The organism is Streptomyces sp. NPDC058683 (genome assembly GCF_042716195.1).
In the GTDB taxonomy this organism is placed as follows: domain Bacteria; phylum Actinomycetota; class Actinomycetes; order Streptomycetales; family Streptomycetaceae; genus Streptomyces.
In genome coordinates this window covers 1-112972 of the sequence record NZ_JBHXSK010000003.1, presented here as the reverse complement: position 1 = coordinate 112972, position 112972 = coordinate 1, and the positions used below count along the sequence as shown (strand labels likewise).

Sequence of the window (112972 nt, the reverse complement as noted above, 5' to 3'; positions counted from 1 at the left end):
CACGGCACCCGCCTCCGCGGTCAGTTTCACCCCGAACTCCAGCTCCACCGAGTCGGGCCGCAGCGCGCCGTCGCGGAAGACCCGCAGCGCGGACTGGGCCGCCGCCCGCACCCCGTCCAGGGCGCCCTCGAAGGAACGGGCCGCCTGGGCCGCCGGGCCCGTACCGCCGTCGCGGGACACCGGGCGGCTGCCGGGAACGCCCTCGGCCGACTCCACGAGCACGACAGCACCGTCCTCGGTCTTGAACTCCATCATCCTCGCCATGGTGCCCGTGGCTCCCCCGTGTCCTCGACCCCGTAACCGGTCCATTGTGGCCGAAGGCGACGCCCCTTGTCCCGGCGCCGTGGCGGAAACCCGCCCGGGCGCCTTCCCGCCAGCACCTCTCAACACCCGTGCAACACCGGCGCCGTGACACTCTTCCCAGCACTCGACGCACCTGATCGCATCCTTCGAGAAGAGGCGTGGATGAGAAGACGACGAACCATCGGGCGTGGGGCGCCCCTCCTGTCCGCGGGCCTCGTGATCGGCCTGCTCCCGACGACAGCGGCGACAGCGGCGGCGACGACGGCGACGGCAGCGACGACTATGGCGACCGCGGCCGCCGTCGGCTCGCCCACGGGCACCGCCACGGTCACCCTGGTCACCGGCGACAAGGTCACCGTCACCGACGTGGGGCAGGGCAAGAAGACGGTCACCGTCCAGCGCCCGCCCGGCGCCACCGGTGCCGTCCGCACCCAGGTGGCCGACGGTGACATCACCGTCGTACCCGACGAAGCCCTGCCCTATCTGCGCCGGGGCACCCTGGACCGGCGGCTGTTCGACGTCAGCGGGCTGATCCGGCAGGGGCTCGCCGACGCCGGGAGCGACGCCCTGCCGCTGATCGTGACCTATGCGGGCAAGGCCGTCCCGCTGAGCGGCGCCGAGCGGACCCGGGCGCTGCCCAGTCTGCGCGGGGCCGCCGTCGACGCAGGCCGGGGGCGCGCCTTCTGGCGGACCTTCACGGCACGCAAGAGCCTCGGCAAGGTCTGGCTCGACGGCCGGGTCAGGGCCACCATGGCCGACAGCAACGCGCAGATCGGCACGGCCGCCGCCTGGGACGCCGGATACACGGGGAAGGGCGTCACCGTCGCCGTCCTCGACACCGGCGCCGACCTCACCCACCCCGACCTGGCAGGCCGGGTCGACGCCACCCAGAGCTTCATCGACGGCGAGGACGTCGCCGACCGCAACGGCCACGGCACCCACACCACCTCCACCGTCGGCGGCAGCGGAGCCGCCTCCGACGGCAAGGAGCGGGGCGTCGCGCCCGGGGCCACGCTGGCCGTCGGCAAGGTGCTCAGCGACCAGGGGTCGGGCAGCGAGTCCCAGATCATCGCGGGCATGGAGTGGGCCGCCCGGGACGTGCACGCCAGGGTGATCTCCATGAGCCTCGGCTCGACCGAGCCCAGCGACGGCACCGATCCGATGGCCCAGGCGCTGAACACCCTGTCCGCCGAGACCGGTGCCCTGTTCGTCGTCGCCGCCGGCAACACCGGGGCCCCCTCCTCGATCGGCTCGCCCGGTGCCGCCGACGCGGCCCTCACCGTGGGCGCGGTGGACGCGGACGACCAGGCGGCCTACTTCACCAGCGCGGGCCCCCGGTACGGCGACAACGCCCTGAAGCCCGATCTCTCCGCCCCGGGCGTCGACATCCTCGCCGCCCGCTCCCGGCTCACCTCCGGCAGCGGCTACTACACCTCCATGAGCGGTACGTCGATGGCGACCCCGCACATCGCGGGGGCGGCCGCGCTGCTCGCCGAGGAGCACCCCGACTGGATGGGCGCCCAGCTCAAGGACGCCCTGATGTCCACGTCGGAGCGGCTCGACGCCTCCGCCTACGTGCTGGGCGCGGGGCGGGTCGACGTGCCCGACGCGATCGGCGCGCGGATCACCGCCACCGGCAGCGCCGACCTCGGCTTCCACAGCTGGCCCTACGACGCGGACAAGCCGGTGACGAGGACACTGACCTACACCAACACATCCGACGAGGACGTCGAGTTGAGCCTGACGGCTGAGGGCGCCCCCGACGGTGTCGTCACCCTCGCCGACGCCACCCTCACGGTTCCGGCGCACGGCACCGCCGCCACCACCGTGACCGGGGACGGCGCCGGCGCGGCGGTCGGGACCACCAGCGGGCAGATCGTGGCTGCCCTCGCCGGAACCGGGACCCCCGTCGCGCACACCGTCTTCGGGCTGGTCAAGGAGGAGGAGCGGTACACCCTCACCGTCCACGTCGAGGACCGGGCCGGCGCCGCCACCGCCGCCGACCTCGTCGTACAGCGCCTGGCCGAGGGGGCCGACGCCGAGCCCGCCCGTGTCGGCGACTCCGGCACCCTCAGGCTCCGCCTCCGGCCCGGCACCTACAGCCTCACTTCCTTCCTCGACGTACACGGCAGCCACGGCGCCGACTCCCTCGGCCTCGGCTTCCTCGCGGCCCCCGAGATCACCCTCGACCGGGACCGCGAAGTCACCCTGGACGGAAAGAAGTTGCGGGAGATCAAGGCCGTCACCGAGCGCCGTACCGAGACCGATCAGCTCCTCATGGAGTACGACCGGAACGCGAACGGCACCGACCTGTTCGGCGCGGTCCAGGTGCCGCTCACCTACGACAGCGTCTTCGCCGCGCCGACCGCGAAGGTCACCCGGGGCACCTTCGAGTACCGGACCGTGTGGCGGCTCGCGAAGCCGCTGCTGGCGGTGGAGGGGATCAAAGAGGCGACCGTGCAGTCCGGCGGGACGCTCGTCGAGGGGCGCACCCGGCTGCCGCTCGTCGACGTCGGAGACGGCCCGTTCACCGGTGTGGCGGGGAAGGCGGTCCTCGCCCGTCTCACCGACGGCGCCGATCCGTCCGCCCTCGCCGGGGCCGCGCAGGACGCGGGCGCCAGGGCGCTGTTCGTGACCGATGACGCGCCCGGCCGGCTGATGGCCTGGTGGGGCACCGACGACGACGCCGACCGGCCGCTCCAGATCGCCACGGTCGACGCCGCCGACGCGGCCCGGCTGCGGGCGGCCGGCCGGGTGGACATGACCGGCACCCGCAACTCGCCCTATGTGTACGACCTTTCGAAGGGTTACCGGGGTGCGGTACCGGACCGGAACCTGACCTACGCGCCCACCCACCGCCGGCTCGCCGCCGTGCACGTGAGGTTCCACGCCGCGCGGCCGGCCGGCGGCGGCGAGTTCCGTTACTCGATCACCGACGCCTTCCCGGTCGGCCTCGGTTTCCAGCAGCGGGTCGACTTCCCGGCCGAGCGCACCGACTACGTCTCCACCGGCCCCGGCCGGCGCTGGCACGAGTCGGTGACCGCCGGCGACGGCGCGCTGGAGGAGCGCAGCGGACTGGTGACGTACACCGGCGGATCACGGCCGGCGCTGGACTGGTTCCGCCCGGTGTGGCATCCCTGGCTGGGCACCGGGCTCGGCTGGGGCCAGCAACGCGCCGGGAACCAGCTGCAGTTCAACACCCCGGGCTGGGGCGACTCCGGGCCCGACCACACCGGCTTCGGCGACGTGTGGAGCGAGGACAGCGGGATGACCCAGCAGACCTCGGTCTACCGGGACGGCACCCTGGTCGACCGGCGCACCGGCTCCGGGGCGTACGCGTGGGACGCGCCGGCCGACGAGCACCTCTACAAGGTGGTCACCGACACCGCCCTGGACGCCGGCAGGTGGCCGCTCGCCACCCGGGGTCACGCCGAGTGGACCTTCCGGTCGGCGGCCACCCCGGAGGACCACTGGACCTACCTCCCGCTGATCAACCTCGCCTTCGACGTCGACACCGGCCTCGCGGGGGACGTCAGGGGCGGTCACCGGGTCCCGGTCGGGATCGGCGCCTCGTACGTGGCCGGGGCGAGCGGGACCGGGACGCTGGGGGCCGGTCGCCTGGAGGTGTCGTACGACGACGGTGCCTCCTGGCGGAACGTCCCCCTCGGCCGCACCGGGCGCGGTGTGCTCGCGGTGCCGCGCGACGCCGCGTACGTCTCGCTGCGCGCCTCGGCGAGCGACGACCGGGGCGGCTCGGTCACCCAGGAGATCGTCCGGGCGGTGGGGGTGCGGTGACTCAGGGCCGGGGGTGACCGGCGATGCCGCGGATCACCCCCAGCTCCACCAGGTCCTGCGGCCGGATCCGCAGCTGGCCGGCGGTGGCCTCGACCTCCTCCGGGGGCCGCTTGAGGATCGCCGCGGCCGGCTCCGGGGCGATGACCGAGAAGTAACTGTCGGGCGTGGCCCAGGTGTTGCCGGGTGCGGCCAGCGCCAGCGCGCCGCCCGAGCCGCCCTCGCCGATGACCAGGGTGGTGATCGGCGTACGGGCCGAAGCCACCGCGCCGAACAGCTCCGCGATCGCCGCGCCCACGCCCTGCCGTTCCGCCTCGGCGTCGTTGGCGGCGCCCGGGGTGTCGACGAGGGTCAGCACGGGGATCCCGAGCCGGTCGGCGAGCCGTATCAGGCGGGTCGCGGTCCGGTATCCGGCGGGCCGGGTCGCCGTGCCGGTCTGCGCGGCGAAGGCGACGGTACGGCCGTCCCGCTCGCCGAACCCGCACAGCATCCCGCCCGGATCCGCGCCGCCGCACCGGTCGCCGACGAGGGCGGCCCGGCGGTCCCCGAACCAGGCGTCCAAGTAGGTCTGGGCACGCGGCCGCCGCGGAGACCGGGCCCGCTGGACGGCCTGCCATCCGGTGCCGGGCAGGCCGGTGTCACCCAGGGCGTCCGGCGGGTCGGCGGGGGCCGTGGCCGGGTTCGTGAGCAGCCGCAGCCACAGCCCGAGCGCCGCCTTCAGCTCGTCCAGCGGCACCACGGCGTCCGCCGACCCCGCCGCGAGCTGCGCGTACGCGGTGTACGCCGCCGGGTCCGCGTCCGGCGGGCGGACCCGGGAGCCCGCGAAGCCCACCTGCGCCCCGGGCAGCGCCAGGATCACATCGGCACCGGCGCCCAGGGTGGCCCAGCCGCCGCCGGTCGTCGGATCGCGCAGGACCGCGATCTGCGGCAGCCCGGCCTCCCGGGTGAGCGCCGACTGCCGTGCCACCCGCTGGAGTTGGGACAGCGCGAGCATGCCCTCCTGCATCCGGCTGCCGCCGGTGGCGACCAGCGGGACGACCGGGAGCCGGTGCCCGCGGGCATGCGCGTACGCTGCCTCCAGCCGGTCCCCGGTCCGCTCGCCCAGCGAGCCGCCGAGGAACCCGAACTCGAACACGATCAGCACGGCCGCCGTGCCCTCGACGCGCGCGGTGCCGACGACGACGGACTCCTCCTCGCCGGTGCGCTCGGCGGCACGGGCGCGCGAGGCGTCGTACCCCTGCCAGCCGAGGGGCCCGTCGGGCCGGGACTCCCGTGCCGGGTGCGGGAGTTCGGCGAAGGTGCCGGGGTCGGCGACGAGGCCGAGGAACTGCCGGGCGGAGAGCCGGAGCGGCCGGTTCTCAGACACCCAGGGACCGCTTCATGATCTTCCCCATGTCGTTGCGGGGCAGCGCGTCCAGGTAGCGGACGACACGCGGGCGCTTGTGCGGGGCGAGCCGGCCGGCGACGTGGTCCGCCAACTCCCGTTCCCCGGGCGGGGACTGCGGATCCGCCGGGACGATCCAGGCGACGATCCGCTCGCCCAGGTCAGCGTCCGGCTCCCCGGTGACGGCGGCCTCCCGCACCCCCGGATACTCCAGGAGCGCGTTCTCGATCTCACCGGCCCCGATCTTGTAACCGCCGCTCTTGATCAGGTCGGTGGCCTTCCGGCCGACGATCCGCACATAGCCGTCCGGCTCGCGTACGGCCATGTCGCCGGTGCGGAACCAGCCGTCGGCGGTGAAGGCGGCGGCGGTGGCGTCGGGCCGGTTGAGGTACTCGGTGAACAGGTTCGCGCCGCGCACCTGGATCTCCCCGACGGTCTCCCCGTCGAACGCGGCGAGCGCCGTCCCGTCCTCCTCCACCAGCCGCAGCTCCACACCCGGCAGCGGCACCCCGACGGTCCCCGCCCGGGCCTCCCCGTCCGCGCGCACACTCGTGTTCATCAGGGTCTCCGTCATGCCGTACCGCTCGATGACCCGCCGTCCGGTCGCGGCCGCGATCCGCTCGTGGTCGTGGACGGGCAGCGCGGCCGACCCGGAGACCAGCAGCCGGGCCCGGCCGAGGGCCTTCGCCAGCGCGGGGTCGGCGGGCAGCGCCTCGGCGATGCGGTGGTACATGGTGGGGACGCCGAACAGCATGGTCGCGCCGTCGGTCAGCTCGCGGGTCACGCCGTCGGTGTCGAACCGCCCGAGGTGCCGCACGCTGCCGCCGCGCCGCAGCGGTCCGAGGATCCCCAGCACCAGCCCGTGCACATGGAACAGCGGCAGCCCGTGCACCAGCACGTCGTCCCCGGTCCACTGCCAGGCGTCGGCGAGCGCGTCCAGGGTGGCGGCGAGCGCCCGGCGCGGGATGACGGCGCCCTTGGGCGGCCCTGTGGTGCCGGAGGTGTAGACGACGAGGGCGGGGTCGGCCTCGGTGGTGCGGTCCTCGGGGACCGGTCCGGCGGCCCGCACGTCGACGTCGATACGCGGCAGGCCGGCGACGGCTGCCGGGAGTTCGGCCCCCGGGGCGGCCAGCACCGTGGTCGGCGCGCTGTCGGTGAGGATGTGCGCGAGTTCCTTCTCGCCCGACCTGGGGTTGAGCGGTACGGCGGCTTTGCCGGCCAGCAGGGTGCCGACGACGGCGACGGCCGTCTCCAGTTCCGGGGTCGCCCACACGGCGACCCGGCCGGCGTCCCGGACGCGGCCGGCGAGGGCGCCCGCGGCGGCGGCGAGCTGCCCGTAGGTCAGCGACCGGGCGCCGAACCGCAGGGCGACCCTCCTCCGGACTTCGTCCGGGGGGAGCCCCGTCTCGCTGTGCTCGCCCGGACCGTCCACCAGGGCCGGAAACAGAAGGGACACGCGACGACTCCTCACCGGTCGGAACCTCGACAGCCCCTTCCTACACCAGCCACCGCCCTCCGGGCCCGCCCCACCCGCACTCCGGCCACCGGCCTTGATCACAGCCGGCGTGCACCGAGGGTGGCGACGACCCTGCTCAGGTCCGGGGCCGGGCCGGGAGAGCTCTGCCTCGCGCGCTAGCCGACCGGGACGGGCGGGCCGGTCGGAGACGTCACGTCGGCGACGACCGCGCTCACGTTGTCAGGACCGCCCACCGAGTTCGCCTCGTCGACCAGCCCCCGCACCACGTCCCCCACCTCGCGCCCGCCGCCCATCAACTCCCGGATCCGTTCGTCGGGGACCACCCTGGTCAGTCCGTCCGAGCACAGCAGGTACCGGTCGCCGCCCCGGGCCTCGTGCAGCTTCAGATCCGGCGTGGCCGGCTCACCTCCCGACAGCGCCCTGGCCAGCAGCATCCGCTGCGGATGGCTGTCGGCCTCCGCCGGGGTCAGCCGCCCCTCGTCGATCAGCGACTGCACCACACTGTGGTCGTGCGTGATCCGGAACAGCTCCCCGTCCCGCAGCAGATACGCCCGCGAGTCCCCGATGTGCACCAGGGCCAGCCGGGACCCGGTCCACAGCAGCGCGGTGAGTGTCGTACCGGCATCCGCGCTGTCCTGCGCCACGCCCCGCACGGCCTCGTCCGCCGAGCGCACCGCGTCCTCCAGGAGGTTCAGCACGTTCCCGGCCGGAAGCTCCGCGTCCTCCAGGAACTTCAGCGCCTGCACGGCGGCGGCGCTGGCCCGTGCCCCGCCCGCCCCGCATCCGTCGGCGACGGCCAGCAGCCGGCGCCCCGCGTACACGGTGTCCTGGTTGGCCGGCCGGACCAGCCCCCGGTCCGAGTGGGCGGCATAACGCAACTCCAGCATCGTGGTCGTTTCCCTTCTCGACTCTCCGGACAGGTGGTCGACGAGGAACGCGGCCAGGTCCCGTCGTACGGCGGTCTCCGCCTCGGCCCGGGCCCAGTACGCCCGGATCTCCTGAGCGGCCCGGCCGGCAGGCAACCCGCACACCTCGCGGATCCGCGCCAACGGCATCCCCAGCCGCCGCAGCCAGGCCACCAGCCGGGCGCGTTCGAGCTGCTCGACGGCGTAGTACCGGTAGCCGGTGTCCGGGTCGACCCGGGCGGGCCGCAGCAGATCCAGCTCGTCGTACAGCCGCAGTGCCTTCGGCGACAGCCGGCAGGCCTTCGCGAACGCGCCGATGGTCAGCCACTTCATGCCGTACCCCGTGTTCCTCGACGTCTGCCACCGATGCTGGGGCTTCACCGAAGGTGAAGGTCAACAGAGCGGCCGGTTGCGGTACGGCAGGCGGAAGTGGTTAGCCTGCGACGGGCCGGAACACCGGTCGTCACCAGGACAAGGGAGTGCTCGCTGTGCCCCGAATAGCCCTCGCCACCTACGATCCCGGCGCGGAGCCGAGCAAGGACCAGGATCTGCCGGTGCTGGTGCGTGCGCTGGCCGCCGCGGGGGCGGACGCCGTCGCCCGTGCCTGGGACGACCCCGATGTGGAGTGGGGCGCCTTCGATCTGGTCGTCATCCGCTCCACCTGGGACTACAGCTGGCGCACGGAGGAGTTCCTGCCGTGGGTGGAGCGGGTGGGGAAGGCGACCCGGATCGCGAATCCGCCCGCGGTGGTCCGCTGGAACAGCGACAAGCGGTATCTCGGTGATCTCGCGGCGGCCGGTGTGCCCGTCGTGCCGACCCGGTATCTCGCCCCGGGCGACCCGGCCGAGCTGCCGTCCGACCACGACTTCGTCGTCAAGCCCACCTTCGGCGCCGGTGCCCGGTTCGCCGCTCGCTACACGCCCGGCGAGCACGGGACGGCCGTACGGCACCTCGCCCGGATGCACGGTGAGGGGCTGACCGCGATGGTCCAGCCGTACGTCGCCGGGATCGACGTCAGCGGCGAGCGGGCGCTGCAGTTCTTCGGCGGGCGGCTGCTGCACGCCAGCCGCAAGCGGGCCGTCCTCACCCCGGGCACGGCGTACGACGCGGACAAGGTCGCCCACCCGGACCTGGCGCGGTGGGACCCGACCCCGGCCGAACTCGCGGTCGCGCGGCGCGCGTTGGCCGCCGTACCGGAGGCGCCCGAGCTGTTGTGCGCCCGGGTGGACCTGGTCGACGGGGCGGACGGGCAGCCGCGGGTGATGGAGCTGGAGCTGGTCGAGCCGAACCTCTTCCTGTTCCTGCACCCCGGGTCGGTGGACGCGGTGGCGGAGGCGATCCTCAGCGCGGCTCGTCGATGACCGCGGTGCGCTGGAGCAGGCCCCAGGTGAACTCCGCGACCACCTGACGGCCGTCCGGGACCTTGAAGGTGAGGCCCCAGCGGGTCGGGGCCGTGCCCTCCAGGGGGCGGGCGGGGGCGAAGGCGCGGGCGGCCTCGTCGACCGTGCAGGACCAGGGGGCGAGGTCGTCGAGGGTCTCCAGCTTCGGGGCGGGGGCGCCGGGGGCGCGGACCAGCCATTCGTTCCAGACCGCGCCCCCGGGGCCGGCCAGGACCTCGAAGCGGAGGGTGGGCCACAGGGGGAGCGGCCACTGCCAGGCCGTGCACTCCAGGTCGCCGACGGTGCGTTTGGTCTCGGAGTCGGGCGGGCCGAGGACCGAGCGGTAGCGGGCGGCCGCCGAGCGGGACCGGGGCGAGCGGGCCATCGCCTGCCAACGCTTGTTGGCCTCGCGCATGTCCGCCATCGACGCGCCCAGTTCACGCCGGGCGTCCTCGACCAGGTCCGGGTTGTGGTCGGCCATACGGCGCAGCAGCACCAGCTGGAAGTCCAGTTGCATGGCACCCATGGTGCATGGGCGGTGCGCAAGGGGTGCATGCGGCGGTGTCCGGCTGGTTCCCGGCCATTGCCCGGGCAATCCTCGGTGGCTAGCCTGTGTTCGTCATGCCGATCGCCTGTTGATATCTCGAACGTTTCCGTTAGCTTTGACGATATCCGGCGCTTAGACCCAAGGGAGGGGGCCGGACGTGGGACGCCTTGTGCCTGCCGTGACCCGGGCTCTCGACATTCTTGAGCTCTTCCTCGACGGGGACGGGACTCTCTCCGCCCCCGACATAGTGCGCAGACTCCAGCTGCCGCGCACCACCGTGCACGAGCTGGTGACCACGCTCTCCGCCCGGTCGTACATCGTGCCCGTACCCGGACAGCCCGGACGATACCGGCTCGGCGTCCGTCCGTACCAGCTCGGCAGCCGGTACGCCGAGCAGCTCGACCTCGCCGCCGAGGGCCAGCAGGTCGCCCGGTCCGTCGCCGAGACCTGTGACGAGACCGTCCATGTGGCGATCCTCGAAGGCACCGACGTCATCTACATCGCCAAGGTCGACTCCACGCACGCGGTCCGCATGGTCTCCGCCGCCGGCCGCCGCCTCCCCGCCCACTGCACCTCGGTCGGCAAGATGCTGCTGGCCTCGCTGTCGGAGCAGGAGCTGTCCGCGCGCATCCCGGACGACGCCGACCTCGTCGCGATGACCCCGAACAGCATCACCGACCCGGACGCGCTGCGCGAGGCCCTCACCGGGATCCGGGAGCGTGGCATCGCCGTGGAGAGCCGGGAGTCCAATCCGGACGTCTCCTGCGTCGCCGCGCCGGTCCGCGACCGCACCGGCCAGGTCGTCGCGGCGATGTCCATCTCCGTCCCGATGATCCGCTGGAGCGACGAGCGCCGCATCGAGCTGGAGCAGCTCGCCGCCAAGGGCGCCGCCGAACTCTCCGAGCGCCTCGGCCACAGGAGCGTGGCATGACGACGGCACACACGGCGTACGAGGTCGCGGTGGCGGCCCAGGCGACGCTCGGCGAGGGCCCGACGTGGGACCCGGCGACCGGCCGCCTCATCTGGATCGACGTCCTGGGCGCGCGGATCCACACGTACGATCCGGTCACCGGCCGCCGTACGATCCGCACCGCCGAGCAGCACATCGGCGCGGTCAAGCCGCGCGCGAACGGCGGCCTGGTCCTCAACCTCCGCGACGGCGTCGGACTCCTCGACCCCGACGACACGTTCCGCTGGCTGCACCGCGAGCCGGTCCCCGGCCGCCGCGCCAACGACGCGGCGGTGGCGCCGGACGGCTCCCTGTGGGCGGGCACGATGCGCTACGACGAGACGGTGGGCGGCGGCACGCTGTCCCGGGTGACCGGTGACGGCTCGGTCACGACCCTGCTGCCCGATGTCACCGTCAGCAACGGGACGGGCTGGAGCCCGGACGGCAGCCGCGTGTACTACGTCGACACGCCGACCCGCCGGGTGGACGTCTTCGACTACGACGGCGAACTCCCCGCCAACCGGCGCCCGTTGGTGACCATCGAGGAGGGTGCCGGGTTCCCCGACGGGCTGACGGTCGACGCGGACGGCTGTGTGTGGGTGGCGCTGTGGGGCGGGGGAGCGGTGCGCCGCTACACGCCTGACGGCGAGCTGGACCGGGTGATCAGCCTGCCGGCGTCGCTCACGACGGCCTGTGCGTTCGGGGGTGCCGACCTGACCGACCTGTACGTCACGACGGCACGGGTGGGACTGGACCGGCCGCATCCGACGGCGGGTTCCCTGCTGGTGGTGCCCGGCGCGGGGAAGGGTGTGGAGCAACCGCCGTTCGCCGGCTGACTACTGCAAGCCGGCCCTCTTCAACTCCTCCGCGGTCAGCGGCGGTCCGGTCAGCGAAGGCTTCAACGGCCCCGCCAGCGCCGCCAGCAGGACGGACGGCGTCAGCAGCACCTCCGCCCGCCGCTCCAGCGAGGTCACGTCCGTCACCCGGCGGGCGATGCGCCCGTTCCCCGTGGCCGTGTACATGAGTCGGGACACGTACGCGGCCACGACCCGGTCCCGGGTCGTCGGACCGTTCTCCGTCGCCCCCGGATAGAACACGTCCTGTCCGACGGCGAGGTCCCAGGCCGCCCCGACCGGCCGGGCGACCGCCTTCTGCACGCGACGGGCCAGGCCGGGCGCGCCGAAGCCGTGACGCCGCGTCAGCTCCCGTAGCAGCAGTGCGCTCTGCGCGCCCACGGCCAGTCCGTGGCCGTAGACGGGGTTGTACGCGGCCAGGGCATCGCCGAGGACCGTGAAGTTGTCGGGCCAGGCCGGCATCCGTTCGTAGAAGTACCGGCGGTTGACGGTGGCGCGGGTGAAGGCGACGTCGGACAGCGGCTCGGCCCGCGCGAGCAGGTCGCCGATGAGCGGGTGCCGCAGCCGCTCGCGGGCGAACGGGATGAAGTCGTCGGCGGAGGAGGTCGGTTCGCCCCCGCGGGTGCCGTTGAGGGTGACGATCCAGCGGCCGTTCTCGATGGGCAGCAGGAAGCCCGCCCGGCCGGGACCGCCGTCCCGGGGGTCCGGCTGGACGTTGACCACCGGGAAGCCGCCGCGGGCCTGCTCGGGTGCGAGGTAGAGCCGGCTGGCGTAGGCGACACCGGTGTCGACCTCGCGGCGCTCCGGCGCGGGCAGCCCGAGAGCCGCGAGCCAGCGGGGGGCTCCGGAGCCCCGGCCGGTGGCGTCGACGACCAGGTCCGCCTCGACGGTCCGCTCCCGCCCGTCGCGGTCCCGTACCCGGACCCCGGTGACCGCTTCCGCGCCGCCCGTGAGCCCGAGCACCTCCGTGCCCCCGGCCACCTCGACGTGCCCGTCCGCCAGGACCCGCGCCCGGACCGTCGCGTCCAGCAGGTCCCGCCCGGCCAGGAGCACGTGGTGGGACTCGGGCCAGCGCCGGAACCAGCCGTGCGCCGAGAGGACGACCATGTCCGTGGTGACCGGGGCCCGGCGCGCCCCGGCGTCCAGGAGTGCCGCGCCGATGCCCGGCAGCAGTTCCTCCATCGCCCGTACGCCGCCCGACCAGAGCATGTGGGGGTGCCGGGCCTGCGGAAGTCCCTTGCGGGGCCCGGGCGTCTCGGGCAACTCGTCGCGTTCCACGACGACGACCCGGTCGGCGAGGCCGGCCAGGGCCCGGGCCGCGAGCATGCCGGTGTGGGATCCCCCCAGGACGACGGCGGTTCTGGCGGGGGAGGGACGTTCACTCATGCGTGGACATGCTCTCTGCCGGGACGGTCGCGCGGGTGCGTACCGCCGTGATCTCGTCGGGGTGGCGCAGGACCTCGGAAATGGCCTGGATCTCCTGGAGCAGATACGAGGTGTCGGTCTCGCCCGTGCCGCCGTCGTCCGGGGCGTGCCGTCCGCTCTCGACGGCCTCCAGGATCGTCACGGCGGCGGCGAGGGACTGTGCCCGGCCGGGTTCGTGGCCGAGGGCGAGAGCGGTGTCGTAGGCCCGGCCGCGCAGGTTCTCGTCGAGGAACCGGGACAGCTGCAGGAGCGTGTCGCGGATGTATGTTTCGCGGCGGATCAGGCGCATCTCGGCGGTGGCGCGCAGGTCGAGCGGTTCGCGGCCGCCCGCGACGGTCCGCATCAGCCGGGCGAGCGGCTTCAGCCCGCGGTGCTGGCGGCGCACCAGCCAGAGGTCGTGGAAGTACTGGCCGGCGTGCGGGACGATGAAGCCGATCGCGACGAACGTGGCGGCGATGCAGGCGGCCGACGGTGCGACGTTGGCGTTCAGCCAGTCCAGGTCGTGGCCGGTCCAGCGGGCCACCACGGCCGTCAGCTTGGCCGCGCTGAAGAGCAGGTTCGTCGCGTAGCCGATGCCCAGGAACCTGAGCCCCCAGCGCAGCCAGGCGTCGAGGCCCTCGGTGCGGATCCAGTTCCACACGAGCCGGGTCGTGATCGTGCAGGCCACGGTGTGCGCGAGGAGGTAGAGCAGGATCTCCTCGCGCATGAACGGCGTACTCGCGTAGTAGGTGTCCAGGTTCCGGACCTGTTCCACGGGCACGTCGGCGAGCGCGAACAGCACCCACAGGGCGACGACCACGGCCGCGTAGACGCAGACCACCCGGCGGGTCGCGCGCCGTGTCTGCTCCCGGCGGTCGGTGTGGCCGTTGCGCCAGTGCACGACCAGCAGCAGCCAGGACGCGGACAGCGCGGTGATCAGGGAGTACACCAGGGGTGCCGCGATGTTCGGTACGCCGGTGACCCGGTTCGTCCAGGCGATGGTGCCCGGAGCGGCGAAGGCGAACACCGCGCAGGCGAACAGCAGCAGGCCGCCGACGGCACGCAGCAGCGGGTCCCGCCACAGTTTGAGGATGCTGGGCAGCTTGATCACCAGGGCCGCGGTCAGCACGAGGCCCGGCAGCCAGAAGGAGATGTACAGCCCGGCGAAGAACGCGGCCGGGCTCTCGGCCAGTCGGGAGGACGTCACCGCGCGCCGCCGTCACGCCTGCGGTAGCCGAGGGACCGCTGGACCGGATCGGGCGGAGCCTCGCCGCCCCGTCCGGGCAGGAAGGACCGGAGCGCGGCCGCGAGCCGGTGCCCGAAGTCGTCGGCCTCGGCCTCGTCGGCCTCCCGGGAGCCGTTGCGGGCGGCCACGGTCAGGGCGACGGAGTCCCAGCCCGGCCGCCCGGCGAGGGCGTTCGCCGCGGCCGCGTGATGATGCGTGTGACGCGCGTGCATGTGCCACAACTCATGGCCCAGGATGACCAGTTGCTGTACGGCCTCGGCCCGCTCCTCGACGATCACCAGGTCGAAGTCCCGGAACTCCACCCACAGTCCGGTGACCTCGATCTCGTCGGGGATCCGTTCGAAACGCAGCTCGACCGGCCGGCCCTCGCGTCTGAGACTCATCTCCGCGCACAGCGCCCGGCACAACTCCCGTACGTCGGCGGGTGTCTGTGGTCTGGCGCGGACGGCGGCGGTGAGATCGGCGGCGAGCCGGCGCATCTGCGCGGTCGGCCGGGAGCGCCGTGCCGCCGTGTTCGGCCGGGGGTGCCGCAGCCTGGCGTCGATCCGGGCCCACCGGTGCCGCGCGCCGGCCAAGTCCATCGCTCCCCCTTCGTACCGCCCCGACGGCGGTCACCGCGCTGCGTCGGCCCGTCCGAGATTACGCGTCCGGATGTGTCCGCGTCATGCCTTCCGGTACCGGTGGTTCACCCGGCAACGACCTTCGGCCGCAGGAATGTCCCGCCGGACCCATTGACGCGCAAGCGCTTCGATTTTACGGTCCCGTTCGAAGTTACGAGCGCAATTCGATATCCCGAACGAGCTATACCGAGCAAGTTCCTCGAAGGTAAGGGCAGGCAATGGGACGACCTGGCCTCGGTCGCAGGCAACTACTGGGCGCGGCAGGAGGGCTGGCGGCGGCCGCGAGTTTCGGCTTCGCCGCCCTCGGCACCGGCGCCGACGCACTGGCATCGAGCGCGCGCACCCGGGTGCGCTACTGGAACCTCTTCTCCGGCGGCGACGGCTACAACATGATCGCGATGCTGGACGCCTTCCGCGCGGCGCACCCGGACATCGCGGTGAAGGACTCCACCCTCCAGTGGGGCAACCCCTTCTACACCAAGCTCGCCATGGCGGCCGCCGGCAACCGCGCACCGGACCTCGGCGTCATGCACATCGGCCGGGTCGCCGGCTTCGCACCGGGCCGCCTCCTGGACGCCTGGGACGTCGGCCTGCTCGCCGAGTACGGCCTGCGGGAACAGGACTACAACCCCAAGCTGTGGCAGCGCGGCCTCATCGACGGCAAGCTCTACGCCCTTCCGCTCGACGTCCACGTCCAGCTCTGCTTCTACCGCAAGGACGTGCTGAAGAAGGCGGGCCTGCTCGGCGCCGACGACCGGATCGTGCCCATCACCTCCACCGACGACTGGTTCGGCGTGCTCAAGGAGGCCAAGAAGGCCACCAGGAAGGGCCTGCAGACCGTCGGCCTGTGGATCAACGACCAGAACTTCCAGTGGTGGTTCTTCGTCGCCTTCTACACCCAGCTCGGCGGCACCTGGTTCGACGACGCCGACACCGAGGTCACCTTCGACACCGACAAGGCCACCCAGGTCCTGGAGTTCCTGCGCCGGCACGTCACCGACGGATACGCCGACCCGGCCATGGGGTCCGTCGGCGCCGAACAGTTCATCAACGGCGCCCCGTTCGCCTGGGAGGGCAACTGGTCGGTGCCCGTCTACGACGCGGCGAAGCTCGACTACGGCGCGATCCCGCTGCCGCCCGTCTTCGGCAGGCAGGCCACCCACGCCGAGTCGCACTCCTTCGTCCTGCCGCACCAGTCCGACCGCGGCGGCGCCACCGACGAGGCGGCCCACCGACTCGCCGCCTACGTGGTCACCCACGCCCGGCAGTGGGCGGCCGGCGGCCACATCCCCGCGTACACGCCGACCCTGTCCACACCCGCGTACCAGAAGCTGTACCCGCAGAACGAGTACGTGTCGGCCATGGACCACCAGGCCAACGAGCCCAAGGTGTGGTTCGCGGGCTCCACCGGCATCCTCGCCCAGCGCGTCGGCCCGATCGTCGTCTCCTCGACGCTCGGCTCCGCCAAGCCCGACGCGGCGGCCGGCCGGATGAAGAGCGAGCTCGCCAAGCTGCTCGCGATGAAGAACCCCATGGACGGCAGGACCGCCGCGCAGGGAGGTACGGCCGCATGACGACCGCCGAGACCGTTCTCGCCCCGGTCCGCGCCAGGACCGCCGCCCACAGCGCCACCCTCCGCCGCAGGCAGGGCTTCCAGCACGGCGGCTGGTTCGTGGCGCCCTTCCTCCTCCTCTTCGCCCTCTTCGTGATCTGGCCGCTGCTGCGCGGCATCTACCTCAGCCTCACGGACGCCAACATCACCGGCGCGGGCGAGAGCTTCGTCGGCCTCGACAACTACCGCGAGGCCCTCAAGGACCCGCTGATGTGGGACGCCCTCGGCCACAGCGCGTACTTCACGCTGCTGGTCGTGCCCTGCATCACGGTCCTCGCCTTCCTCCTCGCGATGCTCGCCCACCACATCGAACGCGGGAAATGGCTGTGGCGGCTGTGCTTCTTCGTGCCCTTCCTGCTCCCCTCCACCGTCGCCGGCAACCTCTGGCAGTGGCTGTTCAACCCCGGCACGGGAATGATCAACCATGTGTTCGGCATCGACACACCCTGGCTCACCGACAAGTCGTACGCGATGCTCGCCATCGTCATCGAGACCCTGTGGTGGACGGCCGGCTTCAGCTTCCTGCTCTACCTCGCCGCGCTCCAGTCCATCCCCGCCCACCTCTACGAGGCCGCGAAGCTGGACGGCGCCAACGCCTGGCACCGCGCGGTCCACATCACGCTCCCCATGCTGCGCAACATCACCGGCCTGGTCGTCGCCCTGCAGATCCTCGCCTCGCTCCAGGTCTTCGACCAGGCCGTGGTCATGATGGACTTCGGCCCCGGACCGGAGAACTCCACCCGCACGTTCGTGCAGTACACCCTCGAAGAGGGCTTCACCAGCTACCGCGTGGGCTACGCCTCCGCGATCTCCGTCATCTTCTTCGTGATCATCGCCGCCGTCGCCCTCGCGAGGATGTGGCTGCTGCGCAACCGCACCGAGGAGGCCACCCGATGACCACGGCCGTACAGCGCCGCAAGTCCACCTGGACTCCCAGCCAGATCGTCCTCACCCTGCTCGGCACGGCGGTCTCCGCCGTCTTCCTCGCCCCGCTCGCCTGGGGGCTGTTCACCTCCCTCAAGTCGGAGACCGAGGCCGTCGAGGTGCCGCCGCACTGGCTGCCCGAGCACTGGACGGGCCAGGCGTGGCGGGCCCTCTTCGGCACCGGCAACATCACCGACTGGTTCGTGAACTCCCTGGTCGTCTCGGTCTGTGTGACGTCCGTCGTCCTGCTGGTGAGCGCGCTCGCCGGATACGGTTTCGCCCGCACCGAGTTCCGCGGCAAGGGCCCGCTGCTGGCCCTGGTCATGTCCGGCCTGATGGTCTCCCCGGCGGTCCTCGGTGTTCCCCTCTTCACCACCGTCCAGCAGATGGGCATGGTCGACACCTACTGGGGCATGATCCTTCCCCAGTGCGCCCCCGCCGCCATGGTCTACATCCTCTACAAGTTCTTCCAGGGCGTTCCGCGCGAGCTGGAGGAGGCGGCCTTCATCGACGGCGCGGGCCGCTGGCGGGTCTTCTTCACGATCGTCCTCCCGCTCTCCCGGCCCTCCCTCGCCGCGGTCGGCATCTTCACCTTCATCGCCTCGTGGAACAACTTCCTGTGGCCCTACATGGTGACCAACAACCCCGACCTGATGACCATGCCGAACGGCATCGCGACCGTCATGAACTCCTACGGCATCCAGTGGGCCCAGCTCATGGCCGGCGGCCTCATGGCGGGCCTGCCGCTGATCGTCGTCTTCGTCTTCTTCCAGCGCCAGATCGTGGCGGGCGTCGCCCACACGGGTCTGGCCGGCCAATGAGGAGCCCGAGTTGAAGCGCTTCCCCAGACTCGCCGCCCTGCTCGCGGCGACCGCTGTCGCCCTCCTTCCCACCACCGCCTCCGCCGACGTCACCTACCCCGACCCGCTGCCCCTGACCGGCCAGCAGATCATCCACGACCCGACGGTCCTCCAACTCGGCGACGGCCGGTACGTCGCCTACTCCACCGGCGGCATCATCGGCGCCCGCCTCTCCACGAACCTCCGCGACTGGACCGACGCGGGCAACGCCTTCACCACACCGCCGAGCTGGTGGTACGACTACAACTCCACCGCCGACCCGTGGGCCCCCGACCTCTCCTACCGCGACGGCCGCTACTGGCTCTACTACGCCGTCTCCTCCTGGGGCACCAACCACTCCGCGATCGGCGTGGCCACCTCCCCGTCCGGCCTCCCGGGCACCTGGACCGACCAGGGCAAGGCGTTCTCGTCGGAGACGACGGACTCCTGGAACGCCATCGACCCGGCGATCGTCCGGGCCGACGGCAAGCTGTGGATGGCGTTCGGCTCGTACTGGACGGGCATCCGCATGGTGGAGCTGAACCCGGAGACGGGCAAGGCGGTCCCCGGAACCCCGGTCGCCCACCTGGCCACCCGCCCCGACGCCCCCTACGCCGTCGAAGGCGCGTCGATCCTCCACCACGGCCGCTACTACTACCTCTTCGCGTCCTACGACGCCTGCTGCGCGGGCGTGAACTCGACCTACAAAATCAGGGTCGGCCGCTCGACGTCGGTGACGGGCCCGTACGCGGACAGCACGGGCAAGCCGCTGCTGGAGGGCGGTGGCGACCTCCTCCTGGCGGGCCACGGCCGCTACATCGGCCCGGGCGGCGAGTCGACGTTCAGCACCCATGGCAAGACCTGGCTGGCCTACCACTACTACGACGCGGACGACAACGGCACGCCGAAGCTGGGGCTGAACAGGCTGGGTTATAACAAGAACGGCTGGCCGGAACTCGCCTAGGGGCAGCGCGCCCCTTCAGGGGCGCGGGGAACTGCGCGAGCAACCACGAACCACCCGCACCCGCCCACGATCGAGAACAACCCACCCCGAAAGGCGAACATTGCGCACCGCCCGCTTCACCCTCGACCCCGCCTTCACGATCGGCCCCGTAAACCCCCGCCTCTTCGGCTCGTTCGTCGAACACCTCGGCCGCTGCGTCTACACCGGCATCTTCGAACCGACCCACCCCACGGCCGACGCCGAAGGCCTCCGCACCGACGTCCTCGACCTCGTCCGCGAACTCGGCGTCACCACCCTCCGCTACCCCGGCGGCAACTTCGTCTCCGGCTACAAGTGGGAGGACTCGGTCGGCCCGGTGGAGGAACGCCCCCGCCGCCTCGACCTCGCCTGGCGGTCGACGGAGACCAACCGCTTCGGGCTCAGCGAGTACATCGCCTTCCTGAAGAAGGTCGGCCCGCAGGCCGAGCCCATGATGGCGATCAACCTCGGCACACGGGGCGTGGCGGAGGCCCTGGAACTCCAGGAGTACGCCAACCAGCCCTCCGGAACCGCCCTGTCGGACCTCCGCGCCGCCCACGGCGACAAGGACCCCTTCGGCATCAAGGTCTGGTGTCTGGGCAACGAGATGGACGGCCCCTGGCAGACCGGCCACAAGACCGCCGGGGAGTACGGCCGCATCGCCGCCGAGACCGCCCGCGCCATGCGCCAGATGGACCCGTCCGTGGAACTGGTCGCCTGCGGTTCCTCCAGCCAGTCCATGCCGACCTTCGCCGAGTGGGAGGCGACGGTCCTCGCGGAGACGTACGACCTGGTCGACTACATCTCCCTGCACGCCTACTACGAGCCCCAGGACGGCGACGTCGACTCCTTCCTGGCCTCCGCCGTCGACATGGAGTCCTTCATCGAGAACGTGGTCGCCACCTGTGACCACGTGGGCGCCAGGCTGAAGTCCAAGAAGAAGATCAACCTCTCCTTCGACGAGTGGAACGTCTGGTACACCTCGAAGTGGCATGCGATCGAGAACTCCGACGCGCGGGACTGGCCCGAGGCCCCCCGCCTCCTGGAGGACAACTACAGCGTCACGGACGCCGTCGTCTTCGGCTCCCTCCTCATCGCGCTGCTCCGGCACGCCGACCGCGTCACCGTGGCCTGCCTGGCCCAGCTGGTCAACGTCATCGCCCCGATCATGACCGAGCCCGGCGGCCCCGCCTGGCGTCAGACGACGTTCTTCCCCTTCGCCCAGGCGTCGCGGCACGGCCGGGGCCAGGTGCTGGACGTGCGCGTGGACTCACCGACGTACGAGACGAAGAAGTACGGCGAGACGAGCCTGCTGCACGCGACGGCGGTCAGGGCCGACGACGGCACGGTCACGGTCTTCGCCGTCAACCGCAGCCGGACGGAAACCCTGCCCCTGGAGATCGCCCTGAGCGGCCTGGACCTGACGGCGGTGACCGAACACAGCGTCCTGTCGGACGAGGACCCCGACGCCCGCAACACACTGGAGGAGCCGAACCGGGTAGCCCCTCACCAGGCCGACGGCACAACCTTGAAAGACGGCATCCTCACCGCCGCTCTGGAACCCCTGTCCTGGAATGTGATCCGCCTGGCGTAAAGCGCCCCTTTAGGGGCGCGGGGAACTGCGCGAGCAACCCCCCACAACCCGCACTCAACGGCCGGGGGAGTCCACCCCCACAACCGGTACTCCTCCGGCCGCACTCCCCAGCAACTCCAGCCGCACGACCCCCGGCCCGAACTCGCCCGTCCCATCCGAAAGCACGGCCAAGGCCAACGTGTTGGACCCCCGGGTCCGCAGGATCCCGTTCGGCAGCACGAACGTGTGCTGCGGCCCCACATCGTTGATGTACTGCCCGAGGTTCCACCCGTTCAGAAAGATCTGCACCCGATAGGCCCGCGCCGGATCGTCCTCGAGGACCAGCCCCACCGACGCGTCGACCCCGTCCGGCACGGCCAGTTTGAAGCCCGTGCGGTACCAGGTGACGCCCATCCCCTTGTCCGTGCGCGGAAGTTCGGCCGGCTCCCAGCCGCCGTCCGCGAACCCGGGCAGATGCCAGCCCTCCCGCTCCCCGTAGAGGCCGCCGTTGTTCTGCGGTCCCCGCACCGGATCGGGCGCGGTCTCGCCCTGGATCCGCCAGCTCACCTTCGGGGCAGCCCCCTTGAAGGTCACGGCGGTGAGGCCGCGGGCCACCTTGTGGGTGTCCAGGGAGCGGCCGTCCATGTCGTGCTGCATCCGCCGCACCAGCACGGACAGCACATGCCGCCGCTGCTCGCGCCGTTCCTTCTCCGACGCCTGCTCGGACTCCTTCTTCCACTCCTTCTGCAGCCCGGCGACGGAGAACTCGGCCGTGGCCGCCCAACTGCCCTGCCGGACCGTCTTCGTGTCCGGCACCGGCATCCGGTGCGAACCGAGCGGCTTCCCGTCCAGCCAGGCCATCAGCATGCCCTGGGTGCCCGTGCTGTAGGCGAGGGAGAGGGACTCCAGGTCCGCGAAGTCGCCGTCCACCCGGCCTCGGTACCAGACGTCCCCGTAGTGGAAGCCGTAGTCGTCGGCGAACAGCACCGGCTGACCGTCCGGGACGGGCGTCGTACTGAACGACGTCTTCTTGTCCGCGACCACCCACGACGCGTCGTCGAAGGCTGCCGCGGACTCGGGGTTCTCGGCCTTCCGGCGCCAGCCGGCCAGGACGGGCAGCGCCGGCTTCGGCGCCCCCGCCAGGTCCGACGTGGCGACCAGGCTCTCCGAGAGGCTCACCCGGGTTTGTACCGGCCGCCCGTTCCAGGTGACCGAGGTGATCCCGCGCGGCCCCCACACCTCCACGCCACTCGCCCCGACCGTGTCCCCGGTGAGCTGCACGGTCGACCCGCTGAGTTTGGCGTGCCGCAGCAGCGCCGGGCCGTAGACCAGCAGGGTGCCGGACGGGGTGTCGTACGGGAACAGCCGGAGCGAGGTCGCGTCGTCGGCGAAGAGCAGGAGCAGCGGGGTGTCGCTCTCGCCGCGCTGGACCAGGACCCGGGTGAGCCCGCCCTGGCCGAGCGGCGCGGTGACGTGCAGGACGCCCTGGTCGTAGACCCAGGCCGCCTCTTCGTCCAGGCGCTGGACGAAGGGCTCGGCCGGGCACTCGAGGACCAGGTGCGCCATCTCGCCGTACCGGCCGGTGAACAGGGCGATGTCCTGCCGGCCGGCGGTGAACACGGCCATCGGCTGGGCGGTGGCGTACCGCAGCTTCCGCTTGCCGAGGGAGAGCCCGGTGGTGATGAGCCGGGCGTCCTTGGCCGGGACGGTGACCTCGATCTCGTCGCCCCCGTCCCGCTTGCGGGTCTTCAGGGTGGACGTCACCTCGGTGGCCCCGTCGTTGCGCAGCACGTACACGTGCGCCTGGGTGTCCGGGTTGGTGAGGTGGTACGTCTTCAGCCCGTCCGCGTGGACGTCCGCCGCGCGCTCCAGCTTGGCGAAGTCCGGCACGCGTTGCAGGAGGTGGCCGAGCTGGTGCATCGGGGCGATCTTCGGGGTGACGTTGCGGGCCTCGTCGATGACCGCCCCGTAGTCGTACGACGTGTAGACGACCGGCGCCGGCAGCCAGCCCCAGTTCGTGCCGCCGTAGGTCATGTAGACGTTGTGCAGGGTGATGCCGTTGGCGAGGTTGGTGAGGTAGAAGCGGCGTTCGTAGGCCGCGTCCCGGGTGCGCCGGGACTCGGCGTACCCCTTGCCGCCGAACTCGACCCCGCCCCACGGGTCGAACCAGCCGCCCCCGAACTCCGGCACGAACCCGGGCGTACGAGGGCTGGCGGTCGCGCCGCCCTTCAGGCCGCCGATCCCGAAGTCGCCCCAGTCCGGCGGGGTCTGGGTGGGGGCGGGGTAGCCGTCGAAGCCGTACAGCCACTTCCCGGTCTCGCCGCCGGTGTCGAAGGAGCCGGGGATCCAGTAGCCGTTGCGGCCCTTGTCGTTGTGGAAGAGGGGGACGTCGATGCCGTCCGCCCGCACCTTCTTGTAGAGGTGGGACATGTAGGCGGGGCCGGCCGGGTCGGCGACGTGGCCGTCGTACTCGTTCTCGATCTGGTAGAGCAGGACGGTTCCGCCGCCGTCCGTGTGCTGGTGGCGGCGCACGATGCGGTTGACGGCCGTCAGCCACGCGTCGACGTGCCCGAGGTAGGTCGGGTCGGTGGTGCGGGCCGAGCCCTGCGTGGCGGTGAGCCAGCCGGGGAAGCCGCCGGCGTCGACCTCGGCGTTGATGTAGGGGCCGGGGCGCAGGATGACGTACAGCCCGGTCTCGGCGGCCGTGCGCAGGAACAGGTCCAGGTCGCGGACGCCGGTGAAGTCGTACTTGCCGGGCGCGGGGGAGTGGTAGTTCCACGCCACGTAGATGCTGACGGTGTTGTAGCCGTGCGCCCGCATCTTCTCCAGCACGTCCCGCCACAGGGACGGGCTCGGGAGCCGGAAGGGATGCAGTTCACCGGACCACACCACCAGCCGCCGGCCGTCGACGACCAGGGAGTGGTGGTCGTGGCCGATGGCGTGTCGCCGTCCGTCGGCGCTCGGCGGCGCGGGGGCCGGGCCGGTCGGCACGGTGCGCGCCGCGTAGGCCGCGGGCGCCCCGGGGCCGCCGCTGCCGCCCAGGGCGAAGCCGAGCGCGGTCGAGCCGGCGAGGGCACTGAAGGTACGTCTGCTGAGCGCCAAGGGATCCTCCCGGGCGATCTTACGGGGCGCGGGTGGGCCCATTGTCCATGGGAGGACGCCCCACAATGGACGCATGAGGATCTCGGCACGAGCGGATTACGCGGTACGGGCGGTACTGGAGCTCGCCGTACGGCAGGACGACGGCCCGGTGAAGGCCGAGGAGATCGCCGGAGCCCAGGACATCCCGCACAAATTCCTGGAGGGAATTCTGGGTGACCTCCGGCGCGCCGGGATCGTGGACAGCCGGCGTGGCGGGGGCGGCGGCTACCGGCTGGCGCGGGACGCGTCCGCGATCACCGTGGCGGACCTCATCCGGGCGGTGGACGGCCCGATCGTCTCGGTACGCGGCGAACGCCCGACGGGTCTGGCCTACACCGGCACCGCCCAGCCCCTGCTGCCCCTGTGGATCGCCCTGCGCGCGAACGTCCGCCGGATCCTCGAAGGAGTCACCGTGGCGGACATCGCGGCGGACGCCCTGCCGGAGCCGGTCCGGGCCCTGGCCGCGGAACCGGCGGCATGGGAGAACCCGTAGGGGTGAGGCGAGCGTCGACGGGGCTGTGAAATCCGCCGTTGTGAATGGCCGGAGTTCGCCCTGACCGGTCGGTGCGGGGGTTCCTACGATGCGACCGCCCCGTTCTTCACAGGAAACCCACAGGTTCTTCAAAGGTAAACCACAGGAGCCGTGTGGGTCGTGTGGACCGAGGCTGTCACCCCCCACCCGATCACCGAACCGGAGAAACCATGAAACCCATGAGGCATGGACTCCTGCTCGGCGGAGCGCTCACCGCGCTGCTCACCGCCGGGTTGCCCGCTCAGGCCAACGCCTCGTCGTCGCCCGTCTTCGACGACCCGCCGCCGGACAAGATCGTGATCAACGTCGCCACGGTGAACGGCTCCGGCTGTCCGCAGGGCACCACCGCCGTCGCCGTCTCCGAGGACAACGAGGCCTTCACCGTCACCTACAGCGAGTACCTCGCCCAGGCCGGCGGCAACTCCGACCCCACCGCCTTCCGGCGCAACTGCCAGCTCAACCTGGTCGTTCATGTGCCGGGCGGTTTCACCTACGCCATCGCCAGCGCCGACTACCGCGGCTTCGCCTCCCTCCAGCAGGGCGCCACCGGTACCCAGCGCGCCTCGTACTACTTCCAGGGCTCGTCCAACACGGCCTCCGCGAACCACCCCTTCCGGGGCCCCTACGACGACAACTGGCAGGCCACCGACACCACCGACTGGGCCCAGCTGGTCTGGGCGCCCTGCGGGGTGCAGCGCAACTTCAACATCAACACGGAGCTGCGGGTGACCGCCGGCAGCGCGAACCCCGGCAAGGTCAGCTTCATGACCATGGACTCCACCGACGGCGAGATCAGCACCGTCTACCACCTGGCCTGGAAGGAGTGCCCCGCCCAGTAGCCCGCGTCGCGCTCACAGGCTCCCCGGGCGGACCAGTCCGGTCCGCTTGACCCCCGTCAGGATGGGCGTGACCTCGGTCGTCGTGACGTGTTCGAGGGCGCCGACGGTCTCGCTCAGGAAGACGTAGAGCGCGTCCAGGTCGGCCGCGGCGACCGCCACCAGCAGGTTGGCCGACCCGGTGGTCGCCGAGGCGAACCGCACCTGTGGATGGCGGCTGAGCCGCCGGCCGGTCTCCTCCAGGCCGCCGGGGGCCACCGTCATCCACAACAACGCCTCGGTACGGATGCCCAGCCGGGCGAGATCGACCTCGGTGGCGAGCCGTACGGCCATGCCGCCCGCCAGCGCCTCCAGGTGCCGGCGGGCGGTCAGCGCGGAGATGCCGGTGCGCCGGGCGAGCTCCGTGTAGGAGGCCCGTCCGTCCTCGACCAGTCCGGCGATCAGCTGGTGGTCGACGGGCTGGAGCGGGGTCCTGCCGTAGGCCGCAGGCAGGTCCGGGCGCAGACTGGCCAGCTCCTCCGCGGAGAGCAGGCCGCCGCTCCAGTCGAAGCCGGCCGGGAAGACCCGCAGCAGCGCGTGCGAGGTCCACGACTGGACGGCCGCGGTGGCCGGAAGGTCGCGCAGCAGCAGGTTGTTGCGGGCGTCCGGGCCGTCCAGGAACAGGATGGTGCAGATCTCGTCGCCGCCGCCGAGGACGTCCACCCAGATCGTGTCGGGGCGGCGGGCCAGGGTGGCGGCGATGGCGCCGATCCGGTTGGGCCTGCACCGGATGCGCAGGGTCAGCGGGATCAGGTCGGGGAAGCACACGGGGTTGCGGACGGCCGTCGCCCGCAGGGTGCCGTCGTGGTAGAGCGGCGCCGCCCGCCGGACCACGGTCCGCTCGGAGACGCCGAGGACCCGGCCGACGGTCCGCCACGAGGCGCGCGGGGAGGCCATCATCGCGGCGGCGATCCGGCTGTCGGTCTCGTCCAGATAATGGCGTGCTTTCTCCATATCCATGGATCATATGGCCTGCATTCTTGATGGGAACCCCACTTTCTGGCTCATTTCCACGCTCCCGGTGAGGATCGGAGACATCGCAGCCGAACCGAGAGAGGTGAGCACCATGGCGGACGTCGAGAACCCGGTCGTGGCCACGGAGCGGGGCAGGGTCCAGGGGATCGCGGAAGGCGGGGCGGTCGGGGCGGTCTCCTTCCGGGGCATCCCGTACGCCGCGTCGCCGGTCGGCGGGCTGCGGTTCGCCGCGCCGCGGCCGCACCCGGGCTGGACGGGGGTGCGGGAGGCGGTGCAGGCCGGGCCGTCCGTTCCGCAGGGCCCGTCCCGCCTGGAGCAGGTGATGGGACACCGGGCGCCGGACTGGGACGAGGACGGCAGCCTCACCGTCAACGTCTTCGCCCCGCGCCGGGCCCTGGCGGACGGCACGCCCCGCCCGGTCCTGGTCTGGTGGCACGGCGGCGGCTTCACGAGCGGCTCCGGCGGCTGGGACTGGTACGACGGCGGCCGCCTCGCCGCCCTCGGCGACATCGTGGTCGTCACCGCCAACTACCGGGTGGGACCGCTGGGTTACCTGTACCTCCCGGAGACCGGCGCCGCCAACCTGGGCCCGCAGGACCAGGCCGCCGTGCTGCGCTGGGTGCGGGACAACATCGCCTCCTTCGGCGGCGACCCGCGCGAGGTGACGGTCGGCGGTCAGTCGGCCGGCGCCTACTCCGCCCTGTTCCTGGCGCTCGACCCGGAGACCTCCGGCCTCGTCACCCGGGTGCTCCTGCAGAGCGGCCCCTTCGGCCTGGCCCCGCAGGACCCCGAGGCCGCGGCCGAGCACGCCGAGGCCTACCTGCGGCTGCTCGGCGTCCCGGCCGACGCGGACGCCCTGCGCGCCCTGCCCGCCGAGCAGCTCCTGTCCGCCTACGGGCGGCTCGCGGCCGGGCTCGCCCGCCCCGGCAACGCCGCCCCGCCGATGTACCCGGTGCTCGGCGCCCCCGGCATGCCCCGCACCTGGCAGCGGGCGCTCACCGACGGCGTGCTGGAGGGCAAGCCGCTGCTCATCGGCACCACCGCCGACGAGGCGACGTCCTTCTTCGCCTTCGACCCGGCCGTTCAGCACCTGACCCCCACCGGTGTCCTGGACCTCCTGTCCGCCCAGGCCGGCGACCGGGCCCGGGAGATCTACGACGCGTACGCCGCCCGGCTCCCGCAGGCCACCCCCGCGCAGATCTTCACCGCGATCGGCACGGACACGCTCTTCCGGGACGGCTCGCTGGAGATCGCCGACCACCACGCGGCCGGCGGCAACGCGACCCACGTCTACCGCTTCGACTACCGCCCGGCCGAGGACCCGCACTCCCTCGGCGCCGCCCACTGCGCCGAACTGCCCTTCCTCTTCAACACGTTCGACGCCTACCCGGACAGCCCGATGCTCGGCAGGGTCGGAGACGCCCAGCGCGCCCTGGGGCACGAGTTCGCCACCGCGGTCGCCGAGTTCGTCCGCACCGGATCGGTGCACGACTGGCTCCCCTACGCACCCGGGACCCCGGCCCGCATCCGCCACTTCGGCTGAGCACACCCCGTAGAGCCGCCCCGTCCCGGCGCTGTGCGTCCCGGCGAAAGGACCGAGCGCCGGGGCGAAAGACGCCCATGGCGCCGTCCCCGAGGGTGGAGTGCGAGGGCCGGAGCGGCCCGTCGAAAGGACAGGGACAGAGCTGTGGTGGAGAAGAACCTGCGGGGCAAGGTCGCGCTCGTCACCGGCGGCAGCCGGGGCCTCGGGGCGGCCGCGGCCCGGCGGCTGGCCGCCGCGGGCGCCGACGTGGCCGTCACCTTCGAGAAGTCGGCCGAGAAGGCCGCGGAGGTGGTCCGGGAGCTGGAGAAGAACGGGGTCCGGGCGGAGAGCTTCCGGGCCGACCAGGGGGTGCGGGAGGAGGCGGCCGGTGTCGTCCGGGAGGTCGCCGACCGGTTCGGGCGTGTCGACATCCTCGTGAACAACGCGGCCGTGTTCCTCGGCGGCGGCCCCCTGGGTTCGCTGTCACGGCAGGACTCGGACCGGCTGTGGGCCGTCAACGTCCACGGACTGGTGGCCACGACCACCGAGGCCGTGACGGTCATGCCCGACGGCGGCCGGATCATCAGCATCGGCACGATCACGGGGAAGCGGGCCTTCGCGGCGGGCTTCGGCGACTACGGCGCGACCAAGGCCGCCGTCGCCATGTACGGCCGCTCCTGGGCCCATGAACTCGCCCCGCGGAACATCACCGTCAACACCGTGGTGTCGGCCTTCGCCACCACGGACATGGGCATCCCGCAGGACAGCGACACCGGCAGGCTCCTGCTCTCCCTCGCCCCCTTCCACCGCTACGCCCGCCCGGAGGAGGTCGCGGCGGCCGTCGCCTTCCTGGCGAGCCCCGAGGCCTCCTACATCACGGGAAGCGACCTCGACGTCGACGGCGGCTGGAACGCCTGACCCCGTCGCGCGGCGTTCAGCCCCGGGCCGTCGCCGTCGCCGTCGCCGTCGCTGTCGCTGTCGCCCGGAACGTGTTCCGGTACGCCTGCGGGGACACCCCTATCGCCGCGTGCAGGTGCTGCCGCAGGGACGTGCCGGTGGCGAAGCCGACCTCCGCGGCGATGCGGTCGATCGCCAGGTCGCTGGTCTCCAGCAGGTGGCGGGCCCGGTGCACCCGCTGCTGGATCAGCCAGCGGCCGGGACTGACGCCGGTCTCGTCCAGGAAGCGGCGCGCGAAGGTGCGCTGGCTCATCCGGGCATGATCCGCCAACTCCCGCAGGGCCAGCGGCCGTTCCAGGTTCTCCAGGGCCCAGGCCCGGGTGGCCGCGGTCCCGGTGGCGCTCTCGTCCGGCACCGGCTGCTCGATGTACTGCGCCTGGCCGCCGTCCCGCCACGGCGGTACGACACACTGCCGGGCCACGCTGTTGGCGACCGCGCTGCCGTGGTCGGAGCGGACGATGTGCAGGCAGACGTCGACACCGGAGGCGGCGCCCGCGGAGGTCAGCACGTCACCGTCGTCGATGAACAGCACGTCGGGATCCAGGGCGACCTGGGGGAACATCCGCCGGAACCGGGGCGTCAGCGCCCAGTGCGTCGTCGCGGGCCGCCCGTCGAGCAGCCCGGCCGCGGCGAGCGTGAACGCCCCCGTGCAGATGGAGACGATCCGGGCACCGGGCCGGATCCGCGCGAGCGCGGCGGCGACCGGTGCGGGCAGCTCGTCCGTGATCCGCGACATGTCGTACGGCGGTACGACCACGGTGTCCGCGCTCTCCAGTACCTCGGGCCCGTGCCCGACGGTGACCGTGAAGTCGGCGTTGGTCGCCACCGTACGGTCGTCGGTCGCCGCGCAGGTCAGCACCTCGTAGGCGCCGGGCACGCACGGGAAGACCCGGTTCGGGATGCCCAGCTCGAAGGGGTAGACCCCGTCGAGGGCGAGCACGACGACCCGGTGGGGGCGGGTGGGAAGGAAGTCGATGTCGGCGGACATGGCACGATTCTATCGCCAGCCGTCCATGTGGCCATCGCGCGTCACGCCCTCACAGGCGCTGATCGCACAGACCCGCCCGATGCCCGACGCCGCCGCGGCCCACGGGGCGGCCGATCCTGGGCATCGACGACCAGGTGACAGACCATGTTCCGCACCAGCCAGCCCCTGCACCCCGAGGGCCGTGCGAAGTCCTCGTCCGGGAGTTCGGCGACCGCGGTGCGCAAGGCCGTCCACGAGCGTGAGAAGAGATCCACGTTCGTAACCTACGGACTCGGCCCGCCGGGCGGTCGATCGGTAAAGGTGTAGCGCGTCGTTGCACGTGTTGGAACACTGCGTCGGTGACCGGTTCCGTACTGCCTCACCTGCTTCGACCCCGTGCCCTGAGGCCCGGAGACCTCGTCGTTGTCGCCTCGCTGTCCGGGCCGCTCCATGCCGTGTACGAGCCCGACCTCGACCAGGCGGTGGTCGTGCTCGAGCGGATGGGATTCCGTGTGCGTCGGGCACCGCTCCTCGAAGCAGGGCGGCACCGTTGGTGGAGCGCGGCAGCGCCGGCGGAGATCGCCCGGGAGTTCAACGCTCTGCTGCGTGATCCCGAGGTGCGCGCGATCATCGCGCATGACGGCGGCCAGACGGCGCTCGGCTACCTCGACCTGATCGACTTCGAGGCGATCGTGGCCGACCCCAAGCCGATCCTCGGCTACAGCGACATCTCGCTGCTGCATCTGGTGCTCTACGCACGCACGGGTCTGGTCGGCTTCCACGCCGACCTGGCCACCCCTGGACTCGGCGGCCACTGGCAGGCCGCGCCCGCAGCGCGCAGAGCGGAACTCGAAAAGCTCTACTCGACGCTGCTGACCGCTACGGAGCCGATCGGTGCGCTGCCGGCCACCCCGTCGTGGGAGTGCTGGCGGGCCGGCCGCGCCGAAGGCCGGCTGATCGGCGGGGTGATCAATCGCATCGTGCTGGCGCAGGCGACGCCGTACGCGCTGCCGCTCGAACGGTTCGACGGCGCGGTGCTGTTCTGGGAGGAGACGGGCGGCCAGGCCTCCTATGTGTGGAGCTATCTACAGGTACTGCGGCACTGCGGCATCCTCGACCGGATCTCCGGCATGGTCGTGGGCGTCCCGCACGCGATCGACGGACTCGACTCACCCGACGCGTCCCCGACCCTGCCCGAGATCGTCCTCGACGTCCTCGGCGACCGTGACATCCCGGTCCTGGGCAACGTCGAGTTCGGACACGCCGGCCCGAATCTGCCGATGCCGGTCGGCATCCGCGTCGCCCTGGACGCGCGGCAGCGGACCTTGGCACTGCTCGAACCGGCGGTACGCCCGCTCACGGTGACGGAACCGGCCGGCTGAGCAACGCGGTCAGCAGGCCGACGGGCTCGGCAGCCCACAGAACGTCACGGAGACCAAGCGCCCGGGCAACGGCCGCCCGCGGAAAGCCTTCTGACGATCCATCGGAAGCCGGAGCCCGGGCGACGCGGCGTTCTTGTGCGATCCCTCCAGCGTCCCGATACTGATCGCGAACCACGCGCCAAAGGCGGCGTGCTTGCCCCAGTTCAAGGTCACGACTTCGGGTGCAAAGTCGCCGTCGCGCACGAAGTGTGGCCTCTCTGCGGCGAGTTCTCATGCCCGAACCCGAGGAGGCTGGACACCCGATGCCGTTCCCCCTGCTCAGACCCCCGAAGAAACACGCCGACCGGCGTCGTCTCGCCGCCGTCGCCGTCGGCCTGGCCTGCGCTCTCCTGACCACCCTTCCCGCCGCGGCGGACGCCGGTACCGGCACGGTCGCCACCTCGTTGACGGCGACCGGTGTCAGCACCGACACGACGACCGTCACGCTGGTGACGGGCGACCAGATCGTCGTGACCACCCGGCCCGGTCAGCGGCCCACGTACGTCGTGCTCCCCGCCGCGGGCGAGGACGGCGCCATCGAGTCGTACGACGACGCGTCCGGCGACCACTACGCCATCCCCGCGGTGGCGATGCCCTACCTGGGCAACGGACTCGACCTCTCGCTCTTCGACATCACCCGGCTCGCACAGGACCAGGAAGGTTCCGGCACCGCCGGCGCAGCCTCTGACAACGTTGCCAGCGCCGACGGCGGCCGAATATCCGTCGACCTGTCCTTCGCCCCGGGCACGACGCCGACCGGGCCCGCGGGGGTCACCCTGACCTCCGCGGCCGGTGCCACCGCGCAGGGATATCTGACCGCCTCCTCGGGCACCGCGTTCACCGCGGCGCTGCGCAGGGCGATCGGCACCGACGTGGCCGCGGGCCGTCAGCCGGGCAGCACACCGCTGTTCGACGGGCTGACCTCGATGAGCCTGGCCGGCGCGCACGCCGAAGGCACTCCCGACGGAACCGTCAGCCCCAAGTACCCCCTGAAGATCCTGCAGATCGACGCGACGGGGCTGACCGGTCTGCCGGCCACCGCCTACCTGCAGCTGTACAACACGGATGCGTTCACGCGTGAGAACACCTCCGTCACCACGGTGAACGGCGTCGCGCGCGTCGCGGTGCCGGCCGGGAACTACGGGCTCTACGGCCTCTTCTACGACTACGACACGCAGGGCCGGCTGTCCGCCGTGCGCCAGTTCACCCTCAGCGACTTCACCGTGTCCGCCACCGGGACCACCACGGTGTCGCTCGACGAGACCGCCGCGAGCTCCCTGTTCTCGGTCCGGACACCCCGTCCGGCGGTCCAGGACATCGTCATGGCGCAGTACTTCCGGCGGGACGCGACCGGCGCCCTGGCCGGCATGCTGCTGACGATGTGGGGCAGCACCCCGCTGTACACCAACGCGCAGCCCGCCGCCGAGGTCGGTGAGATCCACGACGTCATCCAGTGGGGTGGCACGGCGACCACGGCGAGCGACGCGTACCGCTACGACCTGGCGTACGGGTCGGACGGGGTGCCCGCGGACCAGACGCATGTGGAGACGGCCCGCACGCTCGCCACGGTGCACCAGCGCCTCGCCATCGACCCCGCCGCGGACAACAGTCGCCGCGGCTCCCTGCTGACCGGCTTCGTCGACTCCTACAACGCCGCCGGTGGGGGCACGCGGATCAGCCCGTGGGACGGGCAGCCGTGGCCCGCCGACCTGACGGAATACCTCGGCACGGGTGACGGCGGCGCCTGGGCGCAGATGGCCAGTTCCCCGAGCTCCGTGTGGCAGTACGCCGATCCCCTCACCTTCGCCGGCGGCCGCTCGTACTCGGTCGACTGGAACCACGGCCCGCTGAAGCCCGCGCTCGCCCACCACGTCGGATCCCAGTTCTGCTCCGCCTGCGCGGCGGGGTCGAACCTCATGTTGGTCCTGAACCCCGCGGTCGACAGCGTTTCGACGCACATCGGCTTCTACACCTTCGGGGCGCTGCCGCAGCACCTCACCCTGTACGCGGACGGGCAGCAGGTCTTCGAGTCGACGAACCAGTACGGCGTCCAGCTCCAGGGGGCGCCGACGACGCCGACGACCTACCGCACGGTGTACGACACCGACCTGAGCGCCAATCCGAGGTTCAGCCAGTCGACCAGGACGCACACCGACCTGACGTTCCGGTACCCCGCGCGTCAGGGTGGCGGCAGCGCGCTGCCCGACGCGGACACCTGCTTCGGCGAGTCGGCGGCCACTCCCTGCCGGATCCTGCCGGCCCTGACCCTCGGCTACCGGCTGACCTCCGACCACAACAACACGAGTGACCAGCTGATCCAGACCATGCGGCTCGACGTCGGTCATGTCTCCTACGACGGCGCCGGCTCGCACTCCCGGATCACCTCGGCGAAGGTGTCCGTCTCCTACGACGGAGGCACCACCTGGAAGCCCGCGCTCGTCGTGGGCCTGAACGGGACCTACCAGGCCGCGTGGCTCAACCCGGTTGCCGCGCGCCGCACTTCACCCGCGATCAAGGTGACCGCGACCGACGCGGCCGGCGGCTCGATCACCCAGACCATCACCAACGCGTACACCATCGCCGCCAGTGGAGGCACCCGATGACCCCGGCCCGTATCCGCGTGCTGCTGGTGGCCCTGACCGCCGCGGTGGCGGCCGCGGCTCCGTCGGTCTCCTTCGCGGGCACGCCTTCGCAGAGCACCGGCGGCGCCGACCGCACCGGCGCGACCGCATCCGCCGCTTCCACCGCGTCCACCGCGTCCACCGCGAACGTGACCCCGGCGTGCGGCGCCGCGAGCCCCGGCTTCGCGCGGTGCTTCTCCCTGGTCCGCACCGACATCGACGGCGGCAAGGGGGTCCGGGGCCCGAACGCCGCGGGCAGTACGACCGCGACCGCCACCACCCTGCCCAGCGGTTACGGTCCCGCCGACCTGGACGCGGCCTACAACCTGCCGAGTTCGGGCGGCGCGGACCAGACGGTGGCGGTCATCGACGCCGGCGACGACCCGAAGGCCGAGGCCGATCTGGCGGTGTACCGGCAGACGTACGGCCTGCCGCCCTGCACGACGGCCAACGGCTGCTTCCGCAAGGTCAATCAGCGGGGGCAGAGCGCACCGCTGCCGGTCGACCGCGGCTGGGGCGTCGAGATCTCCCTCGACCTGGACATGGTGTCCGCGGCCTGTCCGGACTGTCACATCCTGCTCGTGGAGGGCGACGACGCGAGCGTCGCCAGTCTGTCCCAGGCGGTGGACACGGCGGTCGCGCTCGGCGCCACCGAGGTGTCCAACAGCTATGGCACAGCCGAGACGAACGGACTGCAGAGCTACTCGGCCTCCTACAGCCACCCGGGAGTGGCGATCACCGTGTCCTCCGGCGACTACGGGTACGGCGTGCCGAACTGGCCGGCCGATCTCACCAGTGTCACCGCGGTCGGCGGCACCTCGCTCAGCCGGGCGGCCAACGCCCGTGGCTGGACCGAACAGGCGTGGGGCAACTCCACCGGCGGCGCCGGCAGCGGCTGCTCGGCGTGGATCGACAAACCGGCCTGGCAGACCGACCAGAACTGCCCCGGCCGGATGGTCGCCGACGTCGCGGCGGTCGCCGACCCGCTGACGGGGCCCGCGGTGTACGACAGCTACGGCGGCTATGCCGGGTGGCTCGTCATCGGCGGCACCAGCGCGTCCGCGCCGTACATCGCCGGGGTCATCGCCCTGGCGGGCAACCCGGAGCGGTACGCGGACGCGTCGTACTTCTACGGCGGCACGGCGGGGCTCAACGACGTCGTGGGCGGCACCAACGCGGAGCGCGTGGACTGCGGCGGCGACTACCAGTGCAACGGGGTCACCGGCTACGACGGGCCCACGGGCAACGGCTCGCCGAACGGCCTCGCGGCGTTCTGACCGTCGGTGGGGGCCGGCACCGTCGGCCCCCACCGAGATCAGGAAGCGGTACGAGTACGACGACGGTGTGTGTGCCGAGTACTCTTCACCGACATCTCCCTGGCGGAGTAGGCGCTTCCGGGAGGGGTGACGCGGTGGTGAACCCGATCAGATACGCGCGGGTGCTCGGCGGTGTCGCCGCGCTCCTCGCGGGCGTGACCGGTTGCGCCGACACGACAGCGTGCGCCGGTGTCGGTGTGGTGGCCCAGGTCGGTGTGTTCTTCGCGCAGGAGGGGTACGGAGATCTGGCCGGAGCCTCCGTACGGTTGTGCGCGAACGGCACGTGCGTCGAGGACCGGTTGCGGAAGGAGAGCGTCTCGCTCGTCACCCTGCCGCTGCCGGACGACATCGGCCCCGATCTCGGCACGGTCCGCTTCCGGGTGACCCGCAGGGGCAGCACCGAGCCGCTCGTCGACGCGTCCGCCCGCAAGAAGCTCGACTTCCAGTCCGACGAGTGCGGCGGTGGCGTCTACAACGGGGGACTCGCCTTCACCAAGGAGACCGGCCTGACGACCGAGATCCCGAAGAGCGTGTCGAAGGCCCGGCTCCAGCAGATCATGGACCGGGCCACCGCGGCGCCCTGATCACTTCCCCGCGTACGTGAGGAAGCCGGCCCAGGCGGCGGGGGAGAGGGCGAGCGCGGGGCCTTGGCGGTGCTTGGAGTCGCGGACGTGGATGGTGGTGGGGCAGGTGGCTACTTCGAGGCAGTCGCCGGAACCGCCGCTGCTGTAGGTCGACTTGCGCCAGGAGAGGGCGACTTCGATGCAGTCATCGCCGGAAGCGCTGCTGTAGCTGCTCTTGAACCACGCCAGGTCGGATGTCCTCATAAGTCCCCTCGCATCCGTTGCAACAGGCTCACGGAGTCCTGGATGGTGAGAGCCTGCGAACGCATCCTGGCATACCGCCTCTGGAGAACACTGACCACTTTTGCGTCGGCGATCAACTGCCCGCTTTCCTGGCCCTCGTTGTAGGCGTACCACTTGTTCTCAGGGGTTTCCAACAAGCGGATCGGTCCTTGTAGTCCCGCGTGTGCCTCCTGGACGACAGGCATGACCTGAATCTCGACGTTCCGGAACTCGGAGACCTCCAGCACATGGTCGATGAGGCCGCGAGTGACGTCCGCTCCGCCGGTGCGCCGCAGGAACAGATGCTCTTCGAGGATGAAGCTGAACGCGGAGTTCGGCCGTTCCAGCAGCAGTTTCTGGCGCTCGGCTCGTGCGGCCCACCGCTCCTCGATTTGCGCGTCGTCCAATGGTGGCAGTTGAGCCTCGGACAGCGCCTCCGCGTACGCCTTCGTCTGGAGCAGCCCGGGGAGCATGCGGCACTCGTAGGTGTACAGGGTGATCGCCAGTGACTCCAACCTCGCCCACTGCCGAAACCAAGCCGCCAACCCCGGTTGCCGCATCAGATGTACGGCCGCCCGCCGCAAGGCTCCCGTATTCCCCAGCACCCCCTCCGACGCCTCCACCAATGACTCGTCCGGCATCCGCCTCCCCAACTCCACCGATGCCACCGTGTGTTTCGAGAACCGCACCTGTTCCGCGAACTCCTCCCTGCTGAGCCCCGCGTGCTCGCGCAACGCCTGGAGCACCGCTCCGAAGGTCCGCAGACTGTCCGACGACTCCGGCTCCACTCCATCGCCCACGTAGGCCACCTCCACCCCCCATGGTCACGGCCAGTGACCAGTACGGTCCAGTGCGTCACCGCGTACGCGGGCCCAGCGTACGCGGCTCTCAGCTGGAGAAGTGCTGGTCCGGGGCGGCAGATTGGGTGCATGGACGCTCCCCCCACCGCCGTCACCGTGAGTCGAACACTCGCCCAGCGGCTCAGTGCCACCCCGCGTGGCGCCCGCCTCGCCCGTCATCTCGCCGTCGCCCAACTCCACGCGTGGGGCGGGCCGTTCGCGGCGGCGGAGGTGATCGACAAGGTGTCGGTGATCGTCGCGGAGCTGGCGGCCAACGCCGTGACGCACGGGCGGGTGCCGGGGCGGGACTTCGAGCTGCGGGTGTCGCTGGTGACGGGGAGCGTGCGGGTCGAGGTCACGGACACCCTGGCCGAACGGCGGCCGCCCGCACCCGGCGTCGTACGGCCGGGCGGGCCGCTGGACGACGGCGGGCGCGGGCTCGTGCTGGTGGACGCGCTGGCCGATCGGTGGGAGGTGCTGAGCAGGGACTGCGCCGACGCACCGGGCAAGACCGTACGGGCCGAGGTGGACCTGCCGTTCCGGCGCAGACCCTGAGCGGGGCCCCGGGGGACGTGCCCCCGGGGCCCGGGGCGTCAGCTGGAGACGCCGAGGGTGAGCGTGCCGGTGTAGCCGGCGGTGGTGGAGCCGGTGACGGTCATCAGGCCGGAGGTGGCGCCGCCGTCGTCGTAGATCGAGTCCTGGGCGAGGGTGGTGCGGGTGACCGTGTTGGTCGAGTAGGGCGAGACCTTGGCGACCGCCGTGGTGATGGTCTCGTTGATGAAGAGCTGGCCCGTGTGCAGGGTCCTGCCGCCGGTGAAGGAGCCGTCGGAGGTCAGGGTGACGCCCGTGTGGACCTTCACGTGGATGTGGATGGCGCGGCCCCGGTACCAGCCCGGGTAGATGGTCGTGATGTTGGCGACGCCGCTGGAGTTGGTGAGGACGCCGCCGCGCAGGAACGTGCCGTCGTCGGGCTCGCTGTGACCGTTGTTGCCGACGTACCCGGAGTACTCGCCGAGCGCGTCGGAGTGCCAGACCTCCACGAGGGCGTTGGGGATGACGGTGCAGGCGGAGTTGACGACGGTGAGGACGAGCTTGAGCGCTATGCCCGCCTTGCCTTCGGTGATGTCGGTGCGGACCAGCGCGCCGTCGAGGTAGTAGGGGCCTTCGGTCAGTTCCTCCGTGAGGGTGCAGACCGCCGCGGCGGCGGCCGGCTTGAGGTCGGGGGCGGCGACTGCCGCGGGGGCCTCGGTCGAGACCGCTGCACCTACGGCCAGGGCAGCGGCGGTCGTCCCGGTGGCGACGAGTACGGCACGGCGCCCGACGGAGCGGGCACCTTCTGAAATGTCTGTCATGAACACGGCACCGTAGGAATGGTTGCTGTCGGAAAGCTGTCAGTTCAGCAAAGTGAACAACCGTCAAGTCCTGAGTGAGACAGCTGAACGCACGAACACCGTTCGGCGCCGCGGAACGCGCCGGTACCGGGCACGAAGGGGGCCATTAGGGTCGTTCGCCGCGGCGAGGGCACCCCCTGAACGGCGAGGGCGCGCGGGAATCGGTGCGGGATCCGGGTCTAATCGCGCCAGAGAACCGTGCTGGAGGAGGATTTCCATGGGTGCCACCCCGCTTCTGCCCACACCGTCCGGTCCCTACCTGGACAAAGGGCGGCTGCCCGCCGACTTCTACTCCTTCGAGGAACTGCTGACGGACGGCGAGCGGGAGAAGATCGAGCGCGTCCGTGAGTTCCTCAACACGCAGGCCGCTCCCCTCGTCGACGACTACTGGGCCCGGGCCGAGTTCCCCTTCCAGCTGGTGGAGGGATTCGGCAGGCTCGGGCTGGTGGACTGGGCGGACCCGGCCTCCGCGGAATCCAAGCCGAGCAATCTCCTTTCGGGATTCCTCGCGCTGGAATTCGGTCATGTCGACGCGTCCCTGGCGACCTTCTCCGGCGTGCACACGGGGCTCGCCATGGGCTCGATCCTCGCCTGTGGCTCCGAGGAGCAGAAGCAGCGGTGGCTGCCGGCGATGAGCCGCTTCGAGAAGATCGGTGCCTTCGGGCTGACCGAGCCGCACGGGGGCTCCGACGTGGCCGGCGGCCTGAAGACGACCGCGCGCCGCGACGGCGACGGCTGGATCCTCGACGGGGCCAAGCGGTGGATCGGCAACGCGACCTTCGCCGACCTGGTCGTCATCTGGGCGCGGGACACCGAGACGAACCACGTGCTCGGCTTCGTCGTGGAGAAGGACACCCCCGGGTTCACGGCGACGAAGATCGAGAACAAGATGGCGCTGCGGATCGTGCAGAACGCCGACATCGTGCTCGACGGCTGTCGCGTTCCCGAGGCCAACCGGCTGCAGAACGCGAACTCGTTCAAGGACACCGCCGGCATCCTGCGCCAGACGCGCAGCGGGGTGGCCTGGCAGGCCGTGGGGGTGATGTTCGGCGCGTACGAGATCGCGTTGCAGTACGCGAAGGAACGCGAGCAGTTCGGGCGCCCGATCGGCGGCTTCCAGCTCGTCCAGGACCTGCTGGTGAAGATGCTCGGCAATGCCACCGCCTCGTGCGGGATGGTGGTGCGCCTGGCCCAGTTGCAGGACGCCGGGATCTTCAAGGACGAGCACTCCGCCCTGGCGAAGGCGTACTGCACCGTGCGGATGCGGGAGAGCGTCGGATGGGCCCGGGAGCTGCTGGCCGGCAACGGCATCGTCCTGGACTACAAGGTCGGCCGCTTCGTCGCCGACGCCGAGGCCCTCTACTCGTACGAGGGCACGCGGGAGATCCAGACCCTGATCGTGGGACGCGCCGTCACCGGCGGCCTGAGCGCCTTCGTGAAGTGATGACGATGACCACGGAATCCGTCTTCACCGGCCTGAAGGTCCTCGACGCGTCCTCGTTCATCGCGGCACCGGCCGCGGCCACCGTGCTCTCCGACTTCGGAGCGGACGTCATCAAGATCGAGCCGCCGGGGATGGGCGACCCCCAGCGGCGGCTGAGTTCCGTGCCGCCCAGCCCGCGGGCGAAGGCGAACTACAGCTGGCACCTCGCCAACCGCAACAAGCGGGGCATGGTGCTGGACCTGAAGTCGCCGTCGGCCGTCGAGGTCCTCAAGCGGCTCGTCGAGTGGGCCGACGTGGTGATCACCAACTTCCCGCACGGCACCCGCGAGAAGCTGCACCTCGGCTACGAGGAGGTCGCGGGCTGGAACCCGCGGGTCGTCTACGCCGACCTCACCGGCTTCGGGGACACCGGCCCCGACGCCCGGCAGCCGGGCTTCGACCTGACCGCCTTCTGGTCCCGCAGCGGCCTGCTGGCCTCCACCCGCGACGCGGGCGCCCCGCCGACCGTCCCGGTCTGGGGCAGCGGCGACTACACGACGGCGATCGCCATCTACGCGGCGATCACGACCGCCCTCTACCGCCGCGAGCGGACCGGACAGGGGGCCAACGTCGGGACGTCCCTGCTCGCCACGGGCGTCTGGGCCACCGGAACCCTGGTGGCCGGCGCCCTCGCCGACGGCACACCCTTCGAGCTGCACGACCGGAAGGCCCCGGCGAACCCGCTGAACAACCCCTACCGGACCGCGGACGGCGAATGGCTCATGCTGGTCGCCTCACCCGCGCGCTGGCAGGGGCTCGCACGCGCCGTCGGACACCCCGAACTGCTGGAGGACCCCCGCTTCGCCGACCTGGAGGGTCTGATCCGGCACGCCTCCGCACTGGCCGAGCTGCTCGACACCGCGTTCCGCTCGCGGCCCTTCGCCCACTGGAAGGACGCGCTGGACCGGGAACGCATCACCTACAGCCTCATCCAGACACCGGAAGAGGCCGCGCGGGACCCGCAGCTGCGCGAGAACGACATCGTCGTCCCGCTGGAGGGGGTCAGCGGGCTGGCGGAGACCGTCAGCAGCCCGGTCAACCTGCGAGGGGTGCCGAAGGTGCCGGCGAGACGGGCGCCGGACCTGGGCGAGCACAACGACGAGATCCTCGCCGAGCTGGGCTTCGGCCCCGCCGAGATCGCCGACCTGCATGCCCGGGGAGCGGTCCCCGAGGCCACGGAGACGCAGCCGCCGCGCTGAGCACGGCGGCGCAGGAGGCCGGCCGGGACGTCACTCTCCCTTCATCTCTGCTTCGCCCGGAAATCGTCTGGACGAAGGACTACGGCCGGTCGGCGTTCACCGGACGGCACGGGGCCCGTTGATAGCGTCGGTGTACCCCGTGCCGTCCGACCGAGAGAGACCTGATGCCCCCGACGATCCGCAGGGCCGTGATCCCCGCCGCCGGACTCGGCTCCCGTCTGCTGCCGCTGACGAAGGCCACGCCGAAGGAGATGCTCCCGGTCGGCGACAAACCGGTGATCGAGCACACCGTGCGGGAGCTGGTGGTCTCCGGCATCACCGACATCACCATCGTCGTCTCGGGCGGCAAGAGCCTGATCCAGGACCACTTCCGGCCCAACCCCGGGCTCGTGGAGCAGCTGCGCGCCGACGGGAAGACCGCCTACGCGGACGCCGTCGAGGAGGTCGCCGAGCTGGCCCGCCGAGGTCACATCACCTACCTCGACCAGTACGGCCCGTACGGCAACGGCACGCCCGTGCTGAACGCCGCCCGCTCCTTCGGCGACGAGCCCGTCCTGGTGCTCTGGCCGGACGACGTGTTCGTCGCCGACGTCCCCCGCTCCCAGCAGCTGATCCGCGCCTACGAGCAGACCGGCTGCCCGGTGCTGGCCCTGCTGCCGATGGACCCCGCCGACTCCCAGCGCTACGGCGTGCCCATAGTCAAGGAGGACCTCGGCGACGGCCAGCTGCGCATCACCGGCCTGGTCGAGAAGCCCGCGCCGGCCGACGCACCGTCCCCGTACGCGGCCATCGGCGGTTACGTCATCACCCCCGGCATCATCGACGAACTGCGCGAACAGACCCGCCGCTGGTACGAGCACCGCACCGGCGAGGTGTACCTGACCGACGCCATCAACGCCTACGCCGCCAGCCGGGCCGTGTACGGGCAGGTCATCCAGGGCCGCTGGTACGACACCGGCAACCCGGCCGACTACCTCGTCGCCCAGATGGCCTTCGCCCTCTCCCACCCCGAGTACGGACCCGTCCTGCGCGGCCTGGTCCGCGGGCTCGACGAGGAGCTGGAGGACGCGCCGGATACGGTATGATCTTCTCAGAGCCGGTCGCCGCAGAACCTGGTGGCTGGTAGTGCGTTGGTGGTCCAAGGAAAGACGCCCCGCTTCCTGCGGGGAAATGCAGGTGCAAGGCCTGCCCGGCGCTCCATCCGGTGCCCGTCCGCATGATGCGGACGGGCACCGTGTCGTTTGCCCCGGCCTCTCGGCTCTCGTCGCCCTGGGCAACCCTTTCGGGCTAATCATCCCGCTTCAACCCCCTTTGGCCGCCTGTATCCAGGATCCGGCTGATATGAAACCTCCTGGCCAAAAGGAATCTTCGGGGGCGGGGTATGACAACAGCACAGGTCGGTGTGGTGATCGTCGGCGCTGGACCGGCAGGGCTCGTGCTGGGGAATCTGCTCCTGGACCGCGGTGTCGACTGCCTGATCCTGGAGCGGCGCGACCGGGCAGCGGTGGAGGGCCGGGCCAGGGCCGGTTTCCTCGCCCCCCACTCGGTGCGGATCCTGACGGAGAACGGCCTGGCGGCCGGCCTGCTCGCCCGCGGGCAGACCCACACGACCTGCCTGTTCCGCAGCGACCAGGGCGAATTCACCCTGGACTACGGAAAGCTGGGCCTCGGCGAGCCGCACACCGTCTACCCCCAGCAGGAACTCGTACGGGACCTGGTCGCCGAGTACCTGCGGCGCGGCGGGGAGATCCGGTTCGGCGCCGAGGCCGAGGAGGTCACCGACGGCCGGGTGCGGATGCGCGGCGGCACGGACGTCACCGGGCGGTACGTCGCCGGATGCGACGGACACCGGGGCATCGGCCGCGCCGCCCTGACGGCCCACGGCACCCGGACCGCCCGCTGGGACCACGGCGTCTCCTGGCTGGCCGTACTGGTCGCGGCCCCGCCCAGCCTGTCCGCCGTCGGATACGCCCTGCACGAGCGGGGGTTCGCCGGCCACATGGCCCGCACCGCCTCCGTCACCCGGTACTACCTCCAATGCCCGCGCGGCACCGACCCCGCCGAGTGGAGCGAGGACCGGATCTGGACGGAGCTCGCGACCCGGATGCGGACCGCCGAGTTCGGACCGCTGCGCGAGGGCGCCGTCCTGGAGAAGACGCTCGTCGACCTGCGCTCCGACGTACTGGAGACCCTGGGCGCCGGCCGGCTGTGGCTGGCCGGCGACTCCGCCGGGCTCATCAGCCCCTCGGCGGCCAAGGGCGCCAACCTCGCGATCCTGCAAGCGGAGTCGCTCGCCCGGGCCCTGGAGGCGGCGCTGCTGCGCGGCGACGGCACCGGCCTCGCCCGGTACGCCGGTGACTGCCTGTCCCGGATCTGGCACGCCCACGAGTTCTCGCAGTGGATGAGCACCCTGCTGCACGGCCCCGACGGCGACGACGACACGGCCTGCTACGGGCGGTCGCTGCAGTACGCGCGCCTGGAGAGCCTCCGCACCTCCCGCTCCCACCAGGACTTCTTCGCCGAGAACTACACCGGCATCTGACCCCCGGGACCCACAACCCCCGGTTTCTCCCCACCCACGATCAACGGGAACCCTTCATGAACCTCTCCGTCGTTCAAGCATGTCTGACGGAAACCGACCTGGAACGGATCCGGCACGCGGCCGGCCACGTCCGCGACCACGACACCGACCGGGTCCTCGCCGACCTGCTGCCCGACCTGACGGTCGAGGAGCGGGCCGACGTCTGCCGCCATCTCGTCTACGACCACACCGCCGTGCTGGTCTTCCCCGCCTCCCTCGACGCCCTCCCCGGCGAACTGCGGCGCGCCGGGCTGGAACCGGGACCCGTCACACCGAGCGTGGTGGTCCGCGGACGGCTGGCCCGGCGCTACGGCTCGGCCGTCGCCGACAGCCCGGTCGGGATCGTGCACGTGCCCGTCGCCGGGCGCACCGTGGAGATCTTCGCGCTGCCCGTGCCGCCCGGCTCCCCGCTGGAGACGGTCGCCGCCGACGAACGCGCCGCCGGCCACGAGTCCCACCACGCGTTCGCCGTCACCGCACCGGGACGGGTGATCCCGGCGGGACTGCGCACCCTGCTGACCGAACGCGCCGGCGCGGTCCCGGACGGCGGCGGCTACAACCAACACGAGAACGTCACCGTCCTCTACTTCCGCACCGCCCACCACCGCCGCTTCGAACTGCGCCTCCCCGGCCGCCACGACCCGGTGCCGGACGCGACCCTCTCCCTCCTCGGCGTGCTGACCGGCGCCTGGGCCACCCAGGCCGTCCGCACCATGGCCGAACTCCGCATCGCCGACCACCTCGCCGCCCGGCCGGGCCTCGACGCCGACACCCTCGCGGACCACACCGGCACCGATCCGGACGCCCTGCGCCGGCTCCTGCGCTACCTGGCCACCCTGGGCCTGCTGACCGCCTCGGCCGACGGCACCTACCACCTCACCGCCCTCGGCGAGCCCCTGCACACCGGCACCGAGTTCTCCCTGCACCCCCTCGCGCTGCTGTACGGCGGCCCGTTCTACGACTCCTTCGCCGGCCTGACGTACGCCGTACGCACCGGGCAGGAAGCTTTCGCCCACCGCTACGGACAGCACCACTTCCCCTACTTCGCCGCACACCCCGAACTCGGCGACCTCTTCCACCGGGCGATGGCCGCGAGCGCGGAGATGTTCACGCCGGTCCCCGACCTGGTCGACTTCTCCGGCGTACGGCGCGTGGTGGACGTGGGCGGCGGCAACGGCGCGCTGCTCGGCCGGGTACTGCGGGCCCACGGCCATGTCGAGGGAGTCCTCCTGGAGCGACCCGAGGCACTGGAGGCGGCCCGTATCCACCTGGCCGACCTCACCGCCCGCTGCACCTTCGTCACCGGCGACTTCACGGAGTCCGTCCCGGAGGACGGCGACGTCTACCTCCTGTCCCGCGTCCTGCACGACTGGGACGACGAACGCTGCCGCACCATCCTGACCCGATGCGCCCGGGCCATGCGCCCGGGCGCCGAACTGCTGCTGGTGGAACGCCTGTTGCCCGCCAGCACGGCAGCGGCCTGGGACCTCCACATGCTGTGCAACGTGGGCGGCCGGGAACGAGAGGAGTCCCACTACCGACACTTGCTGGAGGAGTCCGGCTTCAAGCAGGTGGCGTGCCACGCCTTGCCGTTGGGAGCCTCACTGCTGCACGCGGTAAGGGCCAGCGCCCCGTAAGGGTCAGCGCCCCGTAAGGGGCGCGGGGAACTGCGCGATCAGCCACGACGGCGCCGCACCCGATCTCGCACCGCACCCCGTACGGCGCCTACCCGGCCTGCCCCATCCCCGCCGCGTTGGGCCAGCTCTGCGCGTTGGGCCACCCCGTGGCCGGCGCCGGGGCCAGTCCAGGCGGCGGAGGCGCCGGCGCCGTCATCCCCCGCACCTGCGCGGCGGTCAGCCCACCCCGCGCCGGAACCCCGGTCGGGGTGGGCCCGGCCGGAGCGGGCGCCGGGGCCTGCATGGGCATCTGCATCGGCTGCGCCTGCATCGGCGGCTGCATCGGTGGTACCTGCATCGGCGCCTGCATGGGCACCTGCATCTGGGCCACCATCGGCTGAGGCTGCTGCATGACGGGCGCTGCCGCCGGCATCGGCATCCCGACGCCACCCTGCTGCGCGGCGACGGGGAGCGGCATGCCGACACCGGCGGCGGGAGCGGCGGCGAGACCCGGCCCCATGGCCGGCGCCGCGGTCAGACCGGGGACGGGCCCCATGCCAACGGCCTGCGCGAGCTGCATGCCCGCCCCGTTGGTCTCGCTCACCAGCCGGTCCACCGCCGCCGTACCCGAGCTGTAGCTGGTCCCATTGCCCAGCTCGGGCACGGCGACTCCCCTCCTGGACCCGTAGAGCACCTGCTCCATGGCGGACACCAGGCGACGCACGTCCACCTCGGGGCGCACCACGAGCCTCAGGAAGCGGCTGGACGAACCGATCTTGTTTCCGCACTCGCGGACCAGGATGCGGTGCTCGGTGAGCATCCGGTCCCGGACCACCGTGCCCTCGGCGCCGACGGGCAGGCGCACGAAGAGGAAGTTGCCCTGCGAGGGATAGACGGTCAGACCCGGCAGGACGGAGAGCTGGCTGGCCATCTCCAGCCGGTCCTTGCGGACCTGGAGCAGGCTCTGCGCGTACTCGGCGCCGTGCTCCTTGAGCATGAAGACGACGTACTCGGCGAACGCGTTGAGGTTCCACTTCGGCAGCATCGAGCGGACCTTGCCGGCCAGCGAGGGGTTGGCGACCATGTAGCCGAACCGGATGCCGTGCAGACCGAAGTTCTTGCCGAGGCTGCGCAGCACGATGACGTTCGGCCGGAGCATCGCCTCCTGGACGACGCTGGGCTCGGCCTCGGCGTCGGCGAACTCCAGGAACGACTCGTCGATGACGATCAGGTCCAGGTCGGCCATGGCGTCCATGAACTGCACCAGCGCCTGCTTGTGGAGGAAGCCGCCGTCGGGGTTGTTGGGGTTGCAGATGACGGCGACCCGGGTGCCCCGCTTGCGTATGAACTCGGCGTACTGCGCGAGGTCGAGGGCGAAGCCGTTGGACTCCTGGAGCGGGAACATGTCGACGCGCTTGCCGGTCTCCATCGGCTGGTCGGTCCAGCGGCCGAAGGTGGGGACGGGGATGGCGAGGGACTCGCGGACCAGCAGGTGGTCGATCCAGGTGATCAGCTCGGTGGAGCCGTTGCCCATGGCGACGGCCTGCGGCGGGAGCTGGAGGAGCTGGCACAGCTCGGCGGTGATGGTGTCGGCGCTGCTCGGATAGAACGTGATGATGTCCTTGAGTCTGGACGCCATCGTTTCCATCATCGCCGGGGTGGGAAAGTACGGATTGCAGGGAATGCAGAAGTCAACGGGACCGGCACCCTCGCCCCCTTCACGGGTCAGCGCCGCCATCGACGGGCTGTGCGCACCGCTGCGGAACAACGAGGTGACGTTGCCGGCCATTGAACCTCCGTATGAGGCGGGCCCGGTGGGGACGACCGGGCCCGTCGTCTTGGGTGGCCCGCGCGGGGGAGCACGGGCCACCCTTGAGTACGGAGGCGTGTGTACCGCTGTTCAACCCGTGTGAAAAAAGTGTGAGTTTACGTTTCTTCTTGGAACCGGGTGGTGCAGCGCCCCGTCCAGGGGCGCGGGGCTGTGCCGATATGCGGCTCCGCCGCGTGGGCGCGACCAGCCCCTTACCGGCCGCGCCCACGCTGTCTCAGGCCCCGAAACTGTGAATCGTCCGGGACTTATAGGTCTGCCCAGGACGAAGCACCGTCGACGCGAAGTTCGCGTGGTTCGGTGCGTCGGGGAAGTGCTGCGTCTCCAGGCACAGCGCGTCACCCTGGCGGTAGGTCCGCCCGCCCGTCCCTGTCAGCGTCCCGTCGAGGAAGTTCCCGGAGTAGAACTGGAGCCCCGGCTGGTCGGTCGCGATCTTCAGCGCCCGGCCCGACCGCGGCTCCCGCAGCGTGGCGACATGCTCCGGCTTGGCCGTGATGCCCTTGTCCAGCGCCCAGTTGTGGTCGTACCCCTTGGCCTGCACCTGCTGGACGTGCCCGGCGCGGATGTCCCGGCCGATCGTCTTCGTCTCGCGGAAGTCGAAGGGCGTACCGGAGACCTTGGCCAGCTCGCCCGTGGGGATCAGCCCCGAGTCGGTCGGCGTGTAGCGGCCCGCGGCGATCGTGAGCTCGTGGTCCTCGATCGTGCCGCTGCCCTCGCCGGCGAGGTTCCAGTAGACGTGGCTGGTGAGGTTGACGACCGTGGCCTTGTCGGTGGTGGCCTCGTAGTCGATGACCCACTCGCCGCGCTTGGTGAGGGTGTACGTCACCTTCGCCTTGAGCGTGCCCGGGTAGCCCATCTCGCCGTCGATGCTGGTGTAGTGCAGGACGAGGCCGACGTCCGAGCCCTTGGTGAACGGCTCGACGTCCCAGACGTGCTTGTCGAAGCCCTGGGTGCCGCCGTGCAGGCTGTTCACGCCGTCGTTGACGGAGAGCTGGTAGGACTTGCCGTCGAGGGTGAACCGGCCGTTGGCGATGCGGTTGCCGTAGCGGCCGATGAGGGCGCCGAAGTACGGGGTCTTGGCGACGTAGTCGTCGATGTTGTCGAAGCCCAGGGAGACGTTGGCGTAGCGGCCGCGCCGGTCCGGGATCTCCAGGCTCTGGACGACACCGCCCCAGTTGAGGACCTTCAGCCGGGTGCCGCCGTTCTCCAGCGACCAGCGGTAGATCTTCGTGCCGTCGGCGAGCTTGCCGAAGGACTCCTTCACAGGCTTCCTGCCTCCTGAGGAGGCCTCGGCCGTGCCTGTGCCGAGGGTGGTGGCGGCGATGCCCGCCGCTGCGGCTCCTGCGATGACCGTGCGTCTGTTCAGTTCCATGTGCGGCTCCTGCAAATAGGAGGGGCCCCGCCTTCCGGCGGGGCCCGAGCTGACTACGAACCGGACTTGCGCTTGTTCCACACGTCGAATCCGACCGCCACCAGGAGGGCGATGCCCTTGATGACCTGTTGCCAGTCGGTGCCGACGCTGAGGAGGTTCATGCCGTTGTTCAGCACGCCGAGGACCAGACCGCCGATGATCGCACCGAGGACGGTACCGACACCGCCGCTCATGGACGCGCCACCGATGAACGAGGAGGCGATCGCTTCGAGTTCGAAGCTCACGCCCGCCTTCGGCGAGGCCGCGTTCAGCCGGGCCGCTACCACCAGGCCGGCCAGGGCCGCGAGCACGCCCATGTTCAGGAAGACGTAGAAGGTGACCTTCTTGTCCTTGACGCCGGACAGCTTGGCCGCCGGCAGGTTGCCGCCGATCGCGTAGATGTGCCGGCCGAAGACCGCGTTGCGCATCACATAGCCGTAGCCGACGACCAGTGCGCCCAGGATGATCAGCACGATCGGGGCGCCCTTGTAGCTGGCGAGCAGCATGGTGACGACGAGCAGCGCGGAGCCCAGGGCGACCAGCTTGAGCAGGAAGAGCCGGGTGGGCGGCACTTCCAGGGCGAACTCCTGCTGGCGGCGTCGGTCGCGGAACTCCTGCCAGACCACGGCGACGATCAGCACGATGCCGAGGAGCAGGGTGATGTTGTGGTAGTTGGTGTCCGGGCCGACCTCGGGCAGGAAGCCGTTGCCCATCTTCTGCAGGCCGTTCGGGAACGGGCCGAGGGTCTGTCCCTGAAGCAGGATCTCGGTCAGACCGCGGAAGAGCAGCATCCCGGCGAGGGTGACGATGAAGGAGGGTATGCCGAAGTAGGCGATCAGCACGCCCTGTGCGGCTCCGGCGACGGCGCCCATCGCCAGGCAGAGAAGCAACGCCAGCGGCCACGGCACATGATGAGTGACCGTCAGTACGGCGGCGAAGGAGCCGACGAACGCCGTCAGCGAGCCGACCGACAGGTCGATGTGCCCGGCGATGATCACCATCATCATGCCGATGGCGAGGATCAGGATGTGGCTGTTCTGGAGGACCAGGTTGGAGACGTTGCGCGGCAGCAGCAGGTTTCCGTCCGTCCAGACGGCGAACAGGGCGACGATCAGTCCGAGCGCGATCAGCATGCCGTACTGGCGCATGTTGCGGCGCAGTCCGTCCAGCACCAGCCGGAGCAGGCCTCCGTCGGCGGTGGGTCCGCTCTTGCCCGGCGGCGCGGGGGCCGGGCTCTTGGCGGTGACGTCCGTGCTCATCGCGATACCTCTTTGTCCTTCGTCATATGGCGCATCAGCACTTCCTGCGTGGCCTCGGCCCGGGGCACCTCACCGGTCAGACGGCCCGCGGCCATGGTGTAGATGCGGTCGCACATGCCGAGCAGTTCGGGCAGCTCGGAGGAGATGAAGACGACCGCGTTGCCCTGGGCGGCGAGCTGGTCGATGACCGTGTAGATCTCGTACTTGGCGCCGACGTCGATCCCGCGGGTCGGTTCGTCCAGGATCAGTACGTCCGGGCCCGCGAAGATCCATTTGCTGAGGACGACCTTCTGCTGGTTGCCGCCCGACAGCTTCCCCACCGGCTCGAAGACGGTCGGCGCCTTGATGTTCATGGACTTGCGATAGCCCTCGGAGGCCTGCCGCTCCTCGTGCTCGTCCACGATCCCGCGCCTGGCGACCTTGTCCAGCGCGGTCAGCGAGATGTTGCGGTTGATGGTGTCGATGAGGTTGAGGCCGTAGTGCTTGCGGTCCTCGGTGACGTACGCGATGCCGTGGCCGACGGCCTCGGCGACCGTCTTGGTACGGATCTCCGTGCCGTCCTTGAGGACCGAGCCGCCCGCGTAGCGGCCGTAGGACCGCCCGAAGACGCTCATCGCGAGTTCGGTGCGGCCCGCGCCCATCAGGCCCGCGATGCCGACGATCTCCCCGCGCCGGACGTTGATCGACACATCGTCGACGACCTTGCGCTCCTGGTCGATCGGGTGCCGCACGGTCCAGTTGCGGATCTCCAGGGCCGCCGCCGCGTCCTTCTCGCCCTCGTACGCGGTGCGTTCGGGGAAGCGGTGGTCCAGGTCGCGGCCCACCATCCCGGCGATGATCCGCTCCTCCGTCGTCTCCTTCGACTTCACGTCGAGGGTCTCGATGGAGTGGCCGTCGCGGATGATCGTCACCGAGTCGGCGACCCGGCGGATCTCGTTGAGCTTGTGCGAGATGATGATCGCGGTGATGCCTTGGCTCTTCAACTCCAGGATCAGGTCGAGGAGTTTGCCGCTGTCCTCGTCGTTCAGAGCCGCGGTCGGCTCGTCGAGGATGAGCAGCTTCACCTTCTTCGACAGCGCCTTGGCGATCTCCACCAGCTGCTGCTTGCCCACGCCGATGTCGGCGACGCGGGTCTCCGGGTGGTCCTCGAGACCGACCCGGCGCAGCAGCTGCGTGGCGTGCCGCAGGGTCTCCCGCCAGTCGATGAACCCGCCCTTGGCGTGTTCGTTGCCGAGGAAGATGTTCTCCGCCAGGGAGAGGTACGGCGACAGCGCCAGCTCCTGGTGGATGATCACGATGCCGCGCTGCTCGCTGGCCCGGATGTCACCGAACTTGCAGGGCTCCCCCTCGAAGAGGATCTCGCCCTCGTAGGTTCCGTGCGGGTGGACGCCGGAGAGGACCTTCATCAGGGTCGACTTGCCGGCGCCGTTCTCCCCGCAGATGGCGTGGACCTCGCCCTGACGGACGGTCAGGCTGACGTCCGACAGCGCCTTGACACCGGGAAAGGTCTTGACGATCGAGCGCATTTCCAGGACGGGTCCCGCCATGGTCGTGCCTTCCAATCAGTAGGGGGCGGCGGTTACTTGAGCTCGGCGTCGGTGTAGTAGCCGCCCTTGACCAGGACGTCCTCGTAGTTGCTCTTGTCGACGCTCACCGGCTGCAGCAGGTAGGCGGGGACGACCTTGGAGCCGTTGTCGTACGTCTTGGTGTCGTTGGTCTCGGGGGTCTTCTTGTTCAGCACGTCGTCGACCATGGTCGCGGCGACCTTGGCGAGCTCCCGGGTGTCCTTGTAGACGGTCTGCGTCTGCTCGTCCGCGATGATCGACTTCACCGAGGCCAGCTCGGCGTCCTGCCCTGTGATGACGGGCAGCGGCTGGCTCTTGGAGCCGTAGCCGTCCGACTTCAGCGCGGCGAGGACGCCGATGGAGATGCCGTCGTAGGGCGAGAGCACCGCGTCGACCTTGCCGGACTTGTAGGAGGAGGTGAGGATGTCCTCCATGCGCGACTGCGCGGTCGCACCGTCCCAGCGCAGGGTGGTGACCTTGTTCAGCGCGGTCTGCCCGGACTTGACCACCAGCTGCTTCTTGTCGATGTACGGCTGGAGCACGCTCATCGCGCCGTTGAAGAAGTACTTGGTGTTGTTGTCGTCGTTGGAGCCGGCGAACAGCTCGATGTTGAACGGGCCCTTCTTGCCGCTGTCCAGGCCCAGCTTGTGCACGATGTACGTGCCCTGCTCGACACCGACCTTGGTGTTGTCGAAGGACGCGTAGTAGTCGACGTTCTTGGTGCCGAGGATCAGCCGGTCGTAGGCGATGACCGGGATGTTCGCGTCCGCGGCCTCCTGGAGCACGTTGTTCAGGGACTTGTTGTCGATGGCCGCGACGATCAGGCCCTTGACACCCAGGGTGATCAGGTTCTCGATCTGCGAGACCTGCTGGTCCGGGTCGTCCTCGCCGTAGACCAGCTTGGTCTTGTAGCCCTTGGACTCCAGGTTCTTGACGACGTTCTTGCCGTCGGCGATCCAGCGCTCGGAGGACTTGGTGGGCATGGCGATGCCGATGGTGGCGCCCTTGACGCTGCCGCCGTCGTCCTTGCTGCCGCCCTCGCCGCTCTGCCCGCAGGCGGACAGGGTGAGAGCGAGGGAGGCGGCCCCGGCTATGAGGGTGAGGGCGCTTCTACGAGTGCGCATGGTGTCGGTCCCTGTTCTTCTCGTCGTTGAGAGGGGTAAGAGAGTTCGGTGCAGCACCCCGAAGGGGCGCGGGGCTGTGCCGGTCCGCGGCCGCGCCGGGTGGGCGCGACCGGTCACGGACAGCCCGCAGTCCCTGTCGGGCATCAGGCGGAGACTTCGGTGGGGAAGCGGTGGAGAACTCCCGGCAGCCGGGAGCCGAGCGGGGCCATGTCGCCGTCCGCGCCGTGCCGGGCGAGCAGATCCAGGGCGAGCCGCCCCCGCCGCACCCGCTCCCGCGCGGTGTCCAGGGTCACGTCCCGCAGATGGGTGCCCCACGGGTAGATACCGGGAGCCCTGGACAGGCCGAACTTCAGATAGATCGGTGCGCCGCGCCGGATCAGCTCGGCGACCTCGTACATCCGGACGTAGCCGCCGAGGTCGTCGGGGGCCTCGATGTACATGTCCATGGGAGCGCCGGACACCCGGCGGATCTCCGTGAGGTGATCGAGCGTCAGATCGCTGGGCACGTTGACGGAGTCGGCGCCGAGGTGCTCGAAGACGGAGTACGAGGCCGGGTTGACCGGCCCGACGAGCGCGGACACCTTCAGCGTGGTGTCGGCCGGGATGATCCCCGCCTGCCGGGCCCGGTGCAGCGTCCAGAGCACGCCCTCGTCGGCGACGAGCAGGCACTTGACGCCCAGCTCCGTCGCCCGTACCGCGTCTTCGACGCATCCGGCGACGGCGTCGTGGCCGCGTGCGCGCAGTCCGGCTCCCCGCGAGTCGGAGCGCACCGAGCCGCCGATGTCCCAGGTGCCGCGCGGACCGGTGAACAGGCACAGCTCGATGTCCCGCTCGTTCGTCGCCTCGACCATCTCGGTGATCTCGGCGTCGGTGAGCATCCACACACCGCTGCCCTGGCTGATCCGGTGGATCGGCACGTCCAGCCGCGAGGACTCCTTCAGGACGACGGCCAGCGCCTCGGGACCCTCGCAGGAGGGGATCTCGGTGCGCCACTTGCCGCCGCCCGGGAAGGTGTGGGCGGAGGCGTCGGCGGGGTCGAGAGCGGGCGCGCCCAGTCCGAGTGCGGTGAGCGCCTGCTCACCGGGTCGGCGGGCCGCCGTAACGGAAGCGTCGGTCGTCACAAGCTGTCCTTCTTGTTCGGTATTTCGGACGAGGTTCGCGGCTCGGGGTAGCGGAAGGCTTGGTGGTACGCCGGCCACGGCGAGGTCAGGTCACGCCGCGGCCGGCGTACGACTAGGGGCGGAGCAGCACCTTGCCCACCTTCGGATCGCCGGCTCCCACCAGCTCGATGGCCTGCGGGAACCCGGTCAGCGGCAGCTCGTGCGTGACCAGCGGCAGCGGGTCGAGAAGTCTGGCCCCGAAGACCCGCACCGTGTGCGCCCAGGCGTCCGGCGGCGCCCCGAAGACGGTGTGCACCTCCAGCTGCCGTACGACGAGGTCGGTCGGGTCCAGGCCCTCGGCGCCGGCGGCCGGGATACCGGTCAGGACCAGGCGCCCGCCACGCCGGAGCAGGGCGGCGGCGGTGCGCGCGGCGGACGCGGACCCGGCCGTCTCGATGACCACGTCGAAGTCGTCGGGGAGCTTCTGGTCCTTGGTGCGGAAGTCGGTCGCCCCGAACTGCCGGGAGAGCTCCTCCCGGTCGTTCCGGGTCCCGACCACCAGCAGCTCGCCCGGCGAGATCGCCCTCAGGAACTGCACGGCGAACATCCCGAGCGTCCCGGTGCCGACCACCGCGACCCGCTCACCCGGCTGCGCGTTGCCCTTCAGCGCGGCCGCCGCGATACAGGCGGCGGGTTCGAGGAGGGCGGCGGCGGTCAGATCGGCGTCGTCCGGCAGCGGGTGCAGCAGCCGGGCCGGCAGGGTGAGGGTGGCGGCCATGGCGCCCGGCTGGGTGAACCCGGTCTCCTCGTACCCGTTCGTGCACAGCGTGGTCTCACCGGCGTGGCACCGGTCGCACACCTGGCAGTTCCGGAACCCCTCGCCGACGACCTTGCGCCCGACGAGCGAGGCAGGCACCCCGGCCCCCACCCGGGAGACGGTCCCCGACCACTCGTGGCCGGGCGTCAGCGGGTAGCGGACGTACCCCTCGGGCCGGTTCCCCTGGTACACCTCGCGGTCGCTACCGCAAATCCCGACCGCGTGCACGGCGACCAGCGCCTCGCCCGGACCGGGCTCGCGGGGCGTGTGCTCCTCGACCCGGTGGACGCCCGGCGACTCGACGACGACCTGGGAGCTCACTGGGTCCCCTTGGGCTTGCGCTGCTCCCAGCCGTCGGCCCAGAGGTCGAAGCGGGCCTGCTGCTGCGGGAACTCGGCGGCGGCGTCGGCGTCGAACTCCACCCCGAGGCCGGGCGCGTCGGACAGGTGGAAGTACCCGTCGACGACCTGCGGCGCGCCCTTGACCACCTTCTTGATGTCGGCGTCGGCGAAGTCGTTGAAGTGCTCCAGGATCTTGAAGTTCGGGGAGGTGAACCCGACCTGGAGGGAGGCGGCGGTCAGCACGGACCCGCCGACGTTGTGCGGCGCGACCAGCACGTAGTGCGTCTCGGCGGTGGCGGCCAGCTTCCGCGTCTCCCAGATGCCGCCGATGTGGCCGACGTCCGGCTGGATGATGTCCACGGCCTGGCTCTCGAAGAGCTCGCGGAACTCGATCCGGTCGTGGATGCGCTCACCGGTGGCGACCGGGATGTCCACCTTGGCGGCGACCTTCTCCAACGCCTTCAGGTTCTCCGGCGGGCAGGGCTCCTCCAGCCAGGCCGGCTTGAAGGGCGCCAGTTCGCGCGCGAGCCGGACGGCCGTCGCCGGCGAGAACCGCCCGTGCATCTCCAGCATCAGCTCGGCGTCCGGCCCGATGGCGTCTCGCACGGCCTCGATCAGCGACACGGAGTACAGCGTCTGCTCGTGGTCCAGCTCGAAGTGCCCGGTCCCGAACGGGTCGATCTTCAGCGCCTTGTACCCGCGCTCGATCACCCCCTGGGCGGCCTTGTGGTACGCCTCGGGCGTCCGCTCGGTCGTGTACCAGCCGTTGGCGTACGCCTTGACCTTGTCGGTGACCTTCCCGCCGAGCAGCTGCCACACCGGCACGCCCAGCGCCTTGCCCTTGATGTCCCAGCAGGCCATCTCGATCACGGCGATGCCGGACATGACGATCTCGCCCGCCCGGCCGTAGTCGCCGTACTTCATCCGGCGTACGAGGTCTTCCACTGCGAACGGGTCCGAACCGAGAATGTGATTGGCCTCGGCCTCCCGCAGATAGCCGATCAGCGCGTCGGTGTGACCGAGCATCCGGGTCTCGCCGACTCCCGTGATCCCTTCGTCGGTGTGCACCTGGACGTACGTCAGGTTGCGCCACGGCGTCCCGACCACGTGTGTGCTGATTCCGGTGATGCGCACGGCAGTTGCCCCTCAGCTGTTCGAGATTTCGTCACGCGTTCGAAATGCTGGCGTGACAGTAAGGATGGGGCGGTCGGGGTGTCAATGGGTCGAACGGGTAACGGTTTCGACAAGGCTTTCGACAGGTTTTTCGGTCCCCCACAGAACCTTCACAGGGCCGGGTGGTTAAGTGACCGGTGGGGAACTTAGTCTTCCCGCGTCATGGACTACTGCCACCCGTGCCGACGGCACCTCAATGGCGCCCTCGCCTGTCCTGGGTGCGGCGCTCCGGCCGAAACGCTACGCGCGTCCGCGCGGGAAGCGGCCGCCCCCGACCCGGCCACGGCCGGTGAGGCCCCGTACCCGGAGACGGAGTACCGCGAGGACGCACCCGCGGCCGACGACGGTTACGACGACGAGGGCGACGAGCCCCTGACGGGTGGCCGGGCGGACCGGCGGCGGGCGGCGCGCGGGCGTGGCGGCCGGAGCCGGGGGCGAGCCGCCGAGAACCTCGCCGAGGATGGCGAGGAGCCGTCCGGGGCCGACGGGAGCCGTCGCGACCGCAAGGCCGCGGCCCATCGCCGGCGGCGCCGCAGGATCCTGCTCGTGAGCGCGGCGTGCGTCCTGGCGGCGGGCGGCCTGAGCCTCGCCGAACTCGGCACGGACGCCATGCCGTTCACGAGCCCCGGCCCGGCCTCGGCGGGCGGCGACACCGCCGACGGCGGTACGTCGACGTCCTCCCCGGGTACGACGGCCGAGCCCCTGGGCGACACGTCCGGCGCGTCCGGCACGGCGAGCTCCGCCTCGGCCGACCCTTCCGCCTCTCCGTCCCCCTCCACGTCGAAGGACAAGGAGTCGGAGTCGCCGTCGGCGTCCCCGAAGGACACGTCGGCCCAGTCGGCGACGGCGGGCACGGCGACGAGGACGCCGACGGCGGCACCGACCTCCACGGCGGCCTCGACACCGACGGCGAACCCGACGACATCGAACCCGACCCCGACCCCGTCGGAGAGCCACTCGTGCACGCGGTTCCTGTGGTGGTGCAGCTAGAAGAAGCGCCCGCCGAGGCACGCCCGAAGGTCTGCCGAAGCAAACCCGGCAAATCTTCGGTCACCGTGTCACATCCGCAGAACCCGTTCCGTCATAGGTGTGTATCCCGCTGAACCCAACGGAGGAACACACCATGGAAGCCCGTCTGAACCTCTTCGCCAGCCCCACCGCCAACAAGCTGATCAAGGCGTTCAACGGTGCGGGCAAGGCCGCCGCGGAGACGTCGATCCCCGCCGCCACCCTGGAGCTGGTCAAGATCCGCGCCAGCCAGATCAACGGCTGCGGTTTCTGCCTCGACATGCACACCAAGGACGCGGCCGCCGCCGGCGAGACCCAGCAGCGCCTCCTCATGGTCGGCGCCTGGCGCGAGGCGACCGTGTTCACCGACGCCGAGCGCGCCGCGCTGGAGCTGGCCGAGCAGGGCACCCGGACCGCCGACGCGGCGGGCGGGGTCCCCGACGAGGTGTGGGCGAACGCGGCCAAGCACTACACCGAAGAGGAACTCATCGCGCTGGTGGCGACGATCGCCCTGATCAACGCCTACAACCGGCTGAACGTCATCTTCCAGCAGCCGGCGGGCGACTACCGCCCCGGCCAGTTCGCGTAACCGTCCGAGGGGCTGCCGCCGCCGGCCTCGGCGGCGGCCCCCTACGCGTCCAGCATCCGCCGCAGCAGATCCCGCAGCGACAGCCGCTCCGCGTCCGACAGCCCCGCCAGCGGCTCCCGCGCGAAGCGCAACCCGTCGCGCAGCTCGCGGGCGACCCGTCGGCCCTCGTCCGTCGCCGCGGCCAGCTTCACCCGGCGGTCGGCCGGGTCGGGCCGCCGCTCAGCGAGCCCCCGCGCCTCCAGCCGGTCCACGATCCCCGTCACGTTCGACGGCTCGCACTTCAGCTTCTGTGCCAGCTTCCGCATCGGCAGCGGCTCCAGCGAGAGCAGGCTGAGCAGGCGCGCCTGCGCCCCGGTGAGCGCGTGCTCGCCGGCCGCCTCCTCGTAGTCCGCGTAGAAACGGGCCACGACATCCCCGATCAGCTCGACGACCTCGAAGGTCAGGGCGTCGGGGCGCTGGGTCTTCGCTGGACTGGACTGTGAGGACGACATGCGCCCAAGAGTACCCGGTTACTTGACATCCTGAAATATTAAGGAGCATGGTTGTTTCAGGTACTGAAGTAATTAGGAAAGGCGCACGTCATGATCAACCGCGAGTGGCACCTGCTGAGCCGTCCCGTCGGCTGGCCGAAGCCCGAGGACTTCGCCCTGGTCGAGGCGGAGGTCCCGACGCCGGGTGAGGGGCAGGTGCTCGTGCGGAACAAGTACCTCTCCGTCGACCCGTACATGCGCGGCCGAATGAGTGCCGCCAAGTCGTACGCCGCCCCCTTCGAGCTCGGCAAGGTCATGCAGGGCGGCGCGGTCGGCGAGGTCGTCGAGTCGAACGCCGAGGGCATCACGGCCGGCGACCACGTCCTGCACTTCTTCGGCTGGCGCGAGTACGCGGTCATGGACGCGAAGAACGCGGTCAAGGTCGACGCGGCGGCGGCGCCCCTGTCGACGTACCTCGGCGTCCTCGGCATGACCGGCCTCACCGCCTACGCGGGCCTGCTGCGCACCGCCTCCTTCAAGGAGGGCGACTCCGTCTTCGTGTCCGGCGCGGCCGGCGCCGTCGGCAGCCAGGTCGGCCAGATCGCCAAGCTCAAGGGCGCCTCGCGGGTGATCGGCTCGGCCGGCTCCGACGACAAGGTCAAGCTGCTGGTCGAGGAGTACGGCTTCGACGCGGCCTTCAACTACAAGAACGGCCCGGTCGCCGAGCAGCTGCGCGCGGCCGCCCCGGACGGCGTCGACGTCTACTTCGACAACGTCGGCGGCGACCACCTGGAGGCGGCCATCGGCCAGCTGAACCGGGACGGCCGGATCGCCGTCTGCGGCATGATCTCCGTCTACAACAGCACCGAGCCCGTCCCCGGCCCGAAGAACCTCGCCCGTCTCATCCAGACCCGCGGCCGGATCGAGGGCTTCCTGGTCGGCGACCACTACGACCTGCAGCCGCAGTTCGTCTCCGAGGTCGGCCCGTGGGTGGCCGCCGGGCAGCTGAAGTACCGCGAGACGGTCGTCGAGGGCATCGAGAACAACCTGGAGGCGTTCCTCGGGGTCCTGCGCGGCGACAACACCGGGAAGATGATCGTAAAGCTCTGACCGGCGTGACGAACGACTGAGATCCGTCGTTGCGTTGTACGGAGGCCGCACCCTTGGACGTGGGGTGCGGCCTCTCGTGTGCCGGGCGCGTTCAGCCGGCCCGAGCTGCCAGGTGCACCGCTCTTGCCAACCGGTCGTTCTCCGGTGCCGCTCCTCCCGGGAACGCGAGCCTACGGCGCGTGTAGCCGTAGGCGACCCCGCTCCGCGGGTCCGCGAACGCCTGCGATCCCGCCGCGCCGCTGTGGCCGATCGTGCCCGCGCCCAGGAACGGGTGCCAGGTGTCGGCCGTCGCCTGGAAGCCCAGGCCGTACGACTTGTGGGTGCGCGCCACCAGGTCGTAGCCCACCGAGTGGAACTGGCCGAACTCCGCCACCGTGTCCTCCTTCAGCAGCGGGGCCTTGCCGTCGATCTCGCTGAGCAGCGCCGCGTACATCCCGGCCAGGCCGCGCGCCGACGCCACCCCGCCGAACGACGCCGGGCCCCTGGCACGGACCCGCGGGTCGTTGGGCAGGGCCGCCAGGTCCACGGGGTCGGCCGCGTGCTCGTTGAAGGCGATCCCGGCGAGCGTCCACGGGCCGGACGGGCCGGAGTCGAGCAGCGCCTGCTGCTCGGGGGTGGGCCGCATCGGCTGCGTCGTGCGGAAGCGCGGCTCGTGCGCGGCCGGCAGGCCCAGGAAGAAGCCCAGGCCGTAGGGCGCCCGGACCCGCTCCTCGTACACGTCCTGGAGGGTACGGCCGGTCGCCCGCCGTACCACCTCGCCGGTGAGCGCGCCGATGACCAGGGCGTGGTAGCCGAAGGCCGTGCCCGGGCGCCAGAACGGCCGCTGGTCGGCGAGGCGTTCGGCCATCGCCCGGTCGTCGTTGAGCTCCTGCGGGCTGAACCCGGTGTCGGTGCCGATCAGCCCCGCCCGGTGTGCGACCAGATCCCGCAGGGTCAGCGTGCCCTTGCCCTCGGCGGCGAACTCCGGCCAGTAGTAGGTGACTTTACGGTCCAGTTCCAGCGTGCCGTCCTGCACCAGCATCGCCACGACCAGGTGCGCGGCGCCCTTGGTGGACGAGAACACGCCGTAGAGGGAGTCCCCGTCGGACCCCTCGCCCGCCCACAGGTCGACAACCCGCCGGCCGTGCACGTACGCACACAACTGTCCCTCGTAGTCGGCCGGTTCGCCGGCGACGAAGGCGGCGAACTCCTCGCGCACCGCCTCGAAGCCCTCCGCGACCGTGCCCCGGACGGTGATCTCCTGCGTCATCCGCTCTCCTCAACCGAGCCGCCGCGGGCAGCTCCCATGGTGAACAACGCCCTGCTGGTTCCTCAGATCGGTACGGCGGGACGTACCCGATCGACTCAACAGCGACCAGGAGGTCTTGGCGGCACCGCCTCCCGGTGGGTTCATGCCCCCACTGTGCCCCGGGACCACGCCGGTAAAGTCTTCACCATGCGTGATCTCGGGGTGGGCTTCGGATATCTGCTCAAGGGCCAGCGGTGGGTCGGCCGGCACGGCAAGCAGTACGGCTTCGGTCTGCTGCCCGGCCTGATCACCCTCGTCCTCTACGCGGCGGCGCTGGTCGCCCTCGCGATATGGGGAGAGGACCTCGTCGCCTGGGCCACCCCGTTCGCCGACGACTGGTCCAGCCCCTGGCTCGGCCTCTTCCGCGGCTTCCTCACCGCCGTGCTGTTCGCCCTCGGCCTCCTCCTCGCCGTCCTCACCTTCACCGCCGTCACGCTGCTGGTCGGCCAGCCCTTCTACGAGACCCTCTCCGAGAAGGTCGACGCGGACGTCTCGCCCGACGGCACCGCGCCCGAGTCCGGGCTGCCGCTCTGGCGCGAGCTGTGGATCTCCGCCCGCGACAGCCTGCGCGTGCTGGTCCGGGCCGGCCTGTGGGGCCTGCTGCTCTTCGCCCTCGGCTTCCTCCCCCTCGTCGGGCAGACCGTCGTACCAGTCATCGGTTTCTTCGTGACCGGTTTCTTCCTCACCGAGGAACTCGCCGCCGTGGCCCTCCAGCGCCGGGGCGTCGACCTGCGCGCCCGGCTCGCCCTGCTGCGCTCCCGCAGGACCCTGGTGTGGGGCTTCGGCACCCCGCTGGCCCTCGCCTTCCTGGTCCCGTTCGTCGCGGTGTTCCTGATGCCCGGCGCGGTCGCGGGCGCCACCCTCCTCGCCCGCGACCTGCTGGGCGAGGAGACGGCACAGGAGGACCCGGATCAGGACCGGGACCAGGACCAGGACCGGCGGGTCACTTCCTGAGGGTCGCGTCCGCCGCCACGGTCACGATCGCCCGCACCTGGTCGATGATGTCCACCCGGTTCCGCACGAACTCCGGGTCGGTCACCTCGGTGGTGTTCCCGGCCCCGAACTGCAGCACCGGCGTGTGCACATGCCCGCCGGGCAGGCTGTCGTGCAGCCCCAGCCGGTCGCGCAGCAGCGTGGCCCGGTAGGCGATCTCGTTGGACAGGTAGTCCCCGCCGCCCCCGGCCCGTGCCGTGGACCCGGGAGTCGGCCCGTCCGCCCGTACGACGGCCGTCGTGCCCCCCGCCGGGATCTCGGTCACCTCGGTGTGGTCGTACACCGGGAACCGCCCGGTCGGCGCCGCCACGATCGCCGCGTACGGCAGGGTCGTGGTCGTCCACTGCGGCTGCGAGGCCGGGTCGGTGACCGGGACGGTCTCCGTCCGGCTCAGGTTGTCGTTGTCGGGGAACCCGCCCCGCCAGGCCCCGTTGGTCCGCTCCACGTCGAACCGCCCGACCCGCCCCTGGCTCACGGTCGTGAACAGGTCCACCTTCGGCAGATACGGCCGCAGCGTCCGCTCCACGGTCCCCTGCGCGAAGTCGTCCCACCGCACCGGGAAGACGGCCGTCTCGACCCGCGCGGGCCCCTGCGCCGTCTGCACGACCGTGCCGTCGAGGGCCAGTGCGCTGGCCCCGGACGGGTTGGAGATCCGGATGTCCCGGTCGAGCGTGAACGGGTCGAACCCGGTGACCAGGATCCGCCGCACGCCCTTGCCGGGATACCGGATGTCGGTCTGCCCGCGCGAGGTCCGCTCCAGCACGTCGAGCAGCGCCGCCCGCTGCCGCTCGCTCAGCCCGAACCCCGGCTCCCAGGCGCGCACGTCCCGGGTCATCCCCAGCCGCGCCCAGTACAGCGGCCGGTCGTCGTCCCGGCTCAGATCACCGGAGACCGGCCCCCGCCCCTGCGCCCGGTCCACGGCCCGCCGCCACAACGCGGACCCGTCCCGTACGGCGATCCGCCGGGCCTGCGCGTACGAGTGCGCGCCGTCGAGCGCCCGCGCGAACCCCGGCGCCACGGCGTCGAACCCGGACCGCCGGAGTATCTCCTGCGGCACGGCCCGGTCGAGCCGCTGCTCCTCGACGGTGGGGGAGGACGGCAAGGACGAGGACGGGGAGGACGGGGAGGACACGGCAGCCGCGTGTGCGGCGCCCGGGGCGAGCGCCCCGGCCAGCAGGGCGATTCCAAGAACACCGATCCGAACGCGCAGCGAAGTCACGGGAGTTGGCCTTCCGTCGCAGTGGGGTGCGTGGTGCCGTTCGGGCCGCAGTATCGCCTGAGGGGCGCGGTGTGGTCCACGCCGCGGGAGCGGGCGCGCCGTCTCCCCGGGGTGTTCGGGAGGTGCGGCGGCTCCCGGGGGGTTTGTGAAGGGTTCGTACGGGATACCTGTGAGGTGGGCGATCACCGGCCGTCGTCTCACAGGCGCGGCTAAGGTCTGATGCGGGACCAGTCCCCCTTGAGCAGCCCCGGTCCGGGACCTGACCCCTGGACCGGGGCTTGCGGCTGGACCGTCAGTCCCGCACCCCGAAGCCGTACACCGTCTCCGAGCGGTACACCGTGCCCGGGTCGAGGCGGGTGCCCGGGAACTCCGGGCGGTTGGGGGCGTCCGGGAAGTGCTGGGTCTCCAGGGCGATGCCGTCGCCCGGGGCGAAGGGGCCGGTCAGGTGCTCGGCCGTGTAGAGCTGGACGCCGGGCTCGGTGGTGGCCACGGTGAGGGTGCGGCCGGACGTCGGATCGTGCAGCTCGGCGATCTCGGCGGGGGAGTCCGTGACCCCCTTGTCGAGGACCAGGTTGTGGTCGTAGCCGGAGCCCACCTTGCGGGCCGTCCGGAAGTCGAAACGGGAGCCGGAGACGTCCGCCAGGACCCCGGTCGGGATCAGGTCGCCGTCGACGGGGGTGTACCGGGAGGCGGCGATCCGGAGTTCATGGCCGCCCGCGTTCCCGGAGCCCGCGAGGTTGAAGTAGCTGTGGTTGGTGAGGTTCACCACAGTCGGCGCGTCGGTGACCGCCTCGTAGGCGACGCGCAGCGCGCCGGACGCGTCCAGCGTGTACGTCACCGTGAGCTCCAGCCGCCCCGGGAAGCCCTCCTCGCCGTGCGGACTCACCCGCGTCAGCCGCACCCCGTGCCCGACGCCCTCGACCTCCCACACCCGCTTGTCGAAGCCGCGGGCGCCGCCGTGCAGGGAGTTGGGCCCGTTGTTCGGCTCCAGGGCGTAGGTCACGCCGTCCAGCGGGAAACGGGCGTGTGCGATCCGGTTGGCGTAACGGCCGACCAGGGCGCCGAAGTACGGGCCCGGGTGCTCCAGATAGCCGTCCAGGCCGGCGAACCCCAGCACCACGTCCGCCGTCCGTCCGTCCCGGTCCGGTACCTCGACCGACTGCACGATGCCGCCGTACGACAGCACCCGCACCCGGGTCCCCGCACGCTCCAGCGTCCAGCGGTGCACCTCGGTGCCGTCGGAAAGTGTGCCGAAAAGTTCGCTCATGGGGGAAACCCTAAGCCAAGGGTCTAGTCCACCGGATCCTTCGCCGTGATGGTCCGGTAGGCGATCGCGGCGAGCTTCGACTGGCCGTCGGTGCTCGGATGGAACCAGTCCCAGTGACTCAACTGGTCCGTGCCGAAGCGGTACTCGTACACCGCCCCGCCGTCGAAACGGCACCGGCGGTCCTTGGCGCAGACCTGCGCCAGCACCTTGTTGTAGTCCTCGACGCGCTGCTGCACCCGGTCCCGGCGCACGGTCGCCGCACTGGTCAGGTTGTCCGCGTCGGCCAGCATCGACGGGCAGATGCCCAGCTTCCAGATCTGCTTGCCCAGCGGACTGGTCCGCCCCTGAGACCACAGCCGCTTCAGATTCGGCACGCTCGACACGTACACCTGCGTCTTCGGCAGCGACTTGCGCAGGGTGCCCAGGGCGTCCTCGAACTGGGCGCGGAAGGCGGCCACGGACGTCATCGCGGACACCGACGTACGGCAGGCGTCGTTCGCCCCCGCCATCACCGTCACCAACTGCGGCTTGCGCACCACCGCGTCGGCCATCTGCCCGGACAGGTCGGCCATCCGGGCGCCGGTCACCGCGTAGTTCCAGCTGTGGTCGGCCGCCTTCGCCCGCCCCAGCAGCCGTACCGCCAGGCTGTCCACCTGGTCGCTGGTGCCGGTCGCCCAGGACACCTCCGGGCAGTCCGAGAGCACCGTGCACGCGTCGAAGCCGCGGGTGATGGAGTCGCCGACGGCCGCGATCGAGGCCGGGCTGCGGTCCCACACCGGCACGGTCCGCGCGGCACGCGTCCGGCCGCCGTCGCCCCCCGAGGAACCGCCGATCACGTCGCATCCGGCCAGCCCCAGCGCGGCGGTCGCGGCGACGACACCGATCAGGGCACGCGAACGCCGGCGTCGCTGCTTGCGCATACCCCGCTGGTCCTCTCCGTCGGCTGGTCAGGTCGGCTGGTTCGTCCCCCTTCATAACAACGCACGGGAGTTCCCACCCCCCGCCCTGCAACGGTCCACCCCCGTACAAGCGTCCCCCTGGGTGAATGGCAGGGGTTTCCTGGCAGTGGGACCGACGGTACGTCACACTCCTTGCGCCGCCGCACGGTAGCCTCGCCATCAACGCGGCCGTCGTGCCACTGCCGCCAGCCAGCAAGCAAGATGTCCCGCTCTGCCCGGAGGTTCCGGTGACGACACGTGGAGTTCTGTACGTGCACTCCGCGCCGCGCGCGCTGTGCCCGCACGTCGAGTGGGCCGTCGCCGGGGTGCTCGGCACGCGCGTCAACCTCGACTGGATCCGGCAGCCGGCGGCTCCCGGCACCTGGCGCTCCGAGTTCTCCTGGCAGGGCGAGGTCGGCACGGCCTCCAAACTGGCCTCCGCACTGCGCGGCTGGCACCTGCTGCGCTTCGAGGTCACGGCCGAGCCCTGCGCGAAGGCCGAGGGCGAGCGCTACAGCTGCACCCCCGACCTCGGCATCTTCCACGCGGTCACCGGAATCCACGGCGACATCCTGATCCCGGAGGACCGTCTGAGGGCCGCCATGACCCGCTCACGGCGCGGCGAGACCGACCTGGAGGCCGAGATCTCCAAACTCCTCGGCAAGCCCTGGGACGACGAACTGGAGCCGTTCCGCTACGCGGGAGAAGGCGCCCCGGTCCGCTGGCTCCACCAGGTGGTCTGACGCCGCCGGATGCCGTCCGCGGCGCCGTCGTGGCTGATCGCGCAGTTCCCCGCGCCCCTAAAGGGGCGCTCGTGCAGCGCGCCTTTCTTTTAGGGGCGCGGGGAACTGCGCGACCAGCCCCCACCGACCGTCAGCCGACAACGAAACGCACTGTGGCCCGAACTCCCACAAGGAGTCCGGGCCACACGCCGTTCACGGCGACGAACCTCACACGGTCCTGAACGCCAGCACCACGTTGTGCCCACCGAACCCGAACGAGTCGTTCAGCACCGCGATCCGCCCCTCGGGCAGAGCACGCGCCTCATCCCGCACCACGTCCGCGTTGACCTCGGGGTCGAGGCTGTCCAGGTTGATGGTCGGCGGTGCCGTACGGTTCACCAGCGCCAGGATCGACGCGACGGTCTCGATACCGCCCGCACCACCCAGCAGGTGCCCCGTCATCGACTTGGTCGCCGAGATGGCCATGTGGTCGACGTCGTCGCCGAACACCTTCCGCAGCGCCTTGATCTCGGCCACGTCACCCTGCGGCGTCGACGTCGCGTGCGCGTTGACGTGCACGATCTCGGCCGGCTTCAGATCCGTGTTGTCGAGCAGGTTCTGCAGCGCCTGCGCGATGCCGTTGCCCGACGGCTCCGGCTGCGTGATGTGGTGCGCGTCGGCGGAGATGCCCTGCCCGACCGCCTCGACGTAGATCCGCGCCCCGCGCGCCTTCGCGTGCTCCTCGGACTCCAGGACGATCACGCCCGCGCCCTCACCGAGCACGAAGCCGTCACGGCCGGAGTCGTAGGGACGCGACGCACCCTCGGGGTCGTCGTTGTTCTTGGACATCGCCATCATGTTGCCGAACGCGACGATCGGCAGCGGGTGGATCGCCGCCTCCGTACCGCCGGCCACGACGATGTCCGCACGCCCGGTGCGGATCATCTCGATGGCGTACCCGATGGCCTCGGCGCCGGAGGCGCAGGCCGACACGGGCGTGTGCACACCGGCCCGCGCACCCAGCTCGATACCGACGTTCGCGGCCGGCGAGTTGGGCATCAGCATCGGCACGGTGTGCGGGGAGACACGGCGTACGCCCTTCTCCTTGAGCACGTCGTACTGGTCGAGCAGGGTCGTCACACCGCCGATGCCGGAGGCGATGACGGCGCCGACCCGGTCGGGGTTGGCGGACGAGTCCTCACCGGCCTTGGCGGTGAAACCGGCGTCCTTCCAGGCCTCCTGGGCGGCGATCAGCGCGAACTGCGCGGACCGGTCCAGCTTGCGGGCCTGCGGGCGCGGGATGATCTCGCCCGGTTCGACGGCGATCTGCGCCGCGATACGGACGGGCAGCTCGGCCGCCCAGTCCTGCTCCAGGAGGCGGACACCGGACTTGCCGGCGGTCAGGGCCTCCCAGAACGTAGCTGCGTCGCCACCCAGCGGTGTGGTTGCGCCGATACCGGTGACGACCACGGTGCGATTGGTCGGGCTCACGGGAATTCTTTCTCCAACGGATACGGGATTCGACGGCGCCACCGCCGGGTGGCGGGGCCTCGCAGTCCGGGAACCTGCCGGGTACCCGGGCATGCCGCCCGGGACCCGGCGGGAACTCAGTCCTGGTGCTTGAGGATGTAGTTGGTGGCGTCCCCGACGGTCTTCAGGTTCTTGACGTCCTCGTCCGGGATCTTGACGTCGAAGCGCTCTTCGGCGGCGACGACGACCTCGACCATGGACAGCGAGTCGACGTCCAGGTCGTCGGTGAAGGACTTGTCCAGCTGGACGTCCTCCACGGGGATCCCGGCGATCTCGTTCACGATCTCGGCGAGACCGTCGACGATCTCCTTCTCAGTGGCGGCCATGTCAGGCGCTCCTTCTTAGATGTTCCAGACGGTTGCTGCGGTGTTGCTGGCGGCGTTTCCGGTACCGGATGCATGATCCGGCACGGAGTGCCTAGGGGAGGGTAACGACAGTGGCGGCGTAGACGAGACCCGCCCCGAACCCGATGACGAGCGCGGTGTCGCCGCTCTTCGCCTCGCCGGTCGCCAGGAGCCGCTCCATCGCGAGCGGGATCGAGGCGGCCGAGGTGTTGCCGGTGGTGCGGATGTCACGGGCGACCGTGACGTGCTCCGGCAGCTTGAGAGTCTTCACCATCGAGTCGATGATCCGCACATTGGCCTGGTGCGGGATGAAGACGTCCAGGTCGTCCGCGCTGATCCCGGCCGCGTCCAGCGCCTGCTGGGCGACCTTCGCCATCTCGAACACGGCCCAGCGGAACACCGCCTGGCCCTCCTGCGTGATCGCGGGGAACTTGATGTTCCCGGCGCTGTCGAGGGGGAGGTTGGTGACGTCGCCGACGTGGAACCGGTCCCAGGGCACGGTCTGCTTGATGGTCTCCGACTTGTCGCCCTCGGAGCCCCACACCGTCGGGCCGATCGCCGGCTCCTGCGAGGGGCCGACCACGACCGCGCCGGCGCCGTCACCGAACAGGAAGGCCGTGGCCCGGTCCTCCAGGTCGGTCAGGTCGCTGAGCCGCTCCACGCCGATCACGAGCACGTACTCGGCGGAACCCTCCACCACCATGCCCTTGGCGAGCGTCAGGCCGTAGCCGAAGCCCGCGCAGCCGGCGGAGATGTCGAAGGCGGCCGCCTTGTTCGTGCCCAGCTTGTCGGCGATCTCGGTGGCGACGGCCGGGGTCTGGCTGAAGTGCGAGACCGTCGAGACGACCACGGCGCCGATCTGCTCGGCGGAGATGCCCGCGTCCGCGATCGCCTTGCCGGAGGCCTCGATGGACATCGCGGCCACGGTCTCGTCCGGGCCCGCCCAGTGCCGGGTCTCGATGCCGGAGCGCGACCGGATCCACTCGTCGGACGAGTCGATCGTCTCCAGGATCACCTCGTTGGGCACCACGCGGGTCGGGCGGTAGCCGCCGACGCCGAGGATGCGCGCGTACGGTGCACCCTTGCTGGGCTTGATCTTCGACATCGCAGTGGGCTCCTAATTCAGCTGTGCTCGGCGATGAGCTCGCGGGCCGCGTCGAGGTCGGCGGGGGTCTTCAGGGCCAGCGTCTTCACCCCGGGCAGCGCGCGCTTGGCCAGGCCGGTCAGGGTGCCGCCGGGGCACACCTCCAGGAGGGCGGTCACGCCGAGCTCCTTGAAGGTGTTCATGCACAGGTCCCAGCGGACCGGGTTGGCGACCTGCCCGACCAGCCGCTCCACGATCTCGTCGCCGGAGGTGACGGCCCGCCCGTCCCGGTTGGAGACGTAGGTGAGCTTCGGATCGGCGGGGATGAGCTCCTTGGCGGCCTCGGCCAGCTTCTCGACCGCGGGCGCCATGTGGCGCGTGTGGAAGGCGCCGGCGACCTTGAGGGCGACGACCTTGCGGACGCCCTCGGGCTTGTCCTCGCTCAGCGCGGCGAGCTGCTCCAGGGTTCCGGCCGCGACGATCTGCCCTGCGCCGTTGATGTTCGCCGGGGTCAGGCCCAGCTTCTCCAGGTGCGCGACCGACACGTCCGGGTCGCCGCCGAGCAGCGCCGACATACCGGTCTCGGTGATCGCGGCGGCCTCGGCCATCGCCACACCCCGCTTGCGGACCAGGCGCAGCGCGTCGGTGTCGTCCAGGACGCCCGCGAAGGCGGCGGCGGTGATCTCACCGACGCTGTGCCCCGCGACCGCGCCCGGCGCGATGTCCGTCATGGCACCGAGTGCCGCGCCGGACAGGATCCCGGCGGCGACGAGCAGCGGCTGCGCGATCGCGGTGTCCCGGATCTCGTCCGCGTCGGCGTTCGTGCCGTAGTGCACCAGATCGAGCCCGATGACGTCGGACCATTCACGCAAACGGTCCTGGGCACCGGGGAGTTCGAGCCAGGGGGTCAGGAAGCCGGGCGTCTGGGCGCCCTGGCCGGGAGCGACGAGTACGAGCACTCTCACACTCTCTCTTGGGGAGCCCCACGGCCGCCCGTGGGGACAAGGACGAAGAACACGAGGGGGTTTTGTGGACCCCCGACAAAATCCTATGGCTGGGGATCTCCATCGACCAGACGCCCCAGGATCAGTGCGATCCGCAGCGTGAAGGCGGATCGTACATCGGACGGCGACCATCCGGTGACGTCAGTCACACGTCGAAGCCGGTAGCGCACGGTGTTCGGGTGGACGAAGAGCATTCGGGCCGCGCCCTCCAGGCTGCTCGCCTGTTCCAGATAGACGCTCAGCGTTTCCAGGAGTGCCGAACCCGCTTCTTCCAGCGGTCTGTAGATCTCCTCCACCAACTGCTCGCGCGCACCCGGATCGCCCGCCATGGCGCGCTCCGGAAGCAGATCGTCCGCCAGCACCGGACGCGGTGCGTCCTGCCAGGCGGAACAGGCCTTGAGCCCCGCGGCGGCGGCCTGCGCGGACCGGGTGGCGGCCAGCAGATCGGACACCACGGGCCCCGCGACCACCGGCCCGGCGGCATAGGGCCCGATCAGCGACTTGGCGACGGCCAGCGGGTTGTCGTTGCCGCCCGCGATGACCACGAGCCGGTCCCCGAGCACCCCGGTGAGCACCTGCAGCTTGGCGTGCCGGGCGGCCCGCCGGATCGCCTCGACGGTCAGCTCGCTGTCCCCGTCGGGCGCGGTGCCGAGCACGACACACACATGCTCGGGCGAGTTCCAGCCCAGCGCGGCGGCCCGGCTCACCGCCCCCTCGTCGGCCTCCCCGCTCAGCACCGCGTTGACGACCAGCGACTCCAGCCGGGCGTCCCAGGCACCGCGTGCCTCGGCGGCCTGGGCGTACACCTGGGCGGTGGCGAAGGCGATCTCCCGGGCGTAGACCAGCAGCGCCTCCCGCAGCACGCTCTCGTCGCCGGGGGCCGCCACCTCGTCGATGGCGCTCTCCATGACCTCGATGGTGGTGCGCACCATCTCCACGGTCTGCCGCAGCGTGATCGCCCGGGTCAGCTCGCGAGGGGCGGTCCCGAAGACGTCCGTCGAGATCGCCTGCGGAGCATCGGGATGCCGGAACCACTCGGTGAAGGCCGCGATACCCGCCTGGGCGACGAGCCCGATCCAGGAGCGGTTCTCCGGGGGCATGGCCCGGTACCACGGCAGGGTCTCGTCCATCCGTGCGATGGCCTGGGCGGCGAGGCTGCCGGACGACTTCTCCAGCCGCTTCAGGGTCGCGGAGTGCTGGTGGACTGCATGAGCCGAGGGGTCGGACTTGCGCGTTACGGGTTCGGGCACGGGGACAAGACTGCCTTATCCGGACGGGAGCATGCGCCGCCGGGTGCCCACTGCGGTCTACGGTGGTTCCGTGATGGACGTACGGCGTGCGGCCGAGCGCTACCCCGGGGGAGACCGGGCGGACGGAATCGAGTCCCGCCACGCCTTCTCCTTCGGCCCGCACTACGACCCCGACAACCTCCGCTTCGGCGCGATCATCGCCTGCAACGAGGAGCGCCTCGCACCGGGCGCCGGCTTCGACGAGCATCCGCACAGCCACACCGAGATCGTGACCTGGGTGGTCGAGGGCGAGCTCACCCACCGCGACTCGGCGGGCAACGAGACGGTGGTGCGGCGCGGTGACGTGCAGCGGCTGAGCGCTGCGGGGGGCGTGCGCCACGTGGAGCGCAACGACGGGGAGCTGCCCCTGGCCTTCGTCCAGATGTGGCTGGCCCCGGTACGCCCCGGCGGGGAGCCGTCGTACGAGATCGTCCGCGGCATCGCCGACTCGACGCCGTACGCCGTCCCGGAGGCCGCGGCGATGCTGCACGTCCGCCGGCTGGGGGTGGGGGAGCGGACGGCGGTTCCGGACGGGGCGTATGTGTACGTGCACGTGGTGCGGGGGGAAGTGCGGGTGGGCGGGGAGAAGTTGGGGGCGGGGGACGCGGTGCGGGTGGCGGGGGCACTGGGGTTGGAGGCGGAGGGAGTGACCGTGGCCGAGGTGCTGATCTGGGAGATGGGGGCGTGATGCCTCTCTGTCCTGCCGCCTTCCGTCGTCGGGGCGCACCCCGGGGTCCAGGGGCGGAGTCGGTTCCAACCAGCCGGGAAATCCTCTGGAGTTGAAGCACGGCGGCCGTACCATCGAGCCCGACATCAGGCGACACGGCGGCACCACGAGCTGAAGCCCGGGTGCGGGGACGGGAACGACAGTGGACGACATCGTGCGGATGCCCCTCGAGGGCGGGGGCTCGATTCTCTTCGAAGGGGCGACGGGCGCCGAGGGCCCGGTGAAGGCGGGACGACTCGGGTCCGTCATCGGGGAACTGCCCGCCACCCTCCAGGCGACGCTCGGGCCGGTGCGGGACACCGCCCGGGTCATACTCGAGCAGTTGCGCCAGGCCGGCCCCGACGAGGTCGAGGTCGAGTTCGGTGTGGACCTGTCCGCACAGGCGGGAGCGGTCATCACCAAGGCCGAGACGGGCTGCCATGTCACCGTCCGCATGGTGTGGCGCAACGACGAACCGCACGACGTGACGGCTGCGAACGACGGCGGCACCTCGGACTCCCCTCGTCGTACACCGCAGGGTGCTCCGTCCTCCGGCGCCTGATGCACCCGCCCTTCCAGGAGTCGGTCGCGCAGGTGCTGGGTCACGACGGCACGGTCGCCGGCGCCGGATTCCTCGTCGCCGACGACACGCTGGCGACCTGTGCCCATGTCGTACGGATGGCCGGGAGCGGTCCCGGCCGGCCGATCGCCCTGGCCTTTCCCCATGCCGACGGGAGGCCGCGTCCGACCGGGCTGGTGCTGCCCGACGCCTGGCGGGATCCCGAGGCCGAGGACATCGCGATCGTCCGGCTCGACAGCCCGGTGACATCCGTCCCCGTTCTCCCCCTGGGGTTCTCGGACGGGTGCCGCTCGCACTCCGTGCGGTCCTTCGGCTTTCCGCCGCAGGCCCTGTCGGGCGGGCACTTCGGAACCGCCGTCGCCGGTGATGTGATCACCTACGACCGCGTCGGTCCCGTCCTTCAACTGACCGACGCCAACGACCTCACGACGGGCTTCAGCGGCGGCCCGGTCGTGGACGACGCCACCGGCCGCGTGATCGGCATGATCACGTCCATCGTGGTTCCCGACGCACACCGGCGGGGTCAGAACATCGCCTACGCGACCGCCGTCCAGGCCCTGCGCCGGGCATGGACGGAGTTCGCAGTCGCCGACGAGTGCCCGTACCCCGGCCTCGAGCCTTTCGGCAAGGAGCAGGCCGGCTGGTTCCACGGCCGGGACAGGGCGGTGGACGCGGTCCTGGACGCGCTGGCCGAACAAGCCGGTCGTGGCAGCGGAGTGCTGCTCCTGGGGCCGTCCGGATCCGGGAAGTCGTCGCTCGTGCGGGCCGGGGTGCTGCCCGCACTGGAAGCGGCACGGCGACCGGGAAGCGACCGCTGGCTACCCGTCATGGTCCGGTCCGGCCTCGACCTCATCGCCGAACTCGGCCTCGAACCGTCGGCCGGAGCGCGGGCGGGCGGTCTCACCGAGGCGGTCCGAGGCCGGCTGGGGGCGGAGCCCGGACACGATCGGATCCTCCTCGTCGTCGACCACTTCGAGGAGCTGCTGTTCGATTCCTCCGACGCCGTCGAACTCCTCACGGAGGCCATCGGCTCCGTCCCCGCGCTGACCGTGCTCCTGGTCGTGCGGGACGACTTCTATCCCCGCCTGGCCGCATCGGCCCCCCGCCTGCTGGAGAAGCTGCGCCACGGTGTGGTCAACGTGCCCGCCACGCTCGACCGCCGTGAGCTGTACGACATCGTCACCCGTCCTGCCACCGCCGTCGGCGCCCGCTTCGAGGGCGACCTCGCGCAGCTGATCGTGGCGGATCTCGTCACCGGGTCCGCAGGCAGGGGCACGGCCGGCGCGGCGCCCGTCACTCTGCTGCCGGCCCTCCAACTCGCCCTGAACAGACTGTGGCAGCGCCTCGACGAGAGCGGCTGTCTGACCCATGCGGCCTATCGGGACATCGGAAAGGTCACCGGCGCGCTGCGCCTGTGGTGCCAGGACTCCATCGACGCGCTGCCCACCGAGCACCGCCCCGTCGCCCAGCGACTGCTGACCGCGTTGGTGCGGCCCGCCGACGACGAACGCCAGATTCCCGCCGTACGGCAGCGGGTGCCGCTGGCCGTCCTGCGGGAGCTGGAGGAGGACGCCGACGACGTGGTGGCGGAGCTGGCCCGCCGCAGGGTCGTCAGCACCGGCAGGCGCCGCTCCGCCGGTCGGCCGGACGACGGGGAGCCGGTCGCGGAGCTGATCCATGACGCGCTGATCCGCGACTGGCCGGCGCTCGGCGACTGGATCGCTCGCGACCACCGCTTTCACGACTGGCTCCGCCGTGCCGACGAGCGCCGCGCACGCTGGGCCGATCGGCAGCACCGTCACGACGACCTGCTCGACGGCTCCGACCTGGCCGAAGGCCTGGAGTGGGCGGTCGAACGACGGCTTCCCGAGCGCACCGCCGCCTACCTCTCGACCAGCGCTGCCCACCGCAGGGCGAGGCTGCGCCGGGCACGACGGTTGAACGCCTTCCTCGGCGGCGCTCTCGTGCTGGCCGTCCTGGCGGCCTCGCTGGCCTTCGCACAGCGGCAGCACGCTCTCGACGCGGAACGACTGGCCCAGGCCCGCCAGCTCACCACCCAGTCCCGCACCTTGTCGGACTCGGAGCCCGACCTGGCCGCGCTGCTGGCCGTCCAGGCGTACCGGACGAAGGACACCCCCGAGTCCCGGGCGGCCCTCTACGCTGCCGCCGGCCTGCCGTTGGAACGGCGGCTGCCGGACGCGGGCGGCACGATGGCGCTGAGCCCGGACGGGCGGACGCTGGCCACCGCGAGCACGGGCGGCCCCTCCGTGCTGCCCGCGGGCGCGGCGACGAACGGGGGCCCCACTCAGCGGCCCCTGACCTTGACGAGGCCTGGCACCTCCGTGACACGGCCCGCGGACACCCCGCCGAGAGGCAGCGGTACCACGGAGGTCGAGCTGTGGGATCTCGCATCGGGCAGGCGGCGCGTGCTGAGCGTGGAGTCCGGCCCGAACGACACCGGAAGCGGTACGGCCGACAGCTCGGCGACCGCTCTGGCGTTCGCCCCGGACGGCCGCACCCTGGCGGTCGGCGGGCCGGACCGCGTCAGCCTGGTGAACGTGCGGACCGGTCGCACGGCGGCCGTCTCGCTGCCCCTGCCCTCCGGCGCGGACCCTCGCGTGCTGGGCTTCACACCCGATGGCCGGACCCTCGCGGCCCTCGGGCGGGACGACCGGGCCCGCACCTGGGACGTGGCGACCGGCGCCGTCCGGGCGAACTTCTCGACCGCCGTGCCCACGTCGGGCCTGCCGCTGAACGACCCCGCCGCGGTGGTCGGCCCCGACGGGCGGACCCTGGCCACGAGCGGCAACGGGGCGGGTGTGGTGCTGCTCGACCTGGCGAGCGGCAGGAAGCGTACGGTGGCGGCCGGCCCGGACGGCACCGCCGGCGTGGTCACTTCACTGGCCTTCGCCCGGGACGGCGGCACCCTGGCGGCGGGCAGTACCTCGGGCCGGGTCAGCCTGGTCGACGTGCGGACCGGACGGGTCCGGGCCACCTTCAGCGGGCCCGACGTGTCCGTCGGGGGCCTGGCCTTCGCACCCGACGGCCGCACGGTCGCCTCCCTTGCCTACGACACGAGCGTCAGACTGTGGGACGTACCCGCGCGCAAGCTTCGTTCCTCCTTCCCCAGCAGCCATACGGCTGACATGACCTACGGCATGGCCTTCGGACCGGACGGCCGGACGCTGGTGACGAGCGACGGTGACGAGGCACGGGTGTGGAAGCTCGACGGGCTGCAGCCCTATGCCCTGACCACCCCTTCGCTCGGTTCGACGGGGGACTTCCGCCTGGGCTTCGACCGCCGTGGACGCAACCTCGTCGGCGGTGGAGAGCAGGAGACGCGGGTCTGGGACGCGACCACGGGCGAGCCCCGCGCCGTGTACGACAGCCTTGCTCTGCGGGCGACCCCCGTCTACGACGACGACGGCCACCCACTGACGGTCACCACGGACGAGGAGGGCTGGGCGGTGCGGGACGTGGTCACGGGTGCGAAACGCGCCTTCGGGACCAGCCCGTCCGGGTCGCCGCACGCGGTGCTGAGCCCGGACGGCGGCACGGTGGCGTTGCCGGGCGACGGTGACCGCGACGGCGTCACCGTGCTGGACACCGCCACGGGCGCGAACAGGTCGGCGCCGGACCTCGCCAAGGGGCACCCGGACCTGCGGTACCCGCTGCTGCTGTCCCGTGGTGGAACCACGCTGGCCGCGGTGGACGGCAGGGCGACCCGGGTGTGGGACACCGCCTCCGGCGACCTGCTCACCACCCTGGACCCGACGGCGGGCGGACCGCTGGACTTCTCCCCGGACTCCCGCGTTCTGGCCACCGCGGGCCACGGCGACGGCGTGCAGCTTCGGGACGTCGCCACAGGGCGGTCGCTGAGAACCCTCGATGCGCGCGACGGCGTGCTTGCCGCCGTGTTCTCCCCGGACGGCCGCTTTCTCGCGATCGGCGGCCGCTCCGGAGTCGTACAGGTGTGGGAGACGGCCACCGGCCGCAGCCGTCAGGTACTCACCGGCTCGCTCGGCCGGGTGGCAGCTCTGGCATTCGGCGCCGAAGGCCCTGAGGGGTATCGGCTCGCGGTCGGCGGGAAGGCCGGTGGCGTGGAGCTGTGGCAGGTCTCGCTGCCCGGTCCGCGGGAGGCCGTCGAGAAGATCTGCGGGGCGGTGCACCGCGACCTCACGGAATCGGAACGCGCCGCCTATCTCCCGGACCCCTCCGCCCCGGGCCCATGTCACCCCTGACCCAGGACATCCACCTCAGCCCCGCAGCTCCGCCAGCACCGCGTCCGTGAACACGGGCCACGCCTGGACCGCCCACGGCCCGAACGCCCGGTCCGTCAGAGCCACGCCCGCCGCCCCCGCCTCCGGGTCCACCCACAGGAACGTCCCCGACTGCCCGAAGTGACCGAACGTCCGCGGCGAGGACGACGCACCCGTCCAGTGCGGTGACTTGGAGTCCCGGATCTCGAAGCCCAGACCCCAGTCGTTCGGGTTCTGGTGGCCGTACCCCGGCAACACGCCCTTCGTCCCCGGGTACTGGACGGTCAGCGTCGCCTCCGCCACCGTCCGCGGGTCCAGCAGCCTCGGCGCCTGCAACTCCGCCGCGAAGCGGAGCAGGTCGGAGACCGAGGAGACGCCGTCCTTCGCCGGTGAGCCTTCGAGGGACGTCGACGTCATGCCCAGCGGTTCGAGGACCGCCTGCCGCAGATACTCGCCGAACGGAATCTCCGTCGCCTTGGCGACATGGTCCCCGAGCACCTCGAACCCGGCGTTGGAGTACAGCCGCCGCTCCCCGGGCGGCGCCGTCACCCGGTGTTCGTCGAAGGCCAGCCCCGAGGTGTGCGCGAGCAGATGCCGTACCGTCGACCCCTGCGGCCCGGCGGGCTCGTCGAGCTCGACCGCCCCCTCCTCGTACGCGACGAGCACCGCGTACGCGGCGAGCGGCTTGGTCACGGAGGCCAGCGGGAAGCGCTGCCCGGCCGGACCATGGGTGCCCAGGACCGTCCCGTCGGCCCGCACGGCACCCGCCGCGGCGGTGGGAACCGGCCAGTTCTCGATCAACGCAAGGCTCTGCAAGGACATGCCGACGAGCCTAAGCCGATCAGAGCGTCAGCATCATCGTGGGGTCCGGCTTGTGGACGAAGCCGAGCGCGGCGTAGAGGGGCTCCGCCTCGGACGACGCGGTCAGCATGACCTGCCCGGCGCCCCGCTCGCGGAACCAGGCCAGCAGTTCCGCCATGCACGCGCGCGCGTACCCGCGGCGGCGCGCGTCCGGGTCGGTGGCCACGCTGAAGACGTACCCGGAGCGCCCGTGCGGACTGGACGCCTTGCCGATCCGGTAGTCGAGGGTCCCGACGACCAGCGCGGCCAGCGCCCCCGGCCGGTCCGGGTGGTCGACGACGAACGCGGCGAAGTCCCCGTCCGGCTCGCCCAGCCGCTCCCGGAGCCCCGGCAGCGCCAGGGCGTGCCAGTGGGTGGAGGCGTCCCCACCGGGCAGTGCGTCGATCATGATCTGGCGCAGGCGCAGCACTTCGGGTGCGTCCTCGGGCCTGGCACGGCGTACGAGACTCATACCCGCGCACGGTAGTCAGCGGCCGTCCCTCGCGTCGCGCGGATTTCTTACCGTCTTCCCGGGTTCCGCTTGCTTCGAGCGCACTCGAAGGTCATAGCGTTGGGTCATGACGGTGATGCAGACCTCGACCGCGGTTCCCACCGAGCAGCAAGGCCCCACGCTCGCCGACAGCTGTACCGCCGCTCCCCGGAAGCATCCGCGCCCCGAGGGCCAGGACCACTACACGATCAGCGAGGTCGTCGCCTTCACCGGACTGACCGCCCACACCCTGCGCTGGTACGAGCGGATCGGCCTGATGTCCCACATCGACCGTTCCCACACCGGCCAGCGCCGCTACAGCAACAGCGACCTGGACTGGCTGGACTTCGTGACCAAGCTCCGGCTGACCGGGATGCCGGTGGCGGACATGGTCCGGTACGCGGAGCTGGTGCGGGAGGGCGACGGCACCTACCAGGAGCGCCGGGAGCTGCTGGAACAGACGCGCAGGGACGTCCTGGGCCGCATCGCGGAGCTGCACGACACGCTCTCGGTGCTGGACCGGAAGATCAGTTTCTACGGGACGGGCAGGAGCTGAGGCGCCCTCACAGCTCCGCCAGCAGCTCCGCCTTCTTCGCGGCGAACTCCTCGTCGGTGACCAGCCCCGCCTGGTGCAGTTCCCCGAGATGGCGAATCCGCTCCGCGATGTCGGCGGGGTCCCGGCGCCCCGCCGACGACGGCAGCGCGGCCCCGCCCTTCGCCCGTACCGCCTCCAGGACGGCCGCGGCGAACGGCAGCGACTCGTGCACCGGCCCGTATCCGAGCCCGAACACCACGGTCGCCGGATCCTGGTCGGCCGGGACCGCCGGTGCCGCCCCCGTGAGGTCCCCGCGGCGCAGCAGTCGCAGATGCCCCTCGAAGACCTCCGGGGACCGCCACTCCACACCCCCCAGGTCGGCCACCGCGAAGCGCTGGTCGCCGGCCTTCCACTTGGCCGTCGACGCGCCCGTCCACGACCAGCGGAAGTGCACGGCCTTGCCGTCGAAGCTCGCCTTGCCGTCGTACGCCTTGAACTGCCGGGGCGCCTCGGGCGCGGCCACCAGAAACCTTTCGGCCGGTTCGGACGCGGACTCGGTGAGCAGCGGCCGTAGTTCGTCGGCGTAGTACTCCGCGAGGGTCTCCCGCTCGGCGGGCAGGACGAGCCGGTAGGGGTCGCTGCCGTCCTTCAGCTGCCCGGCAGCCGCCTCCACCAGGGGATCGGCGCCCGGGCGCGGCTCGGCCCGCAGGACCACCGTGCCGCGTTTGCCGGGAGTGAGCGTCACCCCCGCGAGCGCGGCGAACGGCACCCGGCGTTCACCCAGCGTCTGGAAGAGCTTGGGTGTTCGAATCCCCCGTTCGTAGCGGATGAGCACGGAGTCGGACTCGAACTCCCAGGCGGCATGAAATCCGGCCAGTACGTCACCCATGCGGCTCATCGTATGCGGCACGTGCTTCTCAGTCCCATCCCCGCGCATACCGCACTTCCTGCTGTCTCTACGCGCGTCCGGCCATCAACGTGCCGGACAAACCCGCCCGGCACCCGTCATCGTCGTGGGCGCAGGTCACCGCGCCGTATGCGCCAACCCCGATGTCGGCGAGGTTGCGCAGGCTGTCCGTGCCCGGCTCGAAGTAGCCGGCGTGTCCCTGTGCGTCGTGCGCCGACAGCACCCGCGCCCCGAAGGAGGAGGAGACGGGGTCGGCGCCGTGGCCGAGTCCGCCGAACTCCATGTAGGGGACGTCCTGGATCCAGTCGGTGGCGTCCCGCATCGCCCACACCCGGGCGGAAGTGTCCAGGTGCGAGGCGTTCTCGACCCGCATCCCGGGGCTGGCGGCCACCGCTATGTCGGACACCCGGTCCGGCATGCCGTGCGCGGCCACCCCGCAGACCACCGAGCCGTAGCTGTGGCAGAACATCGACACCGGTGCCGTGCCGGGCAGCGCGCGCAGCAGCGCGTTGAGGCGTACGGCGCCCTGTTCGGCGGCCGTGCCGGTCGCCGCGCCCACGCCGAGCCCGTCGGGCGCGGTGTAGTCGGCCCAGGCGATCACCGCCGTACGGGTCGCGGGGCTCGCCGTGTGCTCCGCCCTGTACAGCGCCTTGGCCATGCCGACCGGGGCGGTGTACTGGCGGTTCGTCCGCTGGAAGGTGAGCAGGTCGGTGTCGACGCCGGGGACGACGACGGAGATCCGCTCGGCCCTGGTGAGGTCGCCGAACACCTCGGCGACCCGGCCGCTGCCGTCCGGGTCGAAGGCGAGGATCTGCCGCCCCTTGGCCATCAGCGCCTCGTAGCGGTGCATCCGGCGGCCCGCGTCCTGTTGCCCGGCCGCGGTGAGCCGTGGGTCGTGCATACGTTTCTTCTCGACAGCACGCTGCTGGTCGAGGGCGATGTGGTTGGCCCGGTAGCGCAGGCCGGCCGGGGCGCCGTTCATGTTGCCGACCGCGAGCGGGTAGCGGTGCACGAGCCGGTCGCGCTCCTGCACGGTGAGCGTGGCGAAGAAACGGGTGAGCCGCGCCGGGGACGCCTCCGGGTCCGGCAGGTGGAGACCGTGCAGGCTGCCGTGCTCCCACTTGTCGAGGGAGGTCTGCAGGGCGGTGGTCTCGCGGTGCGCGCGCATGGCCGTCCAGCCGGTGGTCGCGAGCATCACGAACACCACGGCCAGGGCCAGCAGCGCGCGCCAGACGTTCAGTGGCGGGGAGGTGTCGAAGGAAGTCACTGGGAGGACACACTAGGAGAACGAAGGGGTCTCGCGGTAACCGAGTGACAGTTATCACGTTTTGGCAAACACGTGGCTGATCTCGGCTCGTGCGGTCCGTCTCGGCTCTCGAGGCTCTCTCAGTTCTCGTTGCTCTCGCGCCAGTTCCCGGTGAGCGCCGGTCCCACCTGATCGAGGTAGGACGCGGTGAGTTCGCGGATCGCCGTGACGCTGAAGTCGTCGCCGACCGACCAGTGCCGCTCGGTCACCCGGATGACCGCGCCGAACACGGCGACCACGAGCCGGGGCCGCGGGTCGGTGTCCGGGTCGACGCCCTCCCGCTCGGCGACGATCCGTGCGATCTCCTCCTCCGTCTCCGACTGGCGCCGCAGATGGGCGGCGAACAGGACCGGCGTCGCCTCGATCATCTTGTACGTGCGCATCAGCAGTTCGACCGGGACGTACCGCTCGATGGCCTCCTCGATGCTGTCCCAGCTGTCCATGACGGACCGGCGCAGCGCCTCCAGCGGGGGCTCCTCGGCCGGGCGCCGGCGCACCGCCTCGACGTAGTGCGCCTCGGTGAGCCGTGGCACGAAGAAGGCCACGTCCTCTTTGCTGGCGAAGTAGCGGAAGAAGGTGCGCTGCGAGACGTCGACGGACTCGACGATCTCGTCGACGGTGGTGTGCTCGTAGCCCTGGGTCACGAACAGCTCCAGCGCGGAGCGCAGCAGCGCGTCCCGGGTGCGCTGTTTCTTGCGTTCGCGCAACGTTTCCATGTCTGACAGTTACTGACTACTGATTTCGTTTGTCAACTGTCAGTGGCTGTCATTAGCCTCGATCGTATGACTAGTCAGACCACGATCGACACGGCGGGGTCGGGGGACGTAACACCTACAGCCCTGCCGGAACAGCCGCCGGCCTCCGGCCTGCGCGGCCACCCCTGGTTCACCCTGATCACCGTCGCCGTCGGGGTCATGATGGTCGCCCTCGACGGCACCATCGTGGCCATCGCCAACCCGGCGATCCAGAAGGACCTCGGCGCCACCTTCGCCCAGGTGCAGTGGATCACCAACGGCTACTTCCTCGCCCTCGCGGTCTCCCTGATCACCGCGGGCAAGCTCGGTGACCGCTTCGGCCACCGGCAGACCTTCCTGATCGGCGTCGTCGGCTTCGCCGCCGCCTCGGGCGCCATCGGCCTGTCCGACAGCATCGGCCTGGTCGTCACCTTCCGCGTCTTCCAGGGCCTGTTCGGCGCGCTGCTGATGCCGGCCGCGCTCGGCCTGTTGCGGGCCACCTTCCCGGCCGAGAAGCTCAACATGGCGATCGGCATCTGGGGCATGGTCATCGGTGCCTCCACCGCGGGCGGCCCGATCCTCGGCGGTGTGCTGGTGCAGCACGTCAGCTGGCAGTCGGTGTTCTTCATCAACGTGCCGGTCGGCCTGATCGCCCTGGTCCTCGGCGTGCTGATCCTGCGCGACCACCGCGCCGAGAACGCCCCGCGCTCCTTCGACCTGCTCGGCATCGCCCTGCTCTCCGGCGCGATGTTCTGCCTGGTCTGGGCGCTCATCAAGGCGCCGAGCTGGGGCTGGGGCGCCGGCCTGACGTGGACGTTCATCGCCGCGTCCGTGCTGGGCTTCGCGCTCTTCGCCTTCTGGGAGACCAGGGTCAAGGAGCCGCTGATCCCGCTCACCCTGTTCCGCTCGGTCCCGCTCTCCGCGGGCGTGGTCCTGATGGTCCTGATGGCCATCGCCTTCATGGGCGGCCTGTTCTTCGTGACGTTCTATTTGCAGAACGTGCACGGGATGGACCCGGTCGACGCCGGCCTCCACCTCCTTCCGCTCACCGGCATGATGATCGTCGGCTCCCCGCTGGCCGGCGCCGCGATCACCAAGCTCGGCCCGCGGATCCCGCTGGCCGGCGGCATGGCGGCCACCGCGATCGCCATGTACGGCATGTCCACCCTGAAGGCGGACACCGGCAGCGGCGTGATGTCCATCTGGTTCGCCCTGCTCGGCCTCGGCCTCGCGCCGGTCATGGTCGGCGCCACCGAGGTCATCGTCGGCAACGCGGCGATGGAGCTGTCCGGCGTGGCCGGCGGTCTCCAGCAGGCCGCGATGCAGATCGGCGGCAGCCTCGGTACGGCCGTCCTGGGCGCCGTGATGGCCTCCAAGGTCGACAGCGACCTGCCGGGCAACTGGGCCGACGCGGGGCTGCCGAAGCTGACCGACGCGCAGCTGGCGCAGGCCTCCGAGGCGGTGCAGGTCGGTGTCGCGCCGGTCGCCGAGGGGACGCCCGCGGAGATCGCCGCGAAGATCTCCGGCGTCGCCCACGACACGTTCATCTCCGGCATGAGCCTCGCCTCGCTGGTCGCGGCGGGTGTGGCGACGGTCGCGATCCTGGTCGCGCTGTTCACCAAGCGCGGCGAGAACGCGGAGAGCGGCGCGGGCGTCGGCCACATCTAGCGCAACACGCCGGGCCGATATGTCCGTTTTTCAGGGGTGGAGTTCCCCTATCAGGGTGACTCCGCTAAAGATTCCTCGCCCTCGGTACGCGCCGCAGGTCACAGTGGGTCACGTCTTCCGCAGGGCATGGGAGGACACCCGGGCCGCGGCGCGCTGCCGGAGGGGGGCAGCGCGTTGGCAGGTCTGCGGACGCGGAACAGGGGTACCCGGTCATCAACCCGAACAGGTCACGGAGACCGAGGAGTTGATGATGGCGAGCTTCGGGCAACGAACACGCGGGTACCCCCGTTCACGCGGCCGGGCAGGTGCGCGGGCCGGGCTGGACCGCGACACGCTGGGCATCGTCGGCACGATCTGCGCCGTCGCCGGATTCTTCACGCTGGGGATCGTGCTGGGGCCGGTGGCACTGGTGTGCGGCTGGGTCTCCATGGGCCGGATATGGAACCCGAAGAGTTCCGTACCGGCGCTGGTGGCGGTGGTGCTGGGGACGATCGACACGGTGCTGGCGCTGCTGTGGCTGGGTGGCGTATCGCTCTAGCGTGGGGGCCGGTGGGGGCCGGTCGCGCAGTTCCCCGCGCCCCTGACGGGGCGCTTCGCCCGCCGTCTCTCCCTAGCTGCGGGCAGTCGTGCCGCTGGGGCGGCACGGGTGGGCGCAGCGGCACCCGGCCAGCGCCGGTGAGCGCAACGCCGTCACCTCGGCCCCCACCCCGTCCTCCCGCAGGGCGACCACCTCGGCCCGCAGCGCCCGCACCTCCTCCGTCAGCAAGGCGATCGCCTCCGTCTGCCGGCGCTCCTCCACGTCGTCCTTCTCGAACCGGGCGATGAACCATGTCGCGATGTTCGCCGTCACCACACCCAGCAGGGCGATCCCGGACAGCATCAGGCCGACCGCGATCATCCGGCCCAGTCCGGTCGTCGGCGCGTGGTCGCCGTACCCCACCGTCGTCATCGTCGTGAACGACCACCACAGCGCGTCACCCAGCGTGCGGATGTTCCCGTTCGGGGAGTCCCGCTCCACCGAGAGCACGGCCAGCGAGCCGAACATCAGCAGTCCGACGACCGCGCCCACCACATACGTCGTCAGCCGGATCTGCGAGGCCATCCGGGCCCGCCGCCCCACCAGCGTCAGCGTCGCGACGAGCCGCAGCAGCCGCAGCGGCTGGAGTATCGGCAGCACCACCGCGCACAGGTCTATCCAGTGCGTCCGCACGAACTCCTTGCGCCGGGGCGCCAGGGCCAGCCGTACGAGGTAGTCGAGAGCGAACGAACCCCACACCACCCACTCCGCCACCGTGCACGCGGCGGTGAGGACATGCCCTGCGGAACTGTCCACGATCGGTAGCGCGTAGGCGACGGCGAAGGCCACCGCGAGCGCCAGCAACGGCCGTTGGGTGAGCTGTTCCCAACGCGCCTGCGCGGACTGTTCCTCCATGGGGGCATCGTAGGCACTATCCGCGCCCCGAAGGGCGCCCCAAAGGGGCGCGGGGAACTGCGCGATCAGCCACGACGTCGCCGCAGCTCCCCACCGCCCGCACCGCCCGCCCCGGCCGAAGCCGAGCGCAGCGGCTAGGCGTCGCCGCCCGCCGCGCCCGGGTGCGCCGCCGTCACGTCCAGCAGCTGGTACCGGTCGATGGCCTGCTTGAGCACCGAGCGGTCGAGCCTGCCCTCACGGGCCAGCTCGGTCAGCACCGCGACGACGATCGACTGCGCGTCGATGTGGAAGAACCGGCGTGCCGCGCCGCGCGTGTCGGCGAAGCCGAAGCCGTCGGCGCCCAGCGACTGGTACGTGCCCGGCACCCAGCGCGCGATCTGGTCCGGAACCGATCGCATCCAGTCGGACACGGCCACGAACGGACCCTCGGCGACGCCCAGCTTGCGCGTCACGTACGGGGTGCGCTGTTCCTCCTCCGGGTGGAGGAGGTTGTGCTCCTCGCAGGCCACGGCCTCGCGCCGCAGCTCGTTCCACGAGGTCGCGGACCAGACGTCGGCCTTCACGTTCCAGTCCGCGGCGAGGATCCGCTGCGCCTCGATCGCCCACGGGACCGCGACACCGGACGCCATGATCTGCGCCGGGACGGTGCCGCCCGTGCCCGCGCTGATCCGGTGGATGCCCTTGAGGATGCCCTCGACGTCCACGTCGGCCGGCTCGGCCGGGTGCTGGATCGGCTCGTTGTAGACGGTCAGGTAGTAGAAGACGTCCTCGCCGTGCGGGTGCTCGGCGTCGCCGCCGTACATCCGGCGCAGGCCGTCCTGGACGATGTGCGCGATCTCGTACGAGTACGCCGGGTCGTAGGCCACGCAGCCCGGGTTCGTCGAGGCGAGCAGCTGGGAGTGGCCGTCGGCGTGCTGGAGGCCCTCACCGGTCAGGGTCGTACGGCCGGCGGTCGCGCCCAGGACGAAACCGCGCGCCAGCTGGTCGGCCATCTGCCAGAACTGGTCACCGGTGCGCTGGAAACCGAACATCGAGTAGAAGACGTAGACCGGGATGAGCGGCTCGCCGTGGGTGGCGTAGGCCGAGCCCGCCGCGATCAGGGAGGCCGTGCAGCCGGCCTCGGAGATGCCGTCGTGCAGCATCTGGCCGGTCGGGGACTCCTTGTAGGCGAGCAGCAGGTCGCGGTCGACCGCCTCGTACTGCTGGCCGAGCGGGTTGTAGATCTTCGCGCTCGGGAAGAAGGAGTCCATGCCGAAGGTGCGGTACTCGTCCGGCGCGATCAGGACGAAGCGACGGCCGATCTCCTTGTCCCGCATGAGGTCCTTGAGGAGACGGACGAAGGCCATGGTGGTCGCGATGGACTGCTGGCCGGTGCCCTTCTTCACGGTCGCGTACGTCTTGTCGTCCGGCAGGGCGAGCGGCTGGGAGCGCACGACGCGGGTCGGGACGTAGCCGCCGAGCCCCTTGCGCCGGTCGTGCATGTACTGGATCTCCTCCGAGTTCCGGCCCGGGTGGTAGTACGGCGGCAGGCCGGACTCCAGCTCCTGGTCGGAGATCGGCAGGTGCAGCCGGTCCCGGAAGCCCTTGAGGTCGGCGACCGTCAGCTTCTTCATCTGGTGCGTGGCGTTGCGGCCCTCGAAGTTCGGGCCCAGCGTCCAGCCCTTGATCGTCTTGGCCAGGATGACCGTCGGCTGGCCCTTGTGCTCGGTGGCCGCCTTGAACGCCGCGTAGATCTTGCGGTGGTCGTGGCCGCCGCGGCCCAGGTGCAGGATCTGGTCGTCGCTCATGTGCTCGACCATCGCCCGCAGCCGCTGGTCGTCACCGAAGAAGTGGTCGCGGATGTACCCGCCGGACTCGGTGGCGTAGGTCTGGAACTGCCCGTCGGGGGTCGTGTTCATCTTGTTGACCAGGACGCCGTCCCGGTCCTGGGCGAGCAGCGGGTCCCAGGTGCGGTCCCAGACCAGCTTGATCACGTTCCAGCCGGCGCCCCGGAAGACCGACTCCAGCTCCTGGATGATCTTGCCGTTGCCGCGCACCGGGCCGTCGAGCCGCTGGAGGTTGCAGTTGACGACGAAGGTCAGGTTGTCCAGGCCCTCGCGCGCGGCGATGGACAGCTGGCCGAGCGACTCCGGCTCGTCCATCTCGCCGTCGCCGAGGAACGCCCAGACGTGCGACTTCGAGGTGTCGGCGATCTCGCGCGCGTGCATGTAGCGGTTCATCCGCGCCTGGTAGATCGCGCCGATCGGGCCGAGGCCCATCGACACCGTCGGGAACTCCCAGAAGCCCGGCATCGAGCGCGGGTGCGGGTAGCTGGAGAGGCCGTTCGGGTATTTCGACTTCTCCTGGCGGAAGCCGTCCAGCTGCTCCTCGCCGAGCCGGTCGAGCAGGAACGCGCGCGCGTAGATGCCAGGGGAGGCGTGGCCCTGGAAGAAGACCTGGTCGCCGCCGTGGCCGTCGTCCTTGCCGCGGAAGAAGTGGTTGAAGCCGACGTCGTAGAGGGACGCCGAGGAGGCGAAGGTGGCGATGTGGCCGCCGACGCCGATGCCCGGACGCTGCGCACGGGAGACCATCACGGCCGCGTTCCAGCGGGTCGCGTTGAGGACCTTGCGCTCGATCTCCTCGTTGCCCGGGAAGAACGGCTCCGCGCGCGTGGGGATCGTGTTGACGTAGTCCGTGCTGCGCATCTCGGGCACGGCCACGCGCCGCTCGCGGGCGCGCTCGATCAGGCGGAGCATCAGATAACGGGCCCGTTCCCGGCCGCGCTCGTCCACGGCGGCGTCGAGCGAGTCGAGCCACTCCTGGGTTTCCTCGGGATCGAAGTCAGGAACCTGACTCGGAAGGCCGCCAATGATGATCGGGTTGCGATCGGATCCGGAAGCCACGCTGTTCCTTACCTGTCAGAGGGGCACTGATTCCCTGCGTTTTCCTGCAAATCCCTGCGTTTCCCCGCACCGCTGTCCATCGTCCACCTCGGGGCAGCGCACGTCATCTCTACCGTGAGGTAACTCGGTCCCGGCCAAAACGCAACGATACGCCCGGGGTGTGACGTGCTTGGCAAACTCGTTCGACCGTCGTATGTGAGGATGATTCCGAAAGGAACATAGCGGGCAAAAGGGAGTGGTGTGTGCCACACCTGTCTGCGATACGGTGCCGGGAGTTGCGGCGACACGGCCGGGATCGTCACCGTTTCGGCGGTCTGAACGGCCGGGTACTTGCGCGATCCGTCCCGCCCGTGTGGACTACGGCCAATGCTTCGCGCACGCGCGTGGCTGAGTTAATCAACAAGACATGATCAGGAGGCAACCCGTGAGCGCGACCGCGGACCACGCGGAGGAGCGGACCACCCCTGCCGTCAGGCTGGGGTTCCAGCCAGACCAGGTGGTCCAGGAGATCGGCTACGACGACGACGTCGACCAGGAACTCCGCGAGTCCATCGAAGACACCATCGGCACCGAGTTGGTGGACGAGGACTACGACGACGTGGCCGACGCCGTGGTGCTGTGGTTCCGTGAGGATGACGGCGACCTGACGGACGCGCTGGTGGATGCCGTCACGTACATGGAGGAAGGCGGCTGGATCCTGCTGCTGACTCCGAAGACGGGCCGTGACGGCTACGTCGAGCCGAGCGACATCGGCGAGGCGGCCACGACCGCCGGCCTCTCGCAGACCAAGAGCGTCAGCGTGGGCAAGGACTGGAACGGCAGCCGGCTGCTGACCCCGAAGGGCGCCGCCAAGAAGCGCTGAGCCCCGGCCGGCGGACGGACCGTGTCCCGGTCCGTCCGCCGGTCTGCCGTGATCGCCGCGCGAACGTCGCCGCATAGGGTGTCCTCACCCGAACAGCCCCTTACGAAGGGATGCAGCGATGGCGATCCAGGTCGGCGACAAGGCGCCCGACTTCGAGCTCAAGGACAACCACGGCCGGTCCGTGAAGCTGTCCGACTTCCGCGGCGAGAAGAACGTCGTGCTGCTCTTCTACCCGTTCGCCTTCACCGGTGTGTGTACCGGTGAGCTGTGCGAGCTGCGCGACAACCTGCCCCAGTTCGAGGACCGCGGCACCCAGCTGCTCGCCGTCTCCAACGACTCCATCCACACCCTGCGCGTCTTCGCCGAGCAGGAGGGCCTGGAGTACCCGCTGCTCAGCGACTTCTGGCCGCACGGCGAGACCTCGCGCGCCTACGGCGTCTTCGACGAGGCCAAGGGCTGCGCGGTCCGCGGCACCTTCGTCATCGACAAGGAGGGCGTCGTCCGGTGGACCGTGGTCAACGGACTGCCGGACGCACGCGACCTGAACGACTACGTGAAGGCGCTCGACGCCCTGTAGACCGCTTCGTGGACCGTTCGTCGATCCCCTAGGGGTCGACAGGGCCGACACCCGGTAATTCTTCGGGGTCCAGGGCCTGCGGGGGGCGGGAACCCGTCACTAGGATCGAATCGTTGATCCGGTATCCGAAGCACCACGGGGGCTTCCCGCCCCTGGACACCACAAGGGAGGACTCGTGGGAGTCAGCCTCAGCAAGGGCGGCAACGTATCGCTGACGAAGGAGGCCCCCGGCCTGACCGCGGTCCTCGTCGGTCTGGGCTGGGACGTCCGGACCACCACCGGCACCGACTTCGACCTCGACGCCAGCGCACTGCTGCTGAACGCCGAGGGCAAGGTCGGCAGTGACGCGAACTTCGTCTTCTTCAACAACCTCAAGAGCCCCGAAGGCTCGGTCGAGCACACCGGTGACAACCTCACCGGTGAGGGCGAGGGCGACGACGAGGTGATCAAGGTCAGCCTGGTCACGGTCCCCGCCGACGTCGAGAAGATCGTCTTCCCGGTGTCGATCTACGACGCCGACAACCGCCAGCAGTCCTTCGGTCAGGTCCGCAACGCGTTCATCCGCGTCGTGAACCAGGCCGGCGGCGCCGAGATCGCCCGCTACGACCTGTCCGAGGACGCCTCGACCGAGACCGCCATGGTCTTCGGCGAGCTGTACCGCAACGGCGCGGAGTGGAAGTTCCGCGCCATCGGCCAGGGCTACGCCTCCGGCCTGCGCGGCATCGCCCAGGACTTCGGCGTCAACGTCTGAGCCCGTCCGGGCGCCCGTCGAGGGCGTTCGAAAGTCCGCACTGTCCGGCGTCGCACCGTTTACGGTCGGCGCCGGACGTGCAGGACAACCGGAGAAACACCGCTAGGGGAGGACCAGCACCATGGGCGTCACGCTCGCCAAGGGAGGCAATGTCTCCCTCTCCAAGGCCGCACCGAACCTCACCAACGTCATGATCGGACTCGGCTGGGACGCCCGCTCCACCACCGGCGCCCCCTTCGACCTCGACGCCAGCGCGCTCCTGTGCAAGGACGGCCGGGTGCTCGGCGACGAGTGGTTCGTCTTCTACAACCAGCTCAAGAGCCCGGACGGCTCCGTCGAGCACACCGGCGACAACCTCACCGGTGAGGGCGAGGGCGACGACGAATCGATTCTGGTCGACCTGCCCAAGGTGCCGGCCGAGGTCGACAAGATCATCTTTCCGGTCTCCATCCACATGGCCGACGAGCGCGGCCAGACCTTCGGCCAGGTCTCCAACGCGTTCATCCGGGTGGTCAACCAGGCCGACGGCCAGGAGCTCGCCCGCTACGACCTCAGCGAGGACGCCTCCACCGAGACCGCCATGATCTTCGGCGAGCTCTACCGGTACCAGGGCGAATGGAAGTTCCGGGCCGTCGGCCAGGGCTACGCCTCCGGGCTGCGGGGTATCGCTCTCGACTTCGGTGTGAACGTCTCGTAGCACCCGTCACAGCCGGATGTAGGGCCCGCGCGAGCCGTAGGACACCGATGCCCTCTAGACTCCGTGGTCAACAATGAGTAAAGCCGAGTACGGCGCGGGAGAGACCCTCCCCCAGACTCCGTCTGGGAGGTACCCCCACACACCATGATTGGGTAACCAGTGCTTTTGAAAACCTTCGGCTGGTCGTTCGCGATCACCGCGCTCGGCCTGGTCGCCGCGGTCTTCTACGGGGGGTGGGAGGCCTTCGGCATCGTGGCGATCCTCGCCGTCCTCGAGATCTCCCTGTCGTTCGACAACGCGGTCGTCAACGCCGGAATCCTGAAGAAGATGAACGCCTTCTGGCAGAAGATCTTCCTCACGGTCGGCGTTCTCATCGCGGTCTTCGGCATGCGGCTGGTCTTCCCCGTCGTGATCGTCGCGGTCACCGCCAAGATGGGTCCCATCGAGGCCGTCGACCTCGCACTCAACAACAAGGACCGCTACCAGGAACTGGTCACCGACGCCCACCCGGCGATCGCCGCCTTCGGCGGCATGTTCCTGCTGATGATCTTCCTCGACTTCATCTTCGAGGACCGGGACATCCAGTGGCTGCGCTGGATCGAGCGCCCGCTGGCCAAGCTCGGCAAGGTCGACATGCTGGCGGTCTGCATCGCCCTGATCGTCCTGCTGATCACCTCCTTCACCTTCGCCACCCACGCCCACCAGCACGGCGGCGGCCACGTCGACAAGGCGCAGACGGTCCTGATCGCCGGTATCGCCGGCCTGATCACCTACATGATCGTCGGTGGCCTCTCCGGCTTCTTCGAGGACCGCCTCGAAGCCGAGGAGGAACGCGAGCACGAGGCGGAGGAAGAGGCCGAGCGCACCGGCAAGAAGAAGTCGGCGGTCCTGCTGGCCGGCCAGGCCGCGTTCTTCATGTTCCTCTACCTGGAGGTCCTGGACGCGTCCTTCTCCTTCGACGGCGTGATCGGCGCGTTCGCCATCACCAACGACATCGTCCTGATGGCCCTCGGCCTCGGTATCGGCGCGATGTACGTCCGGTCGCTCACGGTCTACCTGGTCCGCCAGGGCACCCTCGACGACTACGTCTACCTGGAGCACGGCGCCCACTACGCGATCGGTGCGCTGGCGGTCATCCTGATGGTCACCATCCAGTACCAGATCCACGAGGTCATCACCGGTCTCGTCGGCGTCATCCTGATCGGCTGGTCGTTCTGGTCCTCCGTACGACGCAACCAGCGGTTGGCGGCGGCCGAGGGAAAAGCGGGGACGGACGAGAAGGCTGAGGTCTCGTCCGGCGTCTGAACCGGCTCGTCGGGCCGAAAACGGAGGGTGTGACACCCTTCTGGACGAGGAACGCTCTGTTCGGGGCGGCCGACACGGTCGGCCGCCCCGAGGCGTCGGCGGAAGTCTCTGGGGGCGGTAATGGGTTTCTTCGACGGACTGATGGGCGGAAGGGCGGCCGAGTTCGACTCGGGCAGTGCCGCGTCCAACGCCATCGAGCTCACCAAGCGGCACCAGCAGGTGTCCCTGACGAAGCAGGGCGCGGCCACCGGCAACCTGCGCATCAACCTCGCCTGGCGGATGCGGACGTCCGACTTCGACGGCGAACAGCGGACCAGCCTGTTCCGGCACCCCTTCAAGGCGCTCAGGCCGCCGGAGGTGCTCGGACACGGGCAGAGCATGGTCAACGTCGACCTCGACCTCGGGGCGCTGTACGAGCTGGCCGACGGGAGCAAGGGTGTCGTACAGCCGCTCGGCGGCCTGCTCGGGGACGTGAACGCACCGCCGTACGTCAAGCTCAGCGGCGACGACCGGTTCGGGTCGGCGTCCGGCGAGACGATGTACGTCAACCTTGATCACCGGGACAACATCAAGCGGCTGCTGGTCTTCGTGTACATCTACGACCAGACGCCGGCGTTCGACCGCACCCACGCGATCGTCACGCTCTACCCCAGCAACGGGCCGCGGATCGAGATAGGCCTGGACGAACGGCATCCGCAGGCCCGGTCGTGTGCGGTGGTGATGATCGAGAACGTCAAGGGGGAACTGGTCGTCCGGCGCGAGGTGAAGTTCGTGTACGGGTTCCAGGGGGAGCTGGACCGGTTGTACGGGTGGGGGCTGCAGTGGGGGCGGGGTTACAAGACGAAGGTGGAGAAGTAGGGCGGCGGCGGGGGCACCGTCACCGCCCGATGAACTGCGGTCCCTGCGGAGGCAGCCGGAAGTCCGTGTTCGGGACCGTCGCCACCGGGATCGGGGCCGGCGGGGGGTAGCCGTAGCCCGACTGGGGCTGCTGCTGGGGGTAGCCGTAGGCCGGTGAGGCCGGCTGGGGGTAGCCGTACGCCGGCTGGGCCGGGACCGTGGTCGGCTGCTCGGGCGGCAGCGGCTGGGAGGCCGGGAACTCCTCCAGCGACTCCGACTCGTCCACCGAGATGCCGAAGTCGGTCGCCAGGCCCTTGAGGCCGTTGCTGTAGCCCTCGCCCAGCGCGCGGAACTTCCAGCCCTCGCCCCTGCGGTACAGCTCACCGCAGATCAGGGCCGTCTCGGCGCCGGTCTCCGGCTTGATGTCGAAGTGGGCCAGCGGCTCGGCGTCGGGAGCCGAGGCGTCGTACAGCAGGATGCGCAGGGCGGGTACGTGTTCGAACGGGACGCCGTCCGCCGATGCGACCAGGAGGATTCGGCCGACGTTGGGCTCGACACCGGGGAGATCTGTCTGGATCGTGTCGGTGAGGCCTTCGGCCACCCGTTTCTTGCCCAGCCGCCAGACCTTCCCGGAAGGGTGCCGGGGCTGATTGTAGAAGACGAAGTCCTCGTCGGAGCGCACACGTCCGTCGGGGCCGAGGAGCAGCGCCGAGGCATCGACGTCCGGGACTCCCTGCCCGGGGGTCCAGCGCAGTACCGCCCGGACCGTGGTGGCCTCCACGGGGACGTTCGACCCCTTCAGCATCGCGTGCGTCATGCGGTCATCCTGCCCTCTCGGTCCTGGTCACGACAACGCGGGGGGCTCCGTGACCGACACAGGCGGGTTACCTGGAATTCATGCCCGGCGGGAACCCTCGACATGGCTTTGTACGTACTATTACCGGCCACCCTTTACCAATTCCACAGCCTAGGTCTACGCCGCCGCGGGGAGTTTTATGCGTCATTTCGGGCACATCGCACCTGAGGTGCGGCAGCGACTCTTCCACCAGGAGCCGTGCGAGTTCACCGCCGACTCCCCGGCCCGGCTGCTCTCCGCGGCCCTGGGCGCCACGCTGTACAGCCCGGCCACCCGGGAGCGGCTCGCCGACGACATCGTCAAACAGGCGGGACTCGGCGTGGTCTCGATGGTGCTGTGCCTGGAGGACTCCATCGGCGACGAGGACGTGGTGGCGGGCGAGGCGAACCTCGTCCGCCAGTTCGCCGACCTGGCCGCTCGCGCCCGGGCGGGCGTGGAGCTGCCGCTGCTCTTCATCCGGGTGCGCGAGCCCGAGCAGATCCCCGATCTGGTACGGCGGCTCGGCGGCAGCGTGTCGCTGCTGTCCGGGTTCGTGTTCCCGAAGTTCACCGAGGAGCGCGGCATCCCCTTCCTGGAGGCGCTGACCGGAGCCGAGGCGCGCAGCGGCCGCCGGCTCTTCGGGATGCCCGTCCTGGAGACGCCCGAGCTGATGTACCGGGAGACGCGCGTGGACGCCCTGGAGGGCATCGCCCGCGCCGTCGACAAGTATCGGAGCAAGGTGCTGGCGCTGAGGCTCGGGGTGACCGATTTCTGCTCCTCGTACGGGCTGCGGCGGGCACCCGACATGACCGCCTACGACGTGCAGATCATCGCCTCCGTGATCGCGGACGTGGTGAACATGCTGGGGCGGGCGGACGGCACCGGGTTCACGGTGACCGGGCCGGTCTGGGAGTACTTCCGGGTCCCCGAGCGCATGTTCAAGCCGATGCTCCGCTCCAGCCCCTTCCTGGAGGAGCAGGCCGTGGAGCTGCGCGACCGCCTCATCGAACATGCCATGGACGGGCTGCTCAGGGAGATCTCCCTGGACCACGCCAACGGCCTGCTCGGCAAGACCTGCATCCACCCCTCGCACGTCCTCCCCGTGCACGCGCTGTCGGTCGTCAGTCACGAGGAGTTCTCGGACGCCCAGGACATCCTGCGGCCGGAACGGGGCGGTGGGGGTGTACTTCGCTCGGCGTACACGAACAAGATGAACGAGGTGAAGCCGCACCGCGCCTGGGCCGAGCGGACCATGCTGCGGGCCGAGGTGTTCGGCGTGGCCAACGAGGACGTCGGCTTCGTGGAGCTGCTCGCCGCCGGAATCCCCGGCTGACGGGCCCTAGGGGACGACACAGGAAGCACATGAACATCGCAGTGAACAACGGGGACTGGTCCGGCAGCTGGGTCGCCGAGCGGCTCGGCGTCGAACTCGTGGGCGACGACGGTCTGCGGGCCCTGCTCGGACTGGCCCTGCGCCGCAACCCCAAGCGGGCCCACCTGCTGGTCTCCAACGTGCTCGGCAAGCACGTGCCGCAGTCACCGGCGGTGGTGTACGGCCACGGGTTCAGTCTGGGCCGACGGGTACGTGAGCTCCTCGGCGACGAGGAGGCGGCCCGGGCCGTCGTGGTGGGCTACGCCGAGACGGCCACCGGCCTCGGCCACTCCGTCGCGGACGGCATCGGCCTCGCCCCCTACCTGCACTCCACGCGGCGCCCGGTCCCGGGCATCACCCCGGCCGGCGGCTTCGAGGAGTCCCACTCCCACGCGACCTCGCATCTGCTGCTCCCGGAGGACCCCGCGCTGCTGGCCGGCGGCGGCCCGCTGGTCCTGGTGGACGACGAGTTCTCCACGGGCAACACGGTCCTGAACACGATCAGGGACCTGCACGCCCGTTATCCGCGGAAACGTTACGTCGTGGTGGCTCTGGTCGATATGCGGTCACCCGCGGACGCGGGTCGCCTCGCGGATCTCGCCGGTGAGATCGGCGCGAGGGTGGACCTGGTGGCCGGCGCGTCGGGGTCCGTGAAGCTGCCCGACGGCGTTCTGGAAAAGGGGCAGGAGCTGGTGGCTCGGTACGAGGAGAGTGCCGCGCAGGGTGACCGGTCGGGTGCGGCGCCGTCTGGGCTGAGCGCGCAGTTCCCCGCGCCCCTAGGTGGGTTGACTGGTCGTCGCCTTCAAGGGCAACGCCCTGAAGGGGCGCGGGGAACTGCGCGACCAGCCCCCACCGGCCCGCAGACGACCGACGACCGCACCACCCCGCACATCACACACGTCGACCTGCACTGGCCCCGGGGCCTCCCCGACGGCGGCCGGCACGGCTTCACCCCCGCCCACCGAATACGCCTCGAAACGGCCCTCCCCGCCATGGCCGCGCGCCTGGCCGAGGCCCTGCCCTCCGATGCCCGCCGCGTACTCACCCTCGGCTTCGAGGAGCTGATGTACGCCCCCCTCAGAGTCGCCCGTGAGCTGGAGCCCCTCGTCGCCGCCGAGGTGCGGTACTCCACCACCACCCGCTCACCCGTGCTGGCCGTCGACGACCCCGGCTACGCCATCCGCAGCCGTCTCGTCTTCCCGGCCCACGACAACCCCGCCGACGGCCCCGGCGAGCGCTACGCGTACAACGTGGCCGGCGCCGGCTTCGACGCGGTGGTCGTCTTCGTCGACTCCACCGGCGACACCCCCGAACTGCACGCCCCGGACGGCCTGCTGGCCCGGCTCGGCGCGCATGCCCCGCATGTCCTGCTCGCGGTCGTACCGTCGTACGTCCCCGCGCTGACCGAAGAGAGCCCCGCCATGCTGCCCGAGCCCCTCCGAGGCCCCGCCTTCTCCTCGTACCCGCCGGAGGACGTCGGCTGGCTGCTCCAGGACCTCTCGGACGTCACGCTGGAGGCGCCGACCGAGGAGCGCGAGGAGGCCATCCAGGGCGGTGGCGCGCACTACGCCGAGTCGCTGCCGGTGGAGTACCAGCCGAGCGAGCAGTACCAGGCGTTGTTCCACGCGGCCCTGGAGACCTCGGCGGCGCGGCTCGCGCAGGCGGTCGGGGTCGTCACCGAGACGGTGATGGCCGAGCGGTCGCCGCGGCCGGTGCTGGTGTCGCTGGCGCGGGCCGGGACGCCGGTGGGCGTGCTGATGCGCCGCTGGGCGCGGTTCCGGTACGGCGCCGAGCTGCCGCACTACGCCGTGTCGATCGTGCGCGGCCGCGGTATCGACGCGAACGCGCTGCGCTGGCTGGCGGACCGTCACGATCCGCGGGACGTCGTGTTCGTGGACGGCTGGACCGGCAAGGGCGCCATCACCCGGGAACTCGCCGACGCGATCGAGGAGTTCGGGGAGCGGGAGGGCGTCTCCGGGTTCGACCCGGAGATCGCGGTGCTCGCGGACCCCGGGTCGTGCGTGCGGACGTACGGCACCCGGGAGGACTTCCTGATCCCCTCCGCCTGCCTCAACTCGACGGTCTCCGGGCTGATCTCGCGGACCGTGCTGCGGGCCGACCTGGTGGGTCCCGACGACTTCCACGGCGCGAAGTTCTACCGCGAGCTGGCCGGGGCCGATGTGTCGGTGGCCTTCCTGGACGCGGTCGCGGCGCGGTTCGAGGAGGTCGTGGACGCGGTGGACGAGGCCGTGAAGGAGCTGGCCGTCGCGGACCGCACACCGACCTGGGAGGGCTGGGCGGCCGTGGAGCGGATCAGCGAGGAGTACGGCATCCACGACGTGAACCTCGTCAAGCCGGGCGTGGGGGAGACCACCCGGGTGCTGCTGCGCCGGGTGCCCTGGAAGATCCTGGCGCGGGCCGGGGCCGGCGCCGACCTGGACCATGTGCGGCTGCTGGCCGAACAGCGCGGTGTACCGGTGGAGGAGGTCGGCGAACTGCCGTACACCTGTGTCGGGTTGATCCATCCCAAGTACACGCGCGGGGCGACCGGCGCCGACGGCAAGGCGGTGAACGTCTGATGGCGCTGCTGGTGGCGAGCGACCTCGACCGTACGCTCATCTACTCGGCGGGTGCCCTGGCGCTGACCATGCCGGACGCGCGGGCGCCCCGGCTGCTCTGTGTCGAGGTGCACGAGAGCAGGCCGCTGTCGTACCTGACCGAGACGTCCGCGCGGTTGCTGACCGAGCTCGGCGACGCGGCCGTCTTCGTGCCGACGACCACCCGGACCCGCAAGCAGTACGAGCGGATCAACCTGCCGGGGCCCGCGCCGCGGTACGCCATCTGTGCCAACGGCGGGCATCTGCTGGTGGACGGGGTGTCCGACGCGGACTGGCACGGGCAGGTGCTGGCGCGGCTGGCCGACGAGTGCGCGCCGCTGGACGAGGTGTGCGCGTATCTGTCGGAGCACGCCGACCCGGTGTGGCTGCGCAAGCTGCGGGTCGCCGAGGACCTGTTCGCCTACCTGGTGGTGGAGCGGGAGCTGCTGCCCGAGGAGTGGGTGAAGAGCCTCGCGGTGTGGGCGGAGAACCGCGGCTGGACGGTGTCGTTGCAGGGGCGGAAGATCTACGCCGTGCCGAAGCCGCTGACGAAGAGCGCGGCGATGCGGGAGGTCGCGCGGCGGACCGGCGCCGAGCTGACGCTGGCTGCGGGGGACTCGCTGCTCGACGCCGACCTGCTGCTGGCCGCGGACCGTGGCTGGCGCCCGGGGCACGGCGAGTTGGCCGACGCCGGATGGGCCGGGCCGGCCGTCGTCGCGTTGCCGGAGCGCGGGGTGCTGGCCGGAGAACGAATCCTGCGGGAATTCCTGAAGACGGTCCGTACGGAGGGCTAGCCGCAGCAGCCGCCGCCGCAACAGCCGCCGGAGCTGGGAGCGGCGGCGGGTGTGGCAGCCGTACCGCCCACCGCCACCGTGGACAAGAGCTTTACGGTGTCTTCATGCCCGTGCGGGCATGCTGCCGGAGCGGACGACTCGGCCATGGGGCGGGACAGTTCGAAGGTGTCGCCGCAGGTGCGGCAGCGGTACTCGTAGCGGGGCATGGGGACAGGCTAACGGGAGTACTGAGGAAGTGATGGGCATCACTGCACCTCAGAATTTCATGAGTGTTCCTTTCTGTCCGATACTTGTGCGGAGATTTTGAAAAGATCGCTGATAATTTAAGCTGGCCGCGAGGAGCCGAAAGACCGGGGGATGAGGGGGGCTCGCAGCGCCGCGCCCACCGCGGCCCTGCCACCCGTCGTGTCTAACCGCGCGCGCAAGACCGAGTGCGAGGGGAGACGCAGTCGTGACGGACGCATCGGAGCGGACGGGCGACCCGGAGGACGGCCATGACCAGGCCGGATCCCGGGATCGAAAGCCGTTCGAGCCGGACGCGACCCTGCACCTGAAGGTCGACGGCCTGCGGGCGGAGCATGCTCCGCGGCAGAAGGGTGACGACGCTCAGCGTGCGCAGGAAGTCGCACGGCAGAAGGCGGAGGCGCTCTGGAACGAGCTGCACGCCCTGCGGGCAGGGAAGGCCGACGCAGCGAAGGCGGGGGAGGGCGCGGGCGACATCCCGGCGCCCCGCGCGGGGGAGCGGCGGAAGAAGCCGGATCCGCCGAGGCATGACGAGACCCTGCATCTGAAGGTGGACGCCCTGCGGGCGGACGTCACGATGCAGATCCGGGTGCCCGAGCAACGGCAGCCGGAGCCGGAGCCGTCGGCCTCGGGCGGCCGTGCCGAGCGGCGCCGCAGCGCCCGCCCGTCGCCGCGTGAACGCGTGCTGGCGGCGGTGGCGGGACTCCGGGCCCTCGTGGGGCCCCGACTCGCGCCACTGGCCCCGTACGCGCAAAAGCTGCGGCCGAAGTACCCGCGGCCCGGCCGGACCGGCTGGCGGCGCTGGATACCGTCCTGGCGGCAGTGGCTGGGAGGTTTCTTCGGGAGCATCGGCCTGACCGGGCTGTTCCTCGTCGTCGCCTACGCGGCCACGGACATACCGTCCAACCTCAACACGTACGCCACCCAGCAGGACAACGTGTACTTCTGGTCCGACGGGACGCCGATGGCCCGGACCGGCTGGGTGCAGCGGCAGGACATGCCGCTCAAGGACATACCGGTGGACGTGCGCTGGGCGGTGCTCGCGGCGGAGAACGAGAGCTTCTACTCCGACCCCGGTATCTCGGTCAAAGGCATAGCCCGGGCCCTGTATCGCACCGTTGGTGAGGGGGACACCGAGGGCGGGTCCACCATTACCCAGCAATATGTGAAAAACGTCTATCTGACACAGAACCAGACGGTGAGCCGTAAATTCACCGAGGCGATGATCTCCCTCAAGCTCGACAACAGGATGAGCAAGGACCAGATCCTGGAGGGCTACCTCAACACCAGCTGGTTCGGCCGGGGGACGTACGGCATCCAGCGCGCCGCCCAGGCCTACTACGGCAAGGACGTCGGCGATCTGAACGCCAGCCAGGCCGCCATGCTCGCCTCACTACTCAAGGGCGCCGGGCTCTACGACCCGACGCTGAGCAAGGCCAACCACCAGCGGGCGGTGGAGCGCTGGTCCTGGATCCTGGACCGGATGGTCAAGATCGGCAAACTGTCGCCGGCCGAACGGGCCACGTACAAGACCTTCCCGGACCCGATCAAGAACAACAAGGTCTACGACACCGGCAGCCAGAGCGACTACCTGGTCGAACTGGCCCAGCAGTACGCCAAGAAGTCCGCCCATATCTCGGACAAGCAGTTCGACCTCGGCGGATACCAGATCTACACGACCTTCGACCGCAAGAAGGAGGACACCCTCACCAAGGCGGTCAGCAAGGCCCGCAAGGCGGCCAAGGAGAGTGACCCGGGGCTGGCGAAGGCCGCGCACTACGGCGCCGCCTCGGTCGCCACCGACGGACGCATCGTCGCCGTGTACGGCGGACCCGACCACCGTACGCAGGGCTACAACGAGTCCAACTCGACCACCGTCCCGGCCGGTACCGCCTTCCTGCCCTTCGTCTATGCCGCCGGGCTCCAGAACGGCGTCCACAAGGAGCGCGGCGGGGCCGCCACCTCGGTCACCCCGGAGACCCTTTACGACGGCAACGACAAGGTCCCCGTCACGACACCGGACGGGCCGTACTGGGACCGCAGCGGCAAGAAGGTCCACGCGAACAACGACGACGGGACGTCCTATGGGCAGATCAGCCTGGCCCAGGCCCTCGCCCGGTCCGTGAACACACCGTTCATGCAACTCGGCATGGACACCGGGCTCGACAAGGTGCGGTCCACCGCGGTGGCCTCCGGGCTGCTCGCCGACAGCATCGGGGCACAGGTGCCGACGCTGTCCATGGGCAGCTCCACGCCCAGCGCGATCCGGATGGCGAGCGGCTACGCCACCTTCGCGGCCGGCGGCAACCACACCGAGCCGTACTCGGTCTCCAAGATCACCCGCAACGGCCACCGGGTCGTCCTCGACACCCCGCAGCCGACCCGAGCGGTCCGCGACGACGTGGCCGAGGACGTCCAGCTGGCGCTCACCGAATCGTTCCGCCTCGCCCACCCGACCGCCTCCGCCGGTACCGGTGCCGGGGCGGTGGGCAAGGCGGGTACCACCAACGCCACCGGCAAGGACACCGCCTCCTGGTACACCGGCACGGCCTCGTCCGTGACCACGTCCGTCGTCGTCTACCGCATCGACCTGAACAAATCCCTGGAGCCGCTCCCGCTCAAGGGACTCGCCGGCACCGGCGACGACAACGTCCCGTACGCGGTCTGGGCACAGGCCATGGGCCTTGACTGACCACCGAAGCCCGAAGCTCCCCACACCACCCGCAGAATGAGCCCCGCATGAAGCCCCGCACGAAGTCGACAACCGGCGGCCACCGCCGCAAGGCGCCCGCCCGCGACCGCCGTCCAGCCCGCCCGGAGTTCCTGACCCTGGCCGCCTTCCTCGTCGTGGCCTCCCTCGTCGCGGGCTATCTGGTGCTCACCAGACAGGACGACACGGCGCCCACCGCCGCCGGCACCAGAAAGGCCTCCCCGTCGGCGTCGGCGAGCCCGAAGTGGGACGGCAAGACCAAGATCCTCGGGGACGGCTCGACGTCCTACACCGGGCCGCAGACCGACCAGTTGAAGCCCGAGAAGCTCAAGCCGGGTGAGAAGCCGCCCCAGTTCGTCGTCTTCTCCTGGGACGGCGCCCTGGAGGGCGACGACCATCTCTTCTCGCACTACCGGGAGATGGCCAAGGAGTACAACGCCCACATGACCTTCTTCCTCACCGGCATCTACCTGCTGCCCAAGAGCAAGAAGTCCCTCTACACCGGGCCGATGCACTCCCCGGGCGACGCCGCCATCGACTACGCCACCGACGAGCACATCCGCACCACGCTGGAGCAGCTGCGCGAGGCCTACAACCAGGGCAACGAGATCGGCACCCACTTCAACGGCCACTTCTGCGAGAAGAAGGGCGGCGGCGAGTGGAGCGTCGCGCAGTGGAAGAGCGAGATCGACCAGTTCTACAAGTTCGTGGAGAACTGGAAGACCAACACCGGCTTCAAGGACATCCCCGCCCTGCCCTTCGACTTCAAGCAGGAGGTCGTCGGCGGCCGCGCCCCCTGCCTGGAGGGCCAGCCCAACCTGCTCAAGGCCCTGCAGAAGTACGGCTACAACTGGAAGTACGACGCCAGCTCCCCCGGTGACTACCAGATATGGCCGTCCAAGAAGAACGGCCTGTGGAACTTCCCGCTGGAGCTGCTGCCCTACGGCAACAACATCCAGGCCCTGTCGATGGACTTCAACTTCCTCTACAACCAGTCCAACGGAGAGGTCGACGGCGACTCGTCCCAGTACGCCACCTGGGAGCAGGAAACCGTCAACTCCTACATGAACGGCTTCAACCGCGTCTACTACGGCAGCCGGGCCCCGCTGTTCATCGGCAACCACTTCGAGGACTGGAACGGCAGCATCTACATGAAGGCCATCGACCAGATCATCCCGAAGATCTGCACCAAGAAGGGCGTCAAGTGCGTCTCCTTCAAGGAACTCTCCGACTGGATGGACGCCCAGGACCCGGAGACCCTCGCCCGGCTGCGCTCCCTGGACCCGGCACAGGCCCCGGCCGACTGGTCGACCATCGTCAAGTGACCACGGCGCAGTGACCACAGCGGGTGACACGGTTCAAGTACGGGGCACCGCAAGCGGATTCTCCAGATGCAACCCCCTTCACAGGAGCCACACACGTCGTGCGAAGATGCCGTCGCCCGGTAGGTGTACCGGCGTAGAGGGGAAACACCATTGAAATCCAGAAAACTGAGCCGTAAGCGCAGCCGTGCGGCCATAGTCACGGCGGCGGCTGCCTCGGTCGTCGCCGGCGTCGCCCTCGTGCCCAACTGGAGCGCGGGCGCGGCCGTCGTCGACGACCCGACCGTGGACGCCGCGACCAAGGCGACCTTCCAGAAGCTGGCCGACGCGGTCTTCACCGACCGCACCCAGGCCCTCGTGCGCGGGGCCACCACGAAGCAGAGCACGTCCCGCTTCTCCGGCGACGTCCGCCTGTCCAGCACCCAGTCGCGTGACGAGAACTCCGCGCTGACCCAGCTGCGCGGCCGCCAGAACAGCCTCGCCGAGCTCGGCGAGACGTACAGCGCCGGCAACACCCGGGTCACGCTCGACGCGACCCGCGTCACCGGCCGCACCGCCAAGGCAGACGTCACCGAGACCACGACGCTGACCTACGCGAAGGCCACCGGCAACGCGCCGAAGACCACCGGCTTCCAGTCCCACCACGAGCTGACCTTCAAGGCCGACCAGCAGGGCACCTGGCAGCTCAGCACCATCAAGGACACGGACGACGGGGGCCTCGCCGTCAACACCCTGTCCAAGCCCTCGGTCAAGGCGCCCGCCACCGGCGACGACGGCGACACCATGCCGAACGCCCCGCGCGCGGCGACCACCCGCAACCCGGCGGCCGTCCCGAAGACCAGCACCACGTACGACTACAAGGCCATGGCGACCTACGCCGAGAAGTACTGGAACGTCTACAACAAGGACTACCCGGACTTCAACGGCCACGCCGACGGCGGCGACTGCACCAACTTCGTCAGCCAGTCCCTGAAGGCCGGCGGCTGGAAGCACGCCCCGGGCTACGTCTACGACTACACGAAGTGGTTCGGCACCGCCGACATCCAGTCCGACTCGTTCGTCGGCGTCAACGAGTGGTCCTGGTTCGCCCAGAACTCCAAGCGGACCACCCCGCTCGCCAACGTCTACCAACTGGAGGTCGGCGACGTCCTCCAGATGGACTTCGACCGGGACGGGTCCAAGGACCACACCATGATCGTGACGTACAAGAGCAACGGCGTCCCGTACGTCACGTACCACTCGAACAACACCCTGCGCAGGTCGGTGGCGAGCCTCATCGCGTCGTACCCCAACGCGTACTACTACGCCTACCGCACCTGATCACCGGAGGTGACGGCCCGCTGTTCCGCATCGGGGTGGCGGGCCCGCCAGTACGGGTTGTCGTGCGGCAGGTTCGTACTGACCCTGCCGTACATCCCGAACACCATCAGCACGATGCCCACCACGAAACTGAACAGCACGTTCTGGATCCTGAAGGCCAGGAAGTTCGAGTCCGTGTCGAGCAGGCCCAGGAACAGGAAGCCGTTCAGGATGAACAGCACACCGAGCACCATGTTCAACGTGGACGCGAAGTTCCCGCCGATCACCGTCCCGGCGAACAGCAGGACCCCGACACAGATCGACAGCACGCTCAGCGCGCCGTTGGTGTTCAGACCGATCGCGGTGTTGCCGCCGGTGTCGAAGAACCCGATGTTGTTCGTGAGCCCGAGGATGCCGAAGGCCAGCAGGAACAGGCCCATCAGGCCCGCCCCGATCCGGTAGACCCTGTTCAGGCGGTGGTCGACGGGCAGCGCCTCGTCGAACATGATCCGCCGCCGCGTCCCCGGGTGCGTTACGTGTGAGGCCATCTCCGCCTCCTGATCTCGAATGCGGGTTCTACCCAATATCCGCCCGCGCCGACCGGTCGGCAACGGCTCACGGATGAGCGGTGCCCCGGTCCTCCCGGATCTGCCCGACCACCCGCGCCACCGACGCCCGTACCGCTTCCGTCTCCGTCAGGAAGTGCCAGTAGTCGGGATGGCGCCCCTCCAGCGTCCCCACCGCCCGCTCCAGCCGCGCCACCGCGTCGTCCAGAGGCCGCGCGTGCCGCGGATCGGGACTGTTGCGCCCGGACATCGCCAGCCGCTGCGCGTCCCGGATCGCGAACCGGGTCCGCTCGATCTCCGCCTGCGGATCCTTCTGCACGGCGTTCAGCCGGGCCAGCCGGTCACCGGCCGCCGACACCGCCTCGTCGGTACCGTTCAGCAGCGCCCGCACGGTCGACAGCAGCGAGGTGGCGTCCGCCCACTTCTGCGCGTCCCGGGCGGCCTGCGCCTCCTTCAGCTTCTGCTCGGCCTGCCGGACGTTCTCCGCGGCCTGCCGGGGCACCTGCTGCAGATCCTGCCAGCAGGCGGCCGAGAACCGCCGCCGCAGCTCGCTCAGCACCGGGTCCACCTGCCCGGCCCGGGTGGTCAGCGCCTGCGCGCGGGTGCGCAGACTCACCAGCCGGTGATCGATCTCGGCGGCCTTCTCCGGCAGCCGCTCCGCCTCGACCCGGATGGCCTCGGCCTCCCGCTGCACCCGCCCCGCCCGCTCCAGGGTCGCCTGCACACCATGCTGACCCGCGCCCTGATTGAGCTTCGTCAGATCCGGCGAGAGCGCGGCCAGCCGAGCCGCCAGCTCATCGGCCCTGATCCGGGTCTCCCGCACGGCATCCAGCGCGTTGCTGGCCGCCAGCAGCGCCTGCCGGGCCCGCTCCACGGCCGGCGCGAGCCGCGCCAGCTGCGTCTCGGCCTTGCCCAGCAGCGGCCCGAGGGACTCCCCGAACCGGTCCAGCTCCCCCTTGACCCGGACCAGCTCGTCCTTGGCCCCGGAGATCTCCCCGCGCGCCCGCGCCGCAACCGAGGCTTCGAGGTCGTCCCGGTCCAGGTCGTAGGCGTCGATGGCCTGGATGTAGCGGTTGCTGACCTCGTCGATCCGCCGCCCCAGCGCCTCGAAGTCGGAGACGGCACGGCGGGCGGCCGGTGTGTCGTCGACGGCGGAGATGGTCTCTATGGAGATCCGCAGATCCCGCTGGGCGGTGTCCAGCTCGTAGAAGGCGTTGGCCGCGGCGTCCTTGGCCGCCTGGGCCTCGGCCCGCTGGCTCTCCGCGCGCCCGCCGAACCACCGCCGGGTACCGCCCCCGGCGAACGCCCCCGGCACCACGAGCACGGCGAGCAACGGCAGGCTCACGAGGGTGAGAACGTCCCGGAGAGGAGTGCGCCGGTCCCGCTCGGGGGGCGAGTACGACTGCTCGGATGCCGCCGAAGTCGCCGATGTCGCCGTCACTTCTCCCTCTCCCGTGCCGCGGTGCGCCCCAGTGTGCTGGCGGTCCTCACATTCTCCCACCAGTAAAAGACGAACACACGGGCCGGTCAGTTCGCGGTTCGCGGGATCGGTCCGCGGTACTTCCCGGCGGGTCCGGCCCGGATACGGGTTTGCGGGACAGCGCCTCGGGCAATGTAGGCTGTCGACTCGTTCAGGGTGCGTAGCTCAGGGGTAGAGCGCCTGCCTTACAAGCAGGATGTCGGCGGTTCGAAACCGTCCGCGCCCACGTGAATGAGAGGACCCCGGCCGGTGCGGCCGGGGTCCTCTCGTGTTCTCAGGCCTCCTCGCGCGCGTGCTTGAGGCGGCTTCGGGCGTCGACCCGGTCCGGTGCCGTGACCTCCGCCCAGAAGCGGTGCCCGCTGACGAAGACGGCGAGTTCGTGTTCGCGGCGGCGCAGCTTCTCCACCTCGGCCTGTTCGTCCTCGGTCCAGCCCGGGGAGGCGGGGCGCTCCACCTTGCGCCAGCCGCCGCCGTCGCTGAATCCGTCCAGCGGCTCGACCGACCAGGGGAGCCGCTTCAGCAGGGCCGACAGCTCGGCCCGGACCTGATGCAGCTCCTCCTGACCGGCGAGGAGGTCACTCGGAAAGTCATAGGTCGCAGCCACGCGGCAATGGTACGCCTGTTCGATTTTAGGTGGCGAGTTGGTTCGTGGGGTTCATGCGTTCGAGCGGCCTTGTTGCGCGCGCCAGAGCCAGGTGACCCGTTCGTACAGGGGCTCGAAGCCGGCGCGCAGCATGTTGTGCAGGGACGTGTTGTGTTCGCCGGGGCCCTCGGCGCCGGTCTCGGCGACCAGCCATCGGCAGCCCGCGGCCCGGGCGGCCCGGACGCGGGCGGTGAGCAGCGCCGACTGGGCGCCGCGGCCGCGGCCTTCGGGGAGCGTCGCTCCGCCGAACATGTCGGCGCACTCGCCGTTCACGAAGAGGCTTCCGACCGCGATGATCCGCTCGCCCTCCCAGGCGGCGTACTGCCGCCAGTTCGGCCTGCCCACGCAGGCGGCGGCCATGTCGGCCATGGCCGGCGCGGTGAACCCGAAGGTGGTCATCATGACGGTGGCCCACTCGCGCGCCTGGTGGGGCTCGACCATCCCGACGCGCAGGCCCGGGCCGAGCGCGGCGACCCCGTCGGTCGCGGACAGGGCGGTTTCGACGTCGCATCCCAGCTTGGCGAACCGGCTGCCCTCGGTGAGGCGCAGCCTTGCGGCGGTCGAGGGCCAGTCCGAGGGCAGCAGCGGCGGCGCGATCATGAGCGAGCCCTGGGGCACGCCCTGCTCGCGGAAGAAGTCGCAGACCCGGGTCGAGACGTCCGCGGTGGCGGGCTGGTCCGGGCCGAACCCCCCGGCCCGGTTGAAGAAGCGGCTCGGGTCCTCCCGGATCGCCAGCGCCAGCGCCGGGCCGACGTGCAGCGAGCCGATACCCAGTTCCTCCCGCACCGGCGCCGGCGCGCCGGTCGCGAAGTCGGTGTATGCGGCCATCTCGGTCTGTTCGGCCAGGCCGACCGGCACGGTGGTCTTCATGCCCGGTCTCCCCTCTCTCGTGTCTCTCGAACGAAGTCCAGCACGGCGGCGGTGAACGCGTCCGCCTCCTCGATGTGCCCGAAGTGGCCGCTGTCGCGCAGCTCGCACAGCCGTGCGTCCGGCATGCCGGCGTGCATCTCGTACGCGAAGCGGGGCGGGCAGACGAAGTCGTGGGTACCGACGACCACGAGCGCCGGCACGTCGATCGTGCCGAGCCGGTCCCGTACGTCCCAGCGGACCGGGAGCCGGTTCGGGTCGTGGGTGACGGCTGGGGAGAAGTCTCCCTCCCGGTCGACCGTCCTGCGGTGGTCGGCGAAGTAGGCCGGCAGGATGCCGTCCAGGTAGCGCCGGTGCGACTCGTCGTCGGTGATCTCCAGGTTCCGCGCGACATGAGCCGAGTCCCACATCCGGCCCGCCTCGGCCGCCTCGGGGCGGTCCGGCCAGCGTCGGACGAAGGCGGCCATCCTCTCGGTCGCGGTCGTCATGAGTTCCTCCCCGGTCACGGGCGCGGTGTCGTAGAGGACCAGCCCGTCGAGACGCTCGGGGTGGTCGAGGCCGAACTGGAGGGCGACGAAGCCGCCGTGCGAGTGGCCGAGGAAGTACCCGGTCGCGGCGCCGACGTCGTCGAGGACGGCTTCGGCGAAGTGCGCGTAGCGGGACATGGAGTAGTCCCCGTCCGGCAGTGGGTCGCTGTCGCCGGAACCGACCGGGTCCAGGTACACCAGGGTCAGCCCGCCGTGCAGTCCGGGCATCCGCAGGTATTCCGGGTGCACGCCGGGGCCTCCGGAGTGCACCAGGCATACCGGTCCCGCACCCGCGACCCGGTAGACCTGGCGTGTTCCGCCGACGACGACGGTCCGTGTCTCACCCACGGCGGCTCCCGGGGGCCGCCCGGTGCCGGGACTGTGGTTCGTTGTGTTCATACCCGCACGATGCGGTGAGGGCCGGGGAAGTTCGATCGGCCGCCGGATTTCTCTGTCGGATGCGCCGATGCGCCGATGCGCCGATGCGCCGATGCGCCGATGCGCCGATGCGCCGATGCGCCGGATGCGTCGTCAGCGGTGGCGCGGGTGGTAGAGGCGCACTCTGCCGACGCGGCCCCGGTCCAGGAAGTGGACCCACACGACGCCCGGCGGGCAGTGGAACGGGTCCTCCGGCGGGTTGTGCATCGCGGCCTCCCAGATGACCACCTCACGGCTGGCCACCACGTTCAGCAGCTCGTGGCGTACGCCGTCGGACAGGTCATGGTCGAACGCGGTGGGCAGGTAGTCGATGCCGGTGTGCCTGCCGGTCGGCCATGTCACGTCCGCCTGCGGCGACCACCACTCGGACAGTGCCGAGGCGAGCTGGCCCCGGTGGGCGGACGCGATGGTCTCGTCGGCCAGTCTGAGGTGCAGTGCGCTCAGGGCGGTGGCGTCGTCGTGCGCCCGGTCGGCCGAGTTCAAGAGCGCCTCGGCCAGCTTCGCGCGGGCCTGATGGAGCCGGCTGCGCACGGTTCCGACCGGCGTGGCACACAGCGCCGCGATGTCCTCGTAGGACGTGACGTCGGTGAAGTAGCGCAGCATCGAAACCAGCCGCTGCCCCGGGGGCAGGTCCTCCAGCGCGCTCCAGACCCAGTCCCGCAGCGCGTGCCGGTCGAGCACTTCCGCCGGGTCCGTCGGACCGTCCGACCGGTCCGACGCGACGGCTTCCGCGACATCGGCCACGGGAACCGCGCGCATCCTGCGCAGCTGGCTGCGGCACACGTTGCGCACCACCATCCGCAGCCACGGGCCGACCGCCTCGGGATCCCGGATGTCCCCGATCCGGCGCAGCGCGACGAGTGCCGCCTCCTGCAGAGCGTCCTCGGCGTCCTGGCTGTGGCCCAGCAGCGCCAGTGCGACCGCGTACATACCCGCTCGGTGTCTGGCGAGCAGCAGCCCGAGACAACCGGCGTCGCCCCCGCACGCGGCGCGCACCAGCTCGGAGTCCCGTGGCATCCCGGTGGGCAGAAGATCCGCCACACCTCGACAATACCTCTGGGCTTCGGCGAGACGGCCGGGCTGGTACGACGGCCACGGCCACGGCCACGACTCGTCATCCGCACCGACAAGGTCCCGCCCGTGGGTGAGAGCCTGGGGGCGGAGATCGCGTTCCCGCCCGGCGGGAGGACGGAGCAGGAGACAGGATGAGTGGGCGGCAGTCGACGTTCGTGAAGGTGTGCGGGCTCACCCAGGAGCAGCAGATCGACTGGGCCGTCGAGCTGGGGTACGACGCGGTCGGGATCGTGGTGACCCCGAAGAGCAAGCGGTACTGCCCGCCCGGGCGGGCGGTGGAACTCGCCGGGTACGCCCGCGGCCGGATCCCGGTCTTCGCCGTGGCCCTGACGTACGCCGAGACGGCCGGGGTCGCCGAGCACTTCGACACCGTCCAGATCTACGAGACCGCCGCCGTCCCGAACCTCGCCCTCGCCTCCGGTACCCCGCCCGAGCGGCCGGAGGCCCTCCAGTACTTCTTCTACGACGCCAGCGCGGGCAGCGGCGTGTTCGCCGACATCCCCGCCTGGGTCGCGGACGTGCCGGGGAAGGTCGTCATCGCCGGCGGCCTCGACGAACACAACGTGGCCGGTGTCATCGAGGCCTTCGGCCCCTACGGCGTGGACGTCTCCAGCAGTGTCGAGACCGCGCCGGGGGTCAAGAGCCGCGAGAAGATGGCCTCCTTCATCGCGGCCGCCCGGACCCCCGGGCGGGACAGCCGCTGAGCGCCGCTGAGCGCTTCGCCGGAGGCGCGGTGATGTGCCGTCGTTCGGCTGCGGCGCCGACCTGGCCGGTCGCACCCCGCGCCCCTTCGGAGCGTCGCACCCCGCGCCCTTTCGGAGCGTCGCACCCCGCGCCCCTTCGGAGCGTCGGACCGCAGCCGACCTCGCTCGACCCGCTCAGTGCCCGGCTTCGCGCAACTCCCGCACGATACGGGCCGTCACCGGCACGGGTACCCCGTGACGGTCCGCCGCCCGCAGCAACGCGCCCCCGATCGCGTCGAGTTCGAGCGGGCGGCCGGCTTCCGCGTCGCGTTGCATCGAGGACTTGGCGGCGGGCGGGAAGGCGTCGTAGCGGGCCAGGGCCTGGGCCGGGTCGACCGGGGCGCCGCAGGCGCGGCTGACCGCGGCCGTCTCCGCGACGAGCGAGGCCAGTTCGTCGCGGTGCCGGGTGCGGGTCTCGCCGAGGGGGAGGCCGTAGCGGGTGGTGAGCAGGGCGAAGGGCGCGAGGAACGACATCTTCGCCCACAGGGCCGTGGTCTCGTCGTCCAGGACGCGGGTGGCAGGGCCGGCCGCGGTGAGGGCCCCGGCCAGGGCCTCCAGGCGGGGGTGGGGGACCTTGGCGCCGGTCAGGTCGATCTCCGCGAAGGGGCTGGTGTGTTCGACCAGGCCGGGGGCCGGGCGGGTGGACTCGACGCGGATCACCGAGGGGGCCACGAGGTCGGGGGCGTAGCGGGCACGCAGCAGCGCGGGGTGCTCCACGCCGTTCAGGAACGGCACGAGGAGGGCGTCGCCGACGGCCGTGGGCGGGATCCGGGTGAGGGCCGCGTCCAGGGCGGTGGCTTTGACGGTGATCAGGCAGGCGTCGACCGGTTCGCGCAGGGCGGTGTCGGCCTCCACGGCGGCGGTGAAGTCGCCGAACAGGCCGCTGCGGACCTGGATTCCGGCGGTACGCAGGGTGTGGGCCGTCTCGTCGCCGGCCAGGCACAGCACGCGGTGGCCGGCGCGGGAGAGCAGGGCCGCGAGCAGTCCGCCCACGCCACCGGGACCCAGAACGGCGACGGTGAGCCGGGGACCGGGTGCGCTGTCCGGGCCGTCCGGGAAGGCCGACGCGTCGGCGGTGTCCGGGGTGTCCGGCGTGTTCGGTGTGTTCGTCATCGGGCTGTCCTCTCGTCGGTCGGCCCCGGGTGCGGTGGCCGCCACAGGACGATCCTCGCAGGAGGGAGGGGAGCTGCGGGAGACTGGGGACATGTGCCGGAGTATCAAGACCCTGCGTCCGCCTCAGCTGGCCGAGGAGGCCACCGAGGAGGAGATCCGTGCTGCCGCGTTGCAGTACGTGCGGAAGGTGTCCGGGTTCCGGGCGCCGGCCGCGCACAACCGGGAGGTGTTCGAGCGGGCGGTGGAGGCGGTGGCGGCGGCTACCGCCGAGCTGCTCGGGGGACTGGAGGTACGGGGGCAGGCTGTGCGCGAAGCCGCCGGTTGAGGCTCGATCGCCCGCGTGACGGATCAGGCCGGGCGTCTTCGCATCAGGAACCCCGCTCCGGCCCCCGCCCCGAACAGCGCCACCACCGAGACCGCCGTCGCCAGCCAGGTCGCGCCCAGCCACTGGGCGCCCAGGTAGCCGAGGGCGACGCTGTAGACCGCCCAGGTCAGGCCCGCCAGGGCGGACCAGGGGAGGAAGTCGCGGATGCGGCGGTGGGTCGCGCCGGCGCCCAGGGAGACGAGCGAGCGGCCGGCCGGGGCGAAGCGGGCGAGTACGACCAGCGCGCCGCCGCCCCGGGTCAGGGCCTCGCCGAGACGTTCCTGCGCGCTGCTCAGCCGCCGGGAGCGGGCGATCGCACGGTCCAGGCGGGCCCCGCCGCTCCAGGCCAGCCGGTAGGCGACCAGGTCGCCGAGGACCGACGCGGCGGCCGCGCAGAAGGTCAGCGCGAGGATGTCGGGTATGACGTGCGGGACGTGCCCGGGAGCCGCCCCGGTGCCCGCCGCCGCTGCCGTGGCCGCGGTGATGACCAGGACACCGCTGGGCAGGACCGGCAGGAACACATCAAGGAGCACCGAGAGGGCCACCATGGCGTATATCCATGGCCCGGCCTCCAGCGACCCCATGCTTTCCCACACGACGGTTCCCCCGTGATTGTCCTGTTGCGCCCCCCGACGTCAGCCATACAGCGTACGCGGGGGGTGTGACAGGAGTTTCACGGGGGGGGTTGGCGAATCGGCAAAGGATTAAACGGCCACCGGCGTGTTCCGCGCACCCGGCAGGACCGGCCGCTCTCCCGCCTCGGGCGCGGCCGTCCGGAGCACCGCCCGTGCGATCGCGTCGGCGTCCGACAGGGTCACCGAGTCCACGCCCGGCCGCGCGCCCGCCGCGGTCACCCAGTGCACGCCCTCCGTGGGCACGCCGAAGGCGAACCGTCTCGGGTGCGGCAGGCCGTGGCGGTCGATCAGCCGGTACGGGCGCGGGGTCACGTCCAGACCCCCGGTCTGGTGGCCGTCCACCCGGTGCGGGCGGCACGCGCCCTCCCGCAGCAGCCGGCCCAGCAGCTCGTCGGCGGTACGGCGCAGGTCCGGCTCCGGGAGGCGGGCCTCTATGAGCGTGGTCACCCGGACCGCCGAGCCGGGGACCGCCGGGGAACGGGCCACCCACGCGCCGTCCGCCCGGCCCACCTCCAGACCGGGACCCAGCACCTCCACCACGCCCGCCGCCAGCAGCGCGGTCAGCTCCTCGACACGGCGGCGGGGCGGGCCGATGGACAGGAACGCGTTGAGCGGCGTGTACCAGCCGTCCAGGTGGGCCCGCCGGGAGGCGCCGGCCAGGCCGCCGTGGTCCACGACCAGCCGTATCTCGTTGCGCAGGTCGCGCAGCACGTCCAGGGCCGCCTTGTGCGGGCCGCGCACATTGCCGAGGGCGGCCTGTGCCGCGTCCTCGCGGAGGTGCCCGAGGAGCCAGTCGCGCCAGTCCGCCGGACCGGTGAACTCCCGCTCCCCGTACGGGTGCTGGAGGCGCTCCCAGGACCAGCGGTCCGCCTCCGGGACACCGGACCCGTCGAGGACGGCGGTCTCCGCGGGCCGGCCGTCGGCCGCGAGGAAGCGTTCGGTGAGGTCCGGGTCGCCGGTCAGGGCGGTGTAGTAGACCGTCTCCACCTCCTTCGCGACCAGCGGCCAGACCTCCGCGAGGAAGTCGGGCGCCTCGCCGGAGTCCGCGCGTTTGCGCAGGCCCGCGATCACCTCGGGGGTGAGCAGCAGCGGGGTGTGCCGGCCGTACGGGCCCTTGGCGTTGTCGCCGCGCGCCTGGTAGGGGACGCCCCGCCGGGAGCCCGCGTACAGGCGGGGCTCGCGGCCGGAGGGCGTGTAGCGCAGGCCGCCGGCCGGGGTGCGGGTGAAACGGCCGCCCCGGCCGGTGGTGAGCAGGGCGAGGTGGTCGAAGAAGTTGAGGCCGAGGCCGCGCAGCAGCACCGGCTCGCCGGGGGCGATCGGGGCGAGATCGACGTCGGCCGGGTTGGCGGGCGGGATGTGGCGCAGGCCGTGCCGGGCGGCGTGTGCCAGGTGGTGGCGGTCCTCGGGGGTCGCCGTCGCCGGGAGGTGGCCCTGGGCC

99 protein-coding genes, 1 tRNA gene and 1 pseudogene (1 of these 101 cut by a window edge) are annotated in these 112972 nt (G+C 71.0%); 49 read left to right on the top strand and 52 right to left on the bottom strand.

Translation table 11 applies throughout. From position 1 onward, the window contains the following. On the bottom strand, positions 1 to 264 hold the 5' portion of the coding sequence (locus ACFWXC_RS04330; protein ID WP_351691914.1) for a CU044_2847 family protein. Its footprint begins 75 nt before the window's first position; only the first 264 of its 339 coding nucleotides appear in the window; it begins with the start codon at positions 262 to 264; the stop codon falls past the left edge of the window. A 201-nt stretch (positions 265 to 465) separates the two neighbouring features. Between ACFWXC_RS04330 and ACFWXC_RS04325 the strand changes: the two genes are divergently transcribed. Then, positions 466 to 4098 (top strand): S8 family serine peptidase, encoded by a 3633-nt coding sequence (locus ACFWXC_RS04325; protein WP_384472814.1) that lies wholly within the window; start codon positions 466 to 468, stop codon positions 4096 to 4098. 1 nt (position 4099) lies between these two features. Here the strand turns inward: ACFWXC_RS04325 and ACFWXC_RS04320 are convergent, their stop codons facing one another. The 3 genes from ACFWXC_RS04320 to ACFWXC_RS04310 form a co-directional block, all read right to left on the bottom strand. Next, the gene (locus ACFWXC_RS04320; RefSeq protein WP_384472811.1) at positions 4100 to 5461 is read right to left on the bottom strand and encodes a carboxyl transferase domain-containing protein; all 1362 of its coding nucleotides are present in this window, start codon (positions 5459 to 5461) and stop codon (positions 4100 to 4102) included. Continuing rightward, positions 5454 to 6935, bottom strand: coding sequence for an acyl-CoA synthetase (locus tag ACFWXC_RS04315; RefSeq protein WP_384472808.1), 1482 nt, complete (start codon positions 6933 to 6935; stop codon positions 5454 to 5456). Before ACFWXC_RS04315 ends, ACFWXC_RS04320 begins: the two co-directional genes overlap by 8 nt. 176 nt (positions 6936 to 7111) lie before the next feature. Next, positions 7112 to 8194 carry a MerR family transcriptional regulator gene (locus ACFWXC_RS04310; protein WP_384472805.1) on the bottom strand — a complete coding sequence of 361 codons (1083 nt, stop codon included), beginning with the start codon at positions 8192 to 8194 and terminating at the stop codon, positions 7112 to 7114. Between the two features lie 155 nt (positions 8195 to 8349). On the opposite strand from ACFWXC_RS04310, the gene ACFWXC_RS04305 reads away from it, so the two are divergent. Continuing rightward, a complete protein-coding gene (locus ACFWXC_RS04305) occupies positions 8350 to 9222 on the top strand; it encodes a RimK family alpha-L-glutamate ligase (protein WP_384472802.1) in 873 nt (290 codons plus the stop codon). Here ACFWXC_RS04305 and ACFWXC_RS04300 read toward each other — a convergent pair. Then, positions 9203 to 9766 (bottom strand): hypothetical protein, encoded by a 564-nt coding sequence (locus ACFWXC_RS04300; RefSeq protein ID WP_384472800.1) that lies wholly within the window; start codon positions 9764 to 9766, stop codon positions 9203 to 9205. The two genes, ACFWXC_RS04305 and ACFWXC_RS04300, sit on opposite strands and share 20 nt — an antisense overlap. A gap of 178 nt (positions 9767 to 9944) precedes the next feature. Here ACFWXC_RS04300 and ACFWXC_RS04295 point away from each other — a divergent pair, with 178 nt between their 5' ends. Both ACFWXC_RS04295 and ACFWXC_RS04290 read left to right on the top strand, forming a co-directional pair. After that, on the top strand, positions 9945 to 10718 hold the full coding sequence (locus ACFWXC_RS04295; RefSeq protein WP_384472797.1) for an IclR family transcriptional regulator: 774 nt from the start codon (positions 9945 to 9947) through the stop codon (positions 10716 to 10718). Further along, positions 10715 to 11572: an SMP-30/gluconolactonase/LRE family protein gene (locus ACFWXC_RS04290; RefSeq protein WP_384472794.1), complete on the top strand. Its 858-nt coding sequence runs from the start codon at positions 10715 to 10717 to the stop codon at positions 11570 to 11572. Before ACFWXC_RS04295 ends, ACFWXC_RS04290 begins: the two co-directional genes overlap by 4 nt. On the opposite strand, the gene ACFWXC_RS04285 is transcribed toward ACFWXC_RS04290, so the two are convergent. From ACFWXC_RS04285 to ACFWXC_RS04275, 3 genes are read right to left on the bottom strand one after another with little or no spacing between them, the layout of a single operon-like run. Continuing rightward, positions 11573 to 12976 carry an NAD(P)/FAD-dependent oxidoreductase gene (locus ACFWXC_RS04285; RefSeq protein ID WP_384472791.1) on the bottom strand — a complete coding sequence of 468 codons (1404 nt, stop codon included), beginning with the start codon at positions 12974 to 12976 and terminating at the stop codon, positions 11573 to 11575. Then, positions 12969 to 14201 carry an MAB_1171c family putative transporter gene (locus ACFWXC_RS04280; protein ID WP_384472788.1) on the bottom strand — a complete coding sequence of 411 codons (1233 nt, stop codon included), beginning with the start codon at positions 14199 to 14201 and terminating at the stop codon, positions 12969 to 12971. Before ACFWXC_RS04280 ends, ACFWXC_RS04285 begins: the two co-directional genes overlap by 8 nt. Then, entirely contained in the window at positions 14198 to 14821 is a 624-nt protein-coding gene (locus ACFWXC_RS04275) for a toxin-antitoxin system, toxin component family protein (RefSeq protein WP_384472785.1), read from the bottom strand. The genes ACFWXC_RS04280 and ACFWXC_RS04275 overlap by 4 nt, the downstream gene beginning before the upstream one ends. 257 nt (positions 14822 to 15078) lie before the next feature. Here ACFWXC_RS04275 and ACFWXC_RS04270 point away from each other — a divergent pair, with 257 nt between their 5' ends. From ACFWXC_RS04270 to ACFWXC_RS04250, 5 genes are all read left to right on the top strand, one after another. Beyond that, positions 15079 to 16434, top strand: coding sequence for an extracellular solute-binding protein (locus tag ACFWXC_RS04270; protein WP_384472782.1), 1356 nt, complete (start codon positions 15079 to 15081; stop codon positions 16432 to 16434). After that, on the top strand, positions 16431 to 17369 hold the full coding sequence (locus ACFWXC_RS04265) for a carbohydrate ABC transporter permease (protein ID WP_384472779.1): 939 nt from the start codon (positions 16431 to 16433) through the stop codon (positions 17367 to 17369). Before ACFWXC_RS04270 ends, ACFWXC_RS04265 begins: the two co-directional genes overlap by 4 nt. Further along, entirely contained in the window at positions 17366 to 18217 is an 852-nt protein-coding gene (locus ACFWXC_RS04260; RefSeq protein WP_384472776.1) for a carbohydrate ABC transporter permease, read from the top strand. Before ACFWXC_RS04265 ends, ACFWXC_RS04260 begins: the two co-directional genes overlap by 4 nt. A 10-nt stretch (positions 18218 to 18227) precedes the next feature. Beyond that, positions 18228 to 19199 (top strand): arabinan endo-1,5-alpha-L-arabinosidase, encoded by a 972-nt coding sequence (locus ACFWXC_RS04255; RefSeq protein ID WP_384472774.1) that lies wholly within the window; start codon positions 18228 to 18230, stop codon positions 19197 to 19199. Between the two features lie 100 nt (positions 19200 to 19299). After that, on the top strand, positions 19300 to 20811 hold the full coding sequence (locus ACFWXC_RS04250; RefSeq protein WP_384472772.1) for an alpha-N-arabinofuranosidase: 1512 nt from the start codon (positions 19300 to 19302) through the stop codon (positions 20809 to 20811). A gap of 54 nt (positions 20812 to 20865) precedes the next feature. On the opposite strand, the gene ACFWXC_RS04245 is transcribed toward ACFWXC_RS04250, so the two are convergent. Beyond that, entirely contained in the window at positions 20866 to 23892 is a 3027-nt protein-coding gene (locus ACFWXC_RS04245; RefSeq protein WP_384472769.1) for a beta-galactosidase, read from the bottom strand. 73 nt (positions 23893 to 23965) lie between these two features. Between ACFWXC_RS04245 and ACFWXC_RS04240 the strand changes: the two genes are divergently transcribed. Further along, a complete protein-coding gene (locus ACFWXC_RS04240; RefSeq protein ID WP_352218698.1) occupies positions 23966 to 24424 on the top strand; it encodes an Rrf2 family transcriptional regulator in 459 nt (152 codons plus the stop codon). A 218-nt stretch (positions 24425 to 24642) separates the two neighbouring features. Further along, a complete protein-coding gene (locus ACFWXC_RS04235; RefSeq protein WP_384472766.1) occupies positions 24643 to 25302 on the top strand; it encodes a DUF4360 domain-containing protein in 660 nt (219 codons plus the stop codon). A gap of 12 nt (positions 25303 to 25314) precedes the next feature. Here the strand turns inward: ACFWXC_RS04235 and ACFWXC_RS04230 are convergent, their stop codons facing one another. Beyond that, complete coding sequence (locus tag ACFWXC_RS04230; RefSeq protein WP_384472764.1) at positions 25315 to 26292, bottom strand: Lrp/AsnC family transcriptional regulator; 978 nt, start codon at positions 26290 to 26292, stop codon at positions 25315 to 25317. Between the two features lie 112 nt (positions 26293 to 26404). On the opposite strand from ACFWXC_RS04230, the gene ACFWXC_RS04225 reads away from it, so the two are divergent. Beyond that, positions 26405 to 27856, top strand: a complete 1452-nt coding sequence (locus ACFWXC_RS04225) for a carboxylesterase/lipase family protein (RefSeq protein WP_384472761.1) — start codon at positions 26405 to 26407, stop codon at positions 27854 to 27856. Positions 27857 to 28000: 144 nt separating this feature from the next. Beyond that, positions 28001 to 28753, top strand: coding sequence for an SDR family NAD(P)-dependent oxidoreductase (locus ACFWXC_RS04220; RefSeq protein WP_384472758.1), 753 nt, complete (start codon positions 28001 to 28003; stop codon positions 28751 to 28753). A 16-nt stretch (positions 28754 to 28769) separates the two neighbouring features. Here ACFWXC_RS04220 and ACFWXC_RS04215 read toward each other — a convergent pair whose 3' ends face one another. Continuing rightward, positions 28770 to 29780 carry a GlxA family transcriptional regulator gene (locus tag ACFWXC_RS04215; protein ID WP_384472755.1) on the bottom strand — a complete coding sequence of 337 codons (1011 nt, stop codon included), beginning with the start codon at positions 29778 to 29780 and terminating at the stop codon, positions 28770 to 28772. A gap of 113 nt (positions 29781 to 29893) precedes the next feature. Beyond that, positions 29894 to 30034 (bottom strand): annotated as a pseudogene (locus tag ACFWXC_RS04210) (maleylpyruvate isomerase N-terminal domain-containing protein); the annotation flags it as partial. 84 nt (positions 30035 to 30118) lie between these two features. On the opposite strand from ACFWXC_RS04210, the gene ACFWXC_RS04205 reads away from it, so the two are divergent. Further along, complete coding sequence (locus tag ACFWXC_RS04205; protein WP_384472752.1) at positions 30119 to 31141, top strand: LD-carboxypeptidase; 1023 nt, start codon at positions 30119 to 30121, stop codon at positions 31139 to 31141. 9 nt (positions 31142 to 31150) lie between these two features. Here ACFWXC_RS04205 and ACFWXC_RS04200 read toward each other — a convergent pair whose 3' ends face one another. Continuing rightward, positions 31151 to 31384, bottom strand: coding sequence for a hypothetical protein (locus tag ACFWXC_RS04200; RefSeq protein ID WP_384472750.1), 234 nt, complete (start codon positions 31382 to 31384; stop codon positions 31151 to 31153). Between the two features lie 59 nt (positions 31385 to 31443). On the opposite strand from ACFWXC_RS04200, the gene ACFWXC_RS04195 reads away from it, so the two are divergent. From ACFWXC_RS04195 to ACFWXC_RS04185, 3 genes are all read left to right on the top strand, one after another. Then, positions 31444 to 33783 (top strand): hypothetical protein, encoded by a 2340-nt coding sequence (locus ACFWXC_RS04195; protein ID WP_384472747.1) that lies wholly within the window; start codon positions 31444 to 31446, stop codon positions 33781 to 33783. Beyond that, entirely contained in the window at positions 33780 to 35078 is a 1299-nt protein-coding gene (locus tag ACFWXC_RS04190) for a peptidase S8 (protein WP_384472745.1), read from the top strand. Before ACFWXC_RS04195 ends, ACFWXC_RS04190 begins: the two co-directional genes overlap by 4 nt. 137 nt (positions 35079 to 35215) lie before the next feature. Then, positions 35216 to 35701: a hypothetical protein gene (locus ACFWXC_RS04185; RefSeq protein WP_384472742.1), complete on the top strand. Its 486-nt coding sequence runs from the start codon at positions 35216 to 35218 to the stop codon at positions 35699 to 35701. Here the strand turns inward: ACFWXC_RS04185 and ACFWXC_RS04180 are convergent, their stop codons facing one another. Together ACFWXC_RS04180 and ACFWXC_RS04175 are read right to left on the bottom strand one after the other, a co-directional pair. Continuing rightward, positions 35702 to 35944 (bottom strand): DUF397 domain-containing protein, encoded by a 243-nt coding sequence (locus tag ACFWXC_RS04180; protein WP_384472739.1) that lies wholly within the window; start codon positions 35942 to 35944, stop codon positions 35702 to 35704. Continuing rightward, a complete protein-coding gene (locus ACFWXC_RS04175) occupies positions 35941 to 36762 on the bottom strand; it encodes a Scr1 family TA system antitoxin-like transcriptional regulator (protein ID WP_384472736.1) in 822 nt (273 codons plus the stop codon). Before ACFWXC_RS04175 ends, ACFWXC_RS04180 begins: the two co-directional genes overlap by 4 nt. 129 nt (positions 36763 to 36891) lie before the next feature. Here ACFWXC_RS04175 and ACFWXC_RS04170 point away from each other — a divergent pair, with 129 nt between their 5' ends. Beyond that, positions 36892 to 37356 carry an ATP-binding protein gene (locus ACFWXC_RS04170; protein ID WP_384472733.1) on the top strand — a complete coding sequence of 155 codons (465 nt, stop codon included), beginning with the start codon at positions 36892 to 36894 and terminating at the stop codon, positions 37354 to 37356. A 38-nt stretch (positions 37357 to 37394) separates the two neighbouring features. Here the strand turns inward: ACFWXC_RS04170 and ACFWXC_RS04165 are convergent, their stop codons facing one another. Further along, positions 37395 to 38153, bottom strand: a complete 759-nt coding sequence (locus ACFWXC_RS04165) for an intradiol ring-cleavage dioxygenase (protein ID WP_384472730.1) — start codon at positions 38151 to 38153, stop codon at positions 37395 to 37397. 256 nt (positions 38154 to 38409) lie between these two features. On the opposite strand from ACFWXC_RS04165, the gene ACFWXC_RS04160 reads away from it, so the two are divergent. The 5 genes from ACFWXC_RS04160 (at position 38410) to ACFWXC_RS04140 (ending at position 45092) form a co-directional block, all read left to right on the top strand. Next, entirely contained in the window at positions 38410 to 39636 is a 1227-nt protein-coding gene (locus ACFWXC_RS04160) for an acyl-CoA dehydrogenase family protein (RefSeq protein ID WP_384472727.1), read from the top strand. Between the two features lie 5 nt (positions 39637 to 39641). Continuing rightward, positions 39642 to 40874, top strand: coding sequence for a CaiB/BaiF CoA transferase family protein (locus tag ACFWXC_RS04155; protein WP_384472724.1), 1233 nt, complete (start codon positions 39642 to 39644; stop codon positions 40872 to 40874). A gap of 164 nt (positions 40875 to 41038) precedes the next feature. Next, positions 41039 to 41959 (top strand): UTP--glucose-1-phosphate uridylyltransferase, encoded by a 921-nt coding sequence (locus ACFWXC_RS04150; protein ID WP_384472721.1) that lies wholly within the window; start codon positions 41039 to 41041, stop codon positions 41957 to 41959. A gap of 296 nt (positions 41960 to 42255) precedes the next feature. Continuing rightward, positions 42256 to 43416, top strand: a complete 1161-nt coding sequence (locus ACFWXC_RS04145) for a 4-hydroxybenzoate 3-monooxygenase (protein ID WP_384472719.1) — start codon at positions 42256 to 42258, stop codon at positions 43414 to 43416. 56 nt (positions 43417 to 43472) lie between these two features. Beyond that, a complete protein-coding gene (locus ACFWXC_RS04140) occupies positions 43473 to 45092 on the top strand; it encodes a methyltransferase (protein WP_384472716.1) in 1620 nt (539 codons plus the stop codon). An 88-nt stretch (positions 45093 to 45180) separates the two neighbouring features. Here ACFWXC_RS04140 and ACFWXC_RS04135 read toward each other — a convergent pair whose 3' ends face one another. The 8 genes from ACFWXC_RS04135 to ACFWXC_RS04100 all read right to left on the bottom strand — a co-directional run bounded on the left by ACFWXC_RS04135 (position 45181) and on the right by ACFWXC_RS04100 (position 55650). Beyond that, positions 45181 to 46860 carry a pyridoxal phosphate-dependent aminotransferase gene (locus tag ACFWXC_RS04135; protein WP_384472713.1) on the bottom strand — a complete coding sequence of 560 codons (1680 nt, stop codon included), beginning with the start codon at positions 46858 to 46860 and terminating at the stop codon, positions 45181 to 45183. A gap of 256 nt (positions 46861 to 47116) precedes the next feature. After that, entirely contained in the window at positions 47117 to 48271 is a 1155-nt protein-coding gene (locus ACFWXC_RS04130) for an aldose epimerase family protein (RefSeq protein ID WP_384472711.1), read from the bottom strand. Positions 48272 to 48324: 53 nt separating this feature from the next. Further along, a complete protein-coding gene (mmsB, locus tag ACFWXC_RS04125; protein WP_384472708.1) occupies positions 48325 to 49569 on the bottom strand; it encodes a multiple monosaccharide ABC transporter permease in 1245 nt (414 codons plus the stop codon). Continuing rightward, complete coding sequence (mmsA, locus tag ACFWXC_RS04120) at positions 49566 to 51116, bottom strand: multiple monosaccharide ABC transporter ATP-binding protein (protein ID WP_384472705.1); 1551 nt, start codon at positions 51114 to 51116, stop codon at positions 49566 to 49568. Before mmsA ends, mmsB begins: the two co-directional genes overlap by 4 nt. A 32-nt stretch (positions 51117 to 51148) precedes the next feature. Further along, positions 51149 to 52258: a multiple monosaccharide ABC transporter substrate-binding protein gene (gene chvE, locus ACFWXC_RS04115; protein ID WP_384472702.1), complete on the bottom strand. Its 1110-nt coding sequence runs from the start codon at positions 52256 to 52258 to the stop codon at positions 51149 to 51151. Positions 52259 to 52401: 143 nt separating this feature from the next. After that, positions 52402 to 53379, bottom strand: a complete 978-nt coding sequence (locus ACFWXC_RS04110) for a hypothetical protein (protein WP_384472699.1) — start codon at positions 53377 to 53379, stop codon at positions 52402 to 52404. Positions 53380 to 53491: 112 nt separating this feature from the next. Then, entirely contained in the window at positions 53492 to 54496 is a 1005-nt protein-coding gene (locus ACFWXC_RS04105; RefSeq protein WP_384472696.1) for a zinc-binding dehydrogenase, read from the bottom strand. Continuing rightward, positions 54493 to 55650, bottom strand: a complete 1158-nt coding sequence (locus ACFWXC_RS04100) for a mandelate racemase/muconate lactonizing enzyme family protein (RefSeq protein WP_384472693.1) — start codon at positions 55648 to 55650, stop codon at positions 54493 to 54495. Before ACFWXC_RS04100 ends, ACFWXC_RS04105 begins: the two co-directional genes overlap by 4 nt. A gap of 201 nt (positions 55651 to 55851) precedes the next feature. Between ACFWXC_RS04100 and ACFWXC_RS04095 the strand changes: the two genes are divergently transcribed. Continuing rightward, positions 55852 to 56679 carry a hypothetical protein gene (locus ACFWXC_RS04095; RefSeq protein WP_384472690.1) on the top strand — a complete coding sequence of 276 codons (828 nt, stop codon included), beginning with the start codon at positions 55852 to 55854 and terminating at the stop codon, positions 56677 to 56679. 133 nt (positions 56680 to 56812) lie between these two features. Continuing rightward, entirely contained in the window at positions 56813 to 57286 is a 474-nt protein-coding gene (locus ACFWXC_RS04090) for a carboxymuconolactone decarboxylase family protein (protein WP_384472687.1), read from the top strand. 41 nt (positions 57287 to 57327) lie between these two features. On the opposite strand, the gene ACFWXC_RS04085 is transcribed toward ACFWXC_RS04090, so the two are convergent. Further along, entirely contained in the window at positions 57328 to 57777 is a 450-nt protein-coding gene (locus ACFWXC_RS04085) for a MarR family transcriptional regulator (RefSeq protein WP_351692062.1), read from the bottom strand. A gap of 90 nt (positions 57778 to 57867) precedes the next feature. Here ACFWXC_RS04085 and ACFWXC_RS04080 point away from each other — a divergent pair, with 90 nt between their 5' ends. Next, the gene (locus ACFWXC_RS04080; RefSeq protein WP_384472683.1) at positions 57868 to 58866 is read left to right on the top strand and encodes an NADP-dependent oxidoreductase; all 999 of its coding nucleotides are present in this window, start codon (positions 57868 to 57870) and stop codon (positions 58864 to 58866) included. A gap of 91 nt (positions 58867 to 58957) precedes the next feature. Here ACFWXC_RS04080 and ACFWXC_RS04075 read toward each other — a convergent pair whose 3' ends face one another. Then, positions 58958 to 60115 carry a serine hydrolase domain-containing protein gene (locus ACFWXC_RS04075; protein ID WP_384472680.1) on the bottom strand — a complete coding sequence of 386 codons (1158 nt, stop codon included), beginning with the start codon at positions 60113 to 60115 and terminating at the stop codon, positions 58958 to 58960. 186 nt (positions 60116 to 60301) lie between these two features. Here ACFWXC_RS04075 and ACFWXC_RS04070 point away from each other — a divergent pair, with 186 nt between their 5' ends. Next, on the top strand, positions 60302 to 61108 hold the full coding sequence (locus tag ACFWXC_RS04070) for an EI24 domain-containing protein (protein ID WP_384472677.1): 807 nt from the start codon (positions 60302 to 60304) through the stop codon (positions 61106 to 61108). Here ACFWXC_RS04070 and ACFWXC_RS04065 read toward each other — a convergent pair. The 3 genes from ACFWXC_RS04065 to ACFWXC_RS04055 form a co-directional block, all read right to left on the bottom strand. Further along, complete coding sequence (locus ACFWXC_RS04065; protein ID WP_384472674.1) at positions 61098 to 62366, bottom strand: pyroglutamyl peptidase; 1269 nt, start codon at positions 62364 to 62366, stop codon at positions 61098 to 61100. The two genes, ACFWXC_RS04070 and ACFWXC_RS04065, sit on opposite strands and share 11 nt — an antisense overlap. Before the next feature lie 292 nt (positions 62367 to 62658). Beyond that, positions 62659 to 63633, bottom strand: coding sequence for an aldose epimerase family protein (locus tag ACFWXC_RS04060; RefSeq protein ID WP_384472671.1), 975 nt, complete (start codon positions 63631 to 63633; stop codon positions 62659 to 62661). A gap of 23 nt (positions 63634 to 63656) precedes the next feature. Then, on the bottom strand, positions 63657 to 64553 hold the full coding sequence (locus ACFWXC_RS04055) for an SGNH/GDSL hydrolase family protein (RefSeq protein WP_384472668.1): 897 nt from the start codon (positions 64551 to 64553) through the stop codon (positions 63657 to 63659). Between the two features lie 266 nt (positions 64554 to 64819). On the opposite strand from ACFWXC_RS04055, the gene ACFWXC_RS04050 reads away from it, so the two are divergent. Then, positions 64820 to 65314, top strand: coding sequence for a DUF3145 domain-containing protein (locus ACFWXC_RS04050; protein WP_351731543.1), 495 nt, complete (start codon positions 64820 to 64822; stop codon positions 65312 to 65314). Positions 65315 to 65521: 207 nt separating this feature from the next. Here ACFWXC_RS04050 and fabF read toward each other — a convergent pair whose 3' ends face one another. The 5 genes from fabF to fasR form a co-directional block, all read right to left on the bottom strand. Continuing rightward, positions 65522 to 66784, bottom strand: a complete 1263-nt coding sequence (gene fabF, locus ACFWXC_RS04045; protein WP_384472665.1) for a beta-ketoacyl-ACP synthase II — start codon at positions 66782 to 66784, stop codon at positions 65522 to 65524. A 116-nt stretch (positions 66785 to 66900) separates the two neighbouring features. Further along, positions 66901 to 67149 (bottom strand): acyl carrier protein, encoded by a 249-nt coding sequence (locus tag ACFWXC_RS04040; protein WP_351731548.1) that lies wholly within the window; start codon positions 67147 to 67149, stop codon positions 66901 to 66903. A gap of 91 nt (positions 67150 to 67240) precedes the next feature. Further along, a complete protein-coding gene (locus ACFWXC_RS04035) occupies positions 67241 to 68272 on the bottom strand; it encodes a ketoacyl-ACP synthase III (RefSeq protein ID WP_384472661.1) in 1032 nt (343 codons plus the stop codon). A gap of 17 nt (positions 68273 to 68289) precedes the next feature. Continuing rightward, a complete protein-coding gene (locus ACFWXC_RS04030; protein WP_384472658.1) occupies positions 68290 to 69210 on the bottom strand; it encodes an ACP S-malonyltransferase in 921 nt (306 codons plus the stop codon). Positions 69211 to 69299: 89 nt separating this feature from the next. Continuing rightward, a complete protein-coding gene (gene fasR / locus ACFWXC_RS04025) occupies positions 69300 to 70505 on the bottom strand; it encodes a fatty acid biosynthesis transcriptional regulator FasR (RefSeq protein WP_384472655.1) in 1206 nt (401 codons plus the stop codon). A 73-nt stretch (positions 70506 to 70578) separates the two neighbouring features. On the opposite strand from fasR, the gene ACFWXC_RS04020 reads away from it, so the two are divergent. From ACFWXC_RS04020 to ACFWXC_RS04010, 3 genes are all read left to right on the top strand, one after another. After that, positions 70579 to 71232 carry a pirin family protein gene (locus ACFWXC_RS04020; protein ID WP_384473432.1) on the top strand — a complete coding sequence of 218 codons (654 nt, stop codon included), beginning with the start codon at positions 70579 to 70581 and terminating at the stop codon, positions 71230 to 71232. A gap of 181 nt (positions 71233 to 71413) precedes the next feature. After that, positions 71414 to 71812, top strand: a complete 399-nt coding sequence (locus tag ACFWXC_RS04015; protein ID WP_384472652.1) for a CU044_2847 family protein — start codon at positions 71414 to 71416, stop codon at positions 71810 to 71812. Continuing rightward, positions 71812 to 76071: a hypothetical protein gene (locus tag ACFWXC_RS04010; RefSeq protein ID WP_384472649.1), complete on the top strand. Its 4260-nt coding sequence runs from the start codon at positions 71812 to 71814 to the stop codon at positions 76069 to 76071. The genes ACFWXC_RS04015 and ACFWXC_RS04010 overlap by 1 nt, the downstream gene beginning before the upstream one ends. A 15-nt stretch (positions 76072 to 76086) precedes the next feature. Here the strand turns inward: ACFWXC_RS04010 and ACFWXC_RS04005 are convergent, their stop codons facing one another. Further along, positions 76087 to 76911: a serine hydrolase domain-containing protein gene (locus ACFWXC_RS04005; RefSeq protein ID WP_384472646.1), complete on the bottom strand. Its 825-nt coding sequence runs from the start codon at positions 76909 to 76911 to the stop codon at positions 76087 to 76089. A gap of 19 nt (positions 76912 to 76930) precedes the next feature. Next, complete coding sequence (locus ACFWXC_RS04000) at positions 76931 to 77401, bottom strand: GNAT family N-acetyltransferase (RefSeq protein WP_384472644.1); 471 nt, start codon at positions 77399 to 77401, stop codon at positions 76931 to 76933. A gap of 106 nt (positions 77402 to 77507) precedes the next feature. On the opposite strand from ACFWXC_RS04000, the gene ACFWXC_RS03995 reads away from it, so the two are divergent. Next, positions 77508 to 77975 carry a MerR family transcriptional regulator gene (locus ACFWXC_RS03995; RefSeq protein ID WP_384472641.1) on the top strand — a complete coding sequence of 156 codons (468 nt, stop codon included), beginning with the start codon at positions 77508 to 77510 and terminating at the stop codon, positions 77973 to 77975. A gap of 7 nt (positions 77976 to 77982) precedes the next feature. Here the strand turns inward: ACFWXC_RS03995 and ACFWXC_RS03990 are convergent, their stop codons facing one another. From ACFWXC_RS03990 to ACFWXC_RS03980, 3 genes are all read right to left on the bottom strand, one after another. Continuing rightward, the gene (locus tag ACFWXC_RS03990) at positions 77983 to 78843 is read right to left on the bottom strand and encodes a DUF4429 domain-containing protein (protein ID WP_384472638.1); all 861 of its coding nucleotides are present in this window, start codon (positions 78841 to 78843) and stop codon (positions 77983 to 77985) included. Positions 78844 to 78910: 67 nt separating this feature from the next. Beyond that, positions 78911 to 80128 carry an alpha/beta hydrolase gene (locus ACFWXC_RS03985; RefSeq protein ID WP_384472635.1) on the bottom strand — a complete coding sequence of 406 codons (1218 nt, stop codon included), beginning with the start codon at positions 80126 to 80128 and terminating at the stop codon, positions 78911 to 78913. A 119-nt stretch (positions 80129 to 80247) separates the two neighbouring features. Beyond that, complete coding sequence (locus ACFWXC_RS03980; RefSeq protein WP_384472632.1) at positions 80248 to 80883, bottom strand: TetR family transcriptional regulator; 636 nt, start codon at positions 80881 to 80883, stop codon at positions 80248 to 80250. 66 nt (positions 80884 to 80949) lie between these two features. Here ACFWXC_RS03980 and ACFWXC_RS03975 point away from each other — a divergent pair, with 66 nt between their 5' ends. Continuing rightward, positions 80950 to 82569: an MFS transporter gene (locus ACFWXC_RS03975; protein ID WP_384472629.1), complete on the top strand. Its 1620-nt coding sequence runs from the start codon at positions 80950 to 80952 to the stop codon at positions 82567 to 82569. A 247-nt stretch (positions 82570 to 82816) separates the two neighbouring features. Beyond that, positions 82817 to 83107: a small hydrophobic protein gene (locus tag ACFWXC_RS03970; protein WP_384472626.1), complete on the top strand. Its 291-nt coding sequence runs from the start codon at positions 82817 to 82819 to the stop codon at positions 83105 to 83107. Positions 83108 to 83179: 72 nt separating this feature from the next. Here the strand turns inward: ACFWXC_RS03970 and ACFWXC_RS03965 are convergent, their stop codons facing one another. Then, positions 83180 to 84001, bottom strand: a complete 822-nt coding sequence (locus tag ACFWXC_RS03965; protein WP_384472623.1) for a potassium channel family protein — start codon at positions 83999 to 84001, stop codon at positions 83180 to 83182. 134 nt (positions 84002 to 84135) lie between these two features. Continuing rightward, positions 84136 to 86883: a pyruvate dehydrogenase (acetyl-transferring), homodimeric type gene (gene aceE, locus ACFWXC_RS03960; protein WP_384472620.1), complete on the bottom strand. Its 2748-nt coding sequence runs from the start codon at positions 86881 to 86883 to the stop codon at positions 84136 to 84138. 424 nt (positions 86884 to 87307) lie between these two features. Here aceE and ACFWXC_RS03955 point away from each other — a divergent pair, with 424 nt between their 5' ends. The 6 genes from ACFWXC_RS03955 to ACFWXC_RS03930 all read left to right on the top strand — a co-directional run bounded on the left by ACFWXC_RS03955 (position 87308) and on the right by ACFWXC_RS03930 (position 91933). Beyond that, on the top strand, positions 87308 to 87745 hold the full coding sequence (locus tag ACFWXC_RS03955) for a DUF3052 domain-containing protein (RefSeq protein WP_351692127.1): 438 nt from the start codon (positions 87308 to 87310) through the stop codon (positions 87743 to 87745). A gap of 118 nt (positions 87746 to 87863) precedes the next feature. Further along, complete coding sequence (locus ACFWXC_RS03950) at positions 87864 to 88322, top strand: peroxiredoxin (protein ID WP_384472617.1); 459 nt, start codon at positions 87864 to 87866, stop codon at positions 88320 to 88322. Positions 88323 to 88497: 175 nt separating this feature from the next. After that, a complete protein-coding gene (locus tag ACFWXC_RS03945; RefSeq protein ID WP_384472614.1) occupies positions 88498 to 89073 on the top strand; it encodes a TerD family protein in 576 nt (191 codons plus the stop codon). A gap of 121 nt (positions 89074 to 89194) precedes the next feature. Beyond that, complete coding sequence (locus ACFWXC_RS03940; protein WP_384472611.1) at positions 89195 to 89770, top strand: TerD family protein; 576 nt, start codon at positions 89195 to 89197, stop codon at positions 89768 to 89770. Positions 89771 to 89929: 159 nt separating this feature from the next. Then, entirely contained in the window at positions 89930 to 91075 is a 1146-nt protein-coding gene (locus tag ACFWXC_RS03935) for a DUF475 domain-containing protein (RefSeq protein ID WP_384472608.1), read from the top strand. A gap of 120 nt (positions 91076 to 91195) precedes the next feature. Beyond that, on the top strand, positions 91196 to 91933 hold the full coding sequence (locus ACFWXC_RS03930) for a Tellurium resistance (RefSeq protein WP_384472605.1): 738 nt from the start codon (positions 91196 to 91198) through the stop codon (positions 91931 to 91933). Between the two features lie 19 nt (positions 91934 to 91952). Here the strand turns inward: ACFWXC_RS03930 and ACFWXC_RS03925 are convergent, their stop codons facing one another. Then, positions 91953 to 92729 carry a TerD family protein gene (locus ACFWXC_RS03925; RefSeq protein WP_384472602.1) on the bottom strand — a complete coding sequence of 259 codons (777 nt, stop codon included), beginning with the start codon at positions 92727 to 92729 and terminating at the stop codon, positions 91953 to 91955. A 178-nt stretch (positions 92730 to 92907) separates the two neighbouring features. Between ACFWXC_RS03925 and ACFWXC_RS03920 the strand changes: the two genes are divergently transcribed. Genes ACFWXC_RS03920 through ACFWXC_RS03910 form a run of 3 tightly spaced genes read left to right on the top strand, consistent with a single transcriptional unit; the run spans position 92908 to position 97510 of the window. Next, on the top strand, positions 92908 to 94080 hold the full coding sequence (locus ACFWXC_RS03920; protein WP_384472599.1) for an HpcH/HpaI aldolase/citrate lyase family protein: 1173 nt from the start codon (positions 92908 to 92910) through the stop codon (positions 94078 to 94080). Between the two features lie 29 nt (positions 94081 to 94109). Further along, positions 94110 to 96698 carry a phosphoribosyltransferase gene (locus ACFWXC_RS03915; RefSeq protein WP_384472596.1) on the top strand — a complete coding sequence of 863 codons (2589 nt, stop codon included), beginning with the start codon at positions 94110 to 94112 and terminating at the stop codon, positions 96696 to 96698. Beyond that, the gene (locus ACFWXC_RS03910) at positions 96698 to 97510 is read left to right on the top strand and encodes an HAD family hydrolase (protein WP_384472593.1); all 813 of its coding nucleotides are present in this window, start codon (positions 96698 to 96700) and stop codon (positions 97508 to 97510) included. Before ACFWXC_RS03915 ends, ACFWXC_RS03910 begins: the two co-directional genes overlap by 1 nt. Here ACFWXC_RS03910 and ACFWXC_RS03905 read toward each other — a convergent pair. Then, positions 97507 to 97716 (bottom strand): zinc ribbon domain-containing protein, encoded by a 210-nt coding sequence (locus ACFWXC_RS03905; protein WP_384472590.1) that lies wholly within the window; start codon positions 97714 to 97716, stop codon positions 97507 to 97509. The two genes, ACFWXC_RS03910 and ACFWXC_RS03905, sit on opposite strands and share 4 nt — an antisense overlap. A 614-nt stretch (positions 97717 to 98330) precedes the next feature. Between ACFWXC_RS03905 and ACFWXC_RS03900 the strand changes: the two genes are divergently transcribed. From ACFWXC_RS03900 to ACFWXC_RS03890, 3 genes are all read left to right on the top strand, one after another. Continuing rightward, entirely contained in the window at positions 98331 to 100445 is a 2115-nt protein-coding gene (locus tag ACFWXC_RS03900; protein ID WP_384473429.1) for a transglycosylase domain-containing protein, read from the top strand. Positions 100446 to 100492: 47 nt separating this feature from the next. Next, positions 100493 to 101788, top strand: a complete 1296-nt coding sequence (locus ACFWXC_RS03895; RefSeq protein ID WP_384472587.1) for a hypothetical protein — start codon at positions 100493 to 100495, stop codon at positions 101786 to 101788. A 150-nt stretch (positions 101789 to 101938) separates the two neighbouring features. Continuing rightward, positions 101939 to 103105, top strand: coding sequence for an amidase domain-containing protein (locus ACFWXC_RS03890; protein ID WP_384472584.1), 1167 nt, complete (start codon positions 101939 to 101941; stop codon positions 103103 to 103105). Here the strand turns inward: ACFWXC_RS03890 and ACFWXC_RS03885 are convergent. Both ACFWXC_RS03885 and ACFWXC_RS03880 read right to left on the bottom strand, forming a co-directional pair. Further along, the gene (locus ACFWXC_RS03885) at positions 103093 to 103632 is read right to left on the bottom strand and encodes a DUF4383 domain-containing protein (RefSeq protein ID WP_384472581.1); all 540 of its coding nucleotides are present in this window, start codon (positions 103630 to 103632) and stop codon (positions 103093 to 103095) included. The genes ACFWXC_RS03890 and ACFWXC_RS03885 overlap by 13 nt on opposite strands. Before the next feature lie 67 nt (positions 103633 to 103699). Then, positions 103700 to 105091, bottom strand: coding sequence for a hypothetical protein (locus ACFWXC_RS03880; protein WP_384472578.1), 1392 nt, complete (start codon positions 105089 to 105091; stop codon positions 103700 to 103702). A gap of 193 nt (positions 105092 to 105284) precedes the next feature. On the opposite strand from ACFWXC_RS03880, the gene ACFWXC_RS03875 reads away from it, so the two are divergent. Continuing rightward, a tRNA-Val gene (locus tag ACFWXC_RS03875) sits at positions 105285 to 105356 on the top strand. 48 nt (positions 105357 to 105404) lie between these two features. Here ACFWXC_RS03875 and ACFWXC_RS03870 read toward each other — a convergent pair. The 4 genes from ACFWXC_RS03870 to ACFWXC_RS03855 all read right to left on the bottom strand — a co-directional run bounded on the left by ACFWXC_RS03870 (position 105405) and on the right by ACFWXC_RS03855 (position 108646). Beyond that, the gene (locus ACFWXC_RS03870; RefSeq protein WP_384472575.1) at positions 105405 to 105734 is read right to left on the bottom strand and encodes a hypothetical protein; all 330 of its coding nucleotides are present in this window, start codon (positions 105732 to 105734) and stop codon (positions 105405 to 105407) included. A gap of 51 nt (positions 105735 to 105785) precedes the next feature. Further along, a complete protein-coding gene (locus ACFWXC_RS03865; RefSeq protein ID WP_384472572.1) occupies positions 105786 to 106643 on the bottom strand; it encodes a GNAT family N-acetyltransferase in 858 nt (285 codons plus the stop codon). Then, complete coding sequence (locus ACFWXC_RS03860; RefSeq protein WP_384472569.1) at positions 106640 to 107515, bottom strand: alpha/beta fold hydrolase; 876 nt, start codon at positions 107513 to 107515, stop codon at positions 106640 to 106642. Before ACFWXC_RS03860 ends, ACFWXC_RS03865 begins: the two co-directional genes overlap by 4 nt. Positions 107516 to 107698: 183 nt before the next feature. After that, positions 107699 to 108646: an RNA polymerase sigma factor gene (locus tag ACFWXC_RS03855; RefSeq protein ID WP_384472566.1), complete on the bottom strand. Its 948-nt coding sequence runs from the start codon at positions 108644 to 108646 to the stop codon at positions 107699 to 107701. Between the two features lie 164 nt (positions 108647 to 108810). Between ACFWXC_RS03855 and ACFWXC_RS03850 the strand changes: the two genes are divergently transcribed. Next, positions 108811 to 109383: a hypothetical protein gene (locus ACFWXC_RS03850; protein WP_384472563.1), complete on the top strand. Its 573-nt coding sequence runs from the start codon at positions 108811 to 108813 to the stop codon at positions 109381 to 109383. 174 nt (positions 109384 to 109557) lie between these two features. Here the strand turns inward: ACFWXC_RS03850 and ACFWXC_RS03845 are convergent, their stop codons facing one another. Beyond that, positions 109558 to 110535 carry a ketopantoate reductase family protein gene (locus ACFWXC_RS03845; protein WP_384472560.1) on the bottom strand — a complete coding sequence of 326 codons (978 nt, stop codon included), beginning with the start codon at positions 110533 to 110535 and terminating at the stop codon, positions 109558 to 109560. A gap of 91 nt (positions 110536 to 110626) precedes the next feature. Here ACFWXC_RS03845 and ACFWXC_RS03840 point away from each other — a divergent pair, with 91 nt between their 5' ends. After that, positions 110627 to 110860 (top strand): DUF2277 domain-containing protein, encoded by a 234-nt coding sequence (locus tag ACFWXC_RS03840; RefSeq protein WP_384472557.1) that lies wholly within the window; start codon positions 110627 to 110629, stop codon positions 110858 to 110860. A gap of 23 nt (positions 110861 to 110883) precedes the next feature. Here the strand turns inward: ACFWXC_RS03840 and ACFWXC_RS03835 are convergent, their stop codons facing one another. Together ACFWXC_RS03835 and ACFWXC_RS03830 are read right to left on the bottom strand one after the other, a co-directional pair. After that, entirely contained in the window at positions 110884 to 111483 is a 600-nt protein-coding gene (locus tag ACFWXC_RS03835; RefSeq protein ID WP_384472554.1) for a DedA family protein, read from the bottom strand. 120 nt (positions 111484 to 111603) lie between these two features. After that, a partial coding sequence (locus ACFWXC_RS03830) for an FAD-binding protein (protein WP_384472551.1) occupies positions 111604 to 112972 on the bottom strand: 1369 nt, incomplete at its 5' end.

What these genes read in the sequence shown, in the direction of transcription:
- ACFWXC_RS04160 (WP_384472727.1), top strand. Translation starts at nt 38,410, where the DNA reads ATGGGTGCCACCCCGCTTCTGCCCACACCGTCCGGTCCCTACCTGGAC.
- ACFWXC_RS03925 (WP_384472602.1), bottom strand. Translation starts at nt 92,729, where the DNA reads ATGACGCACGCGATGCTGAAGGGGTCGAACGTCCCCGTGGAGGCCACC.
- ACFWXC_RS03845 (WP_384472560.1), bottom strand. Translation starts at nt 110,535, where the DNA reads ATGACGAACACACCGAACACGCCGGACACCCCGGACACCGCCGACGCG.
- ACFWXC_RS04150 (WP_384472721.1), top strand. Translation starts at nt 41,039, where the DNA reads ATGCCCCCGACGATCCGCAGGGCCGTGATCCCCGCCGCCGGACTCGGC.
- ACFWXC_RS04020 (WP_384473432.1), top strand. Translation starts at nt 70,579, where the DNA reads ATGGACGTACGGCGTGCGGCCGAGCGCTACCCCGGGGGAGACCGGGCG.
- ACFWXC_RS04095 (WP_384472690.1), top strand. Translation starts at nt 55,852, where the DNA reads ATGGACTACTGCCACCCGTGCCGACGGCACCTCAATGGCGCCCTCGCC.
- ACFWXC_RS04070 (WP_384472677.1), top strand. Translation starts at nt 60,302, where the DNA reads ATGCGTGATCTCGGGGTGGGCTTCGGATATCTGCTCAAGGGCCAGCGG.
- ACFWXC_RS04060 (WP_384472671.1), bottom strand. Translation starts at nt 63,633, where the DNA reads ATGAGCGAACTTTTCGGCACACTTTCCGACGGCACCGAGGTGCACCGC.
- chvE (WP_384472702.1), bottom strand. Translation starts at nt 52,258, where the DNA reads ATGCGCACTCGTAGAAGCGCCCTCACCCTCATAGCCGGGGCCGCCTCC.
- ACFWXC_RS04300 (WP_384472800.1), bottom strand. Translation starts at nt 9,766, where the DNA reads ATGGGTGCCATGCAACTGGACTTCCAGCTGGTGCTGCTGCGCCGTATG.
- ACFWXC_RS03980 (WP_384472632.1), bottom strand. Translation starts at nt 80,883, where the DNA reads ATGGAAACGTTGCGCGAACGCAAGAAACAGCGCACCCGGGACGCGCTG.
- ACFWXC_RS03940 (WP_384472611.1), top strand. Translation starts at nt 89,195, where the DNA reads ATGGGCGTCACGCTCGCCAAGGGAGGCAATGTCTCCCTCTCCAAGGCC.
- ACFWXC_RS04180 (WP_384472739.1), bottom strand. Translation starts at nt 35,944, where the DNA reads ATGAGGACATCCGACCTGGCGTGGTTCAAGAGCAGCTACAGCAGCGCT.
- ACFWXC_RS03895 (WP_384472587.1), top strand. Translation starts at nt 100,493, where the DNA reads ATGAAGCCCCGCACGAAGTCGACAACCGGCGGCCACCGCCGCAAGGCG.
- ACFWXC_RS04165 (WP_384472730.1), bottom strand. Translation starts at nt 38,153, where the DNA reads ATGACAGACATTTCAGAAGGTGCCCGCTCCGTCGGGCGCCGTGCCGTA.
- ACFWXC_RS04130 (WP_384472711.1), bottom strand. Translation starts at nt 48,271, where the DNA reads ATGGAACTGAACAGACGCACGGTCATCGCAGGAGCCGCAGCGGCGGGC.
- ACFWXC_RS03990 (WP_384472638.1), bottom strand. Translation starts at nt 78,843, where the DNA reads ATGGGTGACGTACTGGCCGGATTTCATGCCGCCTGGGAGTTCGAGTCC.
- ACFWXC_RS03995 (WP_384472641.1), top strand. Translation starts at nt 77,508, where the DNA reads ATGACGGTGATGCAGACCTCGACCGCGGTTCCCACCGAGCAGCAAGGC.
- ACFWXC_RS03910 (WP_384472593.1), top strand. Translation starts at nt 96,698, where the DNA reads ATGGCGCTGCTGGTGGCGAGCGACCTCGACCGTACGCTCATCTACTCG.
- ACFWXC_RS04290 (WP_384472794.1), top strand. Translation starts at nt 10,715, where the DNA reads ATGACGACGGCACACACGGCGTACGAGGTCGCGGTGGCGGCCCAGGCG.
- ACFWXC_RS04260 (WP_384472776.1), top strand. Translation starts at nt 17,366, where the DNA reads ATGACCACGGCCGTACAGCGCCGCAAGTCCACCTGGACTCCCAGCCAG.
- ACFWXC_RS04265 (WP_384472779.1), top strand. Translation starts at nt 16,431, where the DNA reads ATGACGACCGCCGAGACCGTTCTCGCCCCGGTCCGCGCCAGGACCGCC.
- ACFWXC_RS04225 (WP_384472761.1), top strand. Translation starts at nt 26,405, where the DNA reads ATGGCGGACGTCGAGAACCCGGTCGTGGCCACGGAGCGGGGCAGGGTC.
- ACFWXC_RS03915 (WP_384472596.1), top strand. Translation starts at nt 94,110, where the DNA reads ATGAACATCGCAGTGAACAACGGGGACTGGTCCGGCAGCTGGGTCGCC.
- ACFWXC_RS03975 (WP_384472629.1), top strand. Translation starts at nt 80,950, where the DNA reads ATGACTAGTCAGACCACGATCGACACGGCGGGGTCGGGGGACGTAACA.
- ACFWXC_RS04195 (WP_384472747.1), top strand. Translation starts at nt 31,444, where the DNA reads ATGCCGTTCCCCCTGCTCAGACCCCCGAAGAAACACGCCGACCGGCGT.
- ACFWXC_RS04325 (WP_384472814.1), top strand. Translation starts at nt 466, where the DNA reads ATGAGAAGACGACGAACCATCGGGCGTGGGGCGCCCCTCCTGTCCGCG.
- ACFWXC_RS04145 (WP_384472719.1), top strand. Translation starts at nt 42,256, where the DNA reads ATGACAACAGCACAGGTCGGTGTGGTGATCGTCGGCGCTGGACCGGCA.
- ACFWXC_RS03905 (WP_384472590.1), bottom strand. Translation starts at nt 97,716, where the DNA reads ATGCCCCGCTACGAGTACCGCTGCCGCACCTGCGGCGACACCTTCGAA.
- ACFWXC_RS04055 (WP_384472668.1), bottom strand. Translation starts at nt 64,553, where the DNA reads ATGCGCAAGCAGCGACGCCGGCGTTCGCGTGCCCTGATCGGTGTCGTC.
- ACFWXC_RS04000 (WP_384472644.1), bottom strand. Translation starts at nt 77,401, where the DNA reads ATGAGTCTCGTACGCCGTGCCAGGCCCGAGGACGCACCCGAAGTGCTG.
- ACFWXC_RS04240 (WP_352218698.1), top strand. Translation starts at nt 23,966, where the DNA reads ATGAGGATCTCGGCACGAGCGGATTACGCGGTACGGGCGGTACTGGAG.
- ACFWXC_RS04090 (WP_384472687.1), top strand. Translation starts at nt 56,813, where the DNA reads ATGGAAGCCCGTCTGAACCTCTTCGCCAGCCCCACCGCCAACAAGCTG.
- ACFWXC_RS04230 (WP_384472764.1), bottom strand. Translation starts at nt 26,292, where the DNA reads ATGGAGAAAGCACGCCATTATCTGGACGAGACCGACAGCCGGATCGCC.
- ACFWXC_RS04215 (WP_384472755.1), bottom strand. Translation starts at nt 29,780, where the DNA reads ATGTCCGCCGACATCGACTTCCTTCCCACCCGCCCCCACCGGGTCGTC.
- mmsB (WP_384472708.1), bottom strand. Translation starts at nt 49,569, where the DNA reads ATGAGCACGGACGTCACCGCCAAGAGCCCGGCCCCCGCGCCGCCGGGC.
- ACFWXC_RS04270 (WP_384472782.1), top strand. Translation starts at nt 15,079, where the DNA reads ATGGGACGACCTGGCCTCGGTCGCAGGCAACTACTGGGCGCGGCAGGA.
- ACFWXC_RS04190 (WP_384472745.1), top strand. Translation starts at nt 33,780, where the DNA reads ATGACCCCGGCCCGTATCCGCGTGCTGCTGGTGGCCCTGACCGCCGCG.
- ACFWXC_RS03970 (WP_384472626.1), top strand. Translation starts at nt 82,817, where the DNA reads ATGATGGCGAGCTTCGGGCAACGAACACGCGGGTACCCCCGTTCACGC.
- ACFWXC_RS04170 (WP_384472733.1), top strand. Translation starts at nt 36,892, where the DNA reads ATGGACGCTCCCCCCACCGCCGTCACCGTGAGTCGAACACTCGCCCAG.
- ACFWXC_RS03920 (WP_384472599.1), top strand. Translation starts at nt 92,908, where the DNA reads ATGCGTCATTTCGGGCACATCGCACCTGAGGTGCGGCAGCGACTCTTC.
- ACFWXC_RS03900 (WP_384473429.1), top strand. Translation starts at nt 98,331, where the DNA reads ATGCAGATCCGGGTGCCCGAGCAACGGCAGCCGGAGCCGGAGCCGTCG.
- ACFWXC_RS04010 (WP_384472649.1), top strand. Translation starts at nt 71,812, where the DNA reads ATGCACCCGCCCTTCCAGGAGTCGGTCGCGCAGGTGCTGGGTCACGAC.
- ACFWXC_RS03965 (WP_384472623.1), bottom strand. Translation starts at nt 84,001, where the DNA reads ATGGAGGAACAGTCCGCGCAGGCGCGTTGGGAACAGCTCACCCAACGG.
- ACFWXC_RS03865 (WP_384472572.1), bottom strand. Translation starts at nt 106,643, where the DNA reads ATGAAGACCACCGTGCCGGTCGGCCTGGCCGAACAGACCGAGATGGCC.
- ACFWXC_RS04275 (WP_384472785.1), bottom strand. Translation starts at nt 14,821, where the DNA reads ATGGACTTGGCCGGCGCGCGGCACCGGTGGGCCCGGATCGACGCCAGG.
- ACFWXC_RS04035 (WP_384472661.1), bottom strand. Translation starts at nt 68,272, where the DNA reads ATGTCGAAGATCAAGCCCAGCAAGGGTGCACCGTACGCGCGCATCCTC.
- ACFWXC_RS04135 (WP_384472713.1), bottom strand. Translation starts at nt 46,860, where the DNA reads ATGGCCGGCAACGTCACCTCGTTGTTCCGCAGCGGTGCGCACAGCCCG.
- ACFWXC_RS03950 (WP_384472617.1), top strand. Translation starts at nt 87,864, where the DNA reads ATGGCGATCCAGGTCGGCGACAAGGCGCCCGACTTCGAGCTCAAGGAC.
- ACFWXC_RS04040 (WP_351731548.1), bottom strand. Translation starts at nt 67,149, where the DNA reads ATGGCCGCCACTGAGAAGGAGATCGTCGACGGTCTCGCCGAGATCGTG.
- ACFWXC_RS03840 (WP_384472557.1), top strand. Translation starts at nt 110,627, where the DNA reads ATGTGCCGGAGTATCAAGACCCTGCGTCCGCCTCAGCTGGCCGAGGAG.
- ACFWXC_RS03885 (WP_384472581.1), bottom strand. Translation starts at nt 103,632, where the DNA reads ATGGCCTCACACGTAACGCACCCGGGGACGCGGCGGCGGATCATGTTC.
- ACFWXC_RS03835 (WP_384472554.1), bottom strand. Translation starts at nt 111,483, where the DNA reads ATGGGGTCGCTGGAGGCCGGGCCATGGATATACGCCATGGTGGCCCTC.
- ACFWXC_RS03930 (WP_384472605.1), top strand. Translation starts at nt 91,196, where the DNA reads ATGGGTTTCTTCGACGGACTGATGGGCGGAAGGGCGGCCGAGTTCGAC.
- ACFWXC_RS04080 (WP_384472683.1), top strand. Translation starts at nt 57,868, where the DNA reads ATGATCAACCGCGAGTGGCACCTGCTGAGCCGTCCCGTCGGCTGGCCG.
- ACFWXC_RS04155 (WP_384472724.1), top strand. Translation starts at nt 39,642, where the DNA reads ATGACCACGGAATCCGTCTTCACCGGCCTGAAGGTCCTCGACGCGTCC.
- ACFWXC_RS03850 (WP_384472563.1), top strand. Translation starts at nt 108,811, where the DNA reads ATGAGTGGGCGGCAGTCGACGTTCGTGAAGGTGTGCGGGCTCACCCAG.
- ACFWXC_RS04310 (WP_384472805.1), bottom strand. Translation starts at nt 8,194, where the DNA reads ATGAAGTGGCTGACCATCGGCGCGTTCGCGAAGGCCTGCCGGCTGTCG.
- ACFWXC_RS04235 (WP_384472766.1), top strand. Translation starts at nt 24,643, where the DNA reads ATGAGGCATGGACTCCTGCTCGGCGGAGCGCTCACCGCGCTGCTCACC.
- ACFWXC_RS04140 (WP_384472716.1), top strand. Translation starts at nt 43,473, where the DNA reads ATGAACCTCTCCGTCGTTCAAGCATGTCTGACGGAAACCGACCTGGAA.
- ACFWXC_RS04085 (WP_351692062.1), bottom strand. Translation starts at nt 57,777, where the DNA reads ATGTCGTCCTCACAGTCCAGTCCAGCGAAGACCCAGCGCCCCGACGCC.
- mmsA (WP_384472705.1), bottom strand. Translation starts at nt 51,116, where the DNA reads ATGGCGGGACCCGTCCTGGAAATGCGCTCGATCGTCAAGACCTTTCCC.
- ACFWXC_RS04005 (WP_384472646.1), bottom strand. Translation starts at nt 76,911, where the DNA reads ATGTCCTTGCAGAGCCTTGCGTTGATCGAGAACTGGCCGGTTCCCACC.
- ACFWXC_RS04075 (WP_384472680.1), bottom strand. Translation starts at nt 60,115, where the DNA reads ATGACGCAGGAGATCACCGTCCGGGGCACGGTCGCGGAGGGCTTCGAG.
- ACFWXC_RS04285 (WP_384472791.1), bottom strand. Translation starts at nt 12,976, where the DNA reads ATGAGTGAACGTCCCTCCCCCGCCAGAACCGCCGTCGTCCTGGGGGGA.